Annotated in this window: 92 protein-coding genes and 2 pseudogenes (2 of these 94 cut by a window edge); 21 read left to right on the plus strand and 73 right to left on the minus strand. The window is 48.2% G+C overall.

Annotated elements, in window-relative coordinates:
• Both A7975_RS32050 and A7975_RS32055 read left to right on the plus strand, forming a co-directional pair.
• Nucleotides 1–449, plus strand: the 3' portion of a protein-coding gene (locus tag A7975_RS32050; protein WP_065387849.1) for a sensor histidine kinase. The gene continues 1,330 nt to the left of window position 1, outside the view; the window shows 449 of its 1,779 coding nt (coding positions 1,331–1,779); its start codon lies beyond the left edge, outside the window; the stop codon is at nucleotides 447–449.
• Between the two features lies 1 nt (nucleotide 450).
• Complete coding sequence (locus A7975_RS32055; RefSeq protein ID WP_255314642.1) at nucleotides 451–2,028, plus strand: response regulator transcription factor; 1,578 nt, start codon at nucleotides 451–453, stop codon at nucleotides 2,026–2,028.
• Nucleotides 2,029–2,057: 29 nt separating this feature from the next.
• Here A7975_RS32055 and A7975_RS32060 read toward each other — a convergent pair whose 3' ends face one another.
• Both A7975_RS32060 and A7975_RS32065 read right to left on the minus strand, forming a co-directional pair.
• Nucleotides 2,058–4,433 (minus strand): sensor domain-containing protein, encoded by a 2,376-nt coding sequence (locus A7975_RS32060; protein ID WP_065387851.1) that lies wholly within the window; start codon nucleotides 4,431–4,433, stop codon nucleotides 2,058–2,060.
• A gap of 258 nt (nucleotides 4,434–4,691) precedes the next feature.
• On the minus strand, nucleotides 4,692–5,450 hold the full coding sequence (locus A7975_RS32065; protein WP_065387852.1) for an SDR family oxidoreductase: 759 nt from the start codon (nucleotides 5,448–5,450) through the stop codon (nucleotides 4,692–4,694).
• Between the two features lie 196 nt (nucleotides 5,451–5,646).
• On the opposite strand from A7975_RS32065, the gene A7975_RS32070 reads away from it, so the two are divergent.
• Nucleotides 5,647–6,267 carry a TetR/AcrR family transcriptional regulator gene (locus tag A7975_RS32070; RefSeq protein WP_065387853.1) on the plus strand — a complete coding sequence of 207 codons (621 nt, stop codon included), beginning with the start codon at nucleotides 5,647–5,649 and terminating at the stop codon, nucleotides 6,265–6,267.
• A 51-nt stretch (nucleotides 6,268–6,318) separates the two neighbouring features.
• Here the strand turns inward: A7975_RS32070 and A7975_RS35730 are convergent, their stop codons facing one another.
• The 4 genes from A7975_RS35730 to A7975_RS32090 all read right to left on the minus strand — a co-directional run bounded on the left by A7975_RS35730 (nucleotide 6,319) and on the right by A7975_RS32090 (nucleotide 9,032).
• Nucleotides 6,319–6,576, minus strand: coding sequence for a DUF3934 family protein (locus tag A7975_RS35730; protein ID WP_053374035.1), 258 nt, complete (start codon nucleotides 6,574–6,576; stop codon nucleotides 6,319–6,321).
• Nucleotides 6,577–6,754: 178 nt separating this feature from the next.
• Nucleotides 6,755–7,357, minus strand: coding sequence for an adenylyl-sulfate kinase (gene cysC / locus A7975_RS32080; protein WP_065387854.1), 603 nt, complete (start codon nucleotides 7,355–7,357; stop codon nucleotides 6,755–6,757).
• 145 nt (nucleotides 7,358–7,502) lie between these two features.
• Nucleotides 7,503–8,555, minus strand: a complete 1,053-nt coding sequence (locus A7975_RS32085; protein WP_053374033.1) for an LLM class flavin-dependent oxidoreductase — start codon at nucleotides 8,553–8,555, stop codon at nucleotides 7,503–7,505.
• 282 nt (nucleotides 8,556–8,837) lie between these two features.
• A complete protein-coding gene (locus A7975_RS32090; protein ID WP_065387855.1) occupies nucleotides 8,838–9,032 on the minus strand; it encodes a hypothetical protein in 195 nt (64 codons plus the stop codon).
• Between the two features lie 431 nt (nucleotides 9,033–9,463).
• Here A7975_RS32090 and A7975_RS32095 point away from each other — a divergent pair, with 431 nt between their 5' ends.
• Nucleotides 9,464–10,090: an SGNH/GDSL hydrolase family protein gene (locus tag A7975_RS32095; protein ID WP_053374031.1), complete on the plus strand. Its 627-nt coding sequence runs from the start codon at nucleotides 9,464–9,466 to the stop codon at nucleotides 10,088–10,090.
• A gap of 52 nt (nucleotides 10,091–10,142) precedes the next feature.
• Here A7975_RS32095 and A7975_RS32100 read toward each other — a convergent pair whose 3' ends face one another.
• The 10 genes from A7975_RS32100 to A7975_RS32145 all read right to left on the minus strand — a co-directional run bounded on the left by A7975_RS32100 (nucleotide 10,143) and on the right by A7975_RS32145 (nucleotide 22,298).
• Complete coding sequence (locus A7975_RS32100) at nucleotides 10,143–11,132, minus strand: Gfo/Idh/MocA family protein (protein ID WP_053374030.1); 990 nt, start codon at nucleotides 11,130–11,132, stop codon at nucleotides 10,143–10,145.
• Nucleotides 11,133–11,152: 20 nt separating this feature from the next.
• The gene (locus tag A7975_RS32105) at nucleotides 11,153–11,812 is read right to left on the minus strand and encodes a ThuA domain-containing protein (RefSeq protein WP_053374029.1); all 660 of its coding nucleotides are present in this window, start codon (nucleotides 11,810–11,812) and stop codon (nucleotides 11,153–11,155) included.
• 113 nt (nucleotides 11,813–11,925) lie between these two features.
• Complete coding sequence (locus A7975_RS32110) at nucleotides 11,926–13,014, minus strand: low temperature requirement protein A (protein ID WP_065387856.1); 1,089 nt, start codon at nucleotides 13,012–13,014, stop codon at nucleotides 11,926–11,928.
• 161 nt (nucleotides 13,015–13,175) lie between these two features.
• The gene (locus A7975_RS32115; protein WP_065387857.1) at nucleotides 13,176–13,937 is read right to left on the minus strand and encodes a sugar phosphate isomerase/epimerase family protein; all 762 of its coding nucleotides are present in this window, start codon (nucleotides 13,935–13,937) and stop codon (nucleotides 13,176–13,178) included.
• A gap of 211 nt (nucleotides 13,938–14,148) precedes the next feature.
• The gene (locus A7975_RS32120; RefSeq protein WP_053374026.1) at nucleotides 14,149–15,753 is read right to left on the minus strand and encodes a DUF3502 domain-containing protein; all 1,605 of its coding nucleotides are present in this window, start codon (nucleotides 15,751–15,753) and stop codon (nucleotides 14,149–14,151) included.
• 77 nt (nucleotides 15,754–15,830) lie between these two features.
• The gene (locus A7975_RS32125) at nucleotides 15,831–16,742 is read right to left on the minus strand and encodes a carbohydrate ABC transporter permease (RefSeq protein WP_065387858.1); all 912 of its coding nucleotides are present in this window, start codon (nucleotides 16,740–16,742) and stop codon (nucleotides 15,831–15,833) included.
• A gap of 12 nt (nucleotides 16,743–16,754) precedes the next feature.
• Nucleotides 16,755–17,699, minus strand: a complete 945-nt coding sequence (locus tag A7975_RS32130; protein WP_053377603.1) for an ABC transporter permease — start codon at nucleotides 17,697–17,699, stop codon at nucleotides 16,755–16,757.
• Between the two features lie 55 nt (nucleotides 17,700–17,754).
• Complete coding sequence (locus tag A7975_RS32135; protein WP_176707853.1) at nucleotides 17,755–20,565, minus strand: beta-galactosidase; 2,811 nt, start codon at nucleotides 20,563–20,565, stop codon at nucleotides 17,755–17,757.
• Between the two features lie 285 nt (nucleotides 20,566–20,850).
• Nucleotides 20,851–21,912, minus strand: a complete 1,062-nt coding sequence (locus tag A7975_RS32140) for a LacI family DNA-binding transcriptional regulator (protein WP_065387860.1) — start codon at nucleotides 21,910–21,912, stop codon at nucleotides 20,851–20,853.
• Nucleotides 21,913–22,112: 200 nt separating this feature from the next.
• The gene (locus A7975_RS32145; RefSeq protein ID WP_053374022.1) at nucleotides 22,113–22,298 is read right to left on the minus strand and encodes a twin-arginine translocase TatA/TatE family subunit; all 186 of its coding nucleotides are present in this window, start codon (nucleotides 22,296–22,298) and stop codon (nucleotides 22,113–22,115) included.
• A 318-nt stretch (nucleotides 22,299–22,616) separates the two neighbouring features.
• Here A7975_RS32145 and A7975_RS32150 point away from each other — a divergent pair, with 318 nt between their 5' ends.
• From A7975_RS32150 to A7975_RS32160, 3 genes are all read left to right on the plus strand, one after another.
• Nucleotides 22,617–22,874, plus strand: coding sequence for a MerR family transcriptional regulator (locus tag A7975_RS32150; RefSeq protein WP_053374021.1), 258 nt, complete (start codon nucleotides 22,617–22,619; stop codon nucleotides 22,872–22,874).
• 12 nt (nucleotides 22,875–22,886) lie between these two features.
• A complete protein-coding gene (gene tatC / locus A7975_RS32155) occupies nucleotides 22,887–23,603 on the plus strand; it encodes a twin-arginine translocase subunit TatC (RefSeq protein ID WP_065387861.1) in 717 nt (238 codons plus the stop codon).
• 200 nt (nucleotides 23,604–23,803) lie between these two features.
• Nucleotides 23,804–25,033 carry an amidohydrolase family protein gene (locus tag A7975_RS32160; protein WP_218061043.1) on the plus strand — a complete coding sequence of 410 codons (1,230 nt, stop codon included), beginning with the start codon at nucleotides 23,804–23,806 and terminating at the stop codon, nucleotides 25,031–25,033.
• 67 nt (nucleotides 25,034–25,100) lie between these two features.
• Here the strand turns inward: A7975_RS32160 and A7975_RS32165 are convergent, their stop codons facing one another.
• The 13 genes from A7975_RS32165 to A7975_RS32225 form a co-directional block, all read right to left on the minus strand.
• Nucleotides 25,101–26,321 carry an MFS transporter gene (locus A7975_RS32165; RefSeq protein ID WP_053374017.1) on the minus strand — a complete coding sequence of 407 codons (1,221 nt, stop codon included), beginning with the start codon at nucleotides 26,319–26,321 and terminating at the stop codon, nucleotides 25,101–25,103.
• A gap of 259 nt (nucleotides 26,322–26,580) precedes the next feature.
• The gene (locus A7975_RS32170) at nucleotides 26,581–27,717 is read right to left on the minus strand and encodes an SGNH/GDSL hydrolase family protein (RefSeq protein ID WP_065387863.1); all 1,137 of its coding nucleotides are present in this window, start codon (nucleotides 27,715–27,717) and stop codon (nucleotides 26,581–26,583) included.
• A gap of 52 nt (nucleotides 27,718–27,769) precedes the next feature.
• The gene (locus tag A7975_RS32175; protein ID WP_065387864.1) at nucleotides 27,770–32,644 is read right to left on the minus strand and encodes a X2-like carbohydrate binding domain-containing protein; all 4,875 of its coding nucleotides are present in this window, start codon (nucleotides 32,642–32,644) and stop codon (nucleotides 27,770–27,772) included.
• Between the two features lie 74 nt (nucleotides 32,645–32,718).
• A complete protein-coding gene (locus A7975_RS32180) occupies nucleotides 32,719–34,389 on the minus strand; it encodes an extracellular solute-binding protein (protein ID WP_053374014.1) in 1,671 nt (556 codons plus the stop codon).
• A 116-nt stretch (nucleotides 34,390–34,505) separates the two neighbouring features.
• Nucleotides 34,506–35,426: a carbohydrate ABC transporter permease gene (locus tag A7975_RS32185; RefSeq protein ID WP_053374013.1), complete on the minus strand. Its 921-nt coding sequence runs from the start codon at nucleotides 35,424–35,426 to the stop codon at nucleotides 34,506–34,508.
• Nucleotides 35,427–35,441: 15 nt separating this feature from the next.
• Complete coding sequence (locus tag A7975_RS32190; protein ID WP_082198599.1) at nucleotides 35,442–36,395, minus strand: ABC transporter permease; 954 nt, start codon at nucleotides 36,393–36,395, stop codon at nucleotides 35,442–35,444.
• 241 nt (nucleotides 36,396–36,636) lie between these two features.
• A complete protein-coding gene (locus tag A7975_RS32195; RefSeq protein ID WP_065387865.1) occupies nucleotides 36,637–38,292 on the minus strand; it encodes an extracellular solute-binding protein in 1,656 nt (551 codons plus the stop codon).
• Nucleotides 38,293–38,330: 38 nt separating this feature from the next.
• Nucleotides 38,331–40,631, minus strand: a complete 2,301-nt coding sequence (locus tag A7975_RS32200) for a helix-turn-helix domain-containing protein (RefSeq protein WP_065387912.1) — start codon at nucleotides 40,629–40,631, stop codon at nucleotides 38,331–38,333.
• 157 nt (nucleotides 40,632–40,788) lie between these two features.
• Complete coding sequence (locus tag A7975_RS32205) at nucleotides 40,789–43,116, minus strand: glycoside hydrolase family 95 protein (protein ID WP_065387866.1); 2,328 nt, start codon at nucleotides 43,114–43,116, stop codon at nucleotides 40,789–40,791.
• A 19-nt stretch (nucleotides 43,117–43,135) separates the two neighbouring features.
• On the minus strand, nucleotides 43,136–44,053 hold the full coding sequence (locus A7975_RS32210; RefSeq protein WP_053374010.1) for a fumarylacetoacetate hydrolase family protein: 918 nt from the start codon (nucleotides 44,051–44,053) through the stop codon (nucleotides 43,136–43,138).
• Nucleotides 44,054–44,082: 29 nt separating this feature from the next.
• On the minus strand, nucleotides 44,083–44,856 hold the full coding sequence (locus A7975_RS32215) for an SDR family NAD(P)-dependent oxidoreductase (RefSeq protein ID WP_053374009.1): 774 nt from the start codon (nucleotides 44,854–44,856) through the stop codon (nucleotides 44,083–44,085).
• A 24-nt stretch (nucleotides 44,857–44,880) separates the two neighbouring features.
• Nucleotides 44,881–45,978, minus strand: a complete 1,098-nt coding sequence (locus A7975_RS32220; protein ID WP_065387867.1) for a mandelate racemase/muconate lactonizing enzyme family protein — start codon at nucleotides 45,976–45,978, stop codon at nucleotides 44,881–44,883.
• Nucleotides 45,979–46,006: 28 nt separating this feature from the next.
• Nucleotides 46,007–46,804 carry an SDR family NAD(P)-dependent oxidoreductase gene (locus tag A7975_RS32225; RefSeq protein WP_063845983.1) on the minus strand — a complete coding sequence of 266 codons (798 nt, stop codon included), beginning with the start codon at nucleotides 46,802–46,804 and terminating at the stop codon, nucleotides 46,007–46,009.
• A gap of 210 nt (nucleotides 46,805–47,014) precedes the next feature.
• On the opposite strand from A7975_RS32225, the gene A7975_RS32230 reads away from it, so the two are divergent.
• Nucleotides 47,015–47,875: an AraC family transcriptional regulator gene (locus tag A7975_RS32230; RefSeq protein ID WP_053374007.1), complete on the plus strand. Its 861-nt coding sequence runs from the start codon at nucleotides 47,015–47,017 to the stop codon at nucleotides 47,873–47,875.
• A gap of 229 nt (nucleotides 47,876–48,104) precedes the next feature.
• Here A7975_RS32230 and A7975_RS32235 read toward each other — a convergent pair whose 3' ends face one another.
• The 5 genes from A7975_RS32235 to A7975_RS32255 all read right to left on the minus strand — a co-directional run bounded on the left by A7975_RS32235 (nucleotide 48,105) and on the right by A7975_RS32255 (nucleotide 53,752).
• A complete protein-coding gene (locus A7975_RS32235; protein WP_065387868.1) occupies nucleotides 48,105–49,118 on the minus strand; it encodes a serine hydrolase domain-containing protein in 1,014 nt (337 codons plus the stop codon).
• Between the two features lie 45 nt (nucleotides 49,119–49,163).
• Nucleotides 49,164–49,961, minus strand: a complete 798-nt coding sequence (locus tag A7975_RS32240) for a lipid II flippase Amj family protein (protein WP_053374005.1) — start codon at nucleotides 49,959–49,961, stop codon at nucleotides 49,164–49,166.
• Nucleotides 49,962–50,117: 156 nt separating this feature from the next.
• Nucleotides 50,118–50,870: an SDR family NAD(P)-dependent oxidoreductase gene (locus A7975_RS32245; protein ID WP_065387869.1), complete on the minus strand. Its 753-nt coding sequence runs from the start codon at nucleotides 50,868–50,870 to the stop codon at nucleotides 50,118–50,120.
• A 69-nt stretch (nucleotides 50,871–50,939) separates the two neighbouring features.
• Complete coding sequence (locus A7975_RS32250; RefSeq protein WP_255314636.1) at nucleotides 50,940–51,830, minus strand: TolB family protein; 891 nt, start codon at nucleotides 51,828–51,830, stop codon at nucleotides 50,940–50,942.
• A gap of 377 nt (nucleotides 51,831–52,207) precedes the next feature.
• Entirely contained in the window at nucleotides 52,208–53,752 is a 1,545-nt protein-coding gene (locus tag A7975_RS32255; RefSeq protein WP_065387870.1) for an SAM-dependent methyltransferase, read from the minus strand.
• Nucleotides 53,753–53,985: 233 nt separating this feature from the next.
• Here A7975_RS32255 and A7975_RS32260 point away from each other — a divergent pair, with 233 nt between their 5' ends.
• From A7975_RS32260 to A7975_RS32275, 4 genes are read left to right on the plus strand one after another with little or no spacing between them, the layout of a single operon-like run.
• Entirely contained in the window at nucleotides 53,986–54,912 is a 927-nt protein-coding gene (locus tag A7975_RS32260) for an ABC transporter ATP-binding protein (RefSeq protein WP_065387871.1), read from the plus strand.
• A complete protein-coding gene (locus A7975_RS32265; RefSeq protein WP_065387872.1) occupies nucleotides 54,909–55,655 on the plus strand; it encodes an ABC transporter permease in 747 nt (248 codons plus the stop codon). The genes A7975_RS32260 and A7975_RS32265 overlap by 4 nt, the downstream gene beginning before the upstream one ends.
• A 34-nt stretch (nucleotides 55,656–55,689) precedes the next feature.
• A complete protein-coding gene (locus A7975_RS32270; protein ID WP_053374000.1) occupies nucleotides 55,690–56,286 on the plus strand; it encodes a hypothetical protein in 597 nt (198 codons plus the stop codon).
• Complete coding sequence (locus A7975_RS32275; RefSeq protein ID WP_255314637.1) at nucleotides 56,237–56,602, plus strand: winged helix-turn-helix domain-containing protein; 366 nt, start codon at nucleotides 56,237–56,239, stop codon at nucleotides 56,600–56,602. Before A7975_RS32270 ends, A7975_RS32275 begins: the two co-directional genes overlap by 50 nt.
• Nucleotides 56,603–56,680: 78 nt before the next feature.
• On the opposite strand, the gene A7975_RS32280 is transcribed toward A7975_RS32275, so the two are convergent.
• The 13 genes from A7975_RS32280 to A7975_RS35305 form a co-directional block, all read right to left on the minus strand.
• Complete coding sequence (locus tag A7975_RS32280; RefSeq protein ID WP_053373998.1) at nucleotides 56,681–58,237, minus strand: ABC-F family ATP-binding cassette domain-containing protein; 1,557 nt, start codon at nucleotides 58,235–58,237, stop codon at nucleotides 56,681–56,683.
• A 143-nt stretch (nucleotides 58,238–58,380) separates the two neighbouring features.
• Complete coding sequence (locus A7975_RS32285) at nucleotides 58,381–58,965, minus strand: TlpA family protein disulfide reductase (protein WP_065387874.1); 585 nt, start codon at nucleotides 58,963–58,965, stop codon at nucleotides 58,381–58,383.
• A gap of 14 nt (nucleotides 58,966–58,979) precedes the next feature.
• Nucleotides 58,980–59,675: a cytochrome c biogenesis CcdA family protein gene (locus A7975_RS32290; protein ID WP_065387875.1), complete on the minus strand. Its 696-nt coding sequence runs from the start codon at nucleotides 59,673–59,675 to the stop codon at nucleotides 58,980–58,982.
• 93 nt (nucleotides 59,676–59,768) lie between these two features.
• Entirely contained in the window at nucleotides 59,769–63,257 is a 3,489-nt protein-coding gene (locus A7975_RS32295) for an S-layer homology domain-containing protein (RefSeq protein WP_053373995.1), read from the minus strand.
• Between the two features lie 124 nt (nucleotides 63,258–63,381).
• Complete coding sequence (locus A7975_RS32300; RefSeq protein ID WP_065387876.1) at nucleotides 63,382–64,110, minus strand: hypothetical protein; 729 nt, start codon at nucleotides 64,108–64,110, stop codon at nucleotides 63,382–63,384.
• Nucleotides 64,111–64,817: 707 nt separating this feature from the next.
• Nucleotides 64,818–65,672, minus strand: coding sequence for a sugar phosphate isomerase/epimerase family protein (locus tag A7975_RS32305; RefSeq protein WP_065387877.1), 855 nt, complete (start codon nucleotides 65,670–65,672; stop codon nucleotides 64,818–64,820).
• Between the two features lie 40 nt (nucleotides 65,673–65,712).
• Nucleotides 65,713–66,750: a zinc-dependent alcohol dehydrogenase family protein gene (locus A7975_RS32310; RefSeq protein ID WP_053373992.1), complete on the minus strand. Its 1,038-nt coding sequence runs from the start codon at nucleotides 66,748–66,750 to the stop codon at nucleotides 65,713–65,715.
• Between the two features lie 13 nt (nucleotides 66,751–66,763).
• Complete coding sequence (locus A7975_RS32315) at nucleotides 66,764–67,927, minus strand: Gfo/Idh/MocA family protein (protein ID WP_082198605.1); 1,164 nt, start codon at nucleotides 67,925–67,927, stop codon at nucleotides 66,764–66,766.
• Nucleotides 67,927–68,922 (minus strand): ABC transporter permease, encoded by a 996-nt coding sequence (locus A7975_RS32320; protein WP_053373990.1) that lies wholly within the window; start codon nucleotides 68,920–68,922, stop codon nucleotides 67,927–67,929. Before A7975_RS32320 ends, A7975_RS32315 begins: the two co-directional genes overlap by 1 nt.
• Nucleotides 68,903–70,435: a sugar ABC transporter ATP-binding protein gene (locus A7975_RS32325; protein ID WP_141680475.1), complete on the minus strand. Its 1,533-nt coding sequence runs from the start codon at nucleotides 70,433–70,435 to the stop codon at nucleotides 68,903–68,905. The genes A7975_RS32320 and A7975_RS32325 overlap by 20 nt, the downstream gene beginning before the upstream one ends.
• 25 nt (nucleotides 70,436–70,460) lie before the next feature.
• Nucleotides 70,461–71,624, minus strand: coding sequence for a substrate-binding domain-containing protein (locus tag A7975_RS32330; protein WP_053373989.1), 1,164 nt, complete (start codon nucleotides 71,622–71,624; stop codon nucleotides 70,461–70,463).
• Nucleotides 71,625–71,851: 227 nt separating this feature from the next.
• Entirely contained in the window at nucleotides 71,852–73,285 is a 1,434-nt protein-coding gene (locus A7975_RS32335) for an ABC transporter substrate-binding protein (protein ID WP_231637362.1), read from the minus strand.
• Between the two features lie 28 nt (nucleotides 73,286–73,313).
• Nucleotides 73,314–74,741, minus strand: coding sequence for a response regulator transcription factor (locus A7975_RS35305; RefSeq protein ID WP_065387879.1), 1,428 nt, complete (start codon nucleotides 74,739–74,741; stop codon nucleotides 73,314–73,316).
• A 76-nt stretch (nucleotides 74,742–74,817) separates the two neighbouring features.
• On the opposite strand from A7975_RS35305, the gene A7975_RS32345 reads away from it, so the two are divergent.
• On the plus strand, nucleotides 74,818–76,635 hold the full coding sequence (locus A7975_RS32345; protein WP_255314638.1) for a cache domain-containing sensor histidine kinase: 1,818 nt from the start codon (nucleotides 74,818–74,820) through the stop codon (nucleotides 76,633–76,635).
• Nucleotides 76,636–76,728: 93 nt separating this feature from the next.
• Here A7975_RS32345 and A7975_RS32350 read toward each other — a convergent pair whose 3' ends face one another.
• Nucleotides 76,729–77,937 carry a levoglucosan dehydrogenase gene (locus tag A7975_RS32350; protein WP_065387881.1) on the minus strand — a complete coding sequence of 403 codons (1,209 nt, stop codon included), beginning with the start codon at nucleotides 77,935–77,937 and terminating at the stop codon, nucleotides 76,729–76,731.
• 72 nt (nucleotides 77,938–78,009) lie between these two features.
• Nucleotides 78,010–79,218 carry a substrate-binding domain-containing protein gene (locus A7975_RS32355; RefSeq protein ID WP_065387915.1) on the minus strand — a complete coding sequence of 403 codons (1,209 nt, stop codon included), beginning with the start codon at nucleotides 79,216–79,218 and terminating at the stop codon, nucleotides 78,010–78,012.
• A 432-nt stretch (nucleotides 79,219–79,650) separates the two neighbouring features.
• On the opposite strand from A7975_RS32355, the gene A7975_RS32360 reads away from it, so the two are divergent.
• Nucleotides 79,651–80,100, plus strand: coding sequence for a YdeI/OmpD-associated family protein (locus tag A7975_RS32360; protein ID WP_065387882.1), 450 nt, complete (start codon nucleotides 79,651–79,653; stop codon nucleotides 80,098–80,100).
• Nucleotides 80,101–80,407: 307 nt separating this feature from the next.
• Here A7975_RS32360 and A7975_RS32365 read toward each other — a convergent pair whose 3' ends face one another.
• The 4 genes from A7975_RS32365 to A7975_RS32380 all read right to left on the minus strand — a co-directional run bounded on the left by A7975_RS32365 (nucleotide 80,408) and on the right by A7975_RS32380 (nucleotide 83,215).
• The gene (locus tag A7975_RS32365; protein WP_053373983.1) at nucleotides 80,408–80,998 is read right to left on the minus strand and encodes a GNAT family N-acetyltransferase; all 591 of its coding nucleotides are present in this window, start codon (nucleotides 80,996–80,998) and stop codon (nucleotides 80,408–80,410) included.
• 11 nt (nucleotides 80,999–81,009) lie between these two features.
• On the minus strand, nucleotides 81,010–81,615 hold the full coding sequence (locus A7975_RS32370) for an FMN-binding negative transcriptional regulator (RefSeq protein WP_065387883.1): 606 nt from the start codon (nucleotides 81,613–81,615) through the stop codon (nucleotides 81,010–81,012).
• A 110-nt stretch (nucleotides 81,616–81,725) separates the two neighbouring features.
• Nucleotides 81,726–82,181 (minus strand): NUDIX hydrolase, encoded by a 456-nt coding sequence (locus tag A7975_RS32375; protein WP_065387884.1) that lies wholly within the window; start codon nucleotides 82,179–82,181, stop codon nucleotides 81,726–81,728.
• Between the two features lie 251 nt (nucleotides 82,182–82,432).
• Complete coding sequence (locus A7975_RS32380; protein WP_065387885.1) at nucleotides 82,433–83,215, minus strand: arylamine N-acetyltransferase family protein; 783 nt, start codon at nucleotides 83,213–83,215, stop codon at nucleotides 82,433–82,435.
• 229 nt (nucleotides 83,216–83,444) lie between these two features.
• Between A7975_RS32380 and A7975_RS32385 the strand changes: the two genes are divergently transcribed.
• Nucleotides 83,445–85,013: a class I adenylate-forming enzyme family protein gene (locus A7975_RS32385; protein WP_065387886.1), complete on the plus strand. Its 1,569-nt coding sequence runs from the start codon at nucleotides 83,445–83,447 to the stop codon at nucleotides 85,011–85,013.
• Here the strand turns inward: A7975_RS32385 and A7975_RS32390 are convergent, their stop codons facing one another.
• The 6 genes from A7975_RS32390 to A7975_RS32415 form a co-directional block, all read right to left on the minus strand.
• Complete coding sequence (locus A7975_RS32390) at nucleotides 85,014–85,589, minus strand: histidine phosphatase family protein (protein ID WP_065387887.1); 576 nt, start codon at nucleotides 85,587–85,589, stop codon at nucleotides 85,014–85,016.
• 155 nt (nucleotides 85,590–85,744) lie between these two features.
• A complete protein-coding gene (locus A7975_RS32395) occupies nucleotides 85,745–86,482 on the minus strand; it encodes an SDR family oxidoreductase (RefSeq protein WP_065387888.1) in 738 nt (245 codons plus the stop codon).
• A gap of 203 nt (nucleotides 86,483–86,685) precedes the next feature.
• Nucleotides 86,686–91,326: a X2-like carbohydrate binding domain-containing protein gene (locus A7975_RS32400; protein ID WP_065387889.1), complete on the minus strand. Its 4,641-nt coding sequence runs from the start codon at nucleotides 91,324–91,326 to the stop codon at nucleotides 86,686–86,688.
• 177 nt (nucleotides 91,327–91,503) lie between these two features.
• Nucleotides 91,504–92,337 carry a carbohydrate ABC transporter permease gene (locus A7975_RS32405; protein ID WP_065387890.1) on the minus strand — a complete coding sequence of 278 codons (834 nt, stop codon included), beginning with the start codon at nucleotides 92,335–92,337 and terminating at the stop codon, nucleotides 91,504–91,506.
• On the minus strand, nucleotides 92,334–93,206 hold the full coding sequence (locus A7975_RS32410; RefSeq protein WP_082198600.1) for a carbohydrate ABC transporter permease: 873 nt from the start codon (nucleotides 93,204–93,206) through the stop codon (nucleotides 92,334–92,336). Before A7975_RS32410 ends, A7975_RS32405 begins: the two co-directional genes overlap by 4 nt.
• Nucleotides 93,207–93,284: 78 nt before the next feature.
• A complete protein-coding gene (locus A7975_RS32415; RefSeq protein ID WP_053373973.1) occupies nucleotides 93,285–94,619 on the minus strand; it encodes an ABC transporter substrate-binding protein in 1,335 nt (444 codons plus the stop codon).
• Between the two features lie 422 nt (nucleotides 94,620–95,041).
• On the opposite strand from A7975_RS32415, the gene A7975_RS32420 reads away from it, so the two are divergent.
• The 5 genes from A7975_RS32420 to A7975_RS32445 all read left to right on the plus strand — a co-directional run bounded on the left by A7975_RS32420 (nucleotide 95,042) and on the right by A7975_RS32445 (nucleotide 100,635).
• A complete protein-coding gene (locus tag A7975_RS32420; protein ID WP_065387891.1) occupies nucleotides 95,042–96,781 on the plus strand; it encodes a sensor histidine kinase in 1,740 nt (579 codons plus the stop codon).
• Between the two features lie 24 nt (nucleotides 96,782–96,805).
• The gene (locus A7975_RS32425; RefSeq protein WP_065387892.1) at nucleotides 96,806–98,053 is read left to right on the plus strand and encodes a response regulator; all 1,248 of its coding nucleotides are present in this window, start codon (nucleotides 96,806–96,808) and stop codon (nucleotides 98,051–98,053) included.
• Between the two features lie 95 nt (nucleotides 98,054–98,148).
• Nucleotides 98,149–99,114 carry a serine hydrolase domain-containing protein gene (locus tag A7975_RS32430; RefSeq protein ID WP_369688978.1) on the plus strand — a complete coding sequence of 322 codons (966 nt, stop codon included), beginning with the start codon at nucleotides 98,149–98,151 and terminating at the stop codon, nucleotides 99,112–99,114.
• 290 nt (nucleotides 99,115–99,404) lie between these two features.
• Nucleotides 99,405–99,785: a MerR family transcriptional regulator gene (locus A7975_RS32440; protein WP_053373969.1), complete on the plus strand. Its 381-nt coding sequence runs from the start codon at nucleotides 99,405–99,407 to the stop codon at nucleotides 99,783–99,785.
• An 88-nt stretch (nucleotides 99,786–99,873) separates the two neighbouring features.
• Entirely contained in the window at nucleotides 99,874–100,635 is a 762-nt protein-coding gene (locus A7975_RS32445; protein ID WP_053373968.1) for an SDR family oxidoreductase, read from the plus strand.
• Nucleotides 100,636–100,704: 69 nt separating this feature from the next.
• Here A7975_RS32445 and A7975_RS32450 read toward each other — a convergent pair whose 3' ends face one another.
• From A7975_RS32450 to A7975_RS35240, 11 genes and pseudogenes are all read right to left on the minus strand, one after another.
• Nucleotides 100,705–101,286 (minus strand): GNAT family N-acetyltransferase, encoded by a 582-nt coding sequence (locus tag A7975_RS32450; protein WP_053373967.1) that lies wholly within the window; start codon nucleotides 101,284–101,286, stop codon nucleotides 100,705–100,707.
• Between the two features lie 169 nt (nucleotides 101,287–101,455).
• Nucleotides 101,456–103,696, minus strand: a complete 2,241-nt coding sequence (locus A7975_RS32455) for an FAD-dependent oxidoreductase (protein ID WP_065387895.1) — start codon at nucleotides 103,694–103,696, stop codon at nucleotides 101,456–101,458.
• Nucleotides 103,697–103,725: 29 nt separating this feature from the next.
• Nucleotides 103,726–104,553: a carbohydrate ABC transporter permease gene (locus tag A7975_RS32460; protein WP_065387896.1), complete on the minus strand. Its 828-nt coding sequence runs from the start codon at nucleotides 104,551–104,553 to the stop codon at nucleotides 103,726–103,728.
• Nucleotides 104,554–104,568: 15 nt separating this feature from the next.
• A complete protein-coding gene (locus tag A7975_RS32465; RefSeq protein ID WP_063845981.1) occupies nucleotides 104,569–105,453 on the minus strand; it encodes a carbohydrate ABC transporter permease in 885 nt (294 codons plus the stop codon).
• A 79-nt stretch (nucleotides 105,454–105,532) separates the two neighbouring features.
• Nucleotides 105,533–106,849, minus strand: a complete 1,317-nt coding sequence (locus tag A7975_RS32470) for an ABC transporter substrate-binding protein (RefSeq protein WP_065387897.1) — start codon at nucleotides 106,847–106,849, stop codon at nucleotides 105,533–105,535.
• A gap of 105 nt (nucleotides 106,850–106,954) precedes the next feature.
• Entirely contained in the window at nucleotides 106,955–107,716 is a 762-nt protein-coding gene (locus A7975_RS32475; RefSeq protein WP_065387898.1) for a response regulator transcription factor, read from the minus strand.
• Entirely contained in the window at nucleotides 107,694–109,499 is a 1,806-nt protein-coding gene (locus tag A7975_RS32480; protein ID WP_255314639.1) for a sensor histidine kinase, read from the minus strand. Before A7975_RS32480 ends, A7975_RS32475 begins: the two co-directional genes overlap by 23 nt.
• Before the next feature lie 321 nt (nucleotides 109,500–109,820).
• The gene (locus tag A7975_RS32485) at nucleotides 109,821–110,216 is read right to left on the minus strand and encodes a VOC family protein (RefSeq protein WP_065387899.1); all 396 of its coding nucleotides are present in this window, start codon (nucleotides 110,214–110,216) and stop codon (nucleotides 109,821–109,823) included.
• A 334-nt stretch (nucleotides 110,217–110,550) separates the two neighbouring features.
• Nucleotides 110,551–111,360 carry a polysaccharide lyase family protein gene (locus A7975_RS32490; protein WP_053373961.1) on the minus strand — a complete coding sequence of 270 codons (810 nt, stop codon included), beginning with the start codon at nucleotides 111,358–111,360 and terminating at the stop codon, nucleotides 110,551–110,553.
• A gap of 731 nt (nucleotides 111,361–112,091) precedes the next feature.
• Nucleotides 112,092–112,842: pseudogene (locus A7975_RS32495) on the minus strand (IS110 family transposase); the annotation flags it as partial.
• Nucleotides 112,766–112,972: an SDR family NAD(P)-dependent oxidoreductase gene (locus tag A7975_RS35240; protein ID WP_255314644.1), complete on the minus strand. Its 207-nt coding sequence runs from the start codon at nucleotides 112,970–112,972 to the stop codon at nucleotides 112,766–112,768. The gene A7975_RS35240 and the pseudogene A7975_RS32495, both read right to left, overlap by 77 nt.
• Before the next feature lie 389 nt (nucleotides 112,973–113,361).
• Between A7975_RS35240 and A7975_RS32500 the strand changes: the two are divergent.
• Nucleotides 113,362–113,808 (plus strand): annotated as a pseudogene (locus A7975_RS32500) (GlcG/HbpS family heme-binding protein).
• Nucleotides 113,809–113,955: 147 nt separating this feature from the next.
• On the opposite strand, the gene A7975_RS32505 reads toward A7975_RS32500, so the two are convergent.
• The 3 genes from A7975_RS32505 to A7975_RS32515 form a co-directional block, all read right to left on the minus strand.
• The gene (locus tag A7975_RS32505; RefSeq protein ID WP_053373957.1) at nucleotides 113,956–114,252 is read right to left on the minus strand and encodes a hypothetical protein; all 297 of its coding nucleotides are present in this window, start codon (nucleotides 114,250–114,252) and stop codon (nucleotides 113,956–113,958) included.
• Nucleotides 114,253–114,421: 169 nt separating this feature from the next.
• Entirely contained in the window at nucleotides 114,422–114,958 is a 537-nt protein-coding gene (locus A7975_RS32510) for a hypothetical protein (RefSeq protein ID WP_053373956.1), read from the minus strand.
• 269 nt (nucleotides 114,959–115,227) lie between these two features.
• On the minus strand, nucleotides 115,228–115,343 hold the final stretch of the coding sequence (locus tag A7975_RS32515) for an NUDIX hydrolase (protein ID WP_082198602.1). It continues 139 nt past the right edge of the window; the window shows 116 of its 255 coding nt (coding positions 140–255); its start codon lies off the right edge, out of view — the gene reads right to left on this strand; it ends in the stop codon at nucleotides 115,228–115,230.

Here is a 115,343-nt window from a genome sequence, read left to right on the forward strand (position 1 = left end):
AATATTGCCGCTTGTATCTCGATTTGTTCCGCATTCGGCTATTGCAGAAATTCACCTATGAAATTAATATCGAGCCCGAATGGATGAGCATTCCGATTCTAAAGCTCTCGATTCAGCCGATCATCGAAAACTACATCATACATGGGTTGAATATGTCGCAAAGCGACAATCACCTAACCATTTCCGCCGAATGGGATGGCCGCGATTTGCAACTGGTCATCAGTGACAACGGCAACGGCATTGAGCCTTTGCGGCTGATGCAGCTGCGGAGCAGCCTGGAGCAGCATCCGCCGCAAGCTTCCAATTCCATCGGACTTATTAACGTAAATGAACGGTTAAAGATATGCTTTGGCAGCAGCTACGGGCTGCAAATGAACAGCGAGGCTGGGAAAGGCACCGACATCACCGTAAAAATACCGGCAGGTCAAGGGGGACAACAATTTGCGTAAGGTGTTTATAGTGGACGATGAACCATTTATTTTGGAAGGATTAGCTTCCATTATCGATTGGGAGGAATATGGCCTTACGTTAGCCGGCCAAGCCTCGAACGGTCTGGAGGCGCTGGAGGCGCTTCAAAAATCGGCTGCCGATATTCTCGTCACCGATATTATGATGCCTCATATGAACGGCCTTGAATTAATCAAACAGCTCAAGCCCATTCATCCGAATATGAAGTTTATCGTGCTTAGCGGCTACCATGAGTTTGATTATATTAGGGAAGGCATGCGGCTTGGCATTGAAAATTATTTGCTGAAGCCCATCAATATCTGCGAGTTAAGGGAGACGATCGAGAACACGGTAGCCAAAATACATGTGGCTGCGGGGTCCGCGTTAACGAGCTCCTATCAGCTTGATATTTTGCGCGACAATGTCGTTAACCGCTGGGTGAGCGGGAAGATCGATCAAACGGAGCTTAAAAATAGGCTGCAGCTGCTCGGCATCCCGACGGAAAACTGCTGCTATGCGGCAGCGTCCATTAAGACGGTGCAGGACTTGCCTAATTATTCAGGCGGGGACTTCTGGCTGCCAGGACACTGGGATAACGAGGTTTACAGCATAAGCAGGAAACAATCGGACTGTGCGGGCAATGCGATTTGCTTCAGCGACCGGGACGGCGATATCGTTATTATTTGTACAGGAGTCAGCTCCGAGCAGGTTCAAGAGACGGCGCTTTCCTTGCTTTCGGCCATTCGGAAAGAGCTGAAGCAGCGGCTTGGGATACAGGTGCTTATCACGCTTGGCAGCGTGGAGTGTGATTATTCGGGCGTGTCCCAAAGCTATGACCATTCGAAGCGGCTTCAAGAGTATTTTCTGACCAATTCGGAGGATGAGATTATTCGTTATGAAAAATTGGCTGCGGCAAACCGCCTTTCGACTAAATCGGTCGACGTGAACACGCTTGAATATGAGCGGCTTCTGCTTGGTCAGAACAAGGCGGCGCTGAATGCTTTTATCGACGAGCAATTTACGATGCTGCAAGCGCAGGAGTCGCTCTCGCCTGCCCATATACATAACTGCGCCATTGAACTCATACTGCTTACGAAACAGACAGTGAAGGAAAACAAGCTCAATCATGAGCTCGCGACGAGTGACTATAAACAGCTGTTTGCCGCTTTATTTAAAGCGCAGACCATCTCGCAGCTGACTGAGCACGTCAAGTTTATAGCCGGCTCCGCGATGGATTATTTATCGGTCGAGGTCGACGACTTCAGCCCAGTCGTCAAGCAGGTCATACACCAGATCCAGACACGTTATTCGGAGGAGCTGTCGCTTAAGACGCTCAGCCAGACGCTAAACATTCATCCGTTTTATCTGGGGCAGCTGTTCCAGAAAGAAACAGGCGAGAGCTTCTCCGACTACGTGAATACGTACCGGATCAGCAGAGCGCAGAAGCTGCTTAAAACAACCGCCATGAAAACAAGCGATATTTCCAAAAATATCGGCTATTTGGAGCCTGGCTATTTCTATAAACAATTCAAAAAGTACACCGGCGTTTCACCCAAGGAGTATCGGGGCAGCCAGCTTTGAGCTGACGGCCTCTTCCTTATTCCTGTGCGTTAAGCAAAGCATTTGTCTGCCAGCAGCTTATTAAATTCAACGAGCGGAAGCGGCTTGTGGTAGTAGTAGCCTTGCGCCTTGTCGCAGCCAAGCTGCTTTAACTGCTTTAATTGGTCTAACGTCTCTACGCCCTCGGCTACGACCTGCTTTTGCAGGTCATGCCCCATGGACACGATGGTTTTCACAATGGATAGTCCGCCTTGATAGGCGTCCATATCGGTAATAAAGGAGCGGTCAATTTTTATAATTGCGATAGGCAGCTGCCTCAGTACGCTTAAAGAGGAATAACCTGTACCGAAGTCGTCAATCGCGATATGAATGCCTAGCGCGACAAGCTCATCGAGCATTTTCCGAGCCACATTCAAATTGTTGACCACCATGCTCTCCGTTATTTCCAAGCACAGCCGGGCCGGCTCCAAGCTGCTGGAACGCAAAATCTCCTGCACCTTGTTCACGAAATCCGGCTGCATGAATTGTCTCGATGAGACATTGACCGACAGCATAAAATCGACCCAGCCCTGCTCCTGCCAAAGCCTGCCCTGCTGGCACGCCTCGGCGATGACCCACTGTCCGATTTCATTGATTAAGCCGGTCTGCTCCGCAAGCGTAATAAATTCCCCCGGATGAACCATCCCAAGCTCCCTCGACTGCCAGCGAATAAGCGCCTCTGCCCCGATTAACCGCCCGCTCATCAAATCAACCTGCGGCTGATAATGAAGCACAAATTCGTTGCGCGCAGGCGCTTTGCGAAGATGCTTCTCCAGCCTGACATCACGCTGGACGAGCACAATCATATCACTCGTATACAGCCGGTACTGATTTCCGCCGCTGTTCTTCGCATTGTACATCGCAATATCAGCCCGCTTGATCAATCCATCCGAGCTGTTATCATCAAACGGATGGACACTGATGCCAATGCTGCCGCCTAAGTAAAAATCCTGTCCTTGCAGCGTAATCGGAAGCTGAAACGCTTGATGGATATTTTCGGCAAACGATACGATTTCGTCATACTCCTTAGCATCCCTAATCAAAATAATAAACTCATCGCCGCCAAGCCGGGCAAGCAGATGCTGATCACTCACATTGTTCAGCAGCCGCCTGGCAATTTCGTTGAGCGCTTCGTCCCCGTATTGATGCCCAAGCGTATCGTTAATGAGCTTGAAGCGGTCCAGATCGATAAGCATAACGCCAAGCAGCGCCTTTGACGATTTTACTGATTCAAGAGAGGCTTCGAGCTCTCTATTGAAATGGTAGCGGTTGGGCAGCTTAGTGAGCGCATCGTGATGTGCCAAAAAATGAACAAGACGCGCCTCCTCCTTCTGCTGCGTGATGTCGCGAATAACGGCGAGGATAAATCCGTCCTCATATTCAGACATCCACTCGGTGTCTACCAGGATGGACCTCTTCTGTCCCAGCCGATCCACGATGGTGAGCTCGCGATTTCGCCAAGCCTCACATGGGGTAGGCGCCGCATGCGCTTCCTCCACGCCCGTCCATTCAGGCTCTACAATAAAGCTCGATAGGGACAGGCCCTTGAGCTCATTCTCGTTAGTGAAGCCCAGCAGTCGAAGCGCCCCGGGATTCGCCTCCTTCATCGTCATTTTATGGTCCAGCATAACGATAGCCGTTGGAGATAAATGATAGAGCAGCTCGTACTTTTTTTCGGCTGAAGGCACAAAATCATATTTCATAAATACGCGAAGCGAGATGCTCCAGGTGATCATGGATAAAAAAAGAATCGTATCCGGTATAAAGAGGTACGGAGAGAGCCCAAAAAAGAGCAGCGTTGCGATAATCGCCGCCACCAGGTAAAACAGGTTCGCCTTAATAAGCACCCTGTATCGTTTGCGCTCGGCACTATTGATTGCTTTAGCTTTGGCTTTTAGGCTGACCGCCAAATTAAATAATGAAAATAAAAAGATCATGCCCAAAATGATATGCATAGCTGGAGCAAACAGCGCCTGCTTCCAAAATGCTTCCGTTCGGATTCCCGTAAATAAGAAAGGTTCCCCTTTTATTAATAGCATTAGATAATAAAGGATAAGCGGGGCAAATGCGACGCCTGTGCTGCTTAAGCGTGGAAAACGAAGATATTTATTCGCCGCTCGAATATGAAATAATACGCTTGTGCTAGAAGAAGCGATGCCGACCGGATAGACCAAATATACGGCTATCGCCAGCGTCCTATCGGCGGGTAACAGCTGCTGAATGTATTGAAAGAAAATGAGGAGCGCGAGCAAGCTTGTCGTGATGGCAGCGAGTCGATTTTCGATATGGCGGGGGGTTCGTCTTATAATGACCAATGACGTATCAATCATGAAAATGACAGGCAGCATGAATAATAGCAAAAGCAGAACGGATTGGTACTCATTCATAACATGATGTCTCCTCGCTTAGTATAAATAGAATGGGATATGCGATGCTTCATCAGGTAATGCTATTTTCCCTGCTACGCTCTAGCGCCCTATCATCTTTTCACATATTTATCCAACCTTCTACTCCTATTATAGAACTTAACGCTCGACAGGACAATCAATATTCCGACAATCGCAGCGGTTTATAAAAAGCAAAAAGAAGCCGCAATCATGCGGCTTCTAAAGAATATTACATATGCCGTTGCCCTGCGGCAAAGATTAATAGGCTGTCCAACCTGCGTCCGCGGTAATAACCGTACCGTTTACAAAGCTGGAGTCATCCGAAGCCAAGAATAGAGCTACTTTTGCGATGTCTGACGGCTCACCCGTGCGCGGATTTAAACCTATGCCTGCCATCGCCCGCGACATGCCGAATTCATTCGGCGTGCTGATCGAGGTGCCGATATTTGTAGCTACTCCGCCTGGCGCAATCGCGTTGCAGCGAATGCCCAGATTGGCATATTGGAACCCTACGTTTTTCGTGAAGCCTACAACCGCATGCTTGGAAGCCGTATAAGCCGCTCCTGCTCGGGAGCCGTATAAACCTCCTGCGGAGGCAATGTTTACGATAACGCCGCTCTTCTTCTCCGTGAAAATAGGAAGTGCTTTCCGTGTAGTTCGCATTGGGCCAGTCGTATTAATCGCAAATACGCGATCCCAAAGCTCGTCAGTCAATTCTCCCGCAGGCACAAAGTTATCCATAATGCCCGCATTGTTTACCAGTATATCCAAAGTTCCGTAAGTCGCTACGGCTGTACCAATAAGTTGAACCACGTCTTCTTCTTTCGCAACGTTAGCCACGACAACTATTGCAGAGCCGCCCTTTGACTCGATCTCGGCAACTACCGCATTTGCAGCATCTGCGTTAATATCGGATACGACAACCTTGGCGCCTTCAGCCGCGTATAGCTCAGCAATGGCCTTGCCCATCCCCGATGCCCCGCCTGTAACTATTGCTACTTTTCCAGAGAGTTTCATATTCATTCCTCCTGTAGTGTTGGTTCGTATATTACCCATAGAAATTATATTTACTGAACACTCGTATGTTACACAACGTGTGCGATTTAAAGTATAATGATTTATTGCAACCCGAACAATCAGTAAAAACCTCGCGTTTGTACGATAACGTACAGTTTCAAGCCTATTGTTGAATATAAACAGAGGAATGATTACGATGCCAATAGATAATCCCAAAACAGATCGGCGAATCATACGCAGCAAGGAAGCATTAAAGCAAGCTTTACTGGCGCTTATGTCCCAAAAGCCCTTCTCGTCGATATCCATTACCGAAATCGTTGAGCATGCCAATTATAATCGAGGAACTTTTTATTCCCATTACGAAAATAAAGAAGGTCTGCTCGACGATATTTTAAATCAGTTGATTTCGGAGCTTATAAAATCGTTTCGCGCTCCTTATGAGAACACCGAGTTATTTCGGATTGATGAGCTGTCGGCTAACGCTGTCATGATATTTGAGCATATTTTTCAAAACGCTTCTATATATACTGTGCTTTTAAGCTCGGAAGTATTACCGGATATAAGGGAAAAAATGTTTCTCGCCTTGAAGCAGATACTGATCGAGGACCTGGACAATGCTGACACGACACTCAACCGTGAATTTCACGTCATCTATTCGATCCATGCCTTGCTCGGCCTCGTATTCCACTGGATCGAAGGCGGGTTTAAATATTCGCCGGAGTATATGCAGGAACAGCTCGTGCGCATTATCCACTGGCACCCGTCAACCCTCATCAACAAGCATAACGCTGCCAAGCGAAACTTGAATCATCAATAAAAAAAAGGAAGTGCAGCTCTCGATTAGAGCTGCACTTCCTTTTTCATTATCCTATTTAACCGTATTTTTGCCTCTAGCCGCAGCGCTTCCGCCTTTAAAAGCGGTGCTGCCCTTAGGCATATTAGCGCTTTTCGCATTGGCTGTGCCGCTTGCGCCTGTTGCATCTTTCTCGCCCTCGGCACCTTTAGCGCCTTTGTTTCTGCCGAACACCTTTTTGGCTAGTTTCTTTTTTTCCCCTGCCTGCCAGCGATTCCAGCCCTTCTTGTCCGTGCCTCTGCCGGTTCCGCCCTTGCCCTTTGCGCTACTCATAACATCACTCCATCATATCTTCTATGCCGAGTTAAATTTCATAAAATGCAGCCACAGCATCTTTCCGAACCTTGATCCTCGTTATCTTCTTATTCATTATACCATTAATTTCGCTTATAAAATCTTAATGATCATATCCAATCCAGCCCACAGCGCATATGGGTGTCTACTCTTCCCATCAGAAATGATGATGCTCATCCAAATAAGCAATGATTTGCCTCGCTGATTCAATAATCGATTGTTTGTCGGAGATTACCCTGATCTCAGGGTTTTCCGGATGCTCATACGGCGAGGTAATACCGGTGAATTCAGGTATTTTGCCTTCTCTCACTTTTTTATATAAGCCCTTCGGATCTCTTTCCTCACATATCTTCAAGGGACAATCGACGAACACCTCCACGAACTCATCTTGTTCGAAAATAGCCCTTGCCTTCTCGCGGTCGCTCCTTAGCGGCGAAACTAACGAAACAATGGCGATCAAACCGGCATCAACTAGCAGCTTTGCGGCTTGGGAGGTGCGCCTGACGTTCTCGCTTCGATCCTCCATGCTGAAGCCTAGATCATTATTTAAACCATAGCGCAAATTGTCGCCGTCCAGAATGGCCGTACGAATATGGCGGGCGTACAGCTGCTTCTCCACTTCATTCGCGATTGAAGACTTCCCCGAGGCGGATAAGCCTGTAACCCATAATACGAAGCTTCGATGCTTATTCCGTTCCATGCGATGCCGCTTCGTTATTTCAAATTGTTGGAAGCTTATGTTTTGTGCTTTTCCCTCCATCATTAGGTACTCCTTAGCGATATATTTAAGCGGGCGATCCCACCTTACCATTTTATACGGTTGGGCAGAACAAAAAAACCGAAATCGCACGGGCCACTTCCCGCTGCTCTTTCGGTTTCATTTTATAATAGATTTATGACAGCAATCACACGGTAACCGTACCGCGATCCCATACCGCATTTGGAATTTCCCGGCGCAGCACAGGCGCTACTTCCTCGGCAAAACGCTCAACCTGCTCGCGCTGCTCCGCCTCGGTCAAGCCGTCGACGCTAATGCTCAGCACTTGGTTGCCGAAGGCCTGATGGTAATTCAATATTTTTTCGATGACTTGATCAACGCTGCCGACGAGCGAGGGACCATTCTTAATGGTATCTTCAAGGTCCTTAAAAGGCGATTTGTTATGCTGCGCTGCGCTTGTAGCTTGAAAAGCGTCATAATAAGGGCGATAGCGCTTAATCGCTTCTTCCGACGTATTCGCTAAATATAAGCTGCCTGCTCCCGAGCCAACAACAGCTTGCTTCGGATCATGCCCGTAATAGGCAAGCCGCTCACGGTAATGATCGATGAGCTCCTTGTACTTCGCCTGCGGGTGGAAGCTGTTGGAGGAGAAGATCGGTTCGCCGTACTTCGCAGCCAGCTCTGTCGAAAGCGTGCTTGATGCGCTCCCATGCCAGATCGGAATCGAAGCTTGGAACGGTCTAGGCTGCGTGGTCACGCTATCCAGCGCCGGGCGGTACCTTCCTTCCCACGTCACGTCCTCCTCGTTCCACAGCCTTTTTAGCAGCGCATACCGCTCAGCTAACGACTCCCACTGCTCCTCCTCGGTTATGCCGAAGAGCGGATAGTGGCGCGGGTCGTTTCCTTTGCCGATAATTAGCTCCAGCCGACCTTCGGACAAATGGTCCAGCGTTGCATAGTCCTCTGCCACCCGAACGGGATCAAGCACGCTCAGAACCGTTACGGTTGTCAGCAGCCGAATGCGCGTCGTTCGGGCTGCGATAGCCGTCAATAGCACCGGCGGCGACGAGGACAGAAACGGAGCGCCATGCCTCTCCCCAATTCCATAAGCCTCAAAGCCAAGCTCCTCCGCCAAAATCGCCTGCTTCAATATATTTTGAAATTTTTGCTGAGGCGTTAACACTTCCCCAGTCACTGCATTCGGAATATTCATCACTAGACTAAACAAAGCGAACTTCATCGTGCGTCTCCTCCTTCGATCGCTCCATTAGCCAAGTTCGACATAGCGGGCTCAATATTTCAGCTATTTAATGAAGCTATAGTAGCATAGCGCGAATCCGCCCGACAACCTTTTTCATACTATTCCGATTATCATACTATTCTATATGTATATAAAAAAATTCAATGCGTATTACGAGCAACAAAAAAAAGGATTCTAAACGGCATTAAAACTAAACCAGCATTAGTTTTATTGCCCTTAGAATCCTATTTCATCCGTTGCTCGTATCGACTGACTCACCCCTTAATAAGCATGGACCTTCTTGCTCATGATTTTCCAAACGATGCTTTTATGGCGCTCGGCTCTTGCAACTATTGCCTTCAAAGCGTTTAATGCTTCATCGGCCTGAGCCTTATAGTACTCGTCACCAAATAATACGAACAATCTCATATAATCATTATATTCATCCAGCCATTCATTGAAGTAAGAAGAGGTCATGTCCATCACTCCCTTATTTCGATTATAGATCAAGAACATTAAGCTTTTATTAGAATAATCTAAAGACAAGCTAAATTATTCTAGCAATCCCTTGTTTCTATTATAGTCTATTATTTTAATTTTCAGAATATTCCTGATATATTTATACAGATTTAACATTGCCAACTCTCCTTCCGAACATTCCTCTATCTTCTATTAAATAGGAAAAAGCATCAGAATAAAATAGAAACTTCTTGAGCTAATGTTTCCTATTTTATTGGATTCCGGCATAAACCCGATAAACTCCCATTCTTTCATATTGACCGCGGCATTATTTGGTAGGTATTATGAATTTGCTGACGAAGTGATGGCTCTCGCAGACATCACGCTTCAGGATATTTATGAACCTTATCTTATGAAGACCATCATTAGAAATTATTGGAGGTTTAAAGATGACATTAATCGAACAAAACGCAGTTGTGTTATTTCAAGGCGACAGTATTACCGATGCGGGCCGCCACCGGCCGGATGGCGCTAACCTTGGTTCTGGCTATGCAAACCTTGCAACAGCTTTGTTTACGAGTAAATATCCTGAGAAGCAAGCAACGTTCCTGAACAGAGGGATTTCGGGCGACCGTGTCGTTGATTTGGAGCGGAGATGGGAAGAGGATTGCCTTGATTTGAAGCCGACTTGGCTATCGGTCTATGTTGGCATTAATGATACATGGCGCCGTTATGACAGCAACAATCCGCTAAGTACAGAGGAGTATTATACCACTTACCGCAGATTGCTTAGCCGGGCAAAAGAGCAGCTTAACGCTAACCTTATTCTAATTGAACCGTTTGTGCTGCCTGTGAACGAGAGCCAGAAGCAGTGGCGCGAGGATCTTGATCCGAAAATCCAAGCCGTTCGCGAGCTGGCAGGCGAATTCAAAACGCTGTACGTTCCGCTAGATGGCTTATTCGCTCAAGCCGCTGCTCAGACAGGCCCTGCTTATTGGGCGCCTGATGGCGTTCACCCGTCGCATGCCGGTGCCGCGCTTATCGCAAACGCATGGCTGCAAGCGGTTAAAGCATAAATATAACGAAAGAGGAGCGGGACGCCTAGGCATCCCGCTCCTCATCTTTGTCTTATACGTCAGCCGGATACCGTAGGCCCCATTGTTTCCTAATCGTATCTAAAGTGGTCATAATCGCCAGCGTCTCTTCGAGCGGAATGACAGAGCTCTCCAGCCTGCCCTCGCGAAGCGCGTTCATCGCTTCCTCCGCTTCGAACTTGTAGCCCTCGGCAATACGGTCATCCACAAAAGATTCAGGCTCCGCATTTTTCGCATGAAGGGTAGCCGACTCGCCAAATAAAAAGTTTGGCACATGAATGTAGCCTTTCGTGCCATAAATATAAGCATCGTTAACCATGCCGAGCTGAACCGCTCCGTTTAGCGCTGCGGCGCCCCCGCCCTCATATTCGAACAACAGCGAAAACTGCTCGTCTACGCCTGTCTCGCCGATTCTTGCGGTGCTCATAATTTTGGTAGGCTCTGACCCATAAATCAAGGAAGCAAACGAAACCGGATAAATGCCGGCATCCAGAAGAGCTCCCCCGCCAAGCGCAGGATCAAGCAGGCGGCTCTCCGGCGCCCAGCCGATATCAAAGCCAAAGTCGGCTTTCAGAAGACGCACCTCGCCGATTTTACCGTCAGCAAGCCATTCCATTACTTTACGGATTGGCGGCAAGAAACGTGTCCACATCGCTTCCATGAGAAATACGCCTTTTTCCCTTGCCAGCTCGATCATTTCCTTCGCTTCCGCCGCATTCATTGTAAAGGGCTTCTCGCATATTACCGCTTTGCCCCCGCGCAAGAGCGCAAGCACATTCTCCTTATGTACCGGATGCAAGGTTCCTACATAAACGATGTCCACATCGGGGTCATGAGCAAGCTCATCCACGCTGCCATACGCCCGGGGAATGTTATATTCCTTCGCGAAGCTCTGCGCCTTCTCTTTATTTCTTCCGCCCACCGCGACGAGCTCTGCGCCTTCCGCATAAGCCAAGTCTTTGACAAACTTAGAAGAAATCCATCCTGGACCAAAAATCCCCCATTTAATCGGTTGAATCGACATGCATTCATTCACTCCTCGAATTAGAATGATTGTATCCGGTCCTGCTGCCCGCCTCCGGCACACCACTGCAAAGCTTGCCCGATCATCTTCTGATATTCAGGCTGCTCGAACACCTGCAAAAAATGTCCCGGCGTAAGCACGCATACGCGCCCTGTGCCTTGCTCCCTTAACCAGCCGGCAGGCTGCGTGCCATGCTCCGACTTCGAAGTCATAAAGATTTGGATGCGCCCCTCCATGACCTCCATATGATAATGCTCGTCATGAACCGCAAATACGTCCGTATCCGGGCTGCCCCATAACACCTTGTCTGTATAAGCAAAAGAAACGGGACCCGACTCGGGATGATGCTGGAACACGCCGCCAACAAGCCCGTAGAAAACAGGCTCATTGCGGTAGCCCACCGTACCTGCGTGAAGAACTAGAAGCCCTTTCCCCTCTTCAACGTAGCTCTGGAACCGCTGCTGGATCTCCTCCGTAAGCCATGGCGTCTTATCGGATGACGAGATTTGATTTGCTTTTGCAAGAATGACAGCATCCTGCTGATCCATCCACTTGGAGGACCACTCCGATGCATGCTGAATATAATCGAACTCGATGCCTTGTTTGCTTAGCGGCTCCAAGCCTTCCATTATCGTTTTGCCTGGGTGCCAGCAATCATCGCAAATAACGCCAACCTTCATCTTCACATCTCCTTTGACTCTATTAAGTGCCTTAATAGAATTATAAACCTTTCCGCAGCGCATGGCTTACTAAAAATAGCGATGAATAAAGGCCCTTAGCTGGGACCTCAAGCTTAAGCTGTTGTTTTGGCGAAAAGAATAAAGAAGATCATGATTTCACCCAAAATAATATGAGGGGATGCGACCATAAATAAATTCAAGACGAACATAGCGCCGAGCAAGCCCGTTAACAGAAGCATCGCTTTAAACGTTGGTTTTAGATGCTTGAATCGATACCGATACAAGACAAACATGACTGACCAGAAATATAGCAGCACCGAGCCAAAAGTAAAGCCTAACATAAACAAGTAGTTTAACTGGTCAAGGAAGAGCAGCTGAATCGAAGCCGCAATCATGCTAAGCGAAAAATAGATAAACAAATGCCCGTAAATAATGGTTTGCCCCGCTGTCCGCCTCGTTTTATCGACTCGCTTCTCCACATTCTCAAAGTACTGCCACCATATCCCGATGACCAATACAAACGCTAATGCGGCAAAAAGGATGGAAGAGCCCGTTAATTCATCCGCTTGCAGCACAGAAAGCATGCTTACAACGGATTCTCCTAGCAGAATCAACGTAAAAAGAGCAAATCGCTCCAACAGATGCGCGGTGTGTATAGGCGTTTTGACTAATTGCTTGCGCCCAATTAGCGGCACGAGGATATCAAGGGCAATACCTGCATACAAGATGGCATAACGTACCCATGAGTCAAAAAAGACAGAGAAACAAGATACGATGATGCCGAGCCAGAAGTAGGTTCCGAAAAAACGAGCCGTTCCCCGCTTGTCAGCAACCTCCGACTTTTGCGTGATTACATATTGAATGGCAGTCAATATTCTTGAGCCGATATAACCTACGAAAAAAGGCACATAATAAGCGTCAAAATCCACGTTTAGACTAGCCGTCATAATTAAAACAAAAAACAGCTGCAAAATCATAAAAATCCGATGCGTCGTAATGTCGCGCCCAAACCGATTGTTGTATACCGTCTGGCCGACCCAAGCCCACCAGATCGGAATGAAAATAAGCACGAATTTAGAGAGATGCTCAAACGAAATGATTCCGTGCTCGACATGCAATAAAACATGGGTAGCTTTTGAGATCGCCGCCACAAACAATAAATCATAAAACAGCTCCAGCCACGTAACCTTTTTTTCATGCATCGGTAGGAAGGCCCCTCTCCAAAATTAAATCTCAAATTGTATTATCTTAAATTAAAGATATATTTTTTTGTTAGAGCTGTCAATGGGTTTTTATAAAAAAAAAGCCAGATGCTTGACCGCATCTGGCTCGCTGTTTCACGGATGGAGTGCTTCCGCCTCTATTATATATATTGCTTTAAATTTTGAAAGCTGATCGCCAAGCTCTCGAACGGATCACGTCTGCAAACATCCTGCTCGACAACGAACCATTCGACTCCCGTTTCCCGGCATGCATCAATTATCGCTTTGAAATTCAAGTTGCCTTGCCCGATTTCCGCAAACACCTGCTTATGGTCAATAATCTCCAAGTCCTTCAAATGAACGACGCCCATGCGGCCCTTCACCTGATGGATCGCCTCTACCGGATTGACTCCGCCTACATGCACCCAATACGTATCCAGCTCGAAGCCGAACGCGGAAGGATCGCTCTCTTCGCGCAAAATATCCATTCCCGTTCTGCCGTCATACTTTTGGTATTCGAACTGGTGATTATGATAGATGAACTGCAAATCATGCTCCTTCAGCTTTTTCCCGATTTCAGAAGCCTTCTTGGCAAAGGTGGCATACCCCTCCGCGCTAGTCCGATACTCTTCCGGGATCGAGCCTAGTCCAACATATTTGCAGTTCCATAGCTTATGCTTCTGAACCGTGTTATCGAAGTCGTCCGCCAAGGCATCAAAGCCAACATGCGTAGCACAAATGCGCAGGCCCGCAGCATCTGCTAGCTCCTTTACCTTCTCCGGCGCAATCGGGCCGATGCCGGATACCTGAACGGCTTTATACCCAATTTCCTTCACCTTGCGCAGCGTCTGCTCCAAATCAGCTTCCGTTTTGCAATAGTCCCGTAACGTATAGAGCTGCGCTGCAATCGTAGATAAATTCATATATTCGCCGCCTTCTTATTTTAATGGGTTTGGTTTACCGCTGTCTTAGCTTAATTGTAGCATCTTATATGAAAGCGCTACTTTACTGAGGTTAACGAACCATAGGCCGCCATTTGATTATGATTGATCAATTTGAAGCAAAAACAGCGCAAGAGGAGTCACGCGCTTATGTGCGTGTTGACTCTCCTCTTGCGCTGCATCCTCTAGCTCGTTAGCCTTCGATCAGCTTCTTATATGCATCCATTTGGCGCTGAAGCTCAGCCAGCACCTTGTCGTAACCAGCCGTTTTCAGCTTGCTCCGGAATTGCTCGACAGCCTGCGCCGGGTCTCCTGCTTTGCCGTACGTAATGGCAGGCCCCATCTCGCCCGTAACCTGCGTGATCGCCGTTAGCTCCGCTTCAACCGGCGTCTTGTCGAATACGAATTGGCCGTAAGGATACGGCTTTTTGATTTTGTCGTATTCCGCGTAGAGCGTTTCCTCCAGCTGATCCCATGTCGTTACGCTTGGAATTTCGAATTTATCGACGCGGCCGCCCCAGAAATCAGCGTAGAACGCATCTTTTGCTTCGTCGTAGCCCTCAGGCTGCGTGCGCTTGCCGTCTTTGACTTCATATTGAACGCCTTCCAATCCGTAGTTGATCAGGTGATAGATTTGCTCGTCATTGCGAATCAAATCGTATGCCATAAGCGCCCGCTCAGGGTTTTTGCTGTGCGCGCCAAGCGATGTTCCGCCGTGCGTAATCGACAGCTCCGTCAAGTTATTGCCGCCCGTGCGGGCAAAAGGGAACATTTGCAGCTCAGAGCCCGGCTGATCTTTGTCCATCGTCACGCGAAGGCCGCCAAAGGTTTGCGTATGATGCTGGTCAAGCCCGGACAATCCAGCCCGCAAAGCAGAGCGGTTGTCGTTTTTGTTGTTCAATACATCCTCGCGCCAGTAGCCTTTATCTGCCCAATCCTTCATCATCGTAGCGAATTTGAGGAATGTGTCCTCGAATACGGGACTTACTACCGTAAATTTCTCATCAAACGACTTGGTCGTAAATACAGGCAAATAACCAGTCGAGATCGGCAGCTCTAAATTATCGGTATAGGACTGATCATAGCCGCCCCATATGCTGGTTGAAGCCACTGCATCCCAAGGAACGACGCCCTCTTTGTTATCTTTGATGTATTGCAAATATTGGCCGATGCCTTCCCAGTCCTTGATCGGTTCCGTAATGCCTGCTTCCTTCGCCCAATCTCCGCGGTAGAAGAAGCCGTGGTTTACCCATTGCGTATAATCATTTTCTGGAATCAGCACGATATCGCCGTTGTATTTGCTCTCTGCCCAGTCCTCTTCTGGAATGGAGCCCCAAGTTTGCGGCGCATATTCCGGCAGCAAGTCATCCAGCTTCATAAAGGCGCCGCGCTGCGCGTTGCCCCAAGTATCGAGCCAATCCGTACCGATCGTAATCAAATCGATCGCTTCGCCGGATGCAAGCAGCAGGTTGTATTTCGTTTGCCAATCTGCCCACTCGACCCATTTCCACTCCAGCTCGGCATTGATTTTTTCCTTCATCAGCTTATTTACTTCCGCCAGCACCTTCTCGAACTGGCCGTTCTTCGGCTTGTCGCCGAGGACCACATAGCTGATTTTAACGAATTTGGACGTATCGCTCGCCTTATTGCCGTCCGCCGTATTCGTGGCTGCCTTATTGCCGTTGCCCTCGCTTTTGTTAACTTCACTTTTATTTCCGTTGCTGCCGGAACAAGCTGCCAGGCTAATGATCATGATCATGGCGATCAGCAAAGCAGATACCTTCTTGAAGTTTGACATAAGCACTTCTCCCCTTTGTTTTCATGAATCGGGCATTGCCCGTTATGTGAAGAGGCCGTTTGAAGGCCCGCGGCACATCAGCCTTTTACAGCGCCAACTGTAATCCCCTTGATGAAATACCGTTGCACAAATGGGTAGAACAAAATAACAGGGCCGGTAGCAACCACCGCCGTAGCCATCTTCATCGATTCCAGCGGCATATCCCGAAGCTGCACGTTAGATGCCGCGGACGAGTTGCGGATAAAGTCCGCGCTGGTGACGACGTTGTACAAGAACAGCTGGAGCGGACGGTACTTCATATCCGGCGAGAGGAACAGCATCGAGTTGTACCACTCATTCCAGTAGCCCAGCGCGATGAACAGGCCAATCGTCGCTAAAGCGGGCGTCGTCATCGGCAAGATCAGCTTCAAAAATATTTTGAAGTCGCCGGCTCCATCAATCTTGGCGGATTCGGTAATCGCATGCGGGATGGACCGAACGAAGCTTTTCATCATGATGATGAGAAAAGGACTAAGCAGCCCCGGCAGCAGTACAGCCAAGTAATTGTCCTTTAGAGACAAATACTGCGTCATTAAGAGATAGAACGGAACAAGCCCGCCGGAGAACAAAGTCGTAAAGTAAATGAAAAACGAGATGCCGTTGCGGTAGCCGAAGTCGGGACGCTGCAGCGCATAGCCGGTCATCGCGACGAGGAAGAGGCCGCATACCGTCCCTGCAATCGTGATCCCCATCGTAACGAGATAAGAGCCGATAATGAGATCCGGATTTTCAAATACGATTTTGTAGGCAAAGGTACTGAAGTCGCGCGGCCAAAAGTTGAACCCATGCTTTTTGATCGTGCCCTCCGCCGTCAGCGAGGTGCCGAGGACGAGTAAAAAGGGCAATAGACAGCATAGCGCAAAAAACGAGATGAAAAGATATCCGAACGCTTTAACGACGATTCCGCTGACGTCCGTCCGAATGCTGCGCGATTCTTCCGAGTTTTCCATAGTCGACACCTCCTAAAATAACGAGTTTTCGGGTGAAGCCTTCTTCACGAGCCAGTTCGCGGTCAAGACGACGACAAAGCCGAATACCGACTGATAGAGACTTACGGCACTGCCGATCGAGAAGTTGAAGTTCGTCATAAGCGAGCGGAACACATACGTCTCGATAATATCCGTCGTTGGATACAAGGCCGTATTGTTCGCGCCCACTAGGTTGAAGAACAGCCCGAAGTTCCCTTTGAGAATGCCGCCGAGCGAGAAGAGCATCAGGATGATGAAGGTAGGCTTCAGCCAAGGAAGCACGATATAAATAATGCGTTGGAAGGCATTGGCCCCGTCGATTTCCGAGGCTTCAATAATTTCATTGTCAAGTCCCATAATGGCGGCAAAATAGATGATGGAGCCGTATCCGGTCGACTGCCACAGGAATGTGAGCACGATGATGAACGGCCATATTTTCGGATCGGAATAGGTTTTCACCGGCTCCATGCCAAGCGATTCCAATAAGCTGTTCAATATGCCGTAATCGTAGCTGAGCACGTTGTAGGCGATCAGCCCGATAAGCACGGCGGATATGAAGTGAGGCAGGAACATTAACGTTTGCGTTACTTTTTTGAACCATTTTCGGCGAATTTCGTTCAGCAGGATCGCTACGAAAATTTGCAGCACGTTCCCCAGTACGATAAATACCAGGTTGTAGGCAACCGTGTTGAACGAAAGCCGCCATAGGTCGCCGTTAATGACGAGAAAACGAAAGTTATCGAATGCGACAAACGGGCTTTTGAAGATGCCGTCGGAGTAGTTGTAGTTGATAAAAGCCAGATACAAGCCGGGCATCGGCAAATAAGCAAAAATAATAAAAAAGGCAATGGCAGGCAAGCACATGAGCAGAAGCGTTTTGTTGTTCCAAAATCGTCTTAGCTTGCCGCCGCTCATTCGCTGCAGCTTTCTCTGGGGCATCCTCTCGGTTGTAGTCGCGGTCGTGTCCATCCTAATTCCCCCTCGTAGTCCTGTGCTAGACGGATATGAATTGAATCGATTCCAAGCGTCCCTGCTTCCCCGGGTCAACCGCCTCTAACAAAATCGCCACTCTTCCCTTACCCGCCTCATACCAAGCACCCGGCAAATAAAAGGAATCGGGGCTCCCGCCCGAGAAAACCGGCCGGTTCTCGCCGCTTGGCAGCCAAAGCCGCCCAACGATCCGTCCCTCCAGCAAGACGGTCAGCTTAACGCCCGACCCGGCAACCTTCGCCCGCCAGCCTGCTCCCGCCTCCGAATTGACTGTAGAAGCATATAGCCATGCGGTTTCGCCGGGCTCTAGGGAGATAGGAAACGTCTGGCTTGCCTCGCGTACCCTTGCACTCTCTGCATGCTCATGCAGCTCCGCCTCCTCAGCCGCGCTGACCGACCATCCGGCAGCCTCAACGCCCTCGTACAAATGCACCTGTCCAGACGGCAAGCCAAGCACTCTCTCGACATAGACCGTAATCGTCACCGTTTCTCCAGCCGTCACATGCTCAGAGATATCGACGAATGGATCAAACGGATGGACCGCGCCAACCTCCTTGCCGTCCACGAACAGCCGCGCCAGTGACTGAATGCCCTTGAACTGCAGCGTCCATGAGTTCGCTCCTTCGGAGGCAACGAACGTTTTGCGGTAATATTCGAATGCCGGGTGATCCGGCGACAGCCAGCCTCCAAAATTGACGATGGGCCACATGCTGCTATCAGGATTATCAATCAGCTCCGTACGCATGGTCCGATCCGCTGCCCGATAGACGCTCCAATTGCGGCTAAGATCACGCGTCTCCGTTATCGCCGCCAGTCCTTTGATTCCTTTCATCGCGTGCAGCCGAAGACCGGGAAGCCTCGCATCGTCAAAGTTTGAATGCCCCCAAATCTCCACTCTGGCAAGCAGCCTGCCGTCTTGCCTATTGCTGCTCAGAGGGAGATAGGCGCTGCCCCCGCCCGGCGTAACGGTTCCGGCATACTCCCCTCCTGCGTATAGCGATATGACATCGCTGCCCTGCCGGATCAGCACTCCCTTCGGCGCCTTGCCTTGCGTCAGCTGAACAGCCGCCTCGTACCAAGCATATCCGCGGTAAATGCAATGCTGCTCTAAGTAATCCGCCTTCGCTGTGGTCAGCTGCGCACCCTCATCCGCTGCGGATAATGGCGCTGCTGCATCGAAGACGCTCAGGCGCCAATCGGTCGCAGCCTCCTCAGGGCTATCTGAGTAACGCTCCAGCTCTCCAAACTGAGTGACGCCATTACCGTCTACCCCCTCGAAATAAAGCGCTTTCTTTCTATCGGTTATAAAAAGCTTCAGCTCTCGTCCATCATTCGTGGTGATCAAGCAGAAGCTATCTTCTTTTCCATCAAAAGTTATCGCAAGCCGGTCCTCCGATGATTCGGCTGACGCATTCTCCGGCACGACCTCAAGCGGTGCTTGAAGCTTAAGGCTGATTTCGCCGCTACCTTCGGTATGGAAGGCTAGACTTACTCCGCTGCTCGTCGTTTCCGCCATATATAGCTCCGCGGTGGAGCTTTCAAGCACGCCTTCCAACCCCCAAAGCGTAAGCGGAATGCCGAAGGGAAGCGCCAGCGACCGTCCTGCGTTAATGGTGAAGCTGCTTCCCGCAGTCGCCGATGCGTCGGTCTCGCCGGCTTTCTCGATTGTTATCTCTTTATCCCGGTCATCCAAGTTCGTTACGAATAGAAGGCTTCCGCCGCCAGCCAGCTGCAGGGCGTAAGGACCGACAACCCGCTCGTTGTCTCCGGCAATCGTCCAAGTGTCAGATGACGCTTCTCCCAGCGGAGCTGCTTGTGCTAGCGGTGCGCCATAAGCGGCAATTAACCTGCTCAGCAGCCTGCCTTCATAGGCTTCTTCACGGATATGACCTTCGGGTGAGATCATCCCGCCAAAATCATAATCCGAGGTCATGAATGCGAGCGGCTTGCCCCAGTTGTTCGTCGCATTCGTAAAGCCAAAATCGGTACCCGATACTTGCAGATAAGGACCAAGCAGCTTAGCGCCGCAAGAGAGCAATCTGCGCAGCAGATAATGCGCCCGATTCGTCTCGGTTACGAGCAGCGGGTACGCTAGCTCAGCCAAAGCGTCGCTATAGTGAAGCACCTTCTGCTCAAATTCGGCCTCGCGGTTGTCCGGATAGAAATTGCAGGTTGGAACGACCTTTTCCACTAGCCCAGACGCTTGCTGCAAGCCGCCTTGGCCTGCGCAGGCAAAGAGCGGAACCGTAATGCTGTGTTGAAGCGCCATATCGCGAAGCGCCGTTATATATCCTTTTGGATCATAGCAATCATAGAAATCAAGCTCATTATCCAGCTGGACGCCGATTACCGTCCCGCCCTCTCCCGCTTGATACGCCTTCAGCAAAGGCAAAATCCGGTCAAACCATTTTGATACATAACGCAAGAAGCCAGCGTCATTGTCTCGGAGCTTCAGCCCTTTGGTCAGCAGATACGCTGGCAGCGCGCCTCCATCCCATTCCGAGCAAATGTACGGGCCTGGTCTTGCGACGACGTATAAGCCTACCTCCGCCGCCGCTTCCAGAAATGCAGCCGCATCACGTTCTCCGCTAAAATCCCATTCCCCTTCGGCCATTTCATGATAGTTCCAAGGAAAATAAACATCGATGCTGTTGTAGCCGAATGCCTGGAGCTGCTCCATCCGCTCCTTCCATAGCGCTCTTGGAATTCGGAAATAAAACAACGAGGCGCATAACAAAATTTGCGGGGTTTCATGAATCCTTACGGCATCCGCATCAAACTGCACAGCCGACCTAGCTCCAATTTCCATGACCATGTCATAACCTCCAACAAAATAGTTGATAAGCACGAATAATGTAACCCGTTTCATGAAACCCGTTACATTTTTAGAAAAAAATAAATACACTCCATGACCGATATAAAACAGAACTGAATTCCTGCACGGTACGCTGATGTGTATTGTGGTATGACTCGTTTGTATGTTGGTGCTCAATGGTTATGTAACGGGTTACATTTATAGCGGTGACACGCCGTTATCGTTTGACATCTTGATTTTATTCACAAATGTAAGCGTTGTCAATCATTATTTTTAAACGAACTTTTAGTGTTCGTTCATCTTGCGCGGCGCGGCCGTAGACTCTCTTACAATCAGCTCAGGCCTTAGCTTCGTGCTCTTGCTTACCTTGTTTTTCGTGATCATCTGGTGGAGCAGCTCGGCTGCATTCCGTCCAACGTCATAACATTTTAAAGAAATCGTAGTCAGCTCCGGTATACTGTTGGAGGCGTATGGAATATCGTCAAAACCTACTAGCGACAGATCCTGCGGCACACTTAGCCCCGCTTTGTGGGCTGCCTTCATCACACCAATCGCAACTAGGTCGTTGGCGCAAAAAATAGCGCTCGGCCGCTCGGCCAGCTCCATCAGCTGGTTCATGAACGCTTTGCCGCTGTCGACAGAAAAACCGCCGTTGCGTATCCATTCCTTGCGTGTGGGCAGGCCGTTTTTCTCCATCGTCTTCACAAACCCATTTACGCGCTGCATCGTATTGGACATATGCTTATACCCGCCGACAAAAGCGATATCGCGATGGCCTAAATCAATCAAATGCTGGGTTGCCAGCTCCGCGCCCTCTCGCTCATCCGCATAAACACGAGTCAACCCCTCGCCCGGAATATTGCCGTTTATGAGCAGCAGCGGCACGCGCTTGCTCGCTTCGACAACCTCGCTAACCAACTCCTTGCTTGGCTTTGCCAGGTTAATGCGGCCGCCGATCATGACGATGCCATCTACCTGCTTTTCCATCAAAATGCTTAAATATTGCGACTCGCGCACATACTGCTCTTCCGAATCGCCATTTGTCGAAACGGTATCGCACAGAAAAAACGTATACCCTTTGCTGCGCGCCTCCTGGTCAAGCCCGGCCAGCACCTCAGGGAAAAACGGATTGGTAATGTCAGGCAAGATGACGCCAATCATGCCCGTTTCCTTCTTGAACAGGCTCCTGGCAAGCGCGTTCGGTTGAAATTGGTGTTTCGTAATCAGCTCCATTACGCGATCTCTCGTCGACTTTTTTACCGGAGCCGTGTTGTTGATTACGCGCGACACAGTGGCTACTGAGACGTTGGCTTCCCTCGCAATATCATATACAGTAACCGGCTTAATAACGGCTCACTCCTTAGTCCAAAATTCGATTCCTCAGTAGAATAACAGACTTTTGGACAAATAGAAATGAGTGTATTCCAATATTTTCAATTGTGCGCTTGACCGTATTTTTTACTAAACAAAAGGCCAGCCCATATGGTCATGCCAGACCATACAAGCCAGCCCAAATCAAACACACGGCTGCCGCCGCTCCTGCTCCCTTATGCGCTACCCTTTGTTTCCTGCTCATCCTTACTCTCGGCTACCAGCTCGCGGGCGGAGCTCTTAAACTCATGAAGCGTCCGTCCGACCGCTCTTCCGAGCTCGGGCAGCTTGGATGGTCCAAATACGATTAAAATGACGACTAAAATCATGATCAATCCCGGTAATCCAATACTTTGCAGCATGAATCATCACCTCATTCTCAATTGTGTAAATCGGCTAGCTTTGCTTCCACAATAGCAGATGCCCCGGCGGCTGTCTCGAAGTATGTCATATAATATGACACAGTTTTTCCGTGGACTAATTTCCTTTTATTAGAAGCAAAGTAACTGTTGTACGATCCGTCTAATTACGTCTCAAATTGTTAGGTTCATCATCTAATGACAGCACAACTCTCCGTAATTATCATTAGGTACACATCCAGTTTGCGTGAGTTTATATTCCATAGTGGTGAAGGGAGTGGCTTTTGTAACGCCAAAATAGGGGCAAAAGGAGCTGTCATCATGTCGTTTATGGATAAGCAGGTCATGAATATCGGAACGGTGAGCGAGCTTACCGGATTGTCGGAGAGACGGATTCGTTATTATGAAAATCGCAAGCTTATTACGCCAAAACGAACCGTGGGAGGCACTCGCAAATATTCCTTCCGCGATATTGAGAAGCTGGTCGAAATCGGCAAGCAAATCGAAGTAGGCTGGATGACAGCGGAAATTAGGCATAGCGCTAAGAAGCGCGGTATTGATTCCGCTGCGCACGGTTAGGAGGCGAACCCGATGCTTGCACAACCAACCCTAATGGATCATTTAACGGAGCTCCGCAAAAGAATCATTTATGTGCTCATCCAATTCGCCGTTTGTCTATGCGGCGGCATTGCGCTCGTTCGTCCGGTGTTAGCGTATTTGCAGCAGTCGTATTCGCCTGATCAGCCGATTTTGTGGAACGCCTTCTCCCCTTTTGACGCCCTGCAATTATACGTGCAGACTGGAGTTGCGATCGGCATTGGGGCGTCGGTCCCTTTTGCCCTGCTGCAGGTATGGCTGTTCGTAAAACCAGCTTTGACCCAGCAGGAGCGCAAATCGATCCCTTGGCTCATTCCGTTCGCGCTGCTCCTTTTTCTAATCGGGCTGGCCTTCAGCTGGTTTGTCGTCTTTCCGATGGCCGTGCAATTCGCCTCCTCCGTCACACAGTCCATGGGTCTTGTGGAAACGTATGGCGCAGCACAATACATCCAGTTTTTGATGCGAATCGTGCTGCCGTTGTCCCTTGTATTCGAGTATCCGATCGTGCTGATTTTTCTAGCCAGAATCGGTCTTGTCACTCCTGAGCGGCTGCGAAAAAGCAGAAGGTTTGCTTATGTGATTTTAGTTACCGCATCTACCATACTGACGCCGCCCGACTTTATTTCAGCATTCATTGTCTTGATACCGCTCGTCATCTTGTTTGAAGCAAGCTTTCCTATCGCCAAATGGGCTAGTAAAATAAGAGATTAGAGGAGGAGTTTTATATGGATCAACAAAAAAACGGCTTATCCCGCAGAGAATTTATAGGTAATGTTAGTAAAATAGGCGGCGCTTCAGCCGTTCTTGGCGTCATGGGCTCCATGGGCCTCTTCTCGCCTGAGCAGGCTAACGCGGACAGCGCAAAAAAGGACGACCACAAAACGAAAAAGCCAGGCAAAAACAACTCCTACATGCTGCTAAACGTTCGGCTCGAAAGCGGATATAAATACGAGAACGGGCAGGTCGTAGCAACTGAAACCGTCCTTCGCAACCTTCAAATCGATAAAGGCACCATTACCAAAATACTCGAGCCGAAAGCGGCATATCCAAAGGGCATTGACTGCTATGACGCCAAAAACATGCTGCTTCTGCCTTCGTTTCGAGATATGCATATTCATTTGGACAAAACCTTTTACGGCGGCCCGTGGCGTGCGGTCCGACCGACGAAAAACGGTATTTTCGACCGTATTGTCGAGGAACAAACGCTGCTTCCGCAGCTGCTGCCAACCGCTCAAGCAAGAGCTGAGAAGCTCATTGAGCTCATCCTTGGCTACGGCTCCACCTATGTGCGAAGCCACTGCAATATCGACCAAACCGTCGGCCTCAAAAATCTGGAGAAGCTAAAGCTCGCCTTGGCTAACTACTCGGATAAAATCACGCATGAAATCGTCGCATTTCCGCAGCATGGCCTGCTTCGCTCCAACGTAGAGGGACTAATTCGCGAAGCGATGCAGCTTGGCGTGACGCATGTTGGCGGACTTGACCCCACGCTCGTAGACGTCGATATGGAAAAATCGCTGAATACGATGGTGCAAATTGCGGTGGACTACAAAGCGGGCATCGATATTCACCTTCACGAGGGCGGTGAAACGGGCATCAAAGCAATCCGCAGATTGGCTGATCTCACGGAGGAAGCTGGCCTTCAAGGCAAGGTTACCGTCAGTCACGCCTTCTCGCTCGCTTCATTAACGGCAGGCGCCGACGTAGAAATGGCTGACCGACTCGCCTCGCTCGGCATCTCCATCGCATCATCCGTGCCGATTGGCAAGAGCGTTATGCCGATTCCGCTGCTTCAAAAGCAAAAAGTGAACGTGCTGCTCGGCAACGACAGCATTACGGATCACTGGTCGCCATTTGGCATCGGCGACACGCTGCAAAAGGCACATCTCGCCGCTCAGCTGTACGGCTGGTCAAGCGAGTACAACCTGTCCCGTGCACTCGCCTTAGCTACTGGCGGCGTTATGCCATTAGATGAAGCAGGCAAGCAAATTTGGCCAAAGGTCGGCGACGCGGCAACCGCCGTGCTCGTTCCGGCAAGCTGCTCGGCAGAAACGGTTGCCCGCCTGCCAGAACGTACTGCCGTTTTGCATAAAGGGACTTTAGCCTCCGGCACGCTTGAGGTAGCGAAAGCGAAAAAATAACCTTACACATAAAAAAAGCTGATTTCACCCGGGGTGAGATCAGCTTTTTTTTATATCTACACAGCCTTTATCGGCTCGATGAAATACGCGCTTGCCCCAGCTCGCTCCGCCGCTTTATCCATACGCTCACCCCAGCGGCAGCCATCATCATGCCCGTGGCGACAAAGATCCAATGAATGCCGACAGCTAGTCCGAGCAAGCCGCCGATAAGCGGTCCAAGCATGGAGCCGAACTGATTCGCGCTCGTCGTAAGCCCAAACGATCTGCCTCTAAACTGCTCATCCGTGCTTTGGACGACAAGCGTATTTACAATTGGTCCGATGCCCGCCATGAACAAGCCGAAAATAAATTGCACGACTGCGAATAGCCATAAATCCTGAACGAAGTACTGCATACTGATAACCATTCCTGCAGTAATCAAACATATGACGAGAATCCGGTAGTACCCTTTCCGCTCGCCAAGCCTCCCCCAAACCGGGGATGCGAGAATACCGGCGATTCCAATCAGCGAAAGAACAAAACCCGCCGACAGCACAGCGCCTTGCAATCCGCCCTGCAATTTAGCAATGTGCAGCGTGAGCAGCGGCTGAATCATATTGACTGAAAGCTGGAAGAGAACGAGCAGCAGCAGCATGCTCATCAGCCCGCGGTTGCGAAACGCCATCCGGTAAGTGACTGGCTTCGCCTGCTTCTTCTCTGCTGAAGCACCTGCCGGCGCCTCTGCTTTTCCTTCTCTTACCCATAAAACGACCGCAACTGTCGCTGCCAGAATGATGATAGCTGCTGCAACGAACGACCGGCGCAGGCCAAACGCTTCTGCCAGCAATCCCCCGAACAGGGGGCCGAGAATGCCGCCCGTCATCGTCCCCGCTTGCATCACCCCAAGGCTCCAGCCCAGCTTCTCCTTGGGCGCGACCGATGCCACGATCGACATGGACGCCGGAACGAATCCGCCGACAAAGCCATGCAGCATTCGTACGCCCACAAGCTGCCAAGGCGTCTGCACGAAGGCGATTAATGAATAAATAACCGCTAGACTGAGTCCTGCTCGGATGACCATCTTACGCTTTCCGTATTTGTCCGCGAGCAAGCCCCATAAGGGAGCCATCACGGCGCCGACGAGAAACGCCGAGGAATGCACGATTCCGGCCCATAAATTTACGGAGCTTTCCTTTACCCCCAAATCAAAGAGGAACAACGGCAGGAAGGGAACAGACATCGTATAGCTTGAGCTGCAAAACAAAACGCCGAACCATAAGATCCACATCGTACGTTTCCATGATTCCATGCAAGGTAACCCCCTGTGCCTTGTTCGTCCATTTCCGACCCATTTTCACTAATACCCACTATACGCCTCCTTTACCATTTGTTCAAAAACCATAATAAGGAGCAATAATAAGGAAAACCCTTACAAACCTCGTCTAATGAACCTTAACGGGGTTATTTGCGGTTAGAGCGGCCATAACAAAAAGACGAACGTTTAGGGTATGCCTAAACATCCGTCTTCTTGCCTAAAGCTTTATCCATTGCACTCCCTATGTACACGGCTATGCGTTGCTAAGCACCTTCAAAATCCGCAGCCCCGTCCCCGTGCTGCGTTCATCTTTCCGATCCGTATTTCGGACAGTGATCTGAAGCGTTTGCCCATGTGCCGAGAGAGGAAACATCGCAATGACGGGCCTGAACGCTCCCAAGCACCATGCATCAAACAACTGAACCTCATTAAAGGTTAATCCATCTAATGAATATTCAAAAATGCCTGTATCAGGGCCGCACAATAGCAAAAGCCCGGCACTCCGTCCACTAATGGCAAAAGAAAAAGAAGCACCCTTTCTATCCGCATACAGATGCTCGCCTTGATATCGCCAGTTAATGAGCGGCTCCGGCGCCTCCTTCATCAGCATAAAGCCTTCTTGCTGAACACCTTGATAAAAATCCAGCATCACGGCATGTTCATAGCTTTTGTCGTCCAAAGGCGATGGCAAAGCTGGATTTTCCCAACCCTCCTCATGGCCTGCATCATTAATAAAAGCATACTCCAAAAAGTGCCGCACAGCCTGCGCATACCGCGCATATCCCGCATCGTTCGGATGTACAAGATCTGGTGCAAGCTCCTCCCAGCGCGCCTGCCCCTCCCCTATCAAATCATAGATGCTCGCTGCGAAGTTAACCGATGGTATATGATAATGGGCTGCAACTTCCTCATGTACGGCTATGTTAAAGGGCATTCTAGCCGACAAATTCTTCTCTGCCGCTGTATAGAGAAAACAAATATCCGCCTCCGGCGATAGCCGCCAGCATTGCCGTACAATCCCTTCCATGCCTCTAATCGATTCTTCCCGATCCTCGCCATCATTGACGCTGAATTCAACGAATAATAGATCAATCTCGCTGTTTGGCAGCGCATGCTCTCTCAAACGATGAGCGCCGAAGGTGGAATTTGTGCCCCCAACCCCCGCATTCACACAAGTCACCCTATCTTCCGAAAATCGTTCTCTCAAATAGCTTTCCGTCAACGCGCGCCAGCTCGCCTTATCGGGATCGGACGCTCCGTAGCCCTCGGTAATGGAGCCTCCAAGAAAAGCAACGACAACAGGTTCGTTATGGCGCAGCTTTTTACTCAGGTTAGGCAACCCTCTGCGCAGATTTACATAGCTGCTGGCTGACTGATCAATCATGCTCATCTTTAATCCTCCTAAATAGAGCCCTCCTATGGAGTTAGGAGGGCTCTATCTGCTATTTAACCGATGCTGCTAAAATATCTCCGAATGCCCAGTGCGTGCTTGGCACATCCTTCCAAGGAGACTGCACCGAGCCGCTTGGTTTGTCTCTGCCGAGCAATTTGTTGATCATGACCGATGCTTCGGCCCTTGTCAGCGGATGGTTCGGCTTAAAGGTTCCGTCCTGATAGCCATTGATGATTCCGGCAGCCTGCGCTTTCAGAATATCGGCATTTGCCCAATGGCCCGCAATGTCCTTAAAGCCTGCTCCTGCTTTCTGCGTGTCGCCTATCAGCGACGAAACAAGCTTAGCCATCTCAGCCCGCGTAATTTGTTTTCCCGCGCCGAACGTACCGTCTTCGTAACCCTTCATCAAGCCCATTTTGGTCACTTTCAAAATAGCTTCATTCGCCCAATCGGTTGAATGAACGTCGCTGTAGGTGATGTCCTTCCCCGCTGCTTCGCGCGTAACGATTCTCGACAAGATTGCCGCGATCTCAGCGCGGGTCATTTTCACATCCGGTCTGAAGGTACCGTCTTCATAGCCGTTCATGTAGGCGATATCAAGCAGTTCCGGCTTTGCGGTCGGCACAGCCGTTGGTGTCGCTGTTGGCGTTGATGCTGGTGTTGTGACCGGTGTTGTGACCGGTGTTGATACTGGTGTCGACACCGGTGTTGATTCAGGTGTCGTTACCGGCGTTGGTGTTGGTGTCGGCGTTGCCGTCGGTGGCGTTGCCGATGGCACTGTCGCCGCGTTCACGCTGAAGCTCACGCCATCCACTACCATATAATCGCCTGATTTTTTCACAGCCTTAATCGTATGCGGTCCGTTTGCCAATCCGGCAATGCTGTATACCGCCTGCTGTGTCAGCCTGCTCGCGTTATTTGCGCTTACCGTTTCCTTAAATACGTTGTCGACATAGATATCGATGTCGCCTTGAGCAGCCGACTTCGGCGCAAGGAGCGTGACGCCCGTTCCCGTGAATGAGAATTCTACATCATCCCCATTCGTCTCCGTGGCATGGATGTCATTTTGGAAATCGCCTTTATAGGAAATAGCCAAGCTGACCGATCCGTCCGGCTGTGCAGACAGGTACTCTTTCTTAATCGTGATTACGTTGCCCGAAATCGTGTAATCGACGTCCGCCGCAAGAGCCGCATTGCCATTCATAATGCCAAGCAGATTGCTGCCGTCAATGCTTAGCGTGGTCGTCACATCGGCCTGCGCCGTCTTGTCAAAGCTTGCTGAATCCGGACTGATCATATCCGCTATTTTGAATTTCAATTGATCCAGCAGCAAGTAGTAGCCTGATTTCTTAACGCCCTTAATCGTATGCGCTCCCTCAGCAAGCCCTTCAATGCTGAACAGCGTTTGCTTAACTTGCCTGCTTGGATGGTACGCACTGACCGTTTGCTTAAACACGCCATCCACGTAGATGTCGATATCCCCCTGCGAGGAATCCTTCTCCGTAATGAACGCCAAGCCTGTTCCCTTGAACGTAAACTCAAAATAATCGTTGTTCGCTTCCGTGAAATGCACATCGTCCTTATAGTTGCCAAATCCCCTGTTTCTGCTGTGCTGCCATGCGCCCTTATAGGAAATTTCGCTGTCGTCATCGTTAATCGATACATAGCGGCCTCTTGCTGTGTCGCTTATCGCAATTGCCAGAATCCGATCTGCTCCGCCGCTAAAGGACAATGTTAGATTCGTCATGCCATTTGGCTTAGCCGCAAGGTATTCCTTCTTAATCGTAAGCTGACTGCCCGATACTTGGTAGTCAACGCCAGCTTGCAGAGCCTTCGACGTATCAGTAATGCCGATCAGGCTGTTGCCGTTTAGCGTGATATTAGTCGTAACATCGGCCTGTGCAGCTGCTTTTTTGTCAAAGCTTAACGCGCTTGGGCTGATCGTGCTGTTCTGGCCTGTCGTATCGCTAACCGCAATCGATAACGTCTGTGCCATTCCTTGGTCAAAAATAAAGCTCAAATTCGCTGTTCCCACCGGCAAAGTTGCCAGATACGCCTTCGTAATCGTAACCTCATCATTTAAAAGCGTGTAATCGCTGCCTGGCACTAAGGTTGCTGAGCCATTAGAAATGCCAACCAGCGCGTTCCCATTAAGCGACATCGTCGTTGTGACATCTGCCTGCAAGTCCGCTTTTTTATCAAAGCTGCCTGTGGCTGGATTTATTGCGCTGTTCGTTGCCGATGAATCATTAACCGCAATCGATAACGTCTGAGCCGCTCCGCCATTAAAGGCGAAGGTCAGGCTGGTTGTTCCGAGCGGCTGCGCTGCCACATATTCCTTCTTGATCGTTACCACGTTGCCTGCCACCGTATAATCCGTATCCAAAACCAAGGCTGCCGCGCCGCTTGTGATGCTGCTCAAGCTGCTGCCATCGCCCGTAGTTGTGATCGCAATATCCGCCTGTTGTCCGTCAGCTTTATCAAATGCTGCCGTGCTTGCGCTAATCAGATCCGGTACGCTGATTCTTAATTTATCCAGCAGCATAAAATACCCGGATTTCTTCACCGCTTTAAGCGTGTGAGGGCCATCCGCAAGTCCCGTGATGTTGAACACAGGCTGCTGCGCCATTCTGCCGATGTTATAGGTGCTCACGGTTTGCTGGAACTGATTGTCCACATAGATGTCCATTTCACCTTGAGACGGATCAAGCTCTGTAATAAATTCAATCCCCGTGCCCGTAAACGCATATTCAAAGAAATCATTGTTGTTGGCCTCCGCATAATGAACATCATCCATATAATCGCCTAGACCACGGTTATAGCTGCGGTTCCAGCCTCCCGTATATACGATGGAAGCATGGTCGTCGTTAATCGAGTATGAGCCGCCAATGGACGTATCCCTTACAACTAGAGATACCTTCTGCTCCGAACCTCCGCTAAAGGAGAAGGCCATAGCCGTCGTACCTGTCGGAAGCGCCGCAAGATACGATTTCTTAATGGTAAGCTGATCGCCTGAGACGGTGTAGTCTGTCCCCGCCGCCAAAGCGTTACCATCCTGCTCAACGCCCAGCAAATCATTTCCGTTTAGCGAAAGCGTCAGCGCAACGTCATTCTGAGCTGATGGTTTCTTATCAAAGCTAACCGTTGCAGGAGTCACACGGCTATCCCTTATCGTTGTATCGCTTATGGTGACGGCAAGCGTCTGCGAAGTTCCGCCGCTGAAGGTAAACGTTAGATTCGTGATGCCAACTGGTTTTGCCGCCAAATATTCCTTCTTAATCGTCACTTCATTATCCGATACGGTGTAGTCCGTACCTGCAACTAGCGTTGTTCCATTGCTCGAAATACTATTCAGCGTATTTCCGTTCAGCGTCATAACCGTCGCAACATCAGCTTGCGCCGATGTCTTCTTATCGAAGCTTGCGGCTGCTGGGCTGATCACGCTATTTTGCGCAGTGGTATCGCTTACATCAATAACCAGATTTTGTTTGTCGCCAACCAGCTCTTGCCCGCCGTTTCGAGCCCAAGCACCCGTATACTTCATGCCGGTATCGTCATCATTTGCCGTTACCGTTCCATTCAGCGCCACTACCTTGAACAAGCGCGAACCATGCGAAGCCAAATCTACAGAGCTGAAGCCGGTATCGAAAGAACCCAAGTCCTCATGGCTCCAAAGGTCGCGAACAGTCGCAGGGCCAGTTAGTCCGATATCGCTCCAATTGACGTTCACGGTCGCAGCCGAGCCGCCAAGGTTGAAGAGTCCAACCGTGTAGCTGCCATCGCCATTATTGGCATACCACACCTGCTGCTCGGTAGCTGTCGATACAGGATGCCCTGGACGGCCAGCCTGATTGACGGCGATAACCTCTTCATTCGTTAACAGCTTGGTGCCGTAATCGTCCAGCTTGGTCATGTCATTGCCAATATACAGCTGTGCGGATGAAATCGCCCAGAAAGACATCGCCGTTTGACGCTCGTCCTGTGTAATGCCATCCATCGCTCCATTTCCGATATTCAGCGAGTCAAAATCGTTCCAGCCGCCCGGACCTGCATGGCGCCAGAACTGCTCCGCCTTCGGGAAAAGTCTAGCGATGCTCGGCCACGTCGTTAAGCCGCCGCTGCCGCAGTAGCACTCGATATCCCAGTCTACGCGCCACCCGTTCGCGTATTGCTTCCAATGATCGATGTACTTAATATCAAGCGCCCATGAAAGCTCCAGCCAAATATTGTGCGGTGCAAGCGCCTCCGACCATGCCTTAACGTCATCCCGCGCATCAAGGGACAGGTCGGAGATGCCCGATCCAGGCGTCACGCTGTCAAACTTCAAAAAGTCGATTCCCCACTCGCCATACAAATTAGCTATCGAATCGATATACTTTTGAGCGCAGGGCTTCGAGAAATCAATTTTGTAGCCAAGACCCCAATAATCCGATTGCTTGATCGGCTGAGCCGCGATGTCCTGCATCGAGCAGCCGGGAGCGCCGTAGATCGGCAAATCCTGATCATACGCTTGCGGCGATAAGCCCGGAATGCCGTACAGACCGATCTTCTGTCCGTTCGCATGGACATAATCGATGACGGCTTGGAAGCCGTTCGGATATAAAGTCGTGCTCGGAATAGGCCGTCCATACCCGTCCATTCCACCGTTCCAAGCCGCGTCTATGTTGATATATTCGTAGCCATACGGCTGAAGCTTCTCATGCATCGCATCCGATTGCGCTTTAATGTTATCTTCGGTAATCCACTGTCCGTTGCCTGTATACACCTGCAAGCTGTAGCTGCTCCAGCCCATATAAGGCTTTGCGGCCAAGCCGTTATTAGCCGCTTCCGCGACATTTGCTTGCGGTACCACTATTCCCAGCTGCGTCGTGATCATCACGACGATAAGCAGCCACAAGCGCGATTTCCTCATCATCTGCGTCATTATTAATCTCCTTTTTTTATCAAATAGGATCAGGCTTTTATTTCGCAATAAAGAACCTGATCCTGTGGAATTTGTTATGATTTAAACGATGCGTCGTACGCTTTTTGCAAAATTTCCAGGTAACGATCGATTTTCAGATCCTTAAGCCCCTTCACATAAGCGTCCCAATCCTTCTCTAGACTTTTATTGCCTGTTACGAATTGAAGCGCGCTTTGCTCGATATACGACTTGATGTTCGTTTGCAAAATGCTCGCTTCGTCGACTTCCGCCGAATCGATCCAAATCGACCAAAGCGGGAACAGTTCCTTCGGCTCGTGGCCTTGGTACAGAAGCGTCGCTTGGTACAATCTACGCTCGTAGTTCGCAGAATCATAAATATCCGTACCTTGAACCCAGCTGTCCCGGTATTCCCTTGGCATGTAGAAGTGAGCGGTACCGCTCCAGCCCGCGTTGCGAGGCGCTTCGCCTTCAACGGCAGGAATCGTTGCAACCTTCGGCGTTACGCCTTCTCCTAGCGCAACTTCGCCTTCCTTCGGCTTTCTCCAGTCGATGCCTTCCATACCGGAAGCGCCGTTTGTTTGTCCTTCTTCTGTGAACATGTAATCCACCAATTTAATAAGGGCAATTTGTTGTTCCTCTGACGCTTTGTTCGTAATTGCAAATTTTGCTCCCGGTGCCACGCCGCCGCCGTCATGAGTCGCGAATGAACCATGCGGTCCCGTAAGCGGAGGCACTGGATTATAAGAAGCCGAGTTTTTGTTGCCTACATCGATGTTTACGAAGATTGCAGGGTGCATCCCGGCGCCTGCGCCCAAAATTTGTGCGTCGCCGTTTTCGCCGATTTTTTTGAACGCTTCCGCGTTTTGCGCGAATGCGCCTGGATCGATCAAGCCTTCGTCATACAAGGATTTGATATACGTTAAGCCTTCTTTCCATTCCGGCTTAAGCGCTGCCGATTCTACCTTGCCATTTGTCAGGTTCAAGTAGTTACGGTCGTCGTCATAGACGAAGCCGTTCATGAGGAATGGAATGACGCGTACGCCAAAATCCTCCTTCGATCCGCTGAGCGGCACTTCATCGGCAATTCCGTTGCCATTTGGATCTTTTGTTTTGAACGCTGTCAGGACAGCTTTGAACTCTTCAGGCGTTTTTGGCATTTCGAGCTGCAATTTTGTAAGCCAATCCGTATTGATCCACATTTTGTTCGGGTACGAACAGTGGAAGCACTGGCTGTATGCGACAAGCCCGTAAATATTGCCGTCCGGCGCCGTGTTAAACGCTTTCAAATCGGCGTTGCTTTCCATCGCCGCTTTAATGTTAGGCGCATACTTCTCGATTAGGTCATTCAGAGGCAGCAGCACCCCTTGTTTGCCGTACTTCACGACATCCGCTTGCGTGAATTGGTCGATATAGCCTGGAAGCATGTAAGCATCAGGGTAATCGCCGCTAGCGAGTGAAATTTGGCGTTTTTCCTGCGCTCCATCGGGTGGAGTCGTTTCGAATTTAAGCTTGATGTTGAACTTGTCTTCTACAAATTTAGTAAATTTATTCGTTGCCAAATCAATATTCGTCTCCTGTACGGCAAATATGGAAATCTCAACCGGTGCGGTTGCTCCCGTCTCTTCCGATTGTGCAGTCGGTGCGTTTGAGGCCGTATTGGCAGGCCCGTTATTGCTTGAGCATGCAGCAAGCGTCATGCTGGCCATTAGGATCGTTGCCAACAAACTTACAAGTCTCTTTTTCAATTGTTATCGCTCCCTTTTCAATTTATGAAGTGTTTGCCTTTGTCTTCTTGTGCCTGCTTGCTACATGCCCACCACCTCCTTAAGTTACGAAGCTGCCGTACACGTGCTTTACATGACTACCCTTTTACGGAACCGACCAGCATCCCCTGCACGAAATACCGCTGTACGAACGGGTAAATGATGAGAACCGGCAAAGTCGCTACCACGATGAGCGAATATTTGAGCAGCTCGGACAGCTGCTGTCTCTCCACTTGCTTCAGCGCATCCGTTACGCTGGCGCTGTTGTTCATAATGATGATGCTTCTCAAAACGAGCTGCAGCGGGAACAAGTTCGCGGATTTGAGATAGATCAAAGCATCGAAGTATGCGTTCCACTGGCCTACGCCATACATCAGAAAGAGTACGGCAAGGATGGGCTTCGATAATGGAATAACGACGCTTCGCATGAACCGGATATCGCTGCAGCCGTCAATTTCACTCGCTTCAAACAGCTCATCCGGAATGGAAGACTGGAAGAAGGAGCGCGCAATGATGACCTGCCATACCCAAACGGCATTCGGAATGAGCAGCGCCCACCGTGTATCGATCATGCCAAACTCTCTCACGACCATGTATGTCGGAATCAAGCCACCGCTAAAGAGCATCGTGAACGTAATGAGCATCATAATGACGCTGCGGCCAAAAAATGATTTGCGCGACATCGGGTACGCGATCATGACCGTAAGCCCAACGCTGATCAGCGTTCCTACCGATGTGTAGAATAGTGAATTGCCGTAGCCCTGCATAATTTGCGGCGTAGAGAACAAGACCTTAAAGCCCTTAAAAGAAATGTCTACGGGCCACAGCCAGACGCGGCCGGACGTTACGGCAGCCGGGCTGCTGATGGAGCTGCTGACAATATAAATGAGCGGATAAATGACCGCGATCAGAACGATCGCCAGTACGGTATACACGATAAACATAAAAACTTTATCGCCTGTCGAATCCTTAATCGTTTGTCTGATTGGTGCCTGCGATGCTATTTTTGCCGATGCCATAGGCGCACTCCCCTTTTACCAAATGCTCGATTTCGTAAATCGTTTTGCCAAGCCGTTAACGGTAAACAATAACGCAAGATTAATGACTGAATTAAATAAGCCGACTGCCGTTGCGAAGCTGTAGTTGGCGTTTAAAAGTCCAATCCTATACACGTAAGTAGCAATAATTTCGGAATTGACGAGGTTGAGCGGATTTTGCAGCAGGTAAATTTTCTCGAAGCCAATCGCCATCACGCTGCCCACATTCAAGATGAGAATAATGGTGATCGTCGGCAAAATGCCCGGCAAGTCAACATGGATGATTTTCTGAAAGCGCGAAGCGCCATCCACTTTTGCAGCCTCATAAAGAGTAGGATCGATGCCCGCCAGCGCCGCCAAATATATGACCGCGGAGTAACCTGCCGTCTGCCAAATATCCGACCAAACATAGATGGAGCGGAACATGCTGGCTTCCCCAAGAAAATTGATCGAGTCGAGTCCAAAATAATTTAAAGCCACGTTTGCAAAGCCGAGCCTTGGCGCGAGAAACAGCATAATGATCGATACCATGACGACCGTCGATATAAAATACGGCGCGAACGTCACCAGCTGGACAAGCCGTTTGAAGCGGCCGTTACGTACTTCATTAAGCATCAACGCAAGTATGATCGGAATAGGAAAACCCGCGAGCAATAAATAACCGCTGACGTAAATCGTGTTCTTGACCAGCGACCAGAACATCGGATTCTCAAAGAAGAGCCTAAAGTTTTTGAGCCCGACCCATTCGCTTCCCCAAATGCCCTTGATGACGTTGTAATCTTTAAAAGCGAGCACCGCGTTCAGCATCGGATAGTATTTAAAGATAAGAAAAAACAACACGGGCGGTATGACGATAAGGTAAAGCTGCCAATGCTTCTTGAAGCTTCTGCTCGCTTCATCCGCAAGACTCCGCTTGCCCTTTTGCTTTAACAATTTGTTATTCAGTACCATTTCTTTTTCCAGAACAATCCCCCCTAGGTAGCTAGCTGCCGATGTATGATAGCGCTTTCTATACGCTGATCATAGTAGAAATCCACCATCCCCAAACAGGTACATTTGCGTCGTTTTACGTACAAAAACCCGTATTTCCGGGGGGCAAATGGCCGTACGGACGTACATTTCCGCTAGCGGCTGCCGTACAACGCCAAAAAATCCCGACTGCATCAGCAGCCGGGATTACATGCATCATTCGTTATGGTTTGGAGATCGAAAGATCATACGCTTTTTGCATCATTTGAACATAACGATTAACCTGCATATTCGCGAGCCCGTTTACGAAGCTGTCCCAATCTTTATCGAGGTCTAGGTCACCCGTAATAAATTGGAGCGTGCTTTGATCGATATAATGGACAAGATTGGATTGCAATATGCCTGCTTCATCAGCCTCGGCCGGATCGATCCAAATGGACCAGTCCATGAACAGCTCGGAGGGTGCATGGCCTTCATAGAGCAATGTCGCTTCAGAGAGCCTGCGCTCGTAGCCATCCTGCGAGTAGATGTCTGTGCTGGCCACCCAGCTGTCGCGGTATTCCTTCGGCATATAAAAATGCGCCATCCCGCTCCAGCCGGAATTTTTCGCCAGCGGCTTCTCGATCGGCGAGAGATTCGCGAACATCGGCTTGGTCCCCTCGCTCATCGCTTCTTCGCCCGCTTTTGCCTTCCTCCATCCCTTGCCTTCAAGCCCGGATTGCGCATTCGTTTGTCCCTCTGGCGTATACATGTAATCCACCATTTGGATTAACGCGATTTGCGCTTCCTTGCTCGCTTTATTCGTGATCACGAATTTTGCTCCCGGCGGTATTCCCCCGCCATCATATGTCGCATAGGAAGCATACGGTCCCGTGAGCGGCGGCAGCGGCGCGTAATCCTGCGTACGCTCGCTTACGAAAATAGCGGGATGCATCGCTGTAGCGGCACCGAGAATTTCCACATCCGCATTATCGCCCACCCGTTTGAGCGCTTCCGCGTTTTGAATAAAGGCTCCCGGATCAATCAAGCCCTCGTCGTAAAGCGATTTAATAAAAGCGATGCCTTCCTTCCACTGCGGCTTATTCGCCACCGTATCCACCTTGCCGTCCTTCATAAACAAATAATTGCGATCATCGTCATAAATAAACCCGTTCATAAGGTAAGGCACGATATGGACGCCAAAATCCTCCGTCGAGCCGCTAAGCGGTATTTCATCCGCCACACCATTGCCGTTGGGATCGTTATTTTTGAACGCCGCCAGCATTTGTTTGAAATCGGCAGTCGTTTTAGGCATTTCCAGCTTCAAGCGCTCCAGCCACTTCGTATTGACCCACATCTTGTTCGGGTATGAGCAGTGGAAGCATTCGCTATAAGCGACGAGACCATAAATATTGCCGTCAGGCGCCGTATTAAACGCCCTTAAGGAAGGGTCCTCTTCCATAGCCGCTTTAATATTCGGCGCGTATTGATCAATTAGATCGTTTAATGGGACAAAAACGCCTTGCTTCCCATATTTCAAAACGTCCGATTGCGAAAATTGATCCACATAGGCGGTTAAAATATAAGCCTCGGGATAGTCGCCGCTGGCAAGCGAGATTTGCCGTTTTTCCTTGGCGCCGTCCATCGAGATGATTTCCCAATTAAATTTGGCATTAAATTTTTGCTCCAGCAGCTTGGAAAAATCATTCGTTCTCAGATCGATCCCCGTCTCCTGCTGGGCGAATACGCTGATCTCGACCGGCGCTGCCGAAGAACCCCCTGACCCGTCAAGCGTTGCTGATGGGTCCGTTTCATTCGGAGCATCGCTTTGTGTACATGCTGCAAGCAGCATACATACGGCTATTAAGGTCACTAATAAACCCGCAAAGCTTTTTCTCAAGTCCAATCCTCTCCTTGTACGCCGCATCCGCCGATGGTTCATATTTGTATCGATTGCCTATAGGCGCTCGGCGCAATGCCCATTACTCGCTTGAAGGCTCTGCGGAAGGAATGCGAGCTATTGTACCCAACGCGAACCGCGATCTCATCAACCGTACATGCATTCGACCTTAGGAGCGCAGAGGCTTGCTCGATTCGAATCATCTCCAAGTAGTCGGACACGTTAATATCCGTTACTTCTTTGAACAGCTGCGAAATATATTTTTCGGGACGCTCCACCTTCTCGGCAATCCGGTATAACGTCAGCTCGGAATCGCCGTAGGCTTCGGAGATGAAATGTTTGATCTCTTCGACGGTTTGGAAATGGGCATGATTTTTTTTGCTGTTGATGACGCTGCATAAGGAATCGACAATTTCGATGATTTCATCCTGAATGACGCTTATCGCATTTGACGCTTGGATGCTGATCATTTGATTTTTCAGCGTATGCAGCAGCTCCGATTCCATAAACGCCTTCTGATCGAGCAATTTCAGCAGCGTCCCCTTCAGCTCGCCCACCAGCTGCTGCTTCATCTCGATAGATAGCTGCTGGTTTTCCGTGTTTTTCTCCATAACGGTTATAATCATGCGCTTCGCTTCATCCGGCTCGCCCGCGCGGATCGTACTAATCAAGCGCTGCTCGATATCCATCGGATAATAATACGTCGCTGTCTCCAGCCTGGAATCCGTAAACCAGATTATGCTCTTTTTGCTCTCATAATCGGTATACTCCATCATTTGCTTCGCTTGCTCGTAGGAATGGCTCACGTCGATCATCGCCGAGAAGGAGTCGCCAAAAGCCGCGTTGAATGAAATCTTGTAATCGCTGTACGCGATATCGGCCAGCTTGCCAAGCGCAGCCTGGATTCTCTCTCTTGCCGCCTCGCTCCCCGCCTCTCCATCTTGCCCCGTGAAGATCATCACCACTTTGTCCGAACCAAGATCCGTCATATGGAGATGGCTGTCCAGCGTGGTTAAAGTCTGCTTTAGAATCAGCCTTGCCGCATAAAGCTCATTCAATATTTCGACGCTATCCATGCCGGAATATCCGTTGATTTGCAGAACGCCTACGTAACCTTCGTTCGTATCAAGCTTGGTATCCGCCTGCGCTGCCGCCGCGATAATTTCATCCGTCGTCTGGAACTCTCCCGCGATGAGCCGCTTCAAGAAGCCGTCCCTTACGAGCGGAAGCTGCCGGTTCAATTCATTTTCGAGCTGCCGGTTGCTCGTAATGATATTAGAAATGTTACCCTGCAAAAAGTCATATTCGTTCCGTCCCGTTACGCCATCCTTGCCGAACTGCTCTTTCATTACGGTAAGCAGCCGATTGATGGGCGCGCTATTGCGGTAGGACAAGACAAGACCGACTAGAAGCCCGAGCAGCAGCGCCGCTCCGGTTACGAACCAAGTAATGTGCTTGATTTGATTCGCGTTTTGCATCAGCACCTGCTTCGGTATTCCTGCTCGGTAGATCCAGCCGTTCTTGTCGGAATGAATCGTAATGACGAGGTCGTCATTGTAAAACTGGCTGACCTTACTCTGATCAAGCTTGGCATCCAAGGACAGCTTCTTGGCGTCTTCCTCGCTTATGCCCCGCAAACCGATCGTATTCCCTTCCGCATCGCTAATATGAGCCCATCCGCCGTATCGATCCTCAAGCCCGGCGAGCAGATTCGAAATATTTTCCTCGTCGATAATAACGACAACCGTTGCCGGTGATGAGCCGTTAAAGCTATCCAGCGGAAGCGACTGCATATACGTAATGACCGAGGTCTGCTTGGCGTTACTTAGAAAGGAACTAAGCGGCTTGATTTCGCTGCGATGCGTTTGATCCAGCACCGACTTTTTCCATTCTTCAAGCGACAGATCCGCATAGCGGTAGTTCTCGTAATAATGCTCCGGTCTGAAATAGGCAGAGCCCTGCGTAAAAATAACGTCATAATTGCTTAAATAGATAAAGTAGTTTTGCAAAAAATCGTTCGTCTGGCTAAAGGGCGTAACCTGCTTCAATAAGCTCCAAATGCCGTATACGTTTACGGCCTCGCCGTTTTTCTTTTCATTCATTAACTTGTTTAAATCCGGATTCAAGGCAAGCTGCCTCGTGAAGCCCTCGACCTCAACCATTCTCCGCTCCAATATTTCCTCGCTTCGCTCAAGCTGCGTGATACTATTTTCGATGGAGATCGACTGCGTCACTTCAATTGAGGTCCGATAGGAAACGAAGCCCGCTATGCTTGGAATGATCAAAATAATAAGATAAGAAATAAGAAACTTGCGAAATATGGTTGAGTACTTTGGCACAGCCAACCACCTCCCCCCTTCATAAAAGCGCTTACAAAACACAGGCAAAATTTAAGATTCTCTATTAAAAAAGCTCCGCTCATTCATAATAACCTAATGATACGAAAAGACAACTACTAATAAAACAAGTAGTTGTCTAATACGTTCATTTGGTTAGTTAGATGTGCGCAGCTTGCTGCTTAATGACTTGCAGCTCTTGGTCAAGCTTGTAGACTTGGCCGGGAACAAGCGCGATGGATACTGCCTGCTCGCCGAAGCGTATAATCGCATCCCCGGCGGAGAAGGCTCGAATCGTCGCTTCCGTCAGCTTGCCATTCTCCCACGCGACATCGACCTCGGCATTTCCTTTTGCCCGCAGTCCCCTATAAGAGCCCCTCGGCCAAGCGGCGGGAAGCGCCGGAAGCAAATGAATCTCGCCGGCATGGCTTTGCAGCAGCAAATCCGCTACCGCAGCGGTTCCGCCATAATTGCCGTCGATGACGAAAATATTCGTCTCCGCTCCGGCAACGCCTGCTTTGGAATACGTCAGCAAATTATCGAAGCACAGCTCCCCGATTAGATGAATGATATGTCTCAGCGCACGATCGCCGTCAAACAATCTGGAGAAGCCGGTTGCGAACAATACCGCCGTAAATTCAATATCCTCAAGCTCATCGGTCTGCATTCTGCCAAGCAGCGTTTCCCTTGCGGCAGCACTAAGCTCCGGCGTTTTCCGCGGCGTAATTTGATTGCCCGGATATAAGGCGAAGAGATGGGCAAGGTGGCGATGCTCCGGCTGTGCCTCCTCGTAATCCTCCAGCCATTCCTGCAGTTGTCCCCGCTTCCCGATCTGGAGCGGCGGCAGCAGCGGTATCGCTTGCTTCAGCTTCGCTTGAAGCTCCTCATCGACTTGCAGCTGCTCGGCTGCTTCCAGGCAGAACGTGAACAAATCCCGCACCAGCACCTGATCCATCGTCGAGCCCATCGAAAGCTGCTGCGCTCCCTCTTCTCGGTTGCTCGTATAGAAGCTGTTCTCAGGTGAGTTCGACGGTCCCGTCACGAGCCAGCCATTGCCCGGATGCACAGTCATATAGTCAAGGAAGAAAATCGCGGCTTCCTTCATAATCGGATAAGCCTGCTTCGTTAAAAACGCATGGTCCAATCCGTACTCATAATGCTCTTTCAGATGAGTGGCAATCCAAAGTCCGCCCGTAACGTTAAGCCCCCAGCCGGTTTCCCAGCCCGGCGCCGAGAAGCCCCATGCATTCGAGAACACATGCGCTACCCAGCCTTCGCTTCCGTAGAAATCCTGCGCCGCTTGCCTGCCCGCGATTGACAGCTGCTCAATGTAATTCATCAAGGGCACATGGCATTCTGCCAAGTTGCTGATTTCCGTCGGGTAGTAGTTCATTTCCGTATTGACGTCCAGATGGTAATCGCAGCTCCAAGCCATCCGGTTCGCTTCGCCGTCATTCCATATCCCCTGCAAATGCAGCGGCAGCGGCGAATCCGCGCGTGAACCGGCAATCGTCAAATAACGGCCATACTGGAAAAACAAAGCGATCAAATCGGCATCCTCGTGCCGACCCTTCGAAAACAGCTTCATTCTCTCGTCCGTCGGCAGCTTGCCGCTCTCCGTATCGCCTAAATCAATTGCCACCCGGGCATACAGCTCCCTATAGTCGGCAATATGATCCTCCTTGAGGCGCTCATACCCTTTCGTAATTGCCGCTGCGATCTCCTTATCGCATTCCAAGGTCCATTTGTCATCCTTTTTCCTGTAATCCGTATGGATGGCAAAATAAATGATCGCCTCATCCGCATCCGATACTACGATTTCGTTCTCCCCGCTTTGAACGGTGCCGCCTACGGCAACAACCTTAAGCATCCCCTCGCAAAATACGCCGCATTTCCCGTCGCTGTGCACGTCCTCGGTCGCTTGCCCATGGAAGGTCAGCGTATCCTCATCTGTAATCACCGTGGCAAAATCGCCCGTGCGCCCTTGAACGCCCAGCGAGAAGGAAATCGCCCCGGCTTGCTCGCTCTTCATTCTTGATACAACGATGCCATCGGCATGTGTGGCGAACGTTTCACGAGTGATTTTGTGGCCGGAGTGCGTATAGGAAACCTGCACGGTTGCATTTTCCAAGCTCAGCTCGCGTATTAGATTCTCTCCTTGCTGCCCGAAGCGCAGCTTCACGTCGCAAACCGACAGGTTTGTGCCGAAGTTCTGCTTCTTAGGCTGCAGCGCCTGCTTGGCAAGCCGGTCACCCTCGTTGTAGTCTCCTTTAAAAAAGGACTCTCTCATCCGCTCCAGATCCTCTTTCGCGCTGCCGCTGCCTGGAATACGCTCCGTTTTGCCTGACCAATACGTGATCTCCGTCATGCTCCATATTTCGCTATCGACACCGCCGTGTATGACGGCGCCTATTCTTCCGTTTCCGATTGGCAGCCCCTGCTTCCAGTCCGCTGCTGCCCCGTTATACCACAGCTTTGCATGATTCACTTTATACACCCATCCTTTACTATGATTTGGAATAAGCTTCGCTCACCATCCGATTGGTCAAGCTCCCAAGCTTCTCGATCTCAATCGTCACCACATCGCCGTCCTGCAAATAAACGCGCTTCTCCTCCGGATAACCAAGCACGACACCCTCCGGCGTTCCCGTCAAAATAATATCGCCCGGAACAAGCGTCATATGCTGCGAAATATAGCTAACGACCTCATCGCATGGAAAAATCATATCGGAAGTATTGGAGTGCTGGCGGATCTCTCCGTTCACGGTACATTTGATCTCCAAATGATTCGGATCAGCGATCTCGTCCGCCGTCACCAGATAAGGGCCAAGCGGACTGAAATCGTCGCAGCTCTTGCCGAGCAGCCATTGCTGCGTTCTCATCTGGAGATCACGCGCCGACAGGTCGTTCACGTTGCAATAGCCGAACACATGCTGCAGCGCCTCATCCTTGCTTACGTATTTGGCCGTTTTGCCGATGACAATGACAAGCTCAGCCTCATAATCAACTTGGGAGGTTACGCGTTCAGGCAGCGCAATATCCATGTGATGTCCCGTAAGCGTGTTGTTGAATTTGTTAAATAGAATCGGATACTGCGGAATCGGCGCATTCGTTTCAATCGCATGCTGCCTATAGTTCAGGCCAACGCAGATGATTTTGTTCGGCCTCGTCACGCAGGGCCCGAATCGAACCTCCTCTTCATGGAGGAGCAAAGCTTCGGTATACTCAGCAGACCCTAGCAAACGCTCCGCATACGCAGTTATCGCGGCAACGCTCTTTTCCCCGCCTTCAATGACAGCCATGACGTCCGTAGGCACAGCCTCATCAGGCAGTTGCTCCAGCGCGGATTGGATATCGAGGATACGCTCATCCAGCTTTACTCCGAGTCTAAATTGTCCGTCTTGCTCTATCGTTACAAGCTTCATACTGTTAGGTCATCCTTTCGTATTGTGAATTAAGCATCCTTGCCGAATACGACTCCGCCATCGATATATAGAGGGGAACCCATCATAAAGGACGATTCATCGGAAGCTAGAAAAAGCACGCCGTTCGCCACATCCGCTGGCCTGCCCAGCTCTCCGCTGAGCTGTCTCGTCTTAATGGCTGCGATTGCCGCCTCAGGGTCTTCGTAGGAGTTCTTTAGGTATTGCTCAACAAAAGGCGTCATAATCGTTCCCGGCAAAACCGCATTTACGCGTATATTGTATTTGGCGTAATCGACCTGCATCGACTTGGTCAGCGCCAGCACGGCGCCTTTCGTAGCCGAGTAGGAGGCGCGGCGCGCGAGGCCGATCTCCGCGATGCAGGAGGACATGTTGATGATATTGCCGGACCTGCGCTCCATCATATACGGAAGCGCATGCTTCGAAGGGAGGAATACGCCGCGAAGATTAACCTGTACGACGCGGTCCCAAGCTTCCGGCTCGATCTCATGCAGCGCCCCGACTCCGCTAATGCCGGCGTTGTTAAATAAAATATCGATCTTGCCGTGGACTTTGATCGCTTCCTTAACCATCGATTGGACCGAGTCCGAGTCGGTTACGTCGGCGTGAAGGAACAAGGCGCTGCCGCCGCTCTCTTGAATCGTTTTTGCCGTTTCTTGACCTTTTGCCTCGTCAATATCGTTAACGATGACCGTCGCTCCCTCTTTTGCGAATAGCTCGGCTGTCGTTTTTCCAATGCCTGAACCGGCTCCCGTTAGGAGCGCGACCTTGCCCTGAAGTCTCATCGGCAAGCTCCTCTCTCTCGTCCGCTATCTAATGCGGAACTCATTAAAGTATTTTGGTATGATTTCGGTGGAAGCGCCCGGCATCTCCGGCAGCACGTAATGGCCGTTTTTTACAGTTGCAGGCTCGGTGAAGATCGTTCGAATCCAAGGGATATATTCCAGCATGATTGCCCCCGGCGTAGCAGCCACCAAATGCTGATGAATTTGGCCCATATCGCCGACATGAGGGCAGACAGGGATATCGTAAGCTGCCGCGAGTCCCGCCACCTGCAGCCATTCCGTAATGCCCGCTACCCGCGTAACGTCGACCTGGCAGTACTCGATTGCTCCTTGATGAATGTAATCGCGGAACGCATATTTGGAATAGACATGCTCACCGAGCGCGATCGGCACGTTAAGCGCGTCCGCCAGCTTTTTGTGGCCAAGGATATCATCAGGGTTAAGCGGCTCCTCTAGCCAAAATAAATCAAACTCCTCCAGCTTTTTGCCCCAAGTCATCGCCGTATTGATATTCCATTGCTGATTGACGTCGACCATAAAAATCACTTGATCGCCAATCGCCTTGCGAACCGCCTTCACCCGGTCGTAATCCTCATGCGGGTCTGACTTGCCGACCTTGATTTTCACGCCCGTAAAGCCTTGCTCGACGATGTCCGTCACATCCTTCAGCAAGCGCTCCTTCGACCAGTTCAACCAGCCGCCATTCGTGTTATAAGCTTTGATGCCTGTTGATTTATGTCCTCCTAAGTACTGCCATAGCGGTTTATTGGAAGCCTTCGCCATAATGTCCCAAAGCGCGATATCAACGGCGGCAAGCGCCATATGCGTGATGCCTGCCCTACCGATCCAGTGCATCTTGCCGTACCGCAGCGTATCCCAAATTTCCTTGACCATAAAAGGGTCCTTGCCGATCAGCTCGGGCGCATAATAACGGTCGATCGTACCGACGATCATATCGTCGCCATGCGCGCAGGTACCCGTGTAGCCGTATCCGACAAAACCTTCATCCGTAAAAATCCGAACGCCCGACAATCCCCAATGCGTCGCAACATTAATGGCATCCGTAATCGGCGGATCAATCGGCACATGCAGCACGAACGTTTCTACTTTTGTAATTTTCATCGTTAGCTCTCCCTTATTTTTGTTTCGTTTAGTAGCCTAGCGAGGCGCCGCCTTCTACCGGCAGCGCTACTCCCGTGATAAAGGCCGCTTGCTGCGAAGCCAAGTACAATACGGTTTGCGCAATCTCCTCAGAGGTGGCCGGGCGGCCAAGCGGATGCATCGCATTTAGCGCTTGGATCGTCTCCGCAGGATCCGGCTGCTGCCTAGTCCATTCTTCCAATAAAGGCGTCATGACGCCCGCCGGGCACACGCAGTTGACCCTAACGCCATCCGCGGCAAAGTCCAGCGCCAATGATTTGGTCATCGCGATAACCGCCCCTTTGGAAGCGGCATAGACCGGATTGTGCCGCTGGCCTACGAGCCCGTTAAGCGAAGCCATATTGACAATCGAGCCTTTTGTCCGCCGCAAATGCGGAACCGCGTGCTTTATCGTCAAATACACGCCCTTCACATTCACCGCAAGCACATGGTCGAACGCCTGCTCTTCGATTTCCTCAAGCGGCTTTGGCAAAATGACCGCCGCGTTATTGAACAGCACGTCGAGTTGGCCAAATGCTTGAAGCGTTTGAGCGATCAGTTTTTCGACCGCATTTTGCTGCGATACATCCGTTTGAATGGCTACCGCTATTGCTTGCGCGCCCGTTTGTGTAAGCCCTTTCACATTTGCGTAGTGTTCATTGAGCTCACGCGCTACACGCTGCCCCTCCGCCTCGTTCCAATCCGCAATAACGACATGCGCGCCTTCACCGGCGAACAGCTTAGCGCTAACCTCGCCGATGCCGGAGCCGCCTCCTGTTATAAGCACAACCTTATCCTTAAATCGCAAGGGCATCCCTCCTTTTAGCTCCATCTTTAACCCCGCTAAGCAATGAAGTTTATGTTATTAAATAATCCGCATTTTAGGTTGATTGTTCTTTCCCTTATTTTTCAGTTATTGTATCATCTATATAGAACCGTGTATTTGATCGGACATCCATAAAGTTGACAATTCATCCGCTAATTTTCCCATTATAATAGAGCAGAAGAGGGATAACGCTTGAGGAGACTGAATGAGCTTACGCCGCATGTCGGGGATTCAATGAACTATCTTTATGACGGCAGCTCCAACGAAAAGCTGCGCGTCTGCAGCGTCTATGCTTTTCATCTATTTACTGACGGACCGGGGCAAATGGAGATCAACGGAAAGCTGTTTCCTATCGACAATCGAACGCTTATTTTTCTTAGGCCGGATGAGCCTCACGCCTTCCATATTTCCTCTGACCATCCGTTGGCATCGCATAACGTCTATTGCGATTTATGGGATCAGCGCGATCCGCTATCCGTAAACCGGACATTTATCTACGCACCGGAACCTTTTGAGCTGAGCAGCATCGCTTTGTCTTTTCCTTGCGAGGAATTGGAGAGCCTGCCGAGCGTTTTTTCCTTGCAGCCCTATCCGGAGTTATATGAAGCCTTCCTGCTGTTAGCTAAGCTTTTTAATGATACGCAGCATTATCGCACGGAAATGGTAAACAGCCTGCTGTACGCATGGATACTCAACTGGTACAACACCATCCATACCCATCAGCCGACGGATTACCGAATCGTCCGTTTGCTCGCTCACCTAAACGCTCAGCCCGAGCAGCGCGAGCCGGTTGAAACCTGGTGGAAGTTCTGCGGTTTGAAACGAACCTACTTCCATGCTTTATTTTTACGCGAGACGGGTCTCACTCCAAAGGCTTACCATCATAAATTGCTGATGAGACGAGCCTCCCATCTCCTGCTGGAGAGCGAGCTCAGCGTAACCGCTATCGCCGAAAGGCTCGGATATCCCTCGATCCATCCGTTCACCCGTCATTTCGGCGCCTTTTACGGCGTCAGCCCCAAGCATTATCGGCTGCAGCCTCAGTCTCGGTAATAACCATTGGTGGATATAAGCACATATCTGCCTGCATTAAGCTCACATACGCGCTTAAAGTACTGAATCAAAAAAATAAAGCCAAGGAGATCCAGGTTATCGACCTGTATCCCATGGCTTTTGTTTGTTAACCTGCACTATTTCAGTTGCCCACGCAAATCAGCGTCGACAATAGCCGGAACCTTAACATCCATATTAAACGAGTTGCTGCGATAACATCTGCGCTTGTCTAGCAATAGCCCTTCAGCAGGTCATTCGCCAAGTTTCCGAACTGCCTGATATCGCTTAAGTAATCGTATCCGTTAGCGTTGCTTAGCTGATTGTACATTCTGACGACGACCGCGTCGTACTTCGGCACAACAAGGCATGCGCATCCCGTTATCCCAAGTATTTGATAAGAACAGCTTGGCAGCCTCTCGCCCAGTTGGTTAAGATCAGTGTCGCTTTGCAGCCACCAAATAAAACCGTTTCGCGGCAGGTGGGACGGCACGCCGCTTGGCGTCTGAAGTGACGTGACGCGTTCAAAAACACGTTGAGGCAGCAATTGCTCGCCGTTTATGCGGCCTTGGGCAAGATGCATATAACCCCACATTGCCAAATCTCTTGCACTAACAAACAAGTTGCTTTGGTCACCTGCGTCACTGTCATTTGGCCCGACCCATGTGTCATGGTCCTTGTAATAGTTGTAAATAAGATGCTCATGATTCGCCGTTCTCCAGCCCGTTTCATGAAGCTGATAACCCGCAAACACATGATCTCTCATAAAAGCGCTTAAGGTTCTACCCGATAAGTGTGCGACCAATTGAATGAGCATTGTTATGCCTTCGTTTCTGTAAGCGAAGCTCTCCCCCGCCGGAAAAGCTCTGCCAATCGCTCCGCCTTCCGCTTGTAGACCATGCGTATGCGTGAGCAAATGTCGGAGCGTAACTCCTTCTGCCACAGCTTTATATTCAGTTAAGTAAACGCTAATTTCATCATCAATGCTGGCTATCAGACCTCTTTCCATCAGCAAGCTTATCGCTAGAGCAAGATAGGTTTTGCGGATAGAAGCAACATTAAACTGCGTACGCTCGCCTACAGCCCTCGACTGCTCGAATGATTCATGCCGGCCTGAATACCATTCATTGACGACAGCATTACTTTTAATGATGTACGTGGCTGCTGCCGTGGCACCAGTCTCTTTTTGCATGCCATATACATATTCATTGAGTGGTTTAAAATGACCCGTATCTATCTTCAGCATAGCGATACTCTCCTCGTTCGGCTGCCGCTTTCGGTGCACAGAGACCTACAAAACGGATACCAGCCATTTAATCCAGTATGCGGCTGGCACAAGCAGCACTTGGGCAAGCAGCGTGCCTAATAAGCGCGAAACCATCAATAAGCCAAAAATTTTGTTAAGCGCGTTGATATCTTTTTCGCCTCTAAGCACTTTGTCGGTAATTAAACCAATTTGCGGGTCTATGAGTATGGTCAGCAATATAGTCGCCATCCCATTTATAAGCCCAGAGGCCTGTGAGGCGGAGATTGCATGTTCTTTAGTTAAGGTGGATGCCAATAGAGCAGCCAGCACGCCGATGGTATAAATGGCGGTCACCAAGCTATTCAGAATGACCAGCCTTTTCGGAATGCCGCCGATTCTGAGGCGTGACAGCATCGATAATTTGGGGAATCGCAAATGGTAGCGCACATTTTGCAGCTTTTGGATCGAAACCGAGGTCCGTACCATTTGGGGGATGGAGCCCGCCACTTCAAAATGGGATATGACCCGCTTGGACAATATGACCGCAGACGGAAAAAGCAACAACGCAATAAATGTCCCTACCGTCGAAGCGCCGATAATAATCCGCATCTGATCGACTAGATTAAAGTCCGGGTTCTTTTTGGCAAAATCTATTATTTTACCAGAGAGCGGGCCTTGAACCATATTGGCTGTTCTTGAAATGAGGAGAATGATGCCGGATAAGGATAAGGCAACCGCCAGTTTCCCTAAACGAACGCCTGCAGAGCGGAGCGCATAGGTGAGCGTCTCGGAGAGATGAATAATAAAAGTAAAAATGACAACGAGCATGACCTTATCGAGCATATCGCACACCTCATCTCATGGTAACGGCATGTCTATTCTATTACAAATAATGCCATCTAATCAATTAATTTAGTTAGTCTACTATACTCGCGATAAGGAAAAAAAATAGCCTGCTGAGCTTCCTCAGCAGACTATCCCTTTAATTTGGCGCTAGCATTAGATGATGTAAGGGTTCGCTTCCATCTTCTCTGCTTTGGCAATCGCTTCTTCCAAAGTCATGCCGGCAAATGGTTGAGCGTGAAAGAACCGTCCGCTCTTCTGGTCATCTACAAAGGCTCCGACTGCAATTCCAGGAATCACGCTTTCCACTGCGCTTGGCGCCTGCGGGCCTCCCAAATCGGTCCTGCACCAGCCCGGATCGGTAATATTAATCATGATGTTGGTTCCTTCCAGCCTTGATGCCAAATCCTTCGTAAATTTATCAAGCGCTGCTTTGCTTGCTGCGTAACCTGCCTGCTCCGGCTCATTCTTAATTCCACTTGTAGTATTAATGACGCGGCCAAAGCCGCGCTCGATCATCTTAGGAATCAGACGATGGCATATCGTAGCAATTGAAATAAAATTAATCCGGAAGCTCATCTCAAAATCTGAAATCGGCGTGTTCCAATAATCCGTCCTATATGCAATTTGCACCGCCGCATTGTTGAAAATAATATCAACAGCCGTCCCCTTACCTTCTATTTCATCCAGCATGGCAACAACCTCTTCGTGGTTAGCGAGCTCTGCTTGCACGCAATATGCCTCTACACCAAGCGCTTTTACTTCCTCTTCCACTTTCTTTGTATGTGCCCTATCTCTGCTATGCAAAATCAAATTGCAGCCTTGCTTAGCCATAAAAATAGCGGTTTGATAACCTACGCCTCTGCTTGCGCCTGTAATAAGCGCCCATCTTCCTGTAACGTCTGCCATGATAAGTTTATACTCTCCTTTTAAACGGCTGTTTGCTTGATTTTGAGCGAACGGCTGGAAGCCCCTCTGCTAGTTTTTTAATTGATAGCTGACAAAAGCCAGTTGCTTGCTATCGGGCGACCATGAATTAACGTTAATGGTGCCTTGGCCTCCGAACAGCTCGGCCAAAGTCCGGTATTGCCCGCCGCTGCTTGCCATCAGCCGAATTTCGACGTTTTTGTTGGCAGGGTGGTCGTTCGGCTCAACGTCCCCTTTGCGATAGGTGATATAAGCGACGGATTCGCCATCCGGGGACAAATGCGGGAACCAGCTGTTGCTCTCGTCATCCGTCATTTGAGTCTGCTCGCTGCCGTCTGCGTTCATTCGCCATACCTGCATCAAGCCCGATCTCGTCGAATTGAACCAAATATGCCGATTGTCCGGCGAGTATTCCGGCCCGTCATCCAGCCCCGGCGTATCCGTTAGCTGCGTCTCGATCCCGCCGTTGACTGAAATGGTATAAATATCGTATTGTCCATTCCGTTCGGCGCAATAGGACAAGGTGCCGCCGTCCGGCGACCAGCCGTGCAGATAGCTTGGCGCAAGCTCCGTAACGAGCACGGGTTGATCACCGCCTGCAAGCGGGAGGATATAAATGCGCGACTGGCCGTCCTCCTGCGTATGATGGCTGACCGCAATTTGCGAATCGTCCGGAGAAAGCACATGGTCATTGTTGCATCTTGTTGCAAAACCTGTGTTGATCACCGTACTCTCGCCGGAGGAGAGGTCAAAGGAGCAGAGCAGCCCTCCGCTGTTATAGATGAGACGTTTGCCGTCTTTTGTCCAGTTCGGCGCCTCGATTAAATAATCGAATTCAGCCAGCACCTTCCTATCGCCGGTTACGACATCCACCGTTTCAAGAAAGCTGTTAACGCTGCGGTCAGCGTGCTTGAGAAGCTCCTGCAAGGTCTTCATCATCATCTACCATCCTTTGGATACCCGTATTTAAACTTCTGTGCGCATCAACCCTATCATTGTGAACGCGTGTTTATAATCGAACAAAAAAATAATGGCATTCGCTAACCTATAGCATCAGGAAACTTTAAACAACCCAGCCCACCGAGTTCACTAAATGCGCCGCATCCTAACCAAGCTTATCTGGCCTCGCCATCTCCGTTACGGGTTTGTTTGTAAACACGTGTTCATAACTTCATCATACCTAATACATGAAATCGCTGTCAATCCTTTTTACAGCAGGACGCTCGCTTTTTCAGCAGCCCCCATACCGTATGCCGCATAAAAAAATGGCATGCCAGGAGTACTCCCTAACACGCCATTTCTTATTCTTTAACGATTATTTATCCAAATAGCGCCAGCAGCGCCTTAGCCTCTTCATGCTCCGGCTCAAGCGCTAAAGCGAAGCGCGCAAACTCCGACGCTTCCGCCTCGCTGCCCGTCTCATAGCAGCAGATCGCCATGCTGTAGAGCGTCTCGGCCGTTCCTTCATTGTCCTTCAGTGACCGCTCAATGAAAATCCGCGCATCCTCGTACAATTCCAGCTGATAAAGCAGCATGCCGCAGTCCAGCGCAAGATCATGCTTCTCGTTCATCGGGTAATAGCCATCCCACATTCGATAGATGCCTTGGCGAAGATCCTCTGCTTCCTCATCGCCGGCCTCCGACAGAAGCAACAGCATGCGCTTCGCGCTTTGAAGGAACAATTGCGAATCGTAGAGGCTTAGCCGCCAAAAGGCGATGATTTGAGACAGCTCCATTTGGTCCAAATGCTCATCAAACCATAGCTTCATGCTGAAAAAATCATCTGGCCCGAACCGGTCGACAAACCGGCGGTAAGCTAGTCGCGTCTGGGCATAGCCAAGCGGATTCTGCAGCATAAGAATGCAGCCTACATTCAAGTTTTTATAATGATGCTCGGTAAAATGGGACAACGCCCCCTTTTGCTCGAAAGCCTTCTCAATCGCATGGTAATTCGCCGTTAAAGAGAAGCTGCCGTGATGAATCAGCTTGGGCGGCTCGGCGAACGCCCAGTTGTCCAAGCGGTGGTCGCCTTTGTCCGCCGTGAGCAGAACAAATCCCTCTTGGGACAACCCGCCAAGCCTCTCTAAGCAATCCATGCCGATCTCCGGGAAAAGAATATGCGAATCCTCAAGCTGCTGCTTATACAACTCAAGCACCGCCTTGTAGCGATAGGATTCCTCTTCATATTCGGCGGCACGGCGATAATGATATTCGGGAACCATCTTCCAAAGCATGTCCGGCTCAGCCGCCGCTTCATCCTCCGCCATGAGCGGAAAAGAAACTCTGCACTCAAAAATACTGCCTTCATCCACGTAGATCAATTGCTGCGGGATGCTGTCAAAAAAATAATTTGCGACAAGGAGCAATGGCTGCTTCAGGCTTGCCCGGCGTATCGTATCGCCCGATTGGGTCAAATGCAGCTCTGAGTCCTGCACCGCATCTAACTTAGCGAAATCCAGTATGCCCTGCTGTACGAACGGCTGCAGGCTAGGGTGCTGCTGCCAATATGCCACATTTTTAACCGGCAAATCACTCAAGACATACCGGAATGGCGGAAGCTCGATGCCAGCATAATCGATCAGCTCGGTTAACGCTTTAAGCACATAATAGGCTAAGCGGCCCGAGCCCGCTCCAAGCTCAAGGATCGTAACCGGCTCGCCTGCATTGCCCAGCCTTGCCCTATCCTGAAGGAATCCAAATATGATTTCCGCGTACGCCGTTGCGATCACTGGATTATTCGTGATATATTGCGGCACTTCCTCGTTCTGCCATGCCTCGATGCCCTGTTCTTCAAAATACGCGCGCTGCAGCTCCCAAATAGGCGCTTCACTAAATCGGTAAAGCGGTTGATCGTTATGATTCATTTTAAATAACCTACTTTGCTCTATGTATTAAAAGGATCTAAACAGGCTCCATCAAGTATGCTAGGTCAAAACCGTCCGTTTTAAACCTAGCATCTGTATGCTGCGTTGTCCACACTTAGCATTCTATAACTGCCCATTTGATACCTAAAACAAATATTGACAATTAGATTATTTCAGATTACTCTGAATTACAGAGTTATCTGAAATAATACGTATTCGAGAGGAATGGAGCCATGCAGACCGTGATTCAGTTGGATCAAGTATGCAAGCAGTATGGGACCACAACAGCCGTCGACCATATATCGATGCAGGTAAACAAGGGCGAAATCTTCGGTATCGTAGGACCTAATGGTGCCGGAAAAACAACGTTAATCGAAATACTTGAAGGACTGCGAAATGCAGACAGCGGCATCGCAATGGTATTAGGCAAGGACATCCGCAAGCATTCGCAAGAGATCAAGCAGCGAATCGGCGTGCTGCTGCAATCCACCGCCATGCCGGAGAAAGCCAAAGTTAAAGAAGTGCTGCACATGTTCGGCTCCTTATATAAAAAAACGGCTGATCTAAACGAAATTGCCGCATTCCTTGGACTTGAGGATAAGCAGAATGCTTTCATCAAATCTTTGTCCGGCGGGTGGAAGCAGCGCGTATCGCTTGCGCTCGCATTGATCAATGATCCCGAAATTATTTTTCTCGATGAACCCAGCATGGGTTTGGACCCGAATGCGCGCAGTGAAATGTGGGAGATGATTCACCGGCTGAAGAAGCAAGGCCGGACGATTGTCGTTACGACCCACTACATGGAGGAAGCCGAATACTTGTGCGACCGGATCGCGGTCATCAGCCGCGGGCGGCTGGTCGCTCTTGATACGCCGCGGAAGCTCATTTCCATGCTTGGCGGCACCAAACGCATCAGCTTCAAAAATCCCGGCCATTCAAACGAAAAACATTTCGCAAAGCTGGCACATGTCGCCCACGTCGAATACGGAGCCGATCTCATTAAGCTACATTCGAGCCATATTGATGAAACGCTAAAGCAGCTGTTCCACTTAGCCTCACAAGAGGATTGGATGGTCAGCGGGCTGCGGCTCGAGGACGCTTCCATGAACGACGTCTTTACCGAAATGACGAATTTGCAAAGCAAGGAGGCTGCGAGATGACTGCCCTAATCCGATTGATCTCTTTCGATTTCCGGTTATATTTGCGCGATTGGCTGACGATATTTTGGATGCTCGTCTATCCGATTCTGATGCTTCTTATATTTGGTTCTGTATTCGGCAATCAGCCGGGCGCGATAGAGGGCGCTGCATTCATTGATTCCTATATTCCCGCCTTATGCGCGATGAATGTCATCTCCGTATCTGTATTCACGTTAAATATTAATATGATTACGCAGCGGGAGAGCGGCGTTTTGCGAAGATACCGGGTTAGCCCTATTCGCTCAGGAGCGGTGCTGCTGTCCCATTCCATTCAAGGCGTCATTCTCGTAGTGGCAGGCGCCATCGAAATTATCGTCATTGCCAGCTTAGTGTGGGATATTCAGTTCTCTGTCACTTCGCTGCTCTTGCTCTTTGCTTGTCTATTATTCGGTTGTCTCAGCTTCTTCAGCCTTGGCTTTGCCTTGTCGGGACTTACCCATACGCCAGGCGCTGCGAGCGGTTTAGCGATGGTCGTCTTCTTCCCTTCGCTCTTCCTGTCTGGGATTGCGATGCCAGTCGAAATTTTGCCTACGTTCATGCAGAGAGTAAGCGAATGGCTGCCTCCGACTTATTTCGTGGAGCTTGCCAGAGGGGTATGGCTCGGAGAATCGATCGCTTCGTTCGGGCCCCAGCTTGCCATTATGGCTGGCTTTGCGGTTGTATGCTGGATACTTGCGTTCTTCCTTTTCAGATGGGAGAAATAAGGCTAGAATGGTTTTAGGTTAAGGAGTGGTTAGATTGAACAAGGATCATGACGTGGCGCATGCCACAGAGTCTCTGCAAGCTTTGCGGGACATCGATTTCATTAAGCAAATCATTACGCGAAACGAGAAGAAAATGGATCAATCGCCGCCCTACTTGTTCATTTGGGGCACATTCCTGATGCTGGGGATGATCGGCATGCAGTTCGACAACGAAACGTGGCCCATGTGGTATTGGCCGATCGCCGCTGTCCTTAGCAGCGTCCTTTCCGCTGTTACCGGCATCAGGCAATCGCGCAACATGCCCAAAAAGCAGGGTGGCACAAACGGCTGGATGTATGGGCTGCCTTTCCTCGTGATGATGGTGGCTGGCTTCTTCATGATGGCAACGGGCATGGTCGAGGCGCAGTATATCCCTTTATTCTGGTTCATGCTCGTAGGCATCCTATATGTTGCCATGGGATCGCTTATGGGAAAAGGACCAGTGATGATCGGGATATGGTTTATTTTGCTCTCCGCTGCGACAAGACTCTTTTTTCTCGATTATCAGTTTCTGGTTCTAGGACTGCTAGGCGGCGGAAGCCTTGTCTTGGCAGGGGTATTGCTTCAGCGGCGCAGAGGGCGTCATGAGTGACAATTTGCTGGACGCGATCGATGATACGATTCACGCCAAAGCCCGCCTCGGCATAATGAGCCTGCTCATGGTACATGGCGAATGCGACTTCAGCTTTCTCCGCGGCGAACTGGGCCTGACCGAAGGAAACCTCGGCAACCATATCCGCGTGCTAGAGGAGGCCGCCTATATTCAGGTGAATAAGACGTTTGCCGGAAGACGGCCCAAAACGATCTGCTCGCCTACCCAGCTGGGGCTGGACATGTTTCACCAGTATATCGAGGGATTGGAAAAAATCATTCAAATGGCGCGTTCCATGAAAAAAGAAACCGAATAGCGCGAGCAACGCCCGAGCAAAAAAGAAGCCTAGCTGACCATTAAAGGTTAGATAGGCTTCTTTTTACTATCGAACAACTTAGAATACTTTCGTCGTCCAGGTTTCACAGTTCCACGTATCCGTAACGATATCGCGGTAAAATTCCGGTTCGTGGGAAATGAGAAGTATGCTGCCTTTGTACGCCTTAAGCGCGCGTTTCAGCTCATCCTTCGCATCAACGTCCAAGTGGTTCGTCGGCTCGTCGAGTACAAGCAAATTCGTCTCGTTGTTGATCAGCTTGCAGAGACGTACTTTAGCTTTCTCGCCGCCGCTAAGCACCGCGATTTTGCTTTCAATATGCTTCGTCGTAAGCCCGCACTTGGCAAGCGCCGCACGCACCTCGAATTGCGAGTAGGAAGGAAACTCCTTCCACACATCCTCGATACATGTATTGTAATTCGTTTCTTTCATTTCCTGTTGGAAATAGCCGACCTGCTGGTGCTCGCCGCGCTGTACCGTGCCGGAGATCGCCGGAATCTCGCCTAAAATGCTGCGGAGCAGCGTCGTCTTCCCGATTCCGTTCGCGCCAACAAGCGCAATCTTCTGGCCGCGCTCCATGCGCAGGTCAAGCGGTCTTGAAAGCGGGCTGTCATAACCAATGACAAGCTCTTTGGTCTCGAAAATAAGCTTGCCGGATGTTCTTCCATCCTTGAAGTTAAACTGCGGCTTCGGCTTTTCCTTCGCAATCTCGATAACATCCATCTTATCGAGCTTCTTCTGCCGGGACATCGCCATGTTTCTCGTCGCGACGCTCGCTTTGTTCCGGGCTACAAAATCCTTAAGATCCGCAATTTCCTGCTGCTGGCGCTTAAAAGCCGATTCCAGCTGCTGCTTCTTCATTTCGTGAACCTGCTGGAAATATTCATAGTCGCCAACATAACGGTTAAGCTCCTGATTCTCCATATGGTAGATCAGGTTAATAACGCTGTTAAGGAAAGGAATGTCATGCGAAATGAGAATAAAGGCATTCTCATATTCCTGCAGGTAACGCTTCAACCATTCGATATGCTGCTCGTCCAAATAGTTGGTAGGCTCATCGAGGAGCAAAATGTCCGGCTTCTCAAGCAAAAGCTTCGCCAGCAGCACCTTCGTCCGCTGCCCGCCGCTCAGATCGTTAACATCCTTGTCCAAGCCGATATCGGTAAGCCCGAGTCCACGGGCTGTCTCTTCGATCTTCGCGTCGATCAAGTAAAAATCCTGATTCGTCAGCGTATCCTGAATCGTGCCAACATCCTCAAGCAGCTGTTCGAGCTCCTCCGGCGACACATCGCCCATGATGCCATACTTATCGTTCATTTCTTGTTCCATATCGAACAGGTACTGAAAAGCCCCTTTCAGCACGTCGCGGATCGTGAATCCTTTGTTTAACACCGCATGCTGGTCGAGATAGCCGACACGCATCCGTTTGGACCATTCAACCTTGCCGTCATCCGGCTGAAGCTTACCCGTTATGATGTTCATGAAAGTGGACTTGCCTTCGCCGTTGGCGCCGATCAGTCCAATGTGCTCGCCTTTAAGCAGGCGGAAGGATACGTCATTAAAGATCGCGCGATCTCCAAAGCCGTGACTTAGTCTTTCTACGTTTAATATGCTCATGAATGACACCTTTTCTTTTGGAATATTCTCGTTACATTATAAACGTTATGGTACCTACAACTCAATGTACGATTATGGTTTCGCCAAAAAGGCCATCTCAAAAGGCGACAAACCTTCGGAGATGGCCTATTTTCGAATCCAAATTAGGGACTAAGCTCGTTAATCGCCGATTTCATCTCTTCTTCCGTCATGAAGCCTACTTTTTTATGGGCGATGTTGCCCTCTTTATCGACAAACAGGGACACCGGAATCGATCGGACCTGATACGCCTCTGTAACCTGTTTATCCGTATCCAATAAAACACGGAACGAATAGCCGTTATCCTCGATATATGGCTTTGCCTTCTCTTTATCCTCGCCAACATCAACGGCAAGCACGATCAAGTCCTTGTCTTTATACTGCTGATGGATTTTTTCGATATCCGGCATTTCTTTTTTGCACCATTTGCACCAGGTCGTCCAGAAGTTGATATAAACATTTTTGCCCCGCAAGTCACTAAGCGTAACCTGGTTCCCGTCCATATCCGTTAATGTAAAATCGATCGCTTGCTCCTTTGGCTCGCTCGGCGTTATTGGCTGCTCTGCCTGCTCAACAATAGGCGAATGGCTGGCTTCAACAGTTGTAAGGCTTGTTGTTGCGGCGTTGCTAAAGCTGTTATTGTTCGAAACGTAGGCCGCAGCCACAACTAGAAGCACGGCTGCGACCGCTAACAGGATGTTTTTTTTCATCGATGTAACCCCTTTTATAAGCTGAAGAAGCTAAAATATGAATTGATCATTTCCAGCTTGTTCGTTAGCACAAGGATGCCCATAACAAGCATGATCACGCCGCTGGCAATGGACACGGCCGGCAAATATTTGGCAAACCTTTTTGAGAAACCCGTTAAATTTCCTACCAGCAACGCGGACAGCATAAAAGGCACGCCCAAGCCTAACGAATAAATGGCAAGCAGCAGCACCCCTTTATCGATCGTTTCCATGCTGCCTGCGTATAAGAGAATGGACGACAGAATGGGACCGATACAAGGCGTCCAGCCGGCCGCAAAAGCCATCCCTAATACAAAGGAGCTTAGATTGCTTTTGCTGGAGCTGCTTGGCATGAATTTCTTCTGTGCATACAGAGCTTTGATCTTGAACAAGCCCAGCATATGAAGAGCAAATAAAATGATGAGAATGCCGCCGATTTGTTTTAGCAGCATGAGATTAGCCGATAACAGTTTACTAACCGAGCTAACCGACACGCCTAATACAACAAAAATGAGCGAAAAGCCAACTATAAAAAATAGGGATTTGAGGACTACGTTCCTTTTCGCCGCGACGGTGTTCATATCGGTCAACGATGAGCCTACCATATAGCTTAGATAGACGGGAATAAGCGGAAGCACGCATGGGGATAAAAAAGAAAGCAATCCTGCTGAAAAGGCTAAAATGAAATCCAACGTATGACTCCTCCAAAAAAGTGATCCGCTTGCGAGAGCAGCGCAAACGGGAAAAATGGGCAGCCATTCGGCCACCCATCTCCATTATTATCGTTATTGCTTCGAAAGCAGGTTATAAAGCACTTGCGCCACTTGCGCTCTTGTGGACACGTCCTTCGGACTTAGCTTCGCGTTGCTTCCCGTAATAATTCCACCCTCTACAAGCGCTTTGAAAGCATCGCTTGCATAGTCCGCGATTTGGCCTGCGTCGCTAAAGCTTGATACGGTTGCGCCCGGTTGCGCTTTTGGAAGCTCGCCCAGCACTTCAAGCGAACGGTACAGAAGCGTGAACAGATCCTGGCGCGTAATTTTGCTGTTTGGCTCGAATTTATTGCCGTCAACGCCTGTTGTAATGCCGAGGCGCTTCGCTGCAGCTAGATAATTCGTGTAATAGGTGTTGCCTGCATCAGCAAAATTGTCCGTTTCCGTCTCATTTGGCGTGATGCCGTAAGCTTTCAATAACAAGACTACAAATTGGCCTCTCGTTACGGTAGCGTTCGGGCTGTAATGATTCTCGTCCGTACCTGTCGTAATGCTTCTTGCCGCAAGGAAGCTAACGGCATCCTTATACCAAGCTGCCGCCGGAATATCGGCAAAGCTTACTTTATTGTAGCCAATGATATATTGAGAGAAGTGCGTAGTCACAAATTCGACTGATCCTGTTGCTGCATTGTATTTGCCGCGAATCGTATCCAGTTCCCCGGAATCCGTCACGTAGTAAACGATAACTGCGTTTTGGTCTTCGCCCGCTTTTAACGTATACGGCACGCTAACCTGTAGAGCGCTGCCGCCAAATGTTGAAATTGGCGTCGTGCCTGCAAATACGGAGAAGTCATAAACCGGCCTATCGCCTAAAGCCTGCTTGCCTTCCTCTGTCAGCTCTACCTTCGAGATGATAATGCTGATGTCGCCCGTTTCAGCTGTTTTGCTGATGCTGCTCACGGCTTGGGCATCAAAGCTTACCGAACCAATGCCATAGTTGACCTTGATTCCGGCTTTGGTGCTGGAAGCTACTTCATTAAACGAGTTTCTTGGAATGCTGAGCTCCACGGATTTCGTTTGGGCTGCAGGTTCAACCTTAAACTCCAGCACAGCTGCTTTGCCCGCTGTTTCAGCTTTTTTCGCTTGCTCAACAAGACTGGTTACCGCAGACGCTGAAGCTTTCGCAACGGTTGCGCCCGTCGTTACATCTGTTGTCGCTGCTACTGTGGTTGTTGGTGCTGTTCCGTCATTTTCTGTGCCGGCTGGAGGAGCCGTCGTCACAGGGCCTGGCGGATTTGGATTGGAACCTGGGCCCGGGCTCGGGCTTGGACTCGGACTTGGGCTCGGACCTGGTCCCGGATCAAACGCCGGAACGACAACGTCAATCGCCGGGCTTGCGCTGAAGCCTGCTTTAGCCGCATATCTGACATTGTAAGTGCCCGCTGCCAAACCTGTAACCGCCAGGTCCGTTGCAGGCGTATACTCTTTTGTACCCGACAAGCGATACTCAAGCGCCGTTGTTGTACCCGTAATTTGTCCGTTATCATTAGCTGCCGTAGTTGGCGCTACGCCCGCCAAACCAATCGGCGCAACTTGCACTTGTTCGCCAAAAGCTGGAATGACAACCTCAACTTTTGGACTCGGGCGATATCCGTCTTTTGCTGCATACCGTACATCGTAAGTTCCGTATACGAGATTTGTAACGGACGGCTCTGTTGCCGCGATATAATCGACAGCGTCTGCATGCTTATATTCGAGCGCAGTCGTCGTTCCGGTAATTTGTCCATCATTGTTATCGGCTGTTGTTGGAGCAACTCCCTTTAAGCCCGTTGGCGCTGCTTGCTCTTGAATAAACGGCGGAACAACAATTTCTACCGCTTGGCCTGCAAGATACGGTACTTCCGTGAACGGGTACACGCCATCTTTGACAGGAGAAACGGGTCCTTGATAACCTAATTTTGCTGCATATCTCACGCTGTACGTGCCTGGAACGAGATTCGTAATCGCTTCGCCTGCAACAGGGATATATGCGCTGTCAGAACCAGCAAGCTTGTATTCCAGTGCTTTGTTTTTTGTGCCTATGATTTGGCCGTCATCGTTGGAGGCTGATGTAGGGATTACACCTGATAGGCCCGTTGGCGTTGCTTCTACTCTTGTAAAAAGCTTATCCAACGCGTTCGTGTACGTTTCGTGAAATTTGGTTACGATTCCGTTCTTATCCTTATAACCAGGCTGAATCGTATCCCATGAGTACATCAATTCGATATGTCCAAGGATTGGAGCGTTATTTCCTGCAGCATCCTTGTTATCCTTATTGTATTGGAAAAGGAATGGAACCTGCGCTTTGCTTGCAATGACTTCTACGCCGTTTTCATTCGTATATTTGACATTGTTGCTTGCTTTCGCATATTGCGTGCTAATGTTAGTCAGATACTTATTAACCAAATCAACATACAAATTAGCGTAAGGATGATTCGTGTCCCGTACTTGAAGGAAAGTGCCGTTGTGCGGGTCTAGGTTTATATCTTTGGCAGAGATCCCGGCATCCAGCTTGGTGTCCCAGAAATATACCTTATCGATATTGTATTTTTTCGCATATTGATTGATAAACTTGATAGCCGCTCTCGTATTCGGGCACCATGAGCCGCCAAATAGAATGGTATAATTGCCTTCGGTTTCCAAAATCTTGGTCAGTTCGTGATATGTTACACGTTCAAATACGAGTTCGCCATCCGCTTCATCCAAAATCGTTTTGCCTGCGGCATTTTTGTTGAAGGCTGCTTTAATAGCCTCGGAGCTATTAATCGTATCGAATTTTTCGATTCCCTTAAACACATTGCCTACTTCAGCTTTATAAGCATCTACCTTTGCCGCATCCAAAGTGCCATCTGTTAAATAATCATTCCAGACGTTAGGCGACTCTAAGCTGGAAATGATCTTGCCCTTTTCTTCGCCTTGTTTTTTATTGTAAACAAACAAGAATGGAGCCTCGATTTTTTTGGCCGAACCCTGCGCAACTACTGTGCCAGTGGTGTCTTTTTTGGCATAAGTGACCGTATCCGCTAGCGGAAGAACTTCATCGAGGTTCGACAAATAGCGATTAACGAGTTCGACATACGCCTCGCCAAAATCAAAATAGGTTGTTTTGCCGCTAATTTGCTTTGTGATTTCCTTCGTTTGTGTCTGGGCGATTTCAAAATCTTTGCCGTCCAGTCTAGTGTCAAAGTTATAGATCGTTTTGACGCCATACTGCTTTGCTACCTGATTGATAAAGCCAATATTCGCCTGCGTGCGATCGCTCCATGCGCCGCCGAATAGGACAACGTAGGTGCCTTCGCTCTCGAACAAGTTAATGATATCCTCGTAAGTTGCCGTTTGAAGAACATGGCTCTCATCGTTCAAGTGCTCGTATACATCATTAAAATAGTTGTAGTGAGAAGCAGCGCTTGCGCCTGAACCCGCTGAGGCGTTAACCTGAGCCGCTTGGAAGACTGGCAGAACCAGGAAGGCTGCCAGAAGCAGCGCTAACACTCTTTTTGCCGCGTTCGTTTGTGTTTTCATCTTATTCCCTCGTTTTATTATATTTTGTCGTTATTCAGCTTGATGATTATGTATCGGGCTGATGTGCGTGGCACCTCTATCCTCCATGTACACCAACCCTCCAGCAATCGCTCTTAAAAACGGACTAGCACGCTTCTTCTACGACAGGGCAATCTTCTTCACTGGATGACGGAGCTGAAGGCTGAGACTCCGATGATGATGATGAAGACGACGATGACGATGAAGACGATGAAGAAGTTGGCGCTTTAGGCTGAACCGCTTCTTTTTTCACGAAAGTGATTGATTTTTTCTCTTCTTTTGGAGCTGGAGCCGGTTCGCTCTTTTTCTCTTCTGTTTTCGCCGCGGATACCGTTGCTTTTGCTTCTTCCTTGACGGTAGCTGCCGGAGCTTTAGGCTCGCTTGGCGCCTTTGTAGCTAATTGTGCTTTAGGCTCGCTCTCTACTTTGGCGGCAGATTCGCTTGCTTTTGGCTTGCTGTCTTCTTTGGTGCCAGCAGCTGCCGTTTTGGAGCTGGCTTCTTCTTTCACCGATGCGGCTTGTGCTTTTGGCTCATTCTCATTAGCTGCATTTTTTTCTACTGCTGCTTCTGCTGCCGGCTCGTTTTCTGCCGGTGCTGCGGCCGTTTTGACAGCAGGCTGATTTTCCTTTTCTTCTACTGCTGTTGTGACAACTTCAGGCGATTTTTCGTCTGCGTTCACCGTTGCAGCCGTGTTCGATTGCTTATTTTCTGTTACAGCAGCGTTTCCATTGGCTGCCGAAACCTCATGGTCCTGTTTAGTGGCAGATAAGGCTGCATAAGTGGAAATTAATATAACTGCGGCTGCAATGCTGAGTGACAAAGTAAGCTTTTTCATAGTAATGGTCATCCTTTCGGTACGTTCTGGTTTTGGTATGAAATCTCGTTTGCAATGCTTTTAATCGTTCGACTTAAAGATACTCTCGCCCGCCTTTGACCCTTCCTCCTTTGATTTTTAGTGCCCGGATAAAAAAAGAAGACCCAACTAGGGCGTAAATATACGCTCCTTGCTGAATCTCTGGTGGACCAGTCGATTTATCATTCTCCGTTATCCATCAAAATGATTTTCCAATTCATTTTGTACGTAGGTTCTATATTATGCTCCCAAAATTACCCTGTCAATAACTAAAAGCATAATTTCCTATCTTTTTTATCGGAATTATTTTTCCGAGACGTGAATGAGCGAAAATAAACACAGAAAATGGAATTATCAGCAAGAAAATTTCCTTTTTCCACCGAATGCTTTACCTCGGCCTAGTCAGAGAGCGATCACCTCTCCGAGGAAGCTTAATTGCTCGAGCATGCAGCCGCCATCTTGAAACTTATGAAGGAGAATCCCATGCTGCTTGTAATATTGATGGCAGCCTGCGCCTCGACACGATTAACGGGATTAATATTATTGCGCCACGAGGGTCGACTATTCTGATAAACGTTGGCTGAATCTACAGGCACGACGTAGCAGTAAGCAACCGCTCGGAAGACATTACTGCGGAGAATGGAACGAGAAAGGAGCCTGCGCTTGGTAGGCTCCTTTCTCGTTCGCTCTTATTTCTCTTTTTTCCAATCCAGCTCGATCAGCTTCGATTGCAAGTGAGAAATGTTTTGCTTCGCGTACCAGTCCGGATCGGATTGACGCGAGTGAAAGCCAATTTCCGACGTCAAGTAGCCTTTGTAGCCAACTTCCTTCAAAGCGCGCAGCACACCATCAAAATCACAGCGCCCGTGACCTGGCGGAAGTCGTTCGTTGTCAGAAAGATGAATGTGATGCAGCTTGCCAGCCATGCGATACACATAATCGCTTGCCACTTCGTTGCGGTACAAGGCGTGAAATGTATCAAACATCAGCTTTACATTATCTTGGCCGGATTGCTCGCTAAAAAGAAGTGCATCGTCTGCGGATTCAATGAGATTGCTGTCTGCCGGCGTTGGTTCGACAACCACGGTAATGCCAAGCTCCTTCGCGTATTGCGCTACTTCAGCAAGAGCTTCTAGGCTATAATCCCATGCTTGCTTCTTCGAGGTACCAAATACAGCCCAACCCGCCAAGTAAATGACCGTAGGACATTCCCAATCATGTGCTAGGCGCAGCACTTCTTTATAATGGTTGATAGTATACGCTCTTTCCTCGGCTATCGGCGAGCTTGGATTGTGGCCCGGGCCGCCACCCGGCGCCGGCAGCATGGATGATACCTGTAAGTTCTCCTTCTTTAGCAGTTGGAAAATATCTTTGCGGCGCTGCGCGGATACATGATCCGGCCAAGCATGCGGACTTGCGCACCCAATTTCAATTCCGTCATAACCAAACGAAGCAAGGCGATGAATGACTTCTTCTAATGGATAGGAAGGCACCCACACCGGAAAGCTGCTGTACACCCATGTATTAAACGATATCCCTTTCACCTTGAACACAACCTCTCGCATTTATTGATAACAGGAATAATTAATCCCAAATAAATACAGCCTTCTCCGTTAAACGTTCATCAAACATCCGAAATGCCGTGGCAGCTTCATCCAGCCTGAACGTATGCGAGACCAACTTCTCGACAGGCAGCTTACGTTCAATAATAAAGCGCGTAATTTCATCGTATTCAAAAATTGGAAAATACCATGAGCCCATCACCGTGATTTGCTTGCGGATAAGCTGAATGCTCGGATTGATCGTCAGCTCTTTGCCTTCACCGATAAAGGCTGCACGGCCATGTGCCCGTAAACTATTCAGTGCCGTGTTCTGAGCATGCGGACTACCTGAGCAATCGATCGCCGCATCCGCGCCGCGGCCGTTTGTGATTTCCATAATGCGTTCCAACACATTTTCTTTTCCGTTAATAATATGATCTGCGCCCAGATCTTTGGCTACTTCAAGACGCTCGTCGAGCATATCTACTGCAATGACGGTTGCTCCTAAACCTTTGGCTACCATTACACCCGCCCCGCCCATTGGCCCCATGCCAAAAATAACGAGCGTATCTCTGCCATTGATGCTCATGCGCTTCTGAGCATGGTACAGCGTGCCGACCGCATCGGTGGAAACCGCTGCGACGAGAAAACTCATCTCATCAGGAATGCGCATGCAGTTCTCTTCCGGAACAACAACGTAGTCCGCATCGCCGCCATGCGTATCGAAGCCGATACATTTCCATTCCGGACAGAACATCTTATAGCCGCTCTTGCAGTGCTCGCATTCCCCGCAGCCAATCGCGAGGTAAACCGCAACGCGATCGCCAGCCTTGAAGCGAGCAACCCCTTCCCCAACCAGCGTAATTTCGCCTGCCGGCTCATGTCCTGGATGGATGCAGCCGGATTTAGTCGACTCTCCGCCAACAACCGGATCACTGCCATAGTAAAGACTCATGTCGCTGCGGCAAATCGCCGACGCCTTCATTTTAATAAGAACCTCGCCACTGCCCGGAACCGGAATCGGCACTTCTTTCACTTCTACTTGCTTGTCGCCTGGAAATACTACTGCTTTCATTGTCATCTCTATTCCTCCATCATGACTCGACTTGAACCCAGCGCTCTTCTTTATGGCTCTTAAGAATGGCTTCCATAATACACATGGATAGATGTCCATCCTCGAAGGTGGCGAAATTCGCATGATCCTTCAGCAAGTCCTTTCCTTCTCGAATGAACGTATAATATTGCAGCATCATATTTTTCACTGAATCCGGCCATCCTTCCGTATGACCGCCCGGGTGGTGAATGGAGGGTCTCGCCTCTTCAAGGAACAAAGCGGGATCTGCCATCAGCACCTCATTCGAACGATCACGGTGGCCAATCCATAAACTTGCCGGTTCTTCTTGCTTCCAATAGGCAGACTTTCGGCTGCCGTTTAATTCAAAGCTGAGGGCGTTTTTCCGGCCGGCGCTAACCTGAGATACGGTAAAGGCACCCTTGCTGCCGTCATCAAAGCGAACGAGAACCGAAGCGTAATCCTCAGTATGGATAGGTATGTCTTTGTATTCTGGTGTCAGCTCGTCCTTGCTTGCACCAAACGTATTGGCATGGGATACGGTTTTTTTCCTAGTTGGATGCACCGTCCATAAATCAGCGAATACTTGTTTTATTTTTTTACCTGTCACGTATTGGACTGTGTCGCACCAGTGCGAGCCGATATCCGCGACCGCCCTCGACCTACCGCCTGTCTTATCTTCCAATCGCCAATTATAATCCGTTTCATACAGCAACCAGTCCTGCAAATAGCTGCCGTGCACCACATTTATTTTGCCGAATTCACCTTGCTTGACCATCTCGGAGAGCTGCTTCATCATCGGATATTGACGGTAGTTAAAATTAACGCCGTGCACAATGCCGTGCTTCCTTGCCAGGGCCAGCAACTCAGCAGATTCGGAGCTCGACATAGCAAGTGGCTTCTCGGACAGGACATGCTTACCGGCTGCGATGATCTCAAGGTTGATCTGATGATGCAGATGGTTTGGCGTACAATTATGAACAACGTCAATATCCGGATTGCGAAGCATATCCTTGTAATCGCCGTAGGCAAGCGGCACGCCAAGCTGCTCCGCCTTGCTTCGGGCGCTCTCCTCGCCATTTTGAGCCAAGGCGATCACTTCAACGAATTCCAGCCTGCGTATGGCCTCAATATGCGCCGGTCCGATAAAACCCGTACCGATAATACCTGCTTTGATTTTATTTATCATTTTTTTACCGCTTTCTTGCCGAATACGACAGCCAAAATAATAATTAAGCCTTTGATCATCATTTGTTGGCTGACATCAAGTCCCATGATAATAAGTCCGTTGTTGATGGTTCCGATCATAAGTGCGCCTACTACGGTGCCGACTATCGTGCCAACTCCCCCGAATAAGCTGGTACCGCCAAGAATGACAGCCGCAATGACCGAAAGCTCATCTCCTTCGCCAAAGGAGAATCGTCCCGCATTCATCCGCCCAGCATACAAAAGACCTGCTAGACCAGCCATGGCTCCGGTGCCAAGGAACACGAGAAGCTTAATGCGCGCAGTCTTCACGCCAGAAAATTTAGCTGCGTTCTCATTGCCGCCTGTAGCAAGGGTCTGCCGGCCAAACGAGGTTTTACGCAGGAGCACATGCGCGATGATCGTAAATACAACAACCCATAGCAGCAATACAGGTACCGGTCCGATATCGCCTGAGCCGAAGATGAAATTAAAAGTGTCGTTAATGATAGGAATCGGTGCCGTATCGGTGATCCACATCGCCATCCCTTTAACAGCTCCCATCGAGCCTAGCGTAACGAGGAAGGAAGGAATAGCGGCTTTTGTTACAAGCAAGCCGTTAACTAAACCAATCGCAAGCCCCGTGCCGACACCAGCGATTAATGCGCCAACAATTCCGAGGCCGGATTGCAGCGCCAGCGCACCCGTAAGCGAAGATAACGCCGCGATGGAGCCCACGGACAGATCAATTTCACCCGTGCTAATGACAAATGTCATCGCAAGTCCCATTAACGAGATGGTAGCCGTCTGCCGCACGATGTTAAGCAAGTTGCCCGAAGTCAGAAAACCATCGTCGAACAAAGTCGCCGAGAAATAAATAAATACGCCGATAAAGGCCAAATAAACGATGTAGTTCCGCCATTGAAAGCTTTTTACAGATCCGGTCAGGCTCGGCTTGGTGACAGGCTTGTTTACACTAATATCCCTGGATTGCATATTGCAGCTCCTCCTCTGATTGAATCTCCCTGCGTTTCATCTCCCGTTTGATCTTGCCTTCATGCATAACTAACACGCGATCGCTGAGTGCAAGCAGCTCCGGGAGCTCTGAAGAAACAACGAGTATCGCCTTGCCGTTTGCGGCTATTTCACGCACGATATCAATAATTTCGGTTTTGGCGCCGATATCGACGCCGATAGTCGGTTCGTCCAGCAGCAGAACATCCGGTTCGGTTGCGAGCCATTTCGCGAGTACGATCTTCTGCTGATTGCCGCCTGACAGCAAGCCGCTTTGCTTGTAGATATTGTCGGTCTTGATGTTTAGCCTTTTTACGAGTCGCTCGCTCATCTCATTGGTTTTCTTGTTGTCGACCAACAGTCCTTTTTTCACCTTGGAGAGGATAGTAAGGATCATATTATCCCGAATGCTGTGCTGCAAAATAAGCCCCTGCATCCGGCGGTCTTCCGGAATTAAAGCAATGCCAGCATCGATCGCTTGCCGTGCGCTTCGAATTTTCTGCTTCTTCCCTTTCACGTAAACCTCGCCGCTATCCATCGGATCAATACCAAAAATCGTACGCAGAAGTTCCGTTCGTCCGCTTCCCATAAGACCAGCTAGACCGATAATTTCACCGGGCTGAATTTGAAGGCTGACGTTGTCGACCTTCGTTCCGGCTGTGACGTTCCGAATCTCAAAAGCGGGAGGCCCATCTGTTCTGTATTTGCTCTCGACCCATTCGAACGCCTTATTGAGCTCTGCCCCAACAATATGCTGAATAACAGAATCGAGTGTCGTTTCCTTGATGACCTCGGTTGTAATTTTGCGGCCGTCCCGCAAGATGGTAATGCGGTCGCAGATTTGAAAAATCTCATCCATGCGGTGTGAAATATAAATGATCGCGTAACCTTTCGCCTTAAGCTGATTAATGAACGAGAACAATATTTCCGTCTCCGTCTTCGTTAGCGACGAGGTCGGTTCATCCATGATCAGAACCTTCGCTTCCTGCGATAAGGCTTTTGCGATTTCGGTCATCTGCCAATAGCCGACCCCAAGCTCCTGCACGATATCGGAAGGCTTTATATCAACACCTAGTTCTTTGAGCAGCTTTTCAGTCTTGAGCGCATTGTCTTTGTCATCGAGCAGCCCCAAAGAGGTTTTGGATTCTCGGGTTAGATAAATGTTTTGGGCAACGGTTAATGTTGGGATTAAGCTAAACTCTTGAAAGATCATCGAAATTTTATTCGCTCTTGCATCTTCGTAGCTTTTAATACTAATCGGCTTTCCTTCGATTAAAATGTCGCCTTTGTCAGCCGTATAGACGCCGGTGAGAATCTTCATAAGCGTCGACTTGCCGGCTCCATTACCGCCCATTAGGGCATGAACCTCGCCTTGTCTCACCGAGAAGCTGACATCATCCAGAACCGTAATGCCATTAAATCCCTTAGAGATATTTTTCATTTCGAGAATAGGTTGATCCACTGCATTCACCTTCTTTAGTTGGAGGCTGCCCATGAGCAGCCTCCATAAATGGGGATGTTTATTTCTTCATTGCATCCTGTACACTTGCCGGTGCGTCTGCGCCATAGATGAGCTTCCAGTTTTCCAGTACATTTTCTTTGGTAACCTTAATAGCTGGCGATGCGACATATGCTGGCGCTTCCTTGCCAAGCAGTGCATAACCAGACAAAATGGCTTGTGCTACGCCTTGGTCATATGGCAGCTGGGCGCCAAGACCACGAACGATGCCGTCAGAAGCGATAGATATCGCAACGTTAGTGCCAAGATCGACTGTAGTCACAACTAGATCGTTCCTCCCTGCCGTTCTTGCAGCAGCCATAACACCTTCTGCCGGAACATCCCATGGAGCGAATATCCCATTTATATCCGGGTTTCTCGTGAGCATCGCCGATGCGACCTCTTCACCTTTGTTAGGATCTGTAATTCCTCCCTGAGCGACAATCTCAATATCGGGATACTTTTCTTTCATGCGGGCTTCAAAAGCATCGGAGCGGTTCTTCGTCACGAAAAAGTTAACGTCATGAAACACGATTCCGACCTTGCCTTTTCCGCCAAGCTTCTCCGCCATAATATCTGCGGCAAGCGCACCGTTGCCGTAGTTGTCGCCTGATACGATACTGATATAATCTTTGCCGGGAATAAGTCCTGAAGCTGCTCCATCCATAAATACCAGCTTCACGCCTTGATTGACCGCCTTCTTGTATGCGCTCGCTGTGGATACAGCATCAACCGGTACAGAAATCATAATGTCGGGCTTTTTTGCCAAAACAGTCTCAATATCGTTTACTTGCTTCTCCGCTTTGAACTGCGCATCTGTTACCGCAACAACTTCAATACCCATTTTCTTGAACGTATTTTCCATTGCACCTACAGCAGCAGTCATATAATCGGTACCGGAATAATGCATAACGATTGCAGCTTTGAATTTACCGTCTTTAATCTTCTGAAGCTCGTCTTCAGATAGCTGCAGGCTCTTCGCCGATACTGCTTTCTCGCCATTTGGGCCAATGTCCTGAACCGGTAAATCTGGAATGTTGGGATTAATCGTCAACGGGCCGGAAGCCGTATAGCCTTCATGCTCTTTTGGCGGCTCCGACTTGTTATGCGCGGCGCTACCGCAGCCGGCGATTGTCATTCCGCAGACAAGCAGTACAGCGAGTGATGCTACTAAACTTCTCTTCATATTGTGATACCCCTCACTTTATATATGTTGTAGATCGATTTATTCAAAGTAGCCGAACAATCGATTAATTTGAGTATAGAGCGAACGGGTTTGCCGAAGTAGACGATGAATTTAACCTGCAGGGGGGAATTTTTTAGTGGGCTTTACATCTTCAAACATAATAAGAGGCCATGCGATCACAAATCGCACAGCCTCCGAATCACCTATATGACACTCATTTTCAAGCATTAATAGCCGCTTTCTTTCATCAATCGATCCACCTTAGAAGCTGCTTCGTCCAGTGCGGTCCTCGCGTCCTTCTTCCCGGTCAAATACTGCTGCACCGCCGTTTGAACAGCCTCCGACACCTGATCATAATTGTTGATCCGCGGCCTTCCGACGCCTATGCTCAAGGAACGACCAAGCACTTCGTAATACTCGCGCAGCGACTCGTCATTCATCTTTTTAGCGGCAACATAAGCCGATTTACGGGTCACATGCTGCCGAAACTGCAAGTAATCGCGCTGAACGTCAGCACTGGTCAAATAATCAGCCAAAACGTAAGCGGCTTCCTTCTGCTCCGAATATTTGTTAATCGCTAAACCCCATGAGCCAAAATGTGGACCGCGCACCAATTTATCGCCTTGCTTCACGCCCGGCAGCATGAAATAACCGACCTGCCCGCCTTTTACGTTCGGATGAAGCTTCATGTCATGGACGTTCATCCCCATAGCCGCTTGTCCGAAGCCAAAAGCAATCTCGACCTCATCCCAAGTGTAAGAGAGCACATCAGGTGAGGTTACTTTTCGCCTTAATATCCAACCTCCATAAGTCTCCAGCGCCTTCACGCCACTCTCGGAATTGAACACGGGATGGAGGTTTTCATCGAACAGCTTGCCTCCAAAATCACTTAGAAACGATTTGTAATCGACAAAATTGGATTCATGCTTACCTGCCATCAATGTCGTACCGTACATATCGATCGTCCCGTCGCCATTTATGTCACGCGTAAAAAACTTCGCAATATCCTCGTATTCCTCCAGCGTGTTAGGAATAGCTAATTCTCGCTTAAACCTTTTTTTAAAAGCAGCCCGATTAGCCTCATCCTGGAATAAATCCTTCCGGTAGCTGACCGTAAGCACATTCGACTGGATCGGCAGGCTCCATACATCGAAGCCCGCTGCCGTTATTTGGTCCAAATTGATCGTATCCAGCGCAATCGGCGCTCTTTGAGGCGTGTCCTTATCAAAGACAGACGTGTCCAAAAACAATTTTGCGATAAAATCATCCATACCCGTGGTTGATTCCGCCTTTCGAATATAACTTGTCATCGGCTCCAAATGCTGAATGATTTTGGGCATCCACGGCGTATCGATGGCAATGAGATCATATTCGCTGCTCATTCGCGACAGCTCTGTAAATACCTTTTCCTGCAAGCTGTTATATGGAAACGTGCTGACCTCGACATGAATCCCCGTCTGCTGCTCGTAATTTTCCGCCGCATGAATGACCGCTTCGGAGCCCGCTTCCACTGTTGCATACAACACCTTCAACGTCGTGGCAGAAGCATGAGCCGATTCGCTCGGCGTCTCGGTGCCAGGATTCAAGCTTTTTCCCGCACATCCTGTGCACCCTATCGCGAGTATGAATACAATAAGCATATAAGTCCGTAATCTGGCCACCCGCCACACTCCTCTCTTTATTGGCTCCTCACTCGGTCTCATCCGCAGCGGTCATGATCCCATTTTTCTTCCTAAATTCCGATGGTGAATAGCCAAATTCCTTCTTGAACAAGCTTCTAAAATAGGCATAATCGGCATATCCGATATCCTCCGAAATTTCATTCCCTTTTTTGCTTGTGTTCAGCAAGAGCTCGCTGGCATGCTGCATTCTTCTGCGCGTGAGAAACCGTACAAAGGTGATGCCCATTTGCTGCTTAAACATGCGGCTCAGCGTCACGGGATGAACATTAACTGCTTCCGATACGACCTCCAGGCTCAAGTTTTTGTCGCTCGAGCTTGCTATGACTTGCAATGCCTGCTTAAACCAACCGTTTGCTTGCGGCGCCTCACGTTCTTGTTGATCCAGGTTTTTTAACTCCTTAACACCGTTAAGAACCATGTGATGTACCCGGCCTATCAAATCGTTCCAAGTATGATGCCGCCCGACCCATTCGTCCCAATAATAAAGAGTGTCTTCATCCACCATAATAAGATCACTCTTGCCAAGGCCTTCATCCAGTACGGCCATCAGATGGGCACACTCCTTACGAAGATCTTCATAGGATATCTTCTTTAAGCATGTGGACCATTTAGCCATAGCAGCCTCCAGTTCCCCAACTTCGCCGGTCCTCGCAAGATGAATGATCGCCTGTCTGTGCCTTACAGCTTGTTTGGCATGATCCTTCCGATCAGAACGGCTCGCAGGGAGGTCTGGATCATTTTTCTGAAAAAATAGAAGCTCCTTCTTCATCCGTATTTGAGAATGTAGCACGGGCAAAAAGTCTTTTTTCTCTCTAAAGCCTCGATCCGTATGCTCCACAGGCGCTCTGAACACGATCGCTTCAAGGTCAACATCCAGTAAAACGGTAAGAAGGATATCGTGAAGAGGAATACTGCTGCTTTTTTGAGCGGCTGGGTCTAAAAGCTCGACCTGCTTCCATTCCCTCTCGTCAAACCATAGGCTAACATTAGCGGTTCTCACCTTATCCAAGGAAACATGCGAAATCGGCGCAATATTCAAAAGCTGGTCGAGCTCTTTCAAAAATCGCTGCTCCATCATGCTTTTTACTTTGAGGACAATATCCGATAATTCCCCGCGATCCGTAGGCTTAAGCAAGAAGTCAGTGGCACCGTGCGTAAGAGCTCGCCTTGCATATTCAAAATCGTCATACCCTGATATAATGACCACATGAATGGCGGGGTACCTTTCATGTAAGCGTTGAAGAATCTGAAGCCCATCAAGCTCCGGCATCCGAATATCGAGAAATACAAGATCCGGCTGAATCAGCTCAATTCGCTTCAAGGCTTCATATCCAAACTCTGTATTGAACACTTGCACATGGGGAAAAAGTGCTGTCAGCTTTTGAATAATGCTGACTCGCACCTCACTTTCATCGTCGACGACACAGATTTTCATAATAAATCCAGCTCCTTCATGTAATCCTAAAGTGAAGCATATCCAGGAGATGAAGCGATTAAGGGGGAACTCTTGTTTGACTCTTCTTACCTATTTGAAGCGTAGCATACAGCGCTTGTCCTTAAAGTACAAGCTATTCGTGCTGCTCGCTCTGATTTCGATTATCCCCATATCCTTGGTCAGTTATAGCTCCGAGTACTTTATGTTTCGCTCCGGCACCGAGTATTCCGCTTCCATTTCAACGCAGTATGTGGAGTTCGTCTCCAAGGAGCTATCCGATTATTTGCAAAACTTGAATGAATCTTTCGACAGCCTATTTATTAACGCAAGCTTTCATCATTTTATCAATATACCTGCCGACCAATTAAACGAGCAGGCAAATGAACTCATGCATTTTAGGCCGCTGGTTAGGAACTCGATGCAGTTCCATCCTGAGGTGCTTGGCGTGTTATATATTGATCTCGCTCAAAAAGTATATTTCGATTCGTATCAGAAACAGTTGAATCCCGATTACTCATTTGGGGCAGATCATCTCTATCAATCCGCATTCGCAAGCAAAAAGCCCGTGCTTACTGCACCGCATCTACTGCCTTATATTTTGTATAGCAAAGCAAAAGTATTTTCATTTATCAGACCGATTCTTGATACGGACACCGGCGAAACAGAAGCCTTGTTCATCATAGAAATCCATGAAGAGAAAATCAAGAGCATGCTCAGCAGCAATCAAAAGGATGAGCAAGGACAAGTCATTTTGTACCACGAGCAGGATGGCACAACCGTATCTGAATCGCCAGTTGCCGCCGATCTGATGCAAGATTTTCGAAAGGCTAGAGTCAAGGCCCCTTTGTCGAGTAAACAGCTGCTGTTCACTTCCGGCAAACATGAATATCAGGCGATCTACGCCGAGCTGCCGGGCAGTGAGTGGAAGGTTCTATGGACTGCCCCGCTTAGCAGCATTAATAAAGGGGTAAGGCAGACGTATCAGCTCACACTGCTGATCGCCGCCCTTAGCCTAGTTACCGCTTTGATCATCGCTTTTCCTGTTATGAACGGCATTCTTCGGCCCTTGTACAGGCTGAAAAAAGGTATGCAAAGCTTAGGACGCGGCGTCTATCTCCCTGTTGCCGTGAAGCACAACTACGATGAAATTGGTTTTTTGATCCACAGCTATAACCAAATGCTCGATAAGCTTCAATTCATGGAACGGGAAGTGTATCAAGCCAACATGAAAGAAAAGGAACGCGAGCTGCTACAGCTGCAGGCTCAGATCAATCCGCATTTTTTATTCAATACACTGGAGACGATCGAGTCCTATGCAGTCAGGAACAATGGCGAGGCTGTCGGTGAAATGGTGCAATCCGTATCCCGCATGATGCGATACACGATTCGCAGCGATGACGGCTGGGCGACACTGAAGGAGGAAATGGCGTACATTAGCAATTTCCTGACCATTCATTACTATCGCAACGGCAAGGATGTTCATGCTCGTTTCGAGATCGCCCCCGAGCTGCTGGGCTTCCCAGTCATGAAACTCAGCATTCAGCCCTATATCGAAAATGCAATCAAATACGGCTGGAGTCCAAATATGAGTACGGATGAGTTTCAGCTTACCGTCAAGGTTGTGGCCCAAGCTGACGGTTTGTTGATTGAGATTTCCGACACAGGGACCGGAATATCTGCGGACGTGCTGAGCAAGCTTCGGCAGCTCATTCAAGAAAACGGAATGACTACAGACGCATACTTCCGTAAGCATACCGGTATTTTTAACACGTACCGCAGATTCATTCTCGTATATGGCGATCAGGTTAAATTCCATGTCGAGAGTTCGCCAGAGAGCGGCACCACATTTAAGTTCCGTATTCCGTTTAAAGACCCGAATAGAGGCCCAGCTTAAACATTCCAAACCTGCGCCCGCTCCCTATCCATTCAAACGAAGATATTCATATCGTGCAACAAGAGGTAACCAATTTGGTTACCTCTTGTTTGTTTATGCGTCTTGAACAGTTGCTCCCATTACCGCTGCCGGCTGCGGCGAGGACGTACTTACCCATCTGCCGGTGATAGCGGATTCCAATATAGCATCGGATATCACATGGATGCGATACCCGTCCTCGAAGCTCGGCGAGATGTCCGTATCGTTCACGATAGCGGATATAAAATCATGCGCTTCGATGATCTTTGTCTCCCCGTAACCAATGCCAAGAGCCGGAATAGGCCATAATGCGGCACCGGTTGGATGGGCTGGCCCTGTATAAATCGTACGAAAACCTCGTCTGTCGTCAGGATCATCTGCGAAGCAAACCTGCAGCTCGTCGCGGCGCTCGTAATTAAAGGCAATGGAGCCTTTGTCGCCGTGAATTTCAAAGGTTAAGTAGTTGTTCCGTCCCCAGGCGTTGCGAGTCGCTTCAATGCTTCCGACGGCTCCATTTTCGAATCGAAGCAATGTACTTACTTCATCGTCTACGTCGACTGCCGCCATTTGTACGTCGCCCGATGACCGTACTGTACCTAGCTTATCCATGGAGCCTGTCGATACTGGACGCTCCTTAATCCATGTGTTCGTCGTCCCCATCACTTCGGTAATTTCTCCGACCAAATAACGGGCAAAATCGATCACATGCGTGCAAATATCGCCAATTGCACCCGAACCGGCTATGTCCTTGCGAAAGCGCCATGAAAGGGGGGAGTTTGGATCGGCCGACCAATCCTGCAAATAGGTGCCGCGGAAGTTCAATATGTTGCCAATTGCGCCCTCCAGAATATATTTCTTCGCCAGCGCTACAGCAGGCGTGCGGCGATAGTTAAATGCCACCATATGTTTTACGCCAGCCTCATTCACCGCATCAAGCATCTGCTTTGCTTCTTCTGTCGTACGGGCAAGCGGCTTCTCAGAGATGATATGCTTACCTGCTTTGGCAGCGGCAATAGCGATTTCGGCATGCGTATGATTAGGCGTCACGATATCGATGATATCGATGCTCGAATCTTCAATAACCCTTCTCCAATCAGAAGAATAGGATTCGAAGCCGTAACGGGCAGCGGCTTCCTTTGCCAGATCATCATTGATATCGACTACCGTCTTGCGGAATGGGATAGCGGGCGCAGGCCAAAAAAACATCGGCATTCCTGCATAAGCAAGCGCGTGTGCCTTTCCCATAAAACCTCCGCCAATCATCCCAATATTTAATGTACGCATCGTAATCTCTCCTCTACATGTGCAATCTATAGATCATTTGCAACTCAATCTTGGTTATAAAAAAGGGCTACCTTATTTCGCTATATTTTGAATCGAGGCAGGCGCATCCGCATGATAAACCGTTTTCCAGGATTCCAAAATGTTATCCTTATTTACCTGAAGTGATGGCACGGCAACATAAGCCGGCGCTTCTTTTCCTAGCAACGCATAAGCCGCAAGAATCGCTTCCGCAACACCTTGATCATATGGAAGCTGAGCGCCCAGCCCTTTGATCATGCCGCCCTTGGCAATATCCAGTGCCACGTTTGTTCCAAGATCTATCGTTGAAATAGCCAAATCCTCTCGCCCGGCAGATCGTGCAGCAGCAAGCGCGCCTTCTGCAGGTACATCCCATACGACAAACAAACCTTTCATCTTCGGATGTTTCGTCAGCAGGGCTGCTGCCACCTTCTCACCATCGTTTGGACCCGAAATGCCGCCGCGGTCTACGATATTGATGTTCGGGTACTGTTCTTGAATCGTTTTCTCGAATGCCTCTGTTCTTTGCTTCGTGACGAAAAAATCTGCCTCGTGGTAGATTACGCCAATCTCGCCTTCCTCACCGATGGCTTTCGCCAAAATATGGGCGGCTTCAACCCCATTGCCATAGTTGTCCGCCGAGACGACGCTGACATAATCTTTGCCGGCTTGCAGGCCGCTTGCTTTATTGTCCATAAAAACAAGCTTCACACCTTGCTCAGCTGCTTTTTTGAACACGCTCGCCGTCGAGACCGCATCTACTGGAATACTTACTAGGATGTTTGGTTTTTTGGCAAGAATCGTTTCGATGTTAGCCACTTGGGTTTCCGCTTTGAAGTTCGCATCGGTTGTCGCGACGATCTTAATATTCATGCTGGCGAATGTATTCCGTAGTCCCTGCAGCTGTGCAGCAGACCAATCGTTGCCGGCATAATGCATCGAAATCGCTGCCGTATATTGGCCTTCCTTAATTTGCGCCAGCTCTGCTTCAGTCAATATAAGCATTTTCGCGGAAACGGCATTCTCTCCGTCCGGTCCTTTGCTTAAAATTTCTTTATCCTCCAAAGCCTGATTAATCGTGATTGGTCCGCTGGTTTCCGAGGAGGAGGCCACGTTCCCTTCTGTCTTATCGCTCGGCGCGTTTTTCGCTTCGGAAGCAGTACCCGTAGCGTCATTGACAACTCCATTGCTCACTCCACAAGCCGCCAAAGCCAAGCTGCAAACAAGCACACACGCTACCATTGCAAATTTACGTTTTCTCATAGCCAATGCCCCCAGTTGGATTATGCTTGAAAAATCCATTTCCCCTTCGCGCTTCCCTACTCCGCCGCACCTCATTACTCTGGCGCAAAAAACGTGAGACTACCCTCCTCGCACCTTCAGCTATTTACAAAAATACTGTGCTTATCTTAGCAGCAGCACTTATTGTAAGCGCGTTCATAATGAGTATAGAAGGTTCGGAAAAGGAAAACCGCGGAATAATTTAACAAGCGGGGAAGAACTTTTTAGCCTGTGTAGAATCGGAAACAAAAAAGCCGGGCAGAAACAGGAGTGAATGTCCTGAAAATTGTCCGGCCAGGCTAAGGACATACTATGAAAGGGTAACGGTAAGAGAAGTTAGCGCGTGGACAGCTTCTTCTTTTTTGTTTATTCTTTATGTAAGTTTCATGAGCATATCAAAAAGGAGGTTTTATTATGAAATTTCAAGCGGTCATCCTGCTTAGCGGCAAGTCTGCAACCGGCATTCGAGTCCCAGAAGAAATCGTTACGGCGCTCGGAACGAGCAAGAAGCCGCCTGTCCAAATAACGATTAATGATTACACCTACCGAAGCACAGTCGCATCGATGGGCGGACATTTCATGATCCCTGTCAGCGCGGAGATTCGCAAAGGAGCAGGTGTTGCGGCAGGTGATGAAGTGGAAGTGGAGATTGTGCTTGATACCGAGCCCCGCGAGGTTGCCGTACCGGCAGATTTCCTAGATGCGCTTGAACATGAAGCAGAAGCCAAGCCATTTTTCGAAGGTTTGTCCTACAGCAACAAACTGCGAATTGTTCTCTCGATCGAGGATGCCAAAACAGCAGAAACCCGGAAGCGGCGAATAGACAAATCAGTTGCTATGCTCAAAGAAGGACGAGCCCAATAGCCCGTCAAACAGGAGCTGCGTGGAAGCCTGTCATTGTTATATTGCAGCAATGATTGCTCAGATTCCGGGCGCTCCCTTCTTTTTGCATGAAATCACCTCAGTATCGAAATTGATAATTTTGAAAATTATCCGTTTTATCGCCCGCATAGACTAGTTCTTCTATTATTTTTTTAGAATTAACAAGCTTCGCGCAGATTCTTTTTATATCTGTATTGAACCAACACGCATTTCATCCAGTACCAAGCTATTTGAAATAGGTGAAGCTTGTGAATTTTGCTCATGCTCACACTACTCTCTTCCTCATGACTTACTTTGGCTGCGCAGGCGTCTCTTGATGATAAAACATTTGCCTCTTCAGCTCCCCATACTCACCACTCGTTAATCCAAAAATATATTCGTCGAAGTATCGTCCATTCGTAAATATCATATTTCTGAGCTTTCCTTCTTCAAGAAAACCGAGGCGCTTATGAAGTGCGATCGAGCCCTCGTTAAAAGCATAAATATGCGCGGTCACCTTCTGATAACGCAATTCCTCAAAATAATACCTAAGCAGGATCATGATTGCTTCTGCAGCGTAGCCTTTACGCCAATGCTCTCTAAAAATCGCAGTCCCGTACTTAAACGTGCCATACCGCGGATCACAGCTATGTGTGCTTATGCTGCCTACCAGCTCCCCTTCAAGCGTTTCAATTGCTAGCATCACGTTATCGCCATCCGGCGCTTTGGCTGCCTGATGCTCGGCCCAAGCTTTTGTGCCGTCCTCCGACCTCGGAAAATGAACCATATCGCTCGCTCTCGCACATTCTGAGTCATAATCGTTTTGATGGAACCATTCCCAATCGGCAGGGACAATGGCACGCAACCTAACTTTGCGGCCTGACCATATATTTTTAATCATATCGTTTCTCCTTAAAGGTTTTGTTTCATCGCCGAAGCTATTTTTTGCTCATTCTCCCTCTCGCTTTGTTCCAGCCGCTGAATGACAAGCGCCTGCCGCTCCGGTCGATGATTCTGGCTCAGCTTTGCTTTGCCTTCTACTTTATTTATGCTTATTTTAAAGCCTTGGATTCCTTTGCTCATGCCTGCTATAAAATCCGGATCTACTTGATCAAGCTGATAAGGACTGTCTGGCGCTTCGTACTTCAATACCATTTGGCGCAAGGCGTCCAACAGTTCATGTTCATCGTCTATAAGCTCCACCTTGCCATATACGTGAACGGCTACATAATTCCATGTGGGTACTGCCATTTCGCTCTCATACCAAGAAGGCGAAATATAACAGTGCGGCCCTTGAAAAACCGCAAGCACCTCTTGGTTTTGAATGTCCTTCCACTGCGGGTTTGGGCGAGCAAAATGACCGTATAAGCATCGGTTAGCCTTATCTAAAATTAACGGCAAATGCGTTGCGAACGGAGCCCCCGCATGTTGCGAGATTACAGTAGCGAAGCTATTTTTTATCATCACATCAAAAATAATTTCTTCGTCTTCAATCTGAAATGGTGAAGGTATGTACATGCGTTTCCATCCTTTTTGGTTCGACTTAAGTATATAACGCCTCAAACTATTAGACTCCTCATTTTGGGAATTGTTGCAGGATAGGCTGCCCACCTGGCAGCCCGCTCTTCTTAACTCTCGCTAGCCGAATTGTACGATCGCAATGTTTGTTTGCCTTGAAAATCATAAGGTATGGCTTCAGATTCAATCAGCCTTTGCAATCCGCTTTTGTAATACGGCATTTTTTGATTTGCCTCATTAAGATCTGCCCACTTTACTTCCGCTATTTCATGAGGCCGTGTAATCAGTACATCTGTGCTAACAGCCTTTGCTTTAAAGGTTGCAAATACGACATGCTCGTTTTTTTCTTCAAAAAAACATTCATTTATTGCACAAATACCCAATAACTCAACGGCAAGGCCCGTTTCCTCTTTGGCTTCCCTAACCGCTGCCGAAGACCATGATTCATTAATCTCTACAGCGCCGCCCGGCAGCGACCAACTCGAAGTATGTATGTTTCTTACGATTAAAACCTTGTCCTTCTCTTCATTCGTGATCAAGGCATAGGCAACATCCACTCGGTACAAAATGCTCACCCTTTCGGAAATCTAAATGACCTCAAACTCTCTTAACGCGTAAAAAATACCGGCTTCGCTTGCCTTCTTCGTAGCGTCAGACTCAACGTTTCTTTTAATGCCTGCAAAATCCGTTCATCGTCCGCGCCGATTCCATTGTGGCGACTAAATCACCTCGGAACAAGCCTCCTTGTAATCACTTGTTTGCGCTAACGAAAGGACAAAAGGCCGCCGTGTGGCAGCCCTATTTTCAATAGTTCTATCTAAATGCTGATTCCAAAATAAGTCCGCAAGGCTTCTGCATATTCTTCTTGCGTCTTTGGCGTGAACGCTCGAACACCCTCTGGCGTAAAGATCCGAAACTCCTCGCCAGCTATCGAATTTCTGCCCGCACTTGTCCGAATCGCCACCATGGCATCTTTAGTGAAGATGGAATCAGGCGAGTGTTCACACCAATAGGACGTCATCAAAAAATCTTTAGGCAGCTGCGGCTCCTCCGTGAAAGAATAAAGACGGCTCCACTGCCCCTTCTTCCGCTCATTTAAAACCCACCCGAAATACGAATCCTTTTCCAGGCGATAGGCTTCGTCCTGTTGCTCTTGAACTGCATTTTCTATCATATGAATAGGGCTCCGAGGCGCAATGCCGCCTACTCCAACATCACACAAATAAAGCTCGCCTTCCGCTTCTACCTGCAAAATATGATGTCTGCGCTTAGGCGGCGTATCCGTCTCGTCGCGCCAGAACCTTGCAAAATAATTAGTCACCTTAAAGCCTAGCTCCATTAACAACCAGCCAAATAACGCATTAAGCTCAAAGCAGTAGCCACCGCGGCGGCGGACGACCACTTTATCGAATAAGCTTGGTATTTCTAAAGACAACGGTATCCGATTTAAAATATCAAAATTTTCATAGGGCACCGTATGAACATGGCACTCTTGAAGCTTTGCAAGCGTCGCAAGGCTAGTGACAACCGATCCGCTATATCCGATTCGTTCAAGGTAAGCGACTACCTCAGGTTTCAAACTGCTGCTGTTCACTATCATTCGCTCTACTCCTCGCTACTTGTAGACTTCAACTTCTATTATCATAGCTTCCTTTTTGAAAACCGTAAATGAGTTGACGGACAACCTGCCTGATGAGTTTGAAATTATAACAAAAGCAGACATTCCTTATAAGGAAAAACAATTTGTCTCGTGGTTTTTATAATGGTATTTTCATATTGTACAGTAAATTCATGGGTATTATGAGAATATTTCAAGGAGGGAAATCTGCATGCTGCTTTCAAAAATACTGCAAAACGCTGCTCGATTATATCCAGCACATATCGCGATGAAAGCTCAAAACGTGAGCTTGACTTATGAAGAGCTGTTTCATCAGGTTAGCCGTGCGGCTTGGGGATTTAACGAGCTTTCCATAAAGCCCGGTGAACGAATCGCTCTACTGGGGAACCCTTCGCCTTACCTAGCTATTGCCGAATATGCTGCCGTTGCAATAGGCGCGATTCCGGTGACGATTTTCCCCGGCTTAGCCGCGCCGGAAATGAAGCAGATACTCAGCGATGCCTCGCCTGCTGCGATCGTGTACGACCATGAACATTTGAATGTACGAGATGTCGTCTTATCGCTAGATACAGCACTTTCCGTTTCATGCAGGCACGGCGATGCTCCCTATTCCATAGAGAACTTTATTTCGAATTGTCCCGCTTTCATCCAATGGCATGAAGCAGATCCTGACGATACCGCGCTTCTTATTTATACCGGGGGTACAACCGGCCGCTCCAAGGGGGTTATGCATTCGCATCGCAGGATTAGAAACTGGGCTTCTATGAATCCAGAACGGGGTGGAGGGCATAATCCAACCAAAAAGTCCCTTGTCCCGAATCAAGCCCATTTGACAGGTCAATTCATATTATGGTCTGCCCTGTTTGAAGGCGGATGTCTGATCTACGCAGATTCCTATCCCCTTCAAGCCGAAGAGGTTGTTGCTATCATTGAACGTGAGCAGCTTAAATTTTTGGGTACGGTCGGCCTTCTATTCCGAGATATTATTCATATCCAAAGCATGAAAGCCAAACCCTTGTTATCCATAGAAGGGATCTCTTGCGGGGGTGCTCCTATCAGCGAACGCACATTTCATCAAGCATCTGCTATTTTTCCGAATGCTCAAATTACGGAAGTGTATTCTCAAACCGAAAGCGGTCAATTCATCAGCTTCTTATCCATTAATCCATGTTTCGTTAACGGGATGGTCAATCGCCTGCGTTCCGTTGGCCGCCCGGAAGACCTTGCCTTATGGGGACAAAAACCATTCAGCATACGTATTGTTGATGAATATGGCAAAGACGTAAATCAAGGGGGCGTAGGCGAAATCATCTGTCAAGGCGAGCAAATGATGCTCGGCTACTGGAACAATCCCGAAGAAACAAGCAAATCGATACGTGACGGCTGGCTCTATACCGGAGATATAGGCAGATTTGATGAGGATGGTTACCTATATCTCCTAGATCGAAAGAAAGACATGATCATTGTTAATGGTTCAAACGTTTATTGCTCAGAGGTTGAAGAAGCATTAAGCAAGCACCCTTCCATTTTAGAGATAGCCGTTGTAGGAACTCCGTTGCCAGAAGAGGGCGAAGAGGTCACTGCGGCAGTCATTCTGAAATCAGATAGGGAACTTACCTTAGATGGAGTGAAGCAATTTTGCCTTAACCAAATAGCAGAGTTTAAGATCCCCACGCGGTTAGAGATCGCAGATGCCTTCCCTAGAACTTCGGTTGGAAAAATAAACAAGGCCGAGCTCAGGAAGACTTATTGGGGTGGAAAAACACGTTTAATCAATTGATTATGCCCTGTAGGATACCCTCTCGACTTGCTCCAATCGATTCATATTAAACGTCAATTTATAGATGTCGGGCTTTGACGTTGAATCCCAAAATTCAAATCCATATTGATCATCAAAATCGTTCATTATAATGGTCATAATATTTCCATGTGTACCTATGACGATATTTTTACCCTGTTGTTCCTCTAACAGCTTCTCGATGACCGGAATAGCTCTTTGCTGTGCTTGCCGCGTCGATTCTCCGCCCTTCAAAGCAAAGTCCTGATCAACAAATGATGTTCGGATGGCTTCATATAGTTCATTCCATGGGGCTTCATAATCGAGGCCCTTAATCGGGCGTTCAATAAGTTCCTCGTATTCTACGATCTCCAAGCACTTTTGGTCAGCTATGTATTGAATGGTCTGTTTAGCTCTTGTATACGGGCTAGATGCCATGTAATGCACATCAATACCCGTGAATAATTCAGCCACTTGCTTTGCTGCTGCAAAACCTTCCGTCGAGAGTCCCCGCGTTCTTTCTTGTCCGAACGCAAAGGCTGATTCCGCGTGCCTGACCATATAGATTGTTGTTTTCATAATGCCTCCCTATCATGAATAGCCGTATACATAACATCGCTTATTTTTGTCATCCTTGCAACCGCAGCTTGTATATAGGTCGTCATTATACTAGAAAAAAACGGCCAGTAGAAATAAATCTACTAGCCGCCTTTTTGAGAAAATGATTAATTCTATTAAAAGAGGCTTGCCGTTGGACGCACAATCATTTCACTAACGTCAACATCCGCCGGTTGTTCAATGGCGTACACGATCGCACGCGCGATTGCCGCAGCGGGAATCGAGACCCGTCGAAAATCATTCATCACCTGACGCGCTTCTTCATCTGAAATCGATTCTGCAAGCTCGGATTCCGTTACTCCAGGTGAAACAAGCGTCACACGGATATCGCCGCCTACCTCCTGACGCAGCCCCTCCGTAATGGCTCTCACAGCAAACTTAGTTGCACAATATACAGCCGCGGTTGGTGAAACGGTATAAGCTCCGATTGAAGCCATATTTATAAATTGGCCAAAGCCCTGCTTTCTCATAATAGGCAGCCCCGCAGCAATGCCGTGAAGCACGCCGCGAATATTCACGTCAATCATCCGGTCCCATTCCTCTACCTTAAGCGCCTCTATGGGAGACAACGGCATTACGCCGGCATTATTTATTACAACATCGATTTGCCCATACGTTTTGTTCGCAAGCTGAATAAAAGCTTCCATTTGATTTCTATCCGTCACGTCTAAGCTCTGCAGCTCAACCAGACCGCCTTCTGAACGGATCTCAGCTGCAAGGCTTTCCAGCTTATCCGTGCGTCTTGCTCCTATTACGATACGTGCTCCTTTTTGTGCTAACAGACGTGCAGTTGCCTCTCCGATTCCACTGCTTGCACCCGTAATGGCAACAACTTTTCCTGCGATATTAGACATTTTTTTATCTCCTTTACTAATGGCTGATTTTTTTCGCTTACTCTGCAGCCTCATCAAAGGCCTAAAGCAAGTATAGGGTAGAGGGTTCGGAGGCCGGTATCAGGATGCTCCTGTTTTATTGCACGATCCTCCAGATCGTAAAACAAAAAAAAGAAGCTGCCTCCTTTCTTAAAAGGGCAGCTTCTTAAATAATTCTGAAAATTCTATATGGTTTGCTTGCTCGCCTGCAGCAAATTCAAAATAATTGTAATTGCCTCGGCCCTAGTTGCTTGAGCATGGGGCGCGAACTTATTGCCTGTTCTTCCTTTCAAGATCTCCGCTTCCTTCATGGCATATACAGCGCTCTTAGCCCAGGCTGGGATTTCGCTGTCGTCCGCAAAGCCGGTTGTATCCACCTCCGGAAGCCTTACTCCGCCGGCTCTGGCAATCATGACCGCCAGCTCCGCACGCGTAACACTCGCCGACGGACGGAAGCTTCCGTCCTTATAGCCGGTTACGATTCCTGCTTGCAGCGCTTTGGCAATTGCTTCCTGGGACCACGCGCCAATCTTGTCGCCATCGACAAAGCTTAGCTCGGCCTTGCTGTCAGCCAACTTCAGACCGTTCATGAGCATGACTACAAACTCTGCACGTGTCACCGTTGCATTAGGCTTAAACGTGCCATCCGTGTAACCTTTGACGATGCCTAGCTTCACGGCTTGCTCGATGCTCGCTTGCCCCCAATGGCCGTTAACATCCGTGAATTTAGGAGCTTCCGTGCCCTCATTTTCCCCGGTTCCACCATTTGAATGATTACCGTTATTGCCGTTATTGCCGTTATTGCCGTTATTGCCGTTATTGCCGTTATTGCCGTTGTTCCCGTTATTGCCGTTGTTCCCGCCGTTATTTCCGCCATTGCCGCCGCCGGTGTTTATAACTTTTACTTCAAGATTGGCGTTTTCGCCTTCGCTGAACGTAAAGGTAAGATTGGCGGTTCCTACCTCAAGAGCAGCCAAGTACGATTTCATTATCGTTGCCTTATCGTTTACCAGACTGTAGTCTACATTAGCTGTCAGCTGCACCTCACCGTTTTTCACTCCGATTAGCGTATTTCCGTTTAACGCCACATCAATCACTGCATCCAGCTGCTGTGAAGGATTTTTGTCAAAGACGACCGATACGGGGCTAATCGAGGAATTGGATGCCGCCGCTTCTTTAAATGTAAATACATTAAAATCGTATACGCTGGCCCCGTTTCCGCTTGAATCCGTCACATTCAACCGAATATATCTAGCCGAGACGGCAGCTTCCTTGCGATCCTCATTTATTTGTTGCGTCGTAGCCGCGCTGGTCTTGTCGGCATACGCTGTCCAGCTATTGCCGTCCGAGGAGTACTCTATTTTGTATTTGTATCCCGAGTTCAGCTCAAATCTCGTTTTAATGCCTGTGATGTTGTAGGCATCGCCAAGATCAACCTTCAGCCACTGAGGCACGGTCAAGCCTTCCTGCTGCGCCCATCTGGTGGATGAATCTCCGTCTACAGCATATAACGGATTTTGACTTTGTGACGATGCAATAACCGATTTACTTAAAGCGATATCGATTTCTCCACCACTAATTTCGGTTACGCTTACCTCTAAATGCTTGTTGTCGCCTGAACTGAATTCGAAGGTCAGGCTGCTCTTTCCTTCACCTAGCGTTGCCAGATAAGCGCGATGGATCTGAACCTCGTTCCCCATAACGCTATAGTCTGCATCAGGGCTCAGGTAGAGCGATCTATTTTTGATGCCGGTAAGTGTATTGCCTTGAAGATCCAGTCCAACGGTTATATCCGACTGGCTATTCGGATTTTTGTTAAAAGCAGCCGTTGTCTTATCAAGGGCAGAACTAGGATTTGTTTTGGTGCCATACACACTAAACTCGTATATGCTCGGGCCCAAACTATATAACGCCTTTATTTTCATATACCTTGCCGTAACCGCATTTTCGTTGTTGTCCTGGTAGGTTTGCTGCGTCGTTTCACTTGCTGTTCGGTCTGCATACGTGTGCCAGCTTTGCCCATCCATGGAATACTCGATTTTGTATTTATAGCCACTAGGCAATTCGAACATGGTCGTTACGGATTTTACGGCATATACGCCCTGCAAATCAACCATCAGCCAACCTTCGGTATTCCATATCCCTTCCTGCTGCGCCCATCTTGTGCTTGCATTCCCATCGACGGCATTAGCAGGCTCCAAGCTTTGCGACGAAGCCGTTACCGGCTTGTTAAGCGCGACATTGACGGACCCGTCGTCTTCAATGACATTCACCTTCAGGTCAGGGTCTTCTCCGGTTTCAAAATCAAACGTCAGGTTATTTTCCCCAGTTGGCAGTGATTGGAGATAGGATTTATAGATCAATACCTGATCCCAAAATAATTTGTAGTCTTGATCAGGTACCAGCTGAGCCGCCCCGTTTTTGATTCCATCCAGCTTCCCGCCGTTTAAAACCATTTTGACCTGCACGTCAACCTGCCTTGATGGATTTTTATCGAAGGTGACTTCCTTCCGCTGAATCAATGAATTGGCTTCGGGAGGCGTGCCGCCTTCTCCAGGATACACGCTGAATTCATAAATGCTTCCTCCCCAATCGTGAGACAGCGTAATTCGCATATACCGCGCCATTGCGTCATTTTCGTCCTGATTGGTTTGCTGGGTCGTGGCAACTGCTGTCTTGTCGGCAAACAGCTCCCAATTCTCTCCGTCCTCCGAGTATTCAATTTTGTATTTGTAGCCTGTGTTTAGCTCAAACATCGTGCTTGTCGAAGCAATGGAATATACGTCTCCAAGATCTACCGTCAACCACTGGGCATCGGTTCTTCCTTCTTCCTGCGCCCATCTCGTGCTCGTATCGCCATCCACCGCGAATGCCGGATCTTTGCTTTGCGAGAATGCTGTTACCGGTTTTTTCAATGCGAGATTTACAGGCTCTTGAGGTGCCGGAAGCGGCGCTTTCCACGGGCCTGCCGCTGCAATAATATCCTGCGCTTCCTGCGGCCAGTTTTGGCCTGCGACGCTGATGTTCCCATAAGCCGTGCTTGATGAATTCACTCCGCCAAAGTCAACATTGTAATAGTTGTACCTAATGATATTGTCGTGCGCGGAACCCGAGAAAGCATGCTCCGTATTATCGATCACGTTTCGCTCAACCATCCTGTAACTCGTTTGCCCATCCAAATAGACGCCCATGATATGGTTCCAGGCCGCATATTCACCTTGCCTCATGTTTTTTATATAGTTGTGATAGATATTGGAGTATCCATCCATGCGACCCAGTGTGTAAATGCCGCCTCCGTCCTGGACAAGCCTTACTGAATCATGAATGTAATTGTTGCGCACCTGATTATTCGTCATGCCATGATCTGCATCAGCCCAGTTCCACCCTATACTAATGCCGGAATACGGCAGGTTGCTGATCTCATTATTTGCGATTGTCATGTTTTGGGGAAGCATGGCTCCAATCCCAACCATATCGCCGTAATCGAGCCCAATATGATCGATTGTGTTGTTTGTAATGGTATCAAATTGGCTTTGGCCATCAGGCAGCGTGTAAGAAAGATCTTTTCCTTCGTTGTCATCCCACAGATCGCCAACAATGCCCATAGCTACGCCGCCCCCGGCATTGTCGCTAAATTTGTTCCCGTCTATCGAGGTGTGATCGGTGCCCTCATACCCCATAATGCCCCAGCTTCCCGCATATTGAAAAATATTGTTAGAGATCGTAATATGGCTTGTATATTTCAACTCAAGCATCGCTCGGGATGCGGTATAACGGGCTGTATTTCTAATTTCGGTGTTATTTCCGCCAGTGACGGACTGATATCTGAAGCCTGCCTGCACATCTACATAACCATAGCTCGACGGCGCCAGCCAATTGCTGTGCATGAATGTAATGCCAGAAAATTCGATGTCATGAACGCTGCTGCCTGAGCTGCCTTCCACATTCACAACAGTCTCCAGCTTAGGGGCAATGATCCGAGTGGCATTGATGCTCTCGCTGCTTCTTGGCTTGTAATATACCGTTTCTTCAGCAGTATCCAGATACCATTCCCCTTCTGCGTCAAGTAAAGATAAAGCGTTTTCAAAAAAGTATGGCGAATTGCCTTGACTATGATGATTGTACGAAAAGCCGCTTTCAGGGAATTTAAAGTCTACTTGCCCTGTCGTTTCATTAATGGTGTCAATTCGGCCGCGCACTTGACTCCAGCTTTGCAAAATAACCATTTCAGCAGATGTTCCGCTTAATTCGCTGGCCCACGAGCGTGCATCCTCATTAATAGCATAAGGATATTCGCCGTTTTTAGCCCTGTAATATGGACCTTTGACTACATCATTGGTCAAATTGGGCTGCCGTGCCCGGATTCCCCGATCCTCGCCAACATACAGCTGCCTGAAATTCCAATTTACGCCTGTCTTTTTATAGATGTTTTTATCGCTATCGTATAATTCCCAGCCTGCACTAATGTCGACGCCGCCGCTAATGACAGGAGTCGCTCCCGCATCAGCCGTGTAGATCACTTTGTATCCGTTATTACCGGAATCCAAGCTGCCGAATGTCAAAGTCTCATCTAACAGATATTCGCCATCCTGCAAATAGACATAAATATCATTTGTCATGGTGCTGTTTATTTCGCGTACAGCCTCCCTCGCTTTATCAATGGTCCTAAATGGCGAATCAGAGGTCCCGCTGTTGTTGTCATCTCCTAGCGGCGATACGTAAAAGCTCTGCTGCGAAGCGGCTTGAACCGGTTTAATCGCACCTGACAGGGACAAGCTTGTAAACACCATGTATATGGCTATTAGCAAAGCCAGCTTTCTTTTCATGGATAGACGCCTCCTACGTTTCTTTTCGTTTTTTTTCGCTTATGACCAGTGCGGCTTAACTGCGCCCGCACTGGCTATTACGTTCAGCCAAAGTCAGAACTCAGCCCCCTTTCCAAATCATATCGCATCAGAGAAGAAGCTCTTCGCTCTTGCGATCAAGGCTCCAATTGATACGCGCTACCCCTTTAGCGAGCCTTCCGTCAGCCCCGCAATAAACTGCCGTTGCATGAACAGGTAGAGTAGAAAAATCGGCGCCGAGGCCAATACGACTAGGGCAAACACATCCTCCCAGTTCGTGCTGTACTGCCCAACGGCTTGAAAGATTCCCGTCGTTACGGTATAGCTCTTCGTAGAGCCCAAAATAATGACCGGATTTATAAAATCATTCCAAATCCACAGGCATAAGAAAATAACGGCTGAAGCAGTCGCGGGACGCAGCAGCGGGAATAATATTTTCCAAAAAATCGTAAATTGACTCGCCCCGTCAATCTTTGCGGACTCATCCAGCTCCCTCGACAGCGTGCGGATAAAACCTACAAATATAAATACCGTAAACGGCACATAAAACCCGATATTGTAAAGAATCAACCCCTGCGGCGTGAACATCAGTCCAAGCTTCGCCAGTACCTTAACAAGCGGAATCAAAATCACTTGCGGCGGAATCATTAAACCTGACAGCAGCAGCAAATAGCATACGGACAAAAAGCGATTGCTCACGCGGGCAAAAACAAAGGACATCATCGAGCACAGCACAATAAGCAGAACGACCGATACCGATGTAATGAGAACAGACGTCCCGTATGCTTTGAAAATATTAAAGGATGGCGTCACTGCCGATCTTATAAAATTGTCTAGCGTCAGGTTGAGCATGGGCAGAGAAAAAGGGTTGTTCAAAATGTCCGTTCTTGTCTTGAATGCATTGACGACAGCGATATAGAACGGAATAAGCAATAACAGAGACAAAGGCATGAGGAATAGATGCCTGATCGAATGGGAGAAACTTCTCCTCATAGCAGCCTCTCCTCTCTTCTTCGCAAATAGATCGTCAAGGAAACCGATAAAAGGCTTACGATAATCAGCATATAGACGGCAAGACTAGCAGAGTAGCTCAGCCGGTTCGCGCTAAAGCCGACCTTAACCACCTGATAGGCGATTGTTTCAGTCGCTCCGGCCGGTCCGCCGGAAGTAAGGATAGCAACGCGGTCGTATTCCCGCATAGAGCCCGTAAACATAAAGATGATGCTCATCGTAAACGCAGGTGCCAGCATCGGAAACGTGATATGCCTGAACTGCTGCCATCGGTTGGCCCCGTCCATTTTGACCGCCTCATACAAGCTGCCCGGAATCGATTGAAGCCCTGCCAAATAGATGACAATAATAAAGCCGGTAGACTGCCAGATCGCAAGGAAAGTAATGGTCAATACCGCCAAATCCGGGTTCCCGAAAAACTCGATGCGCTCCGTCCCAAGCTTCTCCAGCAGGTTGTTAAGCAAGCCGTTGTAGCTCAGTATGCTCTTCCAAATAAAACCGATCGAGACTGTGCTCAGCAGCAGAGGGAAGAAGAAGACGGATCTATACATATTTGTCATCCGGCCTTTTTTGTTCAAGAGAACCGCAAAGGCGATTCCAAGTATATTCACAGCCAAGGTTGCCACCACCGTAATGAACAAGGTGACTTGCAGCGCACGTGCAAAAGCCTTGTCATGAAAGGCTTCCACATAGTTGCTTAATCCTGCAAATTGATAGGACGGGCTAAGGCCATCCCAATTGTAAAAAGAATAATAGACTAATAGGAAGATAGGGATCAGCAGGAAACAGAAGTAAATCATAATGCCTGGTGAAAACATTAACGCAAAAGACCATCGATCATTTTTAAGCAATTTGTATCACCGCCAAGTATCTTAATGATGCCATTGGGATAGGGGCGAGCCCTAATGTTCGCCCCTTCTGCCGCAGCTTTATTTATTGTTTTTATCCCAATATTCGTCTAGTGATTTCATACCCTTCTCCACATCCAAATCACCGAGCATAATGCTTTGCGCTACTTTGTTGTATTGGTCCTGAATGCCTGCAACAGGCACTCTGCCGACTTTATTGTTCATATGGCCAACCATTGGAGGGTTGTTGAGCAGCAGCTCGTAAATTTCCGTCTGCAAAGGAGACATTTCCCATTTGAGCGGCTCCTTCAAATTCGAGAATAATGCGTCTGCCTGCAAATAGCCTTTATGGGCTTCCGGGTCCAGCATCATAAATTTTGCGAATTTGAGCGCCTCTTCGGGGTGATTGCTGTTTTTGGCAACCGCATAACCGCCCGCATTTTCTCCGCCCAGCAAATATTGCGTGCCATCCTTGGTAGGTGTCGCAAATACGCCTACCTCAAAATCCTTGTCCGCAACAGCTTCAGCCGCGCTGAACCATGAGCCCATCGGATACATAGCTCCCTTACCCTTCAAAAACTCCTGCTCAACTGCCGTGTAGTCGATGCTTAAAGCACCTTTGTTGAAGTACCCCTTCTCAACAAGATTGGTATAATAACCGGCTGCTTCCTTCCAGTTCGCATCTGTAAATTTCACTTTATTGTCGAAGCGGTCTGCGTACCAATTTTTATTGTCCTTATAAACGCTAGGCGATGTCATTACCGAAAACGTAAATCCAGCCGTCCAATCGCCTGCCGTAAGCAGCGGAGTAATATTTTTGGCCTTCAGCTTCTCCGCAGCCGCTTCCAGCTCTGCCCATGACTTCGGAGTGGAGGTAATGCCCGCTTCGGCGAATAGCTTTTTATTATAGAAAATAAGAGATTGCGGCTGTCTGATGGCCGAAATATTGTATAGCTTGCCATCAATCATCTCAGCCTCATAGTTGTTAATCTTCTTAATGTCATCGTCAATTGGAATATCAAGCAATGCGTCGGCATCTACGAACATTTGGATCGTAGCGTTCTGGACGACATCAGGGAAGTCTCCCGATGCAAGCAATGTTTTTAGGTAGCTGTCAGGCGATCCTTCGTTCGCCGGAGGCTGAATTCGCTTCACTTTGATGCCAGGGTTAGCGCTTTCAAACTTTTTAATCAATTGATCGTAATATTCGACCGTCAGGTTCGGAGTAATCCAGGATTGAAATACAATTTCAACATCCTTGACTGCTTCTTTATCCGTTCCCTTCTCCCCGCCGCTGTTCGTCGACTGGTTTGGAGCGGACTCCTTCTCGCCAGCGCTATTTCCGCTATTACCGCTGCAAGCCGCCAATACCGCAGCCAGCATCATGATCGTACAAAGCGCAAACCACTTTCTCATTTCGACCACCTCTTCTTCTCTGTTAATAACCTCAAATCTATTATAGGAAGATGTTGTTAAACGCTGCCACAGTATAAATTCTACTTTAACTAGACCAATTAAACCTCTTTTCGCGGTTCAAAATATACGCCTTTCCGTGTTTAAACGCACGCCGCCCCCTCTGCAATTCATTATTTCCTTAATAAAACGATGCACCATTTCCGCTAGAGTAAAAACGATAGCTTTACTGGAAAAACTGTATCTTCACGGCTTATGCTCTGGCAAGATTAAACAGGAATTAGCGCCAGCCCCCCGCTTAGCCTTGCCTGAGATGCTTACGGCTAACAGTTGACAGCGCTTTAAATTTGTTCATAAAATGTCGTTAGATGAACAAGCGCTCACGACAAACCTAAATTCATCAACACCAAAGGAGTCGGCTCCATGTGATTAAGACCTTGTACCGCGAATGGATCGGCAGATTTATATTTCGCAAGCTGAATATCGGGATTGGCGCAGCGTTGCTTATCGTATTTTTGCTGCTTGGCCTCGTCATTTACAATAACTTCTATTCCATTCTGGAGAAAAAAGAGCATGAACTGCTAACCTTCCGCACAGAGAAAATAAAAATTCAATTGATTGATATTATGGAGCGGTTCAAATATGATTCCATGAGCATCTATCAGAACAGCAACATGCAGACCAGCGTGTATGAGTTGTTCCTCCCTGAAAATACTCCTAGTCATTTGGAGGACAGGAAAGCGGTAACCGAACAAAATTATCTCAAAAACGTGATGACGCATATGCTTTCCCGTAACCCCTATATTTCCGCAGTTATGATGTACCGGCTGCAGGATGAGCGATTATTTGTAGAATCACAGCAGCAAAAGTATCGCGTTAATCCCTCCTATCCGTATAAGCCGTTTTTCGAATCCTTTCCAAAGTCTTATCAGCATCCCTATTTCGGAAGCGCCGATCAGCTGCTGGCACCCGCTGACCGTATGCTTTACATCGTTAATCCCATCTATAATCCAACGAGCATTCATCCCGACCAGGTATACGGTTACCATCTCGTTACCTTAAATACACGTACCATTACGAATGAGTTCGATTCCCAGAGCTCGGACTACAGGCTTATTATTAAGCAGAAGGACAATGTGCTGCTGGATAGCAGGCCGGATGAACCATCCGCTTGGGACGAATCGGATGATTTGATCTCTAGGCTCTCGATCGATAAATACCAAATTGAGATTATAGGCATTAGCTACAAATCCAATTTGCAGAGCAAGCTATCGGACATCGCGGTTCGCGTATTAATCATACTTGGCTTAAGCTGGCTCGTCTGCATTGTGATCATCCATATTATTCAGCGGTTTATCGTCGGGCGATTTAACCAGATGAGCAAGCACTTCAAAAAGGTGCAGCGCAATCCTTTCACACAACTGATGCCCGTAAATGGCGAAGATGAAATCAGCGATCTGATGCTCCGCTTCAATCGGATGACGCAGGAGCTGCAAAACCATATCAGTCAGGTGTACATAGCCGAAATTCGAAAACGCAATGCAGAGTTTATAGCCTTAAAAACCCAGATCCATCCTCATTTTTTATACAATACGTTGGAATCCTTGCGCATGCAGGCCGTCATTAGCGAGCAGCCTTCTCTGGCAGAGAAACTTTATCATCTTGGGCGGCTGTATCGCTGGATGCTCCAGCCGACGGACGACCTCATCTCCGTGCAGGAGGAGCTTGCGCATACGAACTACTACTTGGAGCTGCTTATGCTTGGCAAGTCCAACCGCATCGAGCTTCGGGTAATCTCCGAGCTCAATTTGGAAAACTGCTTCATGCTCAAATTCACCTTGCAGCCTGTCATTGAAAACGCCATACAGCATGGCATGCTGGAGCAGTATGATGATCCTGTTATTACGGTTACGATCAAGAAAGAATCCGATCTGCTCATGATCGAAATGCATAACAACGGCAAAAACATTTCCGCAGAGGAGCACAGCCGCTTGCAGCAGCTGCTGGAAACGGCCAATACATTTCCCGAGCAGCATCTGGGACTCAAAAATATTCACGAGCGCATCAAGCATTATTACGGCAATGAGTACGGCTTGTCTCTGCCCGAACATCAATCCGAGGCTATGCCCTTTCGGCTGATTATGATATTCCCCTATAAACGCTAGCCAGCTTTCTTGAGGAGGTTTACGATGACAAGTCTATTAATTGTCGATGACGATCAATATATAAGAGAAGGCTTAAAGCGGTTAATTAATTGGAAGGCGCTTAATATTACGCAATTATCCGAGGCAGAGGGTGCTTATGAAGCATTGGAGCTAATGGAGGCGAACAAGCCCCATATTGTCCTTACTGACATTCGTATGCCAAAGGGGGACGGACTGCATCTGATCGAGCAGATCAGGCTGAGAAACTGGAACACCTCTATCGTCGTGCTCAGCGGGTACAACGAATATGCTTATGTGCGGCAGGCAATGAAACATCAAGTCGAAGATTATTTGCTCAAGCCTATTGACGCATCAGAGCTTACCGAAATTATAGCCTCCTGCACAGAACGCTTTCAGGGGCAATATATTGCCGAGCAAATGCAGCGAGAGTCGTTCCAATTGTTGAAAAATAATATTTTGCTTCGCTGGGTGCAAAACCGGATTCAGCATGATCAGCTGCGTGAAAAGCTGAAATTTTTGCAATTGCCCCTGCTGATGAATGAACGGTACCAAATTTGCATCATTGATTGGCGTAACCCGCAGGAAGGAGAGCTGCCCCGGAATGAGGAGCAATACCGCTCATTTGCTATCCTTAATAGCGTGGAGGAAGTGCTGCAGGAAAGCGGACGCGGAATTGCCTTTCTTAATGAGCACAGGCAAATTATTGTGTTGTTCACGGACGAAGGTCATGATGCCGACCGGTTCAGCGAGAGCAATCATAGCTGGATGACCGACATTTCCAAGCGGTATGGTGAAATACTGAAAACCCCCTGGATCAATTACTTTGGGAAGGTCACCTGCCTGCCTAGCCAGCTGCATGAATCGTATAATGAAGCGCTGGCACTCTGCAATAATAAAGTATTTCTTGAGACAGACCAGGAAATGAACCTGATCTCACAGAACCCGATAGCCAGGCAGGTAGAACGATATGTACAGAAAAACTATAGCGAGGAGTTATCCTTGCAGCTGCTGTCGCTGCATTTTAATGTGAATAATGTTTACCTTGGAAGACTATTCAAGAAGGAAACGGGAGAGTTCTTCAATGATTATCTTAACCGTGTCAGATTAAGCCATGCCAAAAAAATGCTTGCCGTTACGCCATTAAAGGCATCAGAAATCGCCACCGCAGTCGGATTTCTTGACCCTAATTATTTTTTTCGCAAATTCAAGCTGGTGCATGGCGTCTCTCCCTCCGACTATCGGCTATCCGTTAATAACCTCACGGAGCAGTAGCGGGCTGCGTCCCCCTTTGCTTGACCCTCCTTTTTGTTTGAGCTATTGTTAATATGCTTTTGAGAGCACATAACGAGAATAAAGGAATGGAATGCATGAACCTATCTGAACTATCATCAGCCATTGAACCCATAGACTTGAGAAGCTGCCTGATCACCCAAAGCAACCGGATGCTGTTTGAGCACTATCGGGATCCGTCCATTCCGGCAGTAACCTCCAAAATAAACTCCTGCACAAAGAGCGTTCTATCGGCTCTGGTTTGCATCGCCATGGATCAAGGAATATTACCGGAGGCTCACACTCCTATCTCCGATTTTTTCCCGCAGCTTCTTGCGGATCCAGATCCCCGAAAAAGTGAAATCACGCTGGAGCATCTCTTGACGATGACTCCGGGGTTCGATTGGACCGAGTTCGGCGGGCAAAAGTCATTTCCGCGCATGACACGGTCCAGCGATTGGGTTGATTTTGTATTGAAGCAGCCCCTGTCCGTCGCTCCGGGAACCCGGATGGAGTACAACTCCGGGGCATCCCAGCTACTGTCTGCCATTCTTGTACAGGCATCCGGCATGCCTACAGCCCGCTTTGCCGAGGAGGAGCTGTTTGCCTCGCTTGGCATCGAAGACTATAAATGGGAAGCCGATCCCCAAGGCATCCATACCGGAGGATACGGCTTGCAGCTGCGCCCTGCGGATATGCTTAGGTTCGGGCTGCTGTACCTGCAGCAGGGACGATGGGAGCAGCGGCAGCTGATTTCCAAGAAACGAGTGCTTCATTCCGTACAGCCCGCCATTCTCGCAAGTTCGCCAAACCGCGGCTTTTACGGCTGGCATTGGTGGACGGATACGTTCGGCGAGAATAGGGTTGATGACCAGGAATGGTCCTCCCCTTCGCCTTCTTTTGACTACTATTACGCCAGGGGATATGCCGGACAGTTCATTTATATGATTCCCGTCTTGGATATCGTAGTGGTACTCACCGACGATAAACGGAAAAAGGATCGGCATCCATCAAATGTGTTCCGTGATTTTATCGCTCCTTTGCTGCTTAGCGCTTTGAAGTAAGCTGCAAAGTAAATATTTTACGAGCATTGAACAATCCAATCGGCACGACCCCATTTCCTACCGTTCGCCTCCTCAGGCTCTTCGTCTTCCTTGTGGCTGTCTTCCGCGACCTTCAAGAGCCTGGGAAAGAACACAGCTTGCCCCGTTAAGGCTTCCGAATCTCCCTCGAAATCAGCATACGCATCTGTAACTATCTTATATATTTTATTGTTTTTTTGTTGACTTAAACCATGGTTTAAGTCGTATCCTATTCCTGTCGACAATGAAAGATAAAATTTGGAGGTCTCCAGATGAAGTATTGTTCCATTAGCGAAGCTTCAGCCAAATGCAATATTCCCGAATCAACGTTACGATATTATGAAAAAAAAGGACTGCTACCGCTAATTGAACGTGATGAAGCCGGCAGGCGGTTATTTTCAGAAGATCAAATTGCGCTCCTCGAAACCGTTATTTGTTTAAAAAACACGCATATGCCTATAAGCGGTATTAAGCAATATATGGATTGGGTAATAGAAGGAGATCGCACCATTGAACTTCGATTTGAAATGATGAAAAATCACAAGCAAACCGTGCTTGGCGAACTTGCGTTGATAACAGAATCCTTAAGAGGGATTGACGTAAAAATTACCCGTTATACAAATCGCATTCAAGAAAAATCAGAAGAAGGATAAGATGATACAAGTGTTCGTAACCGGCGCATATAAAGGAATTGACTTTGTTTTTATGAATTGAAGAACATCATAGAGAAGAGGAACGAGAATGAAGCTTTCAGGAAATACAATACTAATTACAGGCGGAAGCTCTGGAATAGGATTAGCTTTTGCAGAACGCTTTATTAAGGCTGGAAATAAAGTCATTGTTTGTGGACGACGTGAACATGTACTTCAAAATGCGAAAGAAAAATTCCCTAGCATGATTACTCGCGTAAGCGATTTGGATATTGAATCCGAGCGTGTCGCATTGTTTGATTGGGTAACAGAAAACTATCCGGACGTGAATGTGTTAGTCAACAATGCAGGGATTCAACAACGCTTTAATGTTTTAAAAGCGGATGCGAGGAACAATTGGCGTTATTTCAGTAAAGAAATCACAACCAACCTTGAAGCGCCTTTCCATCTCTCCATGCTGTTCGCTCCATATTTTGCAACGAAAGAAGAGGCGGCTATCCTTAACGTGACATCCGGGTTAGCTTTTACACCGTTTGCGATTGCTCCAATTTATTCGGCAACGAAAGCGGCGCTTCATTCATTTACGATGAGCCTACGGCACCAGCTTTCTGATACGTCTGTAGAGGTAATCGAAGTTGCTCCTCCGGCAGTGAATACAGATTTAGGCGGTGCAGGGCTGCATACGCAAGGAGAACCATTAGATGCCTTCGCAGACGAAATTTTCAAAGGATTAGAAGGGCATAAACAGGAAATCGGATATGGTACCTCTGTGAATCGCTTGCGCATGTCACGAGATGAAGTCGACGAATACGTAGAAAATATGTATAAGGCAACGAAAAGCACAATTGAATAACTACACTTATTCTTATTCAGCATAACAACGAGGCTGCCATTAGATCCTATGGCAACCTCGTTGTTTCGTTTATTTAGGCTCCCGTTCTCCTTTAGAACGACGATACGCTTTTTCATGGAATCGAGTAATGCTGCGAAACAGCAGCTTCCCATCATCCGGCAGCCGAATATCCTCTTCGAAATTCAAATACATCGCCTGATAGGGCTCTGGAACCCAAATGTACTGGTGAATATAAGCAGTGAGATGGAAACCGTTTGATTCCCAGAAATGGATTCGCCGGCTGTTTTCCTCGGTTGGTTCGGATTCCACTTCGACGATGATCCCTTTGCAGTTCGCAGCTGTACGCGCCCATTCCTTGATACGGTCAAGAAATAGTCGGCCGTATCCGCTGCCGCGAAAGTCCTTACGAACCGCTATATAATCAATTAGCAAAGCTCCAGCATGCTGATCGATTCCGGTCAATGCCATACCAACCATTTCTGAGTCCTGGGCCATTGTGTGCAGTTGGCACATCCGTTTTTCAAACATGCGACGAACGATATCACGGCTTTTCTTGCCGTCAAGGGGAAACGCTTGCTCGTAGATTCGCTCTGCTGCGATCCACCGAGCTTCATTCCATTCGTCGGTAATGCTGTATTCCAAAGCCTCCAATGATATTCACCGCTTTCGAAATCCTAATCGATATTCCTTTACGAGATCACGTTATTATGCCCGTAAGCCGAGCTTACTTTACATGTTTGTTCCAGAGTTGGTTGGTAATCGGGAAACAGCCTTGCAGATTTCTGCACGGCTGTTCTTATCCCGCTTCACTATTTCGCATTTACTCATAAGCCCGTATTTCAATAATTTCTGCATAAGGGCATCCATTTGTAGCTTCAATTACAACACGTATCTTATTTGTAAGGGTAGGCACCAGCTGATGAGTCCGCTTACGTTTCTTATTATCCGTCTCACGCAGCAGTACCTTCCACTGCTCATCGACAAAAGCCTCAATCCGATAATCCTTCACCAGCTCAGGAATAACCTCAAATGGCGTCCTATGATGATGCAAATTGATGAGATCCTCATTCACATCATCATTGAAGGTAATATGAATGTCTGACAGGCACACGGAGGAATCCCACTCAAGAGAAAGCCATTCCGGCTTATTCGTTTCCATTCGATTAGAAACCCATGTATGAGGACCCGCATAAGGTCTTGTGTAACCATCAATAGCAGATACCGCTTCATATGCTGTAGTCTCTGGGAATACTTTGAAGCAGAAAGGGGTGCGGTTAAGAGCTTTCATTTGCCAAGCCATGGTCTGCTGCGTATCCGAGAAACTGGAGAAATCAGCGGATGAATCGATCTTATTCTCGAAGCACAACACACCGTAAAGCGGTGTTTCAGACGTATACAATTGCAGCTCTTTGTTCGACTGAATCACAACGAATAAATTGATCATTTCTTCCGTCCGATAATCAAGCGCAAAATCAACCCACTGCTTCGTTCCCTGCGTTACGTTCACTGTATGCTTGGAGATAAGTCCCATTGGAATGTAGTTTTCTTTCTTTCCGGTAGAATGCAGCTCAATCGTCATTTCTGTATTCGCCAAAGCATCAACTAGCAGAGAAAGCTTATTTAGCTCCGCTGTGACCGGGAACGTTATCCCGACCGGATTAAGCAAAGAATAGACCTTGGACGCGTCATCTATATGCACGTTTCTCATCGTGCTTGAAGCAGTCGCTTTGGCGATTCTCCCTAGATCGCTGACCTCTTCATTTCGAATACCGATAACGGAAGCATCTTGTCTAATCAGCGTTTGCTGCAGCTCTGCAAGATGAGACTGACCTAGCTCTCTTGGTGTAATTCCCTTCATAGCGGAGAGGGCAGCTCCCGTTCCAGCCGCTTCTCCCATTACCGCGCAGGTTGCCATCACTCTGGTCGTGCCAAAAGCAACATGTGTCGCACTAACATTCCTGCCGGCGAACAATAAATTGTTAACGTTGCTGGAATAAAGCGAACGGAACGGAATGTGATACGTGCCGTCTGCGTGGAAGTGCTTGGAGCCGCTCTCTTCCGCGTACATGCCTTTCGGCGGATGCAAGTCGATGGACCAGCCTCCGAAGGCTACGCGATCCTCAAATTGCTCTTGAGCTACGATATCATTCTGATTTAGGATATAATCACCGACAAATCTCCTGTATTCCCGTTTGCCAGGAAGAGAACCTACCCATTCCAGAGTCATATTTTCCGCTTCAAATTTGCCTGAGTTCTTAATGTAATCCCAGATTCCATAAATAACGGACCACAGCTCATCCCGTATTCTCTCATTCTCATGAACGGTATCCAGCTCCCCGCCCCATTCGATCCACCAGTAATGACAGCCCGAATCTCCGCTTCGCATCACCCGACGTACCGGTATGGAGGTTTGGGAGATATCCTTGGCAAAGCTTGGCGGGATATATTTGACTGGCTGGCCAGCATCCTTGGTATAAAATAAAATCGTGCTTCCGAGCGTAATATCATCCGCAGCCTCAGGAGCCCAATCCTCCTTAAATTCATGCTGCGCTTCCCGTCCAATTCGAAACTTTGCTCCTGCTAGAAATCCTACCAGACCGTCCCCGGTACAATCTAAAAAAACTTTGCTCTCAAAGCGAATTCTGCGTTCAGATCCCATCATCCAGCCTGTCACGGAATGAATGTGGCGATCCGCCTCTGAACCTGTTGCCTCCACCTCATGTACATCCGTATTGAGAAATAGCTCTATATTTTTCTCCGCTTTAACGGCTTCTAATACGATTAGATCCCAAAGATAAGGGTTGCCATCCGGATTACGATACTGATTCTCGACGAACAATTCACCCATAATACCCGTTTCTCTGGCATAACGATTCACGCCATGCCCTGTAGCGCCGCATACCCAAACGCGCACCTCGCTGCTGGAGTTGCCGCCCAAAACAGGACGGTTTTGCACCAAGGATACCGTCTGTCCCAATCTTGCCGCAGCAATGGCAGCGCAAACGCCGGCGAGCCCGCCTCCAATGACGGTTACTTCTGTCTTCATGTTCTCAGATCTCATGTCATCACGCTCCTATTCTTTTTGAGTGATCAGCCCTTAACGGCAGAGCCGGATATGCCCTGAATAATATATTTTTGACCTATTATGAAGATTAGGATCATTGGTATGATCGCAGCGGTTGCCGCGGCCATCATGCCGTTGTAATCGACGTTATTTTCCAAAATGAAATTCTGCAAGCCAAGTGGAATCGTATACAAATTCGGGCTGGATAAAAATACGAGCGCATTCTCAAAGTCATTCCAGTGCCACGAGAAATCGATAATCGTAAAGGTAGCTAGCGCGGGCTTTGCTAAAGGCAGAACAAGCCTAAAGAAAATACGAAAATGACCGGCACCGTCTATAAAAGCAGATTCCGTAATTTCCTTCGGGATGCTCATGAAAAATTGCCTTAGCATAAATACGCCAAAAATCGAGAACAAGCCCGGCAGTATAAGCGCCCAATGGGTGTTGTATATATGCATCCAGTTAAACATGATGAACTTGGGAACAAAAATAACCTGTGGCGGTATCATCATCATGGATAAGTAGACGAGGAACATCGCATTTCTGCCCCTGAACTCGATTCTTGCAAAGCCGTATGCAGCGAATGCGGACAGAAACACTGCGCCGACTGTGCTGATAATGGAGATTTTAATAGAATTCATATAATAAATAATGAAGCTATAGTTACCTGTCCAAATCCGTTCATGGCTTCTCCAATCAAGCTTAGAGGGCAGCCATCTCGTAAATACTTCGCTTGGACTCTGCAGAGACGTGCTGACCATCCATAGAAACGGAAGTATCATGAACACGCCGCAAACGAGCATGAGTACAGTTAACGGCATCTTGGTTTTGAAAGAGCCGGCTAGATCGTTCATTGAAAACTCCCCTTTCTAATAGTGGACCCAGTGCTTCTGGCTAAACCATTGAATGACGGTTATCCCCATAATAATGGCGAATAAGAACCATGATATCGCTGAGGCATAGCCCATTTCATAATAGCTGAAGGCTGTTTTGTAAATGTAAAGCGATAAGATCGTCGTACTGCCGCTGGGGCCGCCTTGTGTGATTGCTTGAATTAAGGAGAAGGATTTCATCGTCATGATTAAGCCCGTAATGAGCAGCATAAATGTAGTCGGGCTAACAAGCGGCCATACAATGCGCCACGTGATGGTTCTGCTTTTTGCGCCGTCAATCTTTGCTGCTTCCAGCAGCTCAGGCGATACTTCTTGAAGGGCAGCAAGATAAATAATCATGTTGTAGCCTAACAAGAACCATATCTGTATGATATCGATCGCATACATCGCAGTCTCGGCATCTGCGAACCAGCCTGGCGGCGATACAATGCCAATCCAGCGGAGTATTTCATTGATCGGTCCTTGAGAGGGCTGAAACAAGAGCATCCAAACGAATGCAACAGCTACCCCGCTAGAAATATAGGGAAGAAAAAACATCCCCCGCAACAGCCCTTTCAAATAAACATTCTTATTCAGAACAAGTGCGACGACAAAGGCCAGCCCAAGCGACACCGGAACGGAAAGAAGGAATATCGCGGTATTCTTAATGGCGTTATAGAACTGTTCATCCTGAAACATTCGCTTAATATTGTCTAGGCCCGTGAACGAAACATTGGGATTCGAAAATTGATAATCGGTAAAAATCAGTCCAAAGGAGAATAATGCAGGCACGACGAAAAACAACAACACTCCCAGCATATTCGGAAGAATAAACACATATCCCAACCAGCTTTGCTTGCGCAGCCAGTTCGTTTTAATCATAACAACCCGCCTTTCTTCGTTCACCGATAAAAAAAAGCAAGAAGGACTTGGCCGCTCCTTCTTACTCTCTTTACGCAGCTTATTTCTTGATAAATTGGTTGTGCCGCTCTGCCATGTTTTTCAACGTCGTATCGATGTCTTGCTTATTAAGGAAATACTTCTCATATTCCTCTTTGCGCGCATCGATAACTTGCTGAGGCACGTTAAGCTGGAATGATTCAAATTGGCCGAATACCACTTTATTTAGAGAATCCCGATCATACATGTCCTCATATCCTTTTAGGAGCAAATCGATAGCTTCCGTGCTGTCTACGCTTTTGAATGACGGAATTCGTCCTCCCGGAGCCATTGGCAGCATACCGCCATCAGCGTACCATTTCACAAACTCCCAAGCCGCTTCTTGATTTTTGGACTTCGCATTTACGGATAGCACGTCGCCCAATCCGCCTGGATATTTGAAGTTTGTTTGATCCTTGGAGATACGCGGAATGGGTGCAAAAGCAATTTTGAAATCATGCGGGAAATCGACTAGATTGTTCGCATTGCGGAAAATAAATTCACCAGCCGTCAGCATCGCTGTCTCGCCTTTTAGGAACATCGTATCCACCGGCATCTTGCTGGTCAGCTGCTCGCCATATTCCGGAGTCGATTTATCCTTGAACATCATGTTGTGCAGAATTTCAAACCCTTGCTTCCAGTAAGCATTATCGAAGTTGGATGTTCCGTCTGCTTTCACATACCCGTCTCCACCGATCGTGCCGTCGAATTGCGTAGTAAATGCAGCATCATGCTGGAGGAGGCCCCATACATTAGGTTGTTTCAATTTCAATGCATATTCCTGTACATCAGACCAAGTCCAATCTAGCGGAGGAATAGGCAGACCCGCGGCATCAAGCATATCTTTGTTCAACCAAATAAATGCCATGTTCTTCTTGGTAGGCATGCCGTAATACTTGTCATTAATCATCCATTGCTTGGCATCAGGACCCATTTGCTCGTCAATGTTATAATCCGTCTTTGCGCTCATATCTACGGCTACACCCGCATCTATTCTCTTTTGAAGACGCGAGAGGGTGTAGTTCATGTAAAGATCTGCGTCTTGCCCAGCAATCAAAGCGGTATCCAGCTTTAAGTTGCCTGCATCATCATTAACGAACCGCACATATTCCACTTGTACGTTTGGATTTTTGGCATTCCATTCGTCAACAACCGCTTGCGGCCCCGCTTCAGGAGGCACGCCGCCCCATAACGTAAGCTTAATCTTCTTAGTTGATGTGCCGCTACCGTCTGTTGGCGTTCCCGAAGCATTGTTATTGTTGTTTCCACCGCATCCAGCGATTAGAACCATGACAAGAATAAGAGAAAGCGCGGTCATCAGCATTCTGTTTCTTTTCATTTCTTTGCCCCCTAGAAACTTGTTTAATTGCTTAGTTAAATCTTATCACCGGGCATTTCGCGGGGTAAGGAACGATATTTGGCGATTGATGATACATTCTTTGGATCATTTATTTTGCTCTTTGCGATATTCGCTTGGCGTCGTGCCGCACCATCGTTTAAATATTTTAATAAAATAGTTGTCATTCTCGAATCCTACTTGCCTCGCAATCTCGCCTACCGATTGGCTTGTTTCCGCGAGCAGCATCTTTGCTGCCTCAACACGGCGGTTCTGTACATAGTGAATTAAAGTTTGGCTCGTTTTTTTCTTAAACAAATCGCTCACATAGCTTGCATCCATCGAGATGAGCTCAGCTACACGCTTTAGTGTAATTTCCTCAGAGTAATGCTCCTCAATATGCCGAATAATCTTATTCATTTCAGGATGGTCCGTAGGTTCAGACACATTTTTCCTCGGAAACCACTTGGCTGCTTTTCTTAATTGTTCTCGCTGCTCTAGTTCAAGGGTTACCTTCTCCAGGGCCTGCTTCAATCCGCTCACATCCATCGATAGCTTAAGTAAATAGCTGGACGCCCCGAACTCCAGCGACTGCCTTGCATACTCGAATTCATTCATGCAGGTAAGCATGACAAACCGGCAATCTAGCCCTTCTTTCCGCACAGACTTCAGCAGCTCTACTCCGTCCATCAAGGGCATATCAATATCGGAAATAACCACGTCTGGCTGCAATGCTCGAATAGCCTGCAACGCTTCCTCGCCGTCATTTGCCGTGGCTACGATTTCAAATGGAAGATTAGCTTTGCTCATCAGCTTGCTGAGACTCGCTCTTGCATGCTGTTCATCATCAACGATCAATACGGTCCACATCGCCGTCAGCCTCCTTTAAATAGGGTTTCGATAACAATAGAGGGAGATGCATCAAGACCTTCGTTCCCTCGTCTGATGATGCTAGGGACAAGCCTGTACTCTGATTTTTGAAGAGCAGCTCCAGGCTTTCCCGGATATTTTGAATACCGATGCTTTTCCGCTTACGGAATACCTTCTTCGCTTTGGCGCGTTCTACGCCTACCCCATTGTCCGCCACCTCAAGATACAGAAGATCATGTCTTGCCTCCGCTTTGATTTCAATCCGGCCGTCACTCCGCGTCCCTCCAAGCCCATGTATAATTGCGTTTTCTACCAGCGGCTGAAGACAGAATTTTGGAATCAGTGCATATTTCAGCTCATTGCTTACCTCATAGCTGACTGAAATATGACTGCCGAAGCGCGCGTTTTGGATGCGCATATAGGAATCAATAAGCGCAATCTCATCCTTCAACAAGATAAGATCAACCTCTACATTCAATGTTGTCTCTAATATTTTTCCTAACGAGACACAAATTTCATAAATGTCATCCTCATCCTTCTCGAGCGCAATGCTTTTAATAACATTAAGCGTATTCAAGAGAAAATGCGGGTTCATCTGAGATAAGAGAACCTGAAAGCGGACGACCTGCCTCTGCCGTTCCTCCAATTGAAGCCGTTCCATTAAGCCATTTATATCGTCAATCATCGTATTGAAGCTTCGAGTGAGTGCAAGGATTTCGCCTCGCCCTTGCTCTGGCAGCTTTACCTTGAGATTTGTCTTGACCGAAATCTCCATCTTACGCTGCAGCGTTTTTAGAGGGACGGTAATCGTTGAAGAAATAAAATAGGTCATGATGACAAACACAAGCGTAATCAACCCAAAGATGACAAAAAAGCGTTTTTTCAACGTTTCCACTTCTTCAAACAGCAAGGACAAGGGTACCTTTTTTACGATAAACCCATTTAACTGGGCAATACGGCTGAACGTATATAATACCTTCTCGTCTTGACTAACAATCGAAGCTGACGCAGAGGGCTCTTTTACGTCTAGCATAGCGGATAAAATCACAGGATCAATCGTTTCATTGGCATCAGACTGCACCATGGATCTTCCTGTATGGTCTAATAAATAATAAATGCCTTCGCGCTGCCTATCTCTCATCACCCTGTTGAACCATTGCTCATAATCGATGCTGATACGGGCATACGCGTACTCTTTGAGATTCTCATCGCGGAGCATCTGATAGAGACTAAGCATATTTTGATTCGGTTTAATAACCGTACTCACATAATTGGTATCGCTTGCATTCCAAATGTAGCTTTCCCCTTCACTGGAGGTAAGCTTCTTTACCCATTCTTCATTGGTAATCGAGGAATAATTCAATGGTTCACGAGGAGCAAAGGAGGTGTAAGCGTAGCCACGTTTGTCTACCAGCGTATAATACACCGTTGCGTCAGTCAGGAAGAAGCTGTTCTCAATGCTTGCGAACTTGTTCTCCACCAGTTCCTTCCGTCTTAGCGGATCTTGCAGCTCCGGATTTTTCATAACCGAGCGAATGGTGGCATCCTGCTCTAATAACAGACCTGTCTTCATAACAAGTCCGAGTACGTCTAGGAAAGACTTCTCGATATCGAGAAGCTGGTCCTGGTTTTTGGCGGAGGCTTCCTCCTGCAGAACCCTTTCCGTTTCACTGAAATTATAGATGACTAATAATACGAATGGAGCTAGCACGAATAGCAAAAAAGCCATCAATATTCTGTTTTTGAACGTTTCTGGAGTTAAGCCTCTAATCCATTTGTTCACGCGATATGCCCCCCAAGTGCTCTCATCTGTTTGTAAATCGATTTGACATACCTCTCAACATAACGCGAATAGCCCTTAGGAGCAAGCATGAAAATAGAGCTGATAAATCTCCTTCGTCATGGCTATGTCCTCGCGAAGAATGTCCCCGTCCTAATAAGTTTACTACTCCCTGCTTCTATTGTTCTGTGAAAATTAAGGAATAGACAGACCCGAAAAACGAAACAGCAGCAGCCATGGACGAGAAAATAAGTCCTAGGCTGCTGCTGTTTTATTGAACAAACGTTTCCCGTTAGTAAATCTAGATTTAGCATTTCATTTTATTTAGACAAAGTTTATTTGCCACGAGACTCCGAAGCGGTCATTCAGCCAACCGAACCTTTTGCTAAACCCATAATTATTTAATGGCATTAGAGCTTGTCCACCTTCTTCAAGCTTCCCATAAAGATCATCAATTTCTTCCTCAGTACTACAAACAACATAGATTGAGAACGAAGGTGTAAAGGAAAATTTATGTTTGGCATTACTATCAATGCACATAAACTCCTGCCCTTTTAATGTGAAAGTAGCCTGCATTACGGTTCCTTCTTCTCCTGCTTCATTAGCACCATACCGAACAATGCTTGTAATTTCAGAATCCTCAATGAGCGATGTATAAAAGTTCATCGCTTCTTCTGCCTTGCCATCTTGAAACATTAAGAAAGGTATTACCTTGTCCATTATATGCTCCTCCTTTAAATCTTTACTTTATATTATATCCGATCTTCATTTAAACTTCCCGTAAGCGTAATGGGGCGTTACCAGTCTAATACTTTATTTTCTTTCGACAGCTGCACCACCGGACGAGTCTGGGAATCTGGTCTGCCATTCGTTCCGACCGCCTTCAAGTCATAAATACGGATCAAACAAGGAGCGAGGCGATCAAACCAATGGCGAGTTCGAGCGCATCAGCGGCCACAAAATGTCCAACGATCGCATCATTCTAGGATAACGTTTAGCGGATATAAAATGAAAACCGTCAAAGGGTAATGGACCCTTTGACGGTTTCTTCTTGTTATTCTGTAATTTGAAAGTCGGCAAATTGGATTTTTGCTTCCTGAATGCCGGTAAACAATTTGCGGTAAATGCCCCATTTCGGACGATTAATAGTGGCGCCGGATCTCCAGTTGTCCTTCGTTCCGCTGTATGACATCAAGGTCGTTCCGTCTAGCTTTTTGAGTGTCATATTGATCGAGCCGCTATCGCTATGCTTCATGGTAACTGTGGCTTCAACCCATTGACCGTCGATATTGGAGAACGCCGTTTGCGCCAATGTTTGGACCTGAGAAGCATCTGCTCCGATCGGGCTATGCTTGAATTTCAAGTTGCCGCCATCGACCGAGAACGTCAGAATCGGATAACCATCGTCCCCATCCACCGCTTTCACTTGGAAAATATGATGGAAGCTGCCTGAAGGAGATTGCGGATAAGGGCTCATCGGACGGAACTTCCACTTGTACGTAGTCGTTTGGTCCTTTGAAGCCGTTGCATTGCTAGGCGAGCCTTTGTACGCTTTAACCTCGACACGCTGTCTGTCCGTATTCGATCCGTCGAGAGCAGCCGTATCAGATGCGTCTCCCACCTTGAATTGAAAGACATTGTTACCCGCGATCTGCGATGAGGTCGTTTCGCTGATATGATAGGAATCCGTCGGACCGTCGACGGGATCGCTGCCCAAATATTGCTGAAAGATTTGCAGCGGCGTCAAGCCGGTGTTTGCGCCATCGGAATTGATGGTAATTGTCGCAGCGTATGCGGTGGTTGCTACTGCTACGATAGACGCGACTGTAATTCCTGCGACGAATGATTTCATCCTTTTGTTCATTAACATAACCTCCAATTGTTTTAGTGTTCTTGATCATGCATGCTGGTTGCCGTTGCCGTTACATGATGTGAAACTACAATTTAAAGCGCTTTCACCTCCTTGTGCCTATCATATTGGAAAATAAATCTAGTTTGGATGTGATATTTTACGCATAACCTGTATTTTTTTAAAACTTATTACATTTTCAATATTCCTGGGCAACCTCCTACTTGGTCACCCCGTGGAGAACCATGGCAACTCCAATATCGTGCTGGCCACTATGATCTATGAGTTTACGAAGATGTTCCTGAAAATCGACAGCGAGCGGCGCTACATGCTTCTGTTCGGCGAAAGCCAGACGGCACTGCGCGTATGGAGGAGTTCATATGGGACAACGGAAGAAATTTAACAAGACCTTTAAAGAGCAGGTAGTCCTGCGTATTTTAGCTGAAGAATCGTAAAAGGAGCTGCCGCGGCAGCTCCCTTCATCGTTTGTATAGAGTGCTTCTTTGAACTCACTCAGTACCATTCAATTTTCTCACAAATACTCGCTTATTCGCACGATTTCACCCTTTCCGAAAATGCGGAAAGATAGTAGAGAAAGATAGTTGAAGACCAGGACAACATGAAGGCGTGAGGAAATAGAGGGTGAGCTTACAAGCCCCATATCCTTCCATTTACTGCACGCATTCTCCACGCCGCCCCTGGAGGTTATCACTCCCATCTCGGGGCGGGTCTTTGCCCTCTCAAGCCTCTACAACTTGCAGCTGTTGGCAAGCCAGGTCGTATTCAGCGAGAAGTTGCGTTAAGTGGAGCTTGTACGCATCAGTTGCCTGCTTAGAGCCAACAGAATGACGAGCAAGCGCAATAAGGGTCTGAGCTTTCTTGTTCCCGGGTTGACGTTGCATAATGGATTTCCAGCCACTCACCACGTCCTGAGGCGCTAGCTTTCTCAGTTCTTCAGGTGTTGGGAAAAGACGTAGTGTGGCCAATGCCCCCCCGCACAACAGGTTCTTAAATACTTGCCGCAGCTCAGGAACACTACGTCAACCCAGCGATGGATTTGGTTTTTAGCGCTTACGAGTCTCGTCACGACAGAGTCGCGGTTTGAGAGATAAACACGCAGCTCTTCAAAGGCCTCAGGCGTGCTACGAATAAAAGAGTAATAACCGTTTTTGACCATGTCTGCGATGACGAGAGCATCCTTTTTGTCGCTCTTCGATGGTGTATTGTCACGTTTTTCCTTATTCTTTTTCACGAGATGAGGATTAACAAGAACAACTTGGAATTGTTTCTCGGATAACCATCTAGAGATGCTTAGCCAGTAATGCCCCGTCGGTTCCATGCCGATAATTGCGAAGTAAGGTTATGGGCTTCTTGCAACGATTGAATCCAGCGAAGAAGGGCTTGAAATCCTTCTTCATCATTAGAGAAAGATAGCGGATTGCCAATTGCGATCCCGCGGAAGTTTACTGCACGAGCGACATGCGTTAGTTGTGACAAAGCTGATAATTAACGCTCTAACCGTTCGCATCCCGATACCAGCATTGTTTACAAGGACATCAATTTTACCCCATTCAGTTTTTACCCATTTTACCGCATCTTCTACCGATCCCTCTGACCTTACATCCAGTGGAAGCTCAAGAACAGTAGTATATCAATTTTCTTTAAGTTTTTTTACGGCTTCAGTTAATTTTGACCCTGGACGGGATGCTAATGCAACTTTTGCAAGAAGGGCTTCTGTCATGGCATAACCTAAGCCGTCGGAGGCACCGGTAATGACAACTTCCTTCATTTTAATATTTTAATCACGCAACTTTTAACATTTCATGTATTGTCTCCACAAACCGTTCCTTTCCGTCATAACACTTTAGGATAATACAATAGAGAGCAAGAAAAGAAGCGGAATTTTACCCGCTCCATTCATGGATGTACGAATGCCTATGATGACGGGATCGAATGCATACCTAAAGCGTATGATTCATATCATGTATCGAATCAGTCGAGAGGGAGAGGACGCAGATGTTGAAAATCACCCTAGAAGTCGCCAAAGTGTTGATTCACGCAGCGGAACTCCGGGCAAGGGAGCTCGGGATCGCGGAAGTGATCGCCATCGTAGACGATGGCGGGAATTTCGTTGCTTCTCATCGGATGGACCATGCCTGACTGGCCAGTGTCGACATCGCCCATAATAAGGCATGGACGGCGGTCGCGCTAAAAGTGCCCACGGCGAGCCTTGCTCCGTTGGCGGTCCCGAGCGGGGAGCTGTACGGGATCAATACGACCAACCACGGACGCGTTGTCGTGTTCGGAGGGGGGATTCCGTTGTCGTTCGAAGGGAGAATCGTCGGGGCGGTCGGCGCAAGCGGCAGTACGGTCGCAAACGACATTGAGGTTGCGGAAGCGGCGGTGCGAGCTTTCGAAACCTATCCGAAGGCGCGGATCGGGTCTTCCGGGAGATTGCTGTAAACCTGGCGGCTTTAGCCCTATATACATTACAATAACCCAAAGACGAATTTTATAAAACTTCCAGTTAGCGAAGCGAGGTTACCGATTAATCTCTCGGCAGCCTCGTCATGTAGTTTATTGAGCTCTCGTTTCCCGTTAGCTCAACGTTTAATTGTATTCCCCTTTAAATGGCTTTTTAAAATCCCGTATTTGTTTGTTATTTTGATCGTATTCAGCCCAATAGAACACATCTCTAAAATCTATTTTTGCAATGTTGAGATATTTTTGAAGCTGTTCAATACTTCCTTCAGATAAAAACAAAATTGATCTAATTAATCTCAATATAAACTCTTCTTCGGTGTGGAAAAAACTTTGATTAGTTAATAGGTCTTCAACACAATCGTATTGATCCTTATATTCCTGCTGTATTTTTTCAATAATATCCAAAGGAAGAATTAAACTCATATTTCAACTCCGAGCTTAATGGATTTTTGAAATTAATGGCACTACCGCAGTTTCTCATAGCGTCTTATTTGCGATGACCGTAAATTTCCCATAACTTTTGTCGGACCGAGAGCCGAATGGCTCGAAACGTGAATATGATGTTATATGATAGGAATGCCTTCGTGAAATACTAAAAAAGCACTTCTATTTGTTTATAATCTTTCGAAGGTGATTCCTTTGTTAAAATCTCTTTGTCATCACTATGACCATTATAAATATTCAATATCTTTAACTGATAAATCCAATCTCCTGTATCTTCGTGTACTAATCTACCGTTATAGATAATCCTTCCATATTCACTACTTTGAAGTATAAACGTGATTTCAGATAAGTATTGATATCTTGAATCATAACGAACAGGCTTGCCACAAGAATCAGAATACTTAAAATATACTTGTAGTTCGTCAATCTTGTTTTGTATTTCAGTACTAGCTATCTTCCATTCATTTAGGTGTGAGTCAAGATACTCGACTTTATTACTTTTAATTTTAAATCCATTTTTATTTTGAATAATTAGTATTTCCTGAAAAGGAATCGTAGTGCTTCCAATATAATTTATCAGCTTATCTGGAATTGGGAACGACTTGCTAAATCTATTTCTCAAAGTAGAGTATGGAGCTCCTCTGACCTTTTTGTCCCATAATATTGTGATAGATTGAATGATCACAAATATTCGCTCCTTAGTTTAAGTATTACATTCCTTTCATGTAACGTCTCATGTACGAACTACGCATATTCTCCATACTTGAAGTATTCGTGAAGTAATTAATCTAACCTGCCCGTTAGCATAGTAATTCGAGCTCTCATAGCCGTTAATGATTTTCTTAATAATTCCCATCGTATCCACGGGAATTTCGATTGGTCTAAAGAACCCATATTCAATAACTTCTTGATTATCAATTTTAATTATGCCTTCAAAGTTACTGCTTATGTATGTTATAGCAATATAGTGAATCTCGTCCCCCGATGTTCTTCGTGAAGTTCCCTCTTAAGCGCTTCTTCAACCGATTCCCCCGGCTCTAATAATCCACCTGGAAGTCCCCATAAACCAT

The sequence above is a fragment of the Bacillus sp. FJAT-26390 genome, from assembly GCF_001682865.1.
Taxonomy (GTDB): domain Bacteria; phylum Bacillota; class Bacilli; order Paenibacillales; family Paenibacillaceae; genus Pristimantibacillus.

Coding starts and splice junctions, on each gene's coding strand:
- A7975_RS32145 (WP_053374022.1), bottom strand. CDS start 22,298: ATGCTGCAAAGTATTGGATTACCGGGATTGATCATGATTTTAGTCGTC.
- A7975_RS32085 (WP_053374033.1), bottom strand. CDS start 8,555: ATGAAGTTCGCTTTGTTTAGTCTAGTGATGAATATTCCGAATGCAGTG.
- A7975_RS32485 (WP_065387899.1), bottom strand. CDS start 110,216: ATGGACAAGGTAATACCTTTCTTAATGTTTCAAGATGGCAAGGCAGAA.
- A7975_RS32190 (WP_082198599.1), bottom strand. CDS start 36,395: ATGGTACTGAATAACAAATTGTTAAAGCAAAAGGGCAAGCGGAGTCTT.
- A7975_RS32220 (WP_065387867.1), bottom strand. CDS start 45,978: ATGAAAATTACAAAAGTAGAAACGTTCGTGCTGCATGTGCCGATTGAT.
- A7975_RS32490 (WP_053373961.1), bottom strand. CDS start 111,360: ATGAACAAAAGGATGAAATCATTCGTCGCAGGAATTACAGTCGCGTCT.
- A7975_RS32310 (WP_053373992.1), bottom strand. CDS start 66,750: ATGACAATGAAAGCAGTAGTATTTCCAGGCGACAAGCAAGTAGAAGTG.
- A7975_RS32185 (WP_053374013.1), bottom strand. CDS start 35,426: ATGGCATCGGCAAAAATAGCATCGCAGGCACCAATCAGACAAACGATT.
- A7975_RS32150 (WP_053374021.1), top strand. CDS start 22,617: ATGTCGTTTATGGATAAGCAGGTCATGAATATCGGAACGGTGAGCGAG.
- A7975_RS32445 (WP_053373968.1), top strand. CDS start 99,874: ATGAAGCTTTCAGGAAATACAATACTAATTACAGGCGGAAGCTCTGGA.
- cysC (WP_065387854.1), bottom strand. CDS start 7,357: ATGGAGGGAAAAGCACAAAACATAAGCTTCCAACAATTTGAAATAACG.
- A7975_RS32210 (WP_053374010.1), bottom strand. CDS start 44,053: ATGAAGCTTGTAACGATAGAGCAAGACGGACAATTTAGACTCGGAGTA.
- A7975_RS32360 (WP_065387882.1), top strand. CDS start 79,651: ATGAAATTTCAAGCGGTCATCCTGCTTAGCGGCAAGTCTGCAACCGGC.
- A7975_RS32455 (WP_065387895.1), bottom strand. CDS start 103,696: ATGAGATCTGAGAACATGAAGACAGAAGTAACCGTCATTGGAGGCGGG.
- A7975_RS32240 (WP_053374005.1), bottom strand. CDS start 49,961: ATGCTCGATAAGGTCATGCTCGTTGTCATTTTTACTTTTATTATTCAT.
- A7975_RS32440 (WP_053373969.1), top strand. CDS start 99,405: ATGAAGTATTGTTCCATTAGCGAAGCTTCAGCCAAATGCAATATTCCC.
- A7975_RS32320 (WP_053373990.1), bottom strand. CDS start 68,922: ATGCAATCCAGGGATATTAGTGTAAACAAGCCTGTCACCAAGCCGAGC.
- A7975_RS32250 (WP_255314636.1), bottom strand. CDS start 51,830: ATGATGATGAAGACCTTGCAGGAGCTTCTCAAGCACGCTGACCGCAGC.
- A7975_RS32400 (WP_065387889.1), bottom strand. CDS start 91,326: ATGAAAAGAAAGCTGGCTTTGCTAATAGCCATATACATGGTGTTTACA.
- A7975_RS32365 (WP_053373983.1), bottom strand. CDS start 80,998: ATGATTAAAAATATATGGTCAGGCCGCAAAGTTAGGTTGCGTGCCATT.
- A7975_RS32105 (WP_053374029.1), bottom strand. CDS start 11,812: ATGAAGGTTGGCGTTATTTGCGATGATTGCTGGCACCCAGGCAAAACG.
- A7975_RS32415 (WP_053373973.1), bottom strand. CDS start 94,619: ATGAGAAAGTGGTTTGCGCTTTGTACGATCATGATGCTGGCTGCGGTA.
- A7975_RS32325 (WP_141680475.1), bottom strand. CDS start 70,435: ATGGGCAGCCTCCAACTAAAGAAGGTGAATGCAGTGGATCAACCTATT.
- A7975_RS32255 (WP_065387870.1), bottom strand. CDS start 53,752: ATGAATCATAACGATCAACCGCTTTACCGATTTAGTGAAGCGCCTATT.
- A7975_RS32215 (WP_053374009.1), bottom strand. CDS start 44,856: ATGAGACTTCAGGGCAAGGTCGCGCTCCTAACGGGAGCCGGTTCAGGC.
- A7975_RS32390 (WP_065387887.1), bottom strand. CDS start 85,589: ATGAAAACAACAATCTATATGGTCAGGCACGCGGAATCAGCCTTTGCG.
- A7975_RS32265 (WP_065387872.1), top strand. CDS start 54,909: ATGACTGCCCTAATCCGATTGATCTCTTTCGATTTCCGGTTATATTTG.
- A7975_RS32460 (WP_065387896.1), bottom strand. CDS start 104,553: ATGAACGATCTAGCCGGCTCTTTCAAAACCAAGATGCCGTTAACTGTA.
- A7975_RS32110 (WP_065387856.1), bottom strand. CDS start 13,014: ATGCATGAAAAAAAGGTTACGTGGCTGGAGCTGTTTTATGATTTATTG.
- A7975_RS32475 (WP_065387898.1), bottom strand. CDS start 107,716: ATGTGGACCGTATTGATCGTTGATGATGAACAGCATGCAAGAGCGAGT.
- A7975_RS32350 (WP_065387881.1), bottom strand. CDS start 77,937: ATGCGTACATTAAATATTGGGATGATTGGCGGAGGTTTTATGGGAAAG.
- A7975_RS32070 (WP_065387853.1), top strand. CDS start 5,647: ATGCCAATAGATAATCCCAAAACAGATCGGCGAATCATACGCAGCAAG.
- A7975_RS32295 (WP_053373995.1), bottom strand. CDS start 63,257: ATGAAAACACAAACGAACGCGGCAAAAAGAGTGTTAGCGCTGCTTCTG.
- A7975_RS32370 (WP_065387883.1), bottom strand. CDS start 81,615: ATGTACATACCTTCACCATTTCAGATTGAAGACGAAGAAATTATTTTT.
- A7975_RS32395 (WP_065387888.1), bottom strand. CDS start 86,482: ATGTCTAATATCGCAGGAAAAGTTGTTGCCATTACGGGTGCAAGCAGT.
- A7975_RS32115 (WP_065387857.1), bottom strand. CDS start 13,937: ATGAATTTATCTACGATTGCAGCGCAGCTCTATACGTTACGGGACTAT.
- A7975_RS32160 (WP_218061043.1), top strand. CDS start 23,804: ATGCTGCTAAACGTTCGGCTCGAAAGCGGATATAAATACGAGAACGGG.
- A7975_RS32060 (WP_065387851.1), bottom strand. CDS start 4,433: ATGAATGAGTACCAATCCGTTCTGCTTTTGCTATTATTCATGCTGCCT.
- A7975_RS32095 (WP_053374031.1), top strand. CDS start 9,464: ATGACATTAATCGAACAAAACGCAGTTGTGTTATTTCAAGGCGACAGT.
- A7975_RS32465 (WP_063845981.1), bottom strand. CDS start 105,453: ATGATTAAAACGAACTGGCTGCGCAAGCAAAGCTGGTTGGGATATGTG.
- A7975_RS32300 (WP_065387876.1), bottom strand. CDS start 64,110: ATGAAAAAGCTTACTTTGTCACTCAGCATTGCAGCCGCAGTTATATTA.
- A7975_RS32405 (WP_065387890.1), bottom strand. CDS start 92,337: ATGAGGAGAAGTTTCTCCCATTCGATCAGGCATCTATTCCTCATGCCT.
- A7975_RS32285 (WP_065387874.1), bottom strand. CDS start 58,965: ATGAAAAAAAACATCCTGTTAGCGGTCGCAGCCGTGCTTCTAGTTGTG.
- A7975_RS32245 (WP_065387869.1), bottom strand. CDS start 50,870: ATGGCAGACGTTACAGGAAGATGGGCGCTTATTACAGGCGCAAGCAGA.
- A7975_RS32175 (WP_065387864.1), bottom strand. CDS start 32,644: ATGACGCAGATGATGAGGAAATCGCGCTTGTGGCTGCTTATCGTCGTG.
- A7975_RS35730 (WP_053374035.1), bottom strand. CDS start 6,576: ATGAGTAGCGCAAAGGGCAAGGGCGGAACCGGCAGAGGCACGGACAAG.
- tatC (WP_065387861.1), top strand. CDS start 22,887: ATGCTTGCACAACCAACCCTAATGGATCATTTAACGGAGCTCCGCAAA.
- A7975_RS32385 (WP_065387886.1), top strand. CDS start 83,445: ATGCTGCTTTCAAAAATACTGCAAAACGCTGCTCGATTATATCCAGCA.
- A7975_RS32330 (WP_053373989.1), bottom strand. CDS start 71,624: ATGAAGAGAAGTTTAGTAGCATCACTCGCTGTACTGCTTGTCTGCGGA.
- A7975_RS35305 (WP_065387879.1), bottom strand. CDS start 74,741: ATGAAAATCTGTGTCGTCGACGATGAAAGTGAGGTGCGAGTCAGCATT.
- A7975_RS32355 (WP_065387915.1), bottom strand. CDS start 79,218: ATGAGAAAACGTAAATTTGCAATGGTAGCGTGTGTGCTTGTTTGCAGC.
- A7975_RS32100 (WP_053374030.1), bottom strand. CDS start 11,132: ATGTCGATTCAACCGATTAAATGGGGGATTTTTGGTCCAGGATGGATT.
- A7975_RS32165 (WP_053374017.1), bottom strand. CDS start 26,321: ATGGAATCATGGAAACGTACGATGTGGATCTTATGGTTCGGCGTTTTG.
- A7975_RS32065 (WP_065387852.1), bottom strand. CDS start 5,450: ATGAAACTCTCTGGAAAAGTAGCAATAGTTACAGGCGGGGCATCGGGG.
- A7975_RS32505 (WP_053373957.1), bottom strand. CDS start 114,252: ATGAGTTTAATTCTTCCTTTGGATATTATTGAAAAAATACAGCAGGAA.
- A7975_RS32425 (WP_065387892.1), top strand. CDS start 96,806: ATGACAAGTCTATTAATTGTCGATGACGATCAATATATAAGAGAAGGC.
- A7975_RS32430 (WP_369688978.1), top strand. CDS start 98,149: ATGAACCTATCTGAACTATCATCAGCCATTGAACCCATAGACTTGAGA.
- A7975_RS32125 (WP_065387858.1), bottom strand. CDS start 16,742: ATGGAAAACTCGGAAGAATCGCGCAGCATTCGGACGGACGTCAGCGGA.
- A7975_RS32135 (WP_176707853.1), bottom strand. CDS start 20,565: ATGGTCATGGAAATTGGAGCTAGGTCGGCTGTGCAGTTTGATGCGGAT.
- A7975_RS32260 (WP_065387871.1), top strand. CDS start 53,986: ATGCAGACCGTGATTCAGTTGGATCAAGTATGCAAGCAGTATGGGACC.
- A7975_RS32470 (WP_065387897.1), bottom strand. CDS start 106,849: ATGAAAAGAAACAGAATGCTGATGACCGCGCTTTCTCTTATTCTTGTC.
- A7975_RS32280 (WP_053373998.1), bottom strand. CDS start 58,237: ATGAGCATATTAAACGTAGAAAGACTAAGTCACGGCTTTGGAGATCGC.
- A7975_RS32380 (WP_065387885.1), bottom strand. CDS start 83,215: ATGATAGTGAACAGCAGCAGTTTGAAACCTGAGGTAGTCGCTTACCTT.
- A7975_RS32120 (WP_053374026.1), bottom strand. CDS start 15,753: ATGTCAAACTTCAAGAAGGTATCTGCTTTGCTGATCGCCATGATCATG.
- A7975_RS32090 (WP_065387855.1), bottom strand. CDS start 9,032: ATGACCTCTTCTTACTTCAATGAATGGCTGGATGAATATAATGATTAT.
- A7975_RS32235 (WP_065387868.1), bottom strand. CDS start 49,118: ATGCTGAAGATAGATACGGGTCATTTTAAACCACTCAATGAATATGTA.
- A7975_RS32170 (WP_065387863.1), bottom strand. CDS start 27,717: ATGAGCATGATTGATCAGTCAGCCAGCAGCTATGTAAATCTGCGCAGA.
- A7975_RS32130 (WP_053377603.1), bottom strand. CDS start 17,699: ATGCCCCAGAGAAAGCTGCAGCGAATGAGCGGCGGCAAGCTAAGACGA.